The following is a 115343-nucleotide window of genomic DNA, read 5'->3' on the forward strand; positions in this document are numbered from 1 at the left end:
ATGGCATTGTCACTGCCAGTATTGATGTCTGATGTTGGAGGCGCGCCTGAAATGGTAGAGCAGGGAAGTAATGGTTATCTATTTGAAGCTTTAAACCCCGGTGCTATGGCGCAACAAATGCGACAATTAATATCTGAAACTGAAAAACAAGGTTTAGGGCAAAATGCGCGCAAAAGGGTCGAAAGAGATTTCTCAGACCAAGCTATGGTAAAAAACTATATGGATGTTGCTCAACATGTCTAATAAATACATTGTCATGATCGGCAGCGAACTGACGAGCCCTGGTGGCATTTCAGCCGTTGCTACTACCTATAAAAAAAGTGGCCTCTTTGAACAAGCGAAGGTGAAGTACCTTGCCTCATACGATAAGCCAAATAAACTTTCTATGTTAGTGAAGTTTTTCATTTGTTATATGCAACTTTTTAGAATGCTGATGCTGAAAAAAGTTGTCTGTGTTCACGTACATTCTGCTTCTAGAGGTAGTTTTTGGCGGAAAACAGTTTTATTGCAATTAGCTAGATTTTTTGGTGTCAAAACCATTTTCCACTTACATAGTGGCGAATTCAAAAACTACTATGAGTCATGTTCGCCAAAAATTAAGAAATATATTTCAGATTTTCTTTCCCAAGTTGATATTGTGATCGCTTTGACTGAATCTTGGAAGCAAGTTGTTCTCGAGATATCACCGCGGGCAAGAGTTGAAGTGGTATACAATCCTGTGGAGGAAATCGCTGGTGACTATCAAAAACTTAACAATCAAATATTATTTTTAGGCCGCCTACGAGACACAAAAGGTTTATTTGAGTTAATCGATGCCTGTGCCAAGTTGAAGCAACAGGGAACTGAGTTTGAACTTGTGCTTGCAGGAGATGGTGATATTGAAGACATTCGTCAACTCTGCGCTGCTAAAGGGTTAGCAGATGTTGTCAAGTTACCTGGTTGGGTTGATGGTAAAGCGAAGGAAAGACTGTTGCTAGAATCTGATATTTTTGTCTTACCGTCATATTTTGAAGGCTTGCCAATAGGTGTATTAGAAGCTATGGCGAATAAGGTTGCAGTGATTGCAACGGATGTCGGCGGTATCCCTGACGTTTTAACATCGGGCCAAGAGGGTTTACTGGTAAAAGCTAAAGATACAAATAAGTTAGCTGAGGCTATAAAAGAGCTGCTACAGAACTCAGAGCTGAAAAATAGATACATTAATAATGCTTACCATAGGGCCAGCCAGCAATTTACCAGTCAATCAGTTAATGCTGCCTTAATAAGCTTGTATGCACAGGAACAATCATGATGAAGACAAAAAAAATTCTTGCTGTAGCTTCTGGTGGGGGACACTGGGTGCAGCTTAGAAGGTTACAAAAAGCTTTCTCTGGCCATAACCAAGTGTATGTAACTGTGAAACCTGATTATCAAGCTGACACTCCTGAGGGCGCTAAATTTTATACTGTGCGAGATGCGACACGCTGGGACAAGATCGGGTTGATTCAATTGTTGTTGCAACTCATTGTTATTGTCTTCAAAGAGCGTCCTGATATCGTTATATCAACGGGAGCCGCTCCAGGCTATTTTGCGCTAAGGCTTGGCCGCTTATTAGGAGCAAAGACTATTTGGATTGACAGTATTGCCAACGTCGAGAAAATTTCTTTGTCTGGAGAAAAGGTTTCGAAACATGTTGATCACTGCTTAACTCAGTGGCAACACTTAGATGGTCGAGGTTTTAAGTTTAAAGGTAATTGTTTATGATTTTTGCAACAGTGGGCTCTCAAATGCCCTTTGATCGCATGGTTAAAGTTATTGATGAGTGGGCGCAAGTCACTCAGCGCAGTAATATTGTTGCGCAAGTAGGTAATACTAAAACTCAGTTTCAAAACCTAAGCTGCCATGATGGCTTTACGCCTAGTCAATACCAACAAAAGATTGAACAAGCTGAGGTAGTGATAGGTCATGCAGGTATGGGTACGATATTAACTTGCTTAGAGTTGGGTAAACCATTAATCATTATGGCTCGAGAAGGCGCTAGGCAGGAAACTCGTAACGATCACCAAATAGCGACTAAAGATTGGGTTAAAGACTGGCAGCATGTGCTTGAATTCGACTCTGTTGAGACCTTAGAGCAAGCTTATCAAGCTGCACTGAAAATGGGTAACTTGCTTACTTGTAACCAGTATTCAGAAAGCGAGTTGGTCGAATTTTTGAGTGATGTTATTAATAGTTAATTTAGGATTTGGTCATGGATTACCAAGAATATAAGACTCTGTTAGCTGCCGACTTATATCGCATTGAGGGAAAATCTGGCTTTAATGCAGGGTTAAAAGAATACTTTATCGGAGAGGGCTGGAAGTATATTTTCCATTTTCGTACTTGCCAGTTTTTAAAACAACGGAAGATTCTGAAGGTATTTCTTTATCCTTTGTTCCGACTTAAATTAAGACAAGTCGGCTTTAAGTTAGGGATCTCTATCCCAGTTACTACTCAAATAGGCCCAGGCTTATACATTGGTCATTTCGGTGGGATTATTGTTAATAGTCGTGTAAAAATTGGGCGTAACGTTAATCTTTCGCAAGGAGTAACGATAGGTACAAGTAATCGAGGTAAGAGCGCTGGAACTCCTACTATTGGCGATAATGTTTATTTAGGTCCGGGCTGCAAAGTATTTGGCAAAGTCAGTATCGCCAATAACGCCGTAATTGGCGCAAATGCCACGGTAAACTTCGATGTTAAAACGTGCGCTGTTGTGGCTCCGACCGCCGGGCGAATTATTTCTTACAAAGGATCTTCGGGTATAGTAAATTATCAAGTATCAGGTTAATTGAGCTTTATATTCAAACATCTCCCATACTGACTCGTATCCCATAGTTTTGCAGTAACTGATGATATTGCTTACTTGTATATTGATAGGCTCTGTTGACTTCGTTTTGATGAGGTTAAATTTAATTCTTTTCTTTTTCGAATAAGGCTAAAACTTTTTAGAATGACCTATGTTACATATTTGGTTTTTTTGTTGATTTTATTAAAAATAAGCCCTATAGTAATTTCGCCTTTTTAGTAACAGGCAGCACGTGAAAAAGCCAAACCTGATGTGAGTCAGGGACGGAAAACTAACAGGTCTTAAGGTGCCAACCTATAAGACGGCTGGGTTACCACACATTTAAATGGTATTAAATGTGAGGGCAATAGAGATGATCCTATTTTTCAGTAGGATTCACCCCATCTATCGCAGCACTCAATTAATTTTGAGACCTCCAATGTAATTAACTTTAATTTTTAAATTGAGTTTGGAGATAAAAATGGCGAACAACTACGTTACAGATACTCACGTAATCGGCTCAGAAACTTCTGATTTCTTAATCGGCACCCGCGGCAGTGACTACATCAATGGTTCTGGCGGTGCTGATATAGTTTTCGGTGGTCGCGGTGATGACTTCCTTAATGGTGGCGATCAATCTGATTTTGTATCTGGTGGTCTAGGTAACGACCGCATCTTCGGTGGTGAAGGTAATGATCTGGTAACCGGTGGCCGCGGTGATGACTATGTACTTGGTGGTGCAGGCGATGACATCGTACGTGGCGGTCGTGGTGACGACATCCTATCAGGTGGTGAAGGTAATGATTCACTTGTAGGTGGTCGCGGTGAAGACATCCTCGTTGGTGGTGAAGGTAACGACAAACTATGGGGCGGTGCTGATGATGACCAACTTTATGGTCAAGTTGGCGACGACGTACTAAAAGGCGGCAAAGGTAACGATACTCTTGTTGGCGGCGAAGGCATGGACGCACTACTTGGCGGCGCAGGTAATGATACACTTATCGCAACTGAAGACGACGTGCTTTTCAACGGTGGCCAAGACTTCGACACACTAACAGTGCTAGACGCAGATGGCGACATGCAAGTCTCTGTTGACCTAACAACAAACAATGCAGGTATCGAAGCATTAATAGGCGAATCAGGTGTTTCTACTACTGCGAAAATCAGCCTAGATAAAATTCTTCACAACTCACAAGACGACGGCGACGTGAATACAGTTGATATTGACAACACTTTCATAGCGGTAGGTATTGATGAGCTAGTTATCTCAGCTTCTAACGGCTTTAAAAACGGAATGGGTGACGTCGCTGCTCAAGTAACAGACATCTCTGGTGCAGAAGAAGAAGCTTACCTTTCTCTGGCTGGAGTAAAAGCTTCTGTAGACTTAGTACAATACAGCTTCGAGAAAAATGGCGAAGTGGTAAACGTAATCACTGACGCAGCACTTGTACCTGATGCAAGCGTTGATTTAGATATCGCATAATTGAGATTCTGACTGAGCAAATAGAGTGCTTACTGGCACTCTATTTTTTTAATAAAATTATGCAAAATCCATCATTAAGTGTAATCAACACAAATCTAAAAAAGTCCCTCATTTTTGCTCTTGCTTGTAGCTTCTTTACTAGTATGTTGCTGCTTGCCGTTCCCCTCTACTCATTACAAGTATTTGACAGGGTGATGAACTCACGCAGTGAAGACACGCTTCTAATGCTGTGCATTATTGCGCTTTGGCTAACACTTATGTACAGCATACTAGACTGGGTAAAAAACAGAGTACTGCTACAAACATCTTTAGAGTGGTCGAGTACTATTAAGCAACTGTTAACTGTAAAAATACTTGAATCCGCTGATTTAGAAGGCAAAAACTTAAAGAGTCAAGCCCTCAACAGCATAGATAAGTTTTCTAACTTCGTTGCTCAAGGCCTCAGTCCATTGTTTGAATTGCCTTGGTCGCCCCTGCTCATCGTTATTCTAGCATTAATCCACCCCTTGTTTGGTGTTATCTCCTTGATTGCTGCTATATGTTTACTTATCGTTGCATTTGTTAACTTCACAAATAAACCAAAGCAACTCAATCAGCAGCACCTCAAACTGACAGCGATTACAGAGTATAGCCAAGAAATTAAAACCTTAGGTATGCTTGATATCATCACCAAAGCTTTACTAGAAAGTGAGCAACAGGAAAACCAAGAGTTAAATAAACATGCGAGCAAAGAATATAACCTACTTGCAATAGCTCGTTTTATACGACTTGCCGCGCAAATCATTATTATTGCGGTTGGCGCATATCTCGTACTCAACGGTGAAACTTCCGTCGGTGCTTTAATCGCTTCGAGTATGATATTTGGACGTGCTATTGGTCCGTTTGAACAGGCCGTTACCCAAGCTAAAAATTGGTTGAGTTGCTATCGTTTGTGGTTAGATATGTCCAAACTCAACAAAACATTTGAAAAGGTAGTTGAGCCCGATTGTGACTTGGTTCAACCTTCCGGCAAGCTGACGCTCGCCGGGGTAATGCTCACCTACCCTAACTCTAATATCCCTTTTTTGCATGGCATTAACTTAAACTTTTCTCCTGGAGATTCAGCTGCAATAGTTGGTGCCCAAGGAGCAGGAAAGTCTACATTACTTGCACTAATCGCAGGTCACTATCAACCTAACCTAGGGAAAATAAGGTTAGACTCTGCAGCATTTGAACAGTGGTCCAGTAAAGTACTGGGGGTACACCTTGGCTTTTATTCAAGTAAGTCAGCACTTCTAAAGACTTCCGTATTTAATAACATCTCGCGATTTAAAGCAGATGAAGCAGCCAGCTTCAAAGCCTGTGAGCGCGTTGGTATGCACCAAACAATACTTAGCTGGCCAAAAGGTTACGACTCAATTATTGGCGTCGATATTCACCCTTCGGATGGCGAGGTGCAAAAGCTACTACTAGCGCGTGCTATTTTTGACGAACCTGCTGTGCTTATTCTGGATGAACCTGACAGTTTTCAGGACTCAGCGGGTGAAAGACTAATCAGCGAGATGATCAAAGAACGTTGTAGAAAAAACAAAACGACCTTGTTTACTACTAACCGCTCTGGCCTATTGGGCGCAGCTAACCGCGTTGTAGTACTCAATAAAGGCTCCATAGAAAGAGATCAGTCTGCAGCACAAATCTGCAACTCCGCCAATTCTAAAAAAATAAAGAATGAGAATCGAGCATGAGTTTAAATAATTTTAAAACTATTGGCTTATGTACAATATTTTTTGGCTTCTTTGGTTTTTTTAGCTGGGCAGCTTTATCTCCCCTGCACAGCGCTGCAATTGCGCCAGGCTTAATAGTCGTTGAAGGGAAAAAGCAAGAAGTTCAACATTATGATGGCGGTATTATAAAAAAAATTCACGTCAAAGAGAGTGATACAATAGCGGCTAATCAATTACTGATAGAGCTAGATGGAACTAAAGCTAACAGTAATTACTCTCAGTTAAAATTGCAGTACTACTACGAGTTAGCCAAAATCGATCGATTAAAGTCTGAGCTAGCTCTGAAAGACTCCATACACTTTAGTGATGAGACCCTACAAATATCACAGGATAACCGCCAAATACTTACCAACCAAAAGTTGCTATTTCAACAACGTAAACAAGCATTAGAAGGGAGCCTTAAGGTTCTCAAAGAGCGTATTAATCAAGCTGAAAAACAAGCTGAGTCATATACTCACCGGGTAAAGTCAGAACAGGAATCCTTGGCGTTATTGCAAAAGCAAATAAACATGATTGCGAGCTTGTTAGAAAAAGGCTTTGCCGCTCGCAACCAATACTTAGAGATGGAGTCTAAGAAACAAGCCATTCTCGGTCGATTAGGCGAATATCAATCAAAAGAGGCAGAAGCTAGGTTGTTAATAGTGGAGACAGAACAAGAGTTATTAAATAACAAAGTTGACTTCTTAACCAAGGTAAGTGATGAGATTCAGTTATTAGAGATTAAACTCGCACAGATAAAACAAGCACTTACTGAGTCTAAAAACATTTTGTCTCGCACCAAAATTTACAGCCCTATTGCTGGTAAAATTGTGGATTTAAATATTAATACAATAGGAGCGGTCATCTCTCCAGGCAAAACTATTGTAGGAATCATCCCAACAGAGGGAAACTTTATTGTTGAAGGGAGACTTAATCCTAAAGACATAGACGAAGTCAGACTCGGTCAAACAGCCATGGTAAGACTGTCATCCTATGACATTAGAAAAGTTAGCCCAATTTCGGCTATTGTCATAGAAATATCACCAGATCTCATTAAAAATCAAAATGATGAAACCAGTTACTATCGAATAAAGGTAAAGTTAGACCCGTTGGTTATCAAACAAAGGTCCGAGATTTCGTTGTACCCAGGCATGCCCGCAGAAATCATGATTCTGTTACAAGAAAGAACTACTTTAGATTATTTACTTAACCCAGTACTAGATAGTATGAACAAAGGTATGCGGGAATCTTAATATTTTGAACGCGAAGGTTCGAAGTGATAACATCAACTAGCTTTTGTTTAATAAACAAACTACACCTGAAAAATGATAAAAAAGACATTTAAAAGCAATGTATTAGCCATTTCTTCAGCGCTGTTCTGCTCTAGCCTCACCGCCAGCGGCGTGGTGATGGAAGACAATCTGGTACTTGCCGAAAACCTAGATCTTGTCCCGACCTTTTCTTCTTTAGGTATTACGCTAAAACGAGGCGACTTATTAGGCACTGAACCTCTAGTTATTGAATATCAACACTTTGGCGGTAATGAGTGGCTAACAGGGCCTGAGCTATGGTTTGATAACCGCATAGACGAATTCAAAGCGTCCTTGGTTTACTTGGATGACAATACACGCTACCAGTTACGGATCAAAAACCGCAAAACTATAATAGCAGCTCAAGAGTTTAGGACTTGGTCAGAAAACTTTCCTATTGGCAAAGAAATTGTTTTGCCAGAGTACAGCGATGAACCTTTGGTTATCGAGGAATCTGGCACTGAAAATGGCTATATCTTAATTCGCCCTGCTACAGGGAAGCGAGCAGTCATTAATACTAAAAATCGTCACGCAAATAATATAGTCATCAACGGCTCATATGTTATTGTCCGTGGCGTCACCGTAAAACGCGCCTCTGAATCGGCTATCGTGATATCACCAAAAGATTGGCTCAGCCAACAATCTAATGTCGTGATTGAGAATAGTGACATATCTCAGTGGGGAGGGCATAACCAATGTGGAGAGGGTTATACCTGCCCATATGGCGTCAACCTTCAAGCTGGTGTTTTTGCAACTGGCCATCATTTACAACAGAACTTGACTAAGGTGGTAATTCAAAACAACCGCATCTACAACCCTGCAACAACTTCAAACAATTGGCGTCAATGGAACCCAGAAAGCGGTAAGCACCCTTCAGGCCCCCAAGGCATTACCCTATATGAAACCAATGGCCAACATGTCATCAGATATAATGAAATTTTCTCTAACAACGGTAATAAATTTAATGATGCCCTTGGAGGTAAAGGCAACTTTTCTCAAGATGGGTTTTTAAATAAAGACAGTGATGTTTATGGCAATATAGTATCAGATGCGTGGGATGACGGTATTGAGCTTGAAGGAGCGATGAAAAATGTACGTGTTTGGAATAATATTATTACAAATACTTACAATAGTTTAGCGACTGCTAATGTCTCCCAAGGTCCACTTTACATTTGGAAGAACATCAGTGGTAAAAACATGATAACTGATAACGACTCCAAAGGTGCTTTTCTCAAAACGGGTGCAAATCAAGATTCTGAAAAAGTGAATGGCCAATGGGGCGGACGTATTTATGTTTACCACAATACCGTATTGCAACCTTTGGCCGATAATAGTGCACGTTTAGGTGCTCATGAAGGAATTGTTGATTCAGGTGGTGGCATGGATAATCTAGTTTCCAAAAATAATATAATTGAAGTGTCAAACCACTACAGTAAGGCAATTAGAGATGTCTCGCTATCGGCAACAAATGCTTTTCATAACGACCTTTTGTTCGGAGAAGTCGTAGCTGGTAACCGTTCATTGGTAGACAGCATAGCGGCTAAACCTGAGTACCGCGCTAATCCAACCCAAAACATTGGCTCAATAAATGCGCTGCGCTTTGGCGATTATCGTTTAACAGATACATCCCCAGGTGCTAAAGAAGCTAGACCAATTGTTGGCTTCACCCCTGTTGATACACAGTTAGATGTAGGTGCGCAGCAGCCATACGAAACTCAACTACAATTCGGCAACCGCTAGAGTCTGTTCCAGTCCAGATAAAATAGCCAGAAATTACTGGATTTTTTAGCAAATTTGGCTCGTATTGCTGCGTATAACACGGACACTTGGTTGAAAATGCGTGTGCAAGAATTGAACAATATCAAACTACTTCAACTAGATGCGACAATTTAGAAAAAAATTATGCCAGCATGTTACCGCTGGCATTTGTGATAATATGGCTACCGATGTGTTACTGAACAAAATACATACAACAAAGTTCAACATGCGCTAGGCAATGTACCAAGGCATCGCAATGCTAATGCCTTCCATAATGCGGATCTTAGGGTCAAAGCCTATCATTGATTGCGCTTTGCTGATGTCTGCTTGAGAATGCCGTACGTCACCCTCTCTAAAATCACGGTAAACCGGCTCGTTTTGATAGATCACATTATTGTCGGCTAAGGCTTTTTTAATCGCCTGATATAGTTCGTTTAGCGTGGTTCTGTCGCCTAAAGCTACATTAAAGACTTCGTTTTTGTCTAACTCGGCCACTGCGGATAAAATATTGGCTTGTACCACATTATCAATGAAACAAAAATCGCGGCTGGTTTCACCGTCCCCGTTGATAAACACATCTTCGCCGTTAATCATGGCGTCAGTCCATTTTGGGATTACCGCAGCATAAGCACCATTAGGATCTTGGCGTGGGCCAAAGACGTTAAAGTAGCGTAGGCCGACAGATTTGAATTGATATGCTTTCATAAATACATCGGCGTAGAGTTCATTAACGTATTTGGTGACCGCATAAGGAGAGAGCGGGTTACCTATGTTCTGTTCTACTTTTGGTAACGCAGGGTGATCTCCATAAGTAGAGCTAGAAGCCGCAAACACAAAACCTCTTACATTGGCATCTTTAGCTACGGTCAACATATTAAGCATGCCACTAATATTCACATCGTTGGTAGTTATTGGATCATTCAAAGAGCGTGGGACAGAGCCCAATGCGGCTTGATGCAATACATAATCAACGCCTTCGACGACCTGCTTACAAGTGGCCACATCGCGAATATCACCTTCAACGAAAGTAAAACGCTGCCATTGCTCTGCTGACACTTTTATTTTTACTTCATCTAAATTTTTTCGATAACCCGTGGCAAAATTATCTAAGCCGACTACAACTTGATCGAGTTTTAATAAGGACTCAAGAATATTTGAGCCAATGAACCCCGCCACACCTGTCACTAGCCAAGTTTTAGGTTGCTGCTTAAGGCTTATGCAAACTTCAGAATAATTTTTCATGGAATTCCCTTTAGGCAATATCGAGTAAACATTACTAGTTCAAGTCACGCAATGTATGATTTCATCTATTACAAAGTTGTGACAGGAAGAAAAATACGGGGAGCAAACGCAATTTTTTCAGACATCCTTGTTTAAGATGAAAAAAATGTTAAGGGACATGATTTTATGTCTTGTATATATTTTATCAAGTGCTAAAAATTGCTTTTTTAACGAAAAGCCTACGTTCTTATTTTTGCGTCATTATTCTTGAGCCCCAATGAGGCAGGGTGAGAGCGTGAACGTTTTCTAGTCAAGACAATGATAGATTTGACGATAACATTTAGCTGTAATCATATACTCCTTTTTAAGGGCTGCATAATACCTATTGACCATTTAAGAGTATATTTTCAAACGATTACTGACCAACGCTGAGGTGCATCAGTTACCTATCCCCTTTGGCAGGATAGTAGTCACTGTTAAAAAATAACTAGTATAGGCGGTAAAGAGTAGACCTTGTCTCGTATTCCAGCAGAAAAATGTATCAGGTGTCAGCGAATTTAGCATAAACCGATGTCAATAGCTCGTGGATGAATAGTTACGAGGTGATAATGGACCGAGTAGAAACAACGTTTGATTGTTCTATGGGCATAGGTAATATGAGTCAAACAGTAACTCGCTGAAGATAAATATTTGATGGTGAACTTTCGTAACACGCTGGTTGTTTATAGTGTTTCTAAGATTGCCAATATACGAATATTGTCCACTGTCAATTTGGCCGACGAGTGCTCCTTATGTTCCAGAACAGATACCTTTAGAAATTATATTTATTTTGTCATGAAAAAATTAGCTTTGTTTACTTACGTTACAGTAACTTTATATGTTCTCACAGTTGGAATGGTCGTGCTTTATCAGAGCATGTACCGAAGTGCAGCAGAGTTACAATTGGAAAACCTGACTCACAATGTAGCTAATGCCGATGGAATTAAATTAACGATACCACTTTCAGATGAATTGTCTCATTTCCCGCTCCCAACAGCCTACGATTTAGACTTGAGCGCAACCCTATATGAATGGGAAGATTACTTATCTCAAGAGAACAAATATATTGAGTTGAGAACAAGCTTAAGAGAGAAAAGCGCGAAGCTTCGTCCAACCTGGGCACCAAATCACGTAGAGCGCTCTAAGTTATCTCGCGAGCTCGGCAATGGTATGGAGAAGGAGAATTTGGATTTAGCTCTTTTGTTTGGTCCTTATACTTCACAGGCAATAATACAACACATCGATTTTACGTTTTCACATTGGGAAGATGTAAGTCGCGAATTTCAAATCAAAGCTGCTACTCAATTAGTAGGTGTGATCTATCGGAAAGAGTATCGCGCTGATTTGAATAATATGATCTCTTTTTCACGTGGAAAGGAAAGAATATGTAATTTGCTTATGTTCAACAGTCTGACGATAGAGTCTTGTAAGTAATATTTGGTAGTTTAGAAAAACCGTTTTTAATTGGCGCTACTCACTAATAGCCGTTAATTCTAAAAAAAGAGACAGAAAGTTACTTAAGAACCGTGTTAACGATGTATCAACCTTGCTAGAATTTGTAGTTAATGAGCTGAAAATTTAATTCAAGGAATTTAAATGAAATTGCGACTCTTAATGGCTGCGTTAGCAGTGTTCGCAGTATCTGCAAATGTCGTGGCAGATGAGGCAAGTCTAGATAATACGCTTCTAGAATCGTTTGGAAATGTATCTGATGAACAAACCATCCAGTCTGCATTTTTAGCGAATCCAGAACAAGTTTTAGAAGTACTGACTGCACTGCTATCGAACCAAGTCGTAGATCCTCAAACCGCTATTACCCAGGCATTGACTGTTTCACCAGAACTTGTAGATGAAATCGTGGAGATTGCACGTCAAGCTGGCGTTAGCAACGAAATTATTACAACGTCTGCATTGTTAGCAGGACTCGACCCTACGGTAGTTGCTGAAGCAACTGCTGCGGGTATCCAAACTGCTTCTTCTATTGCGCCTCCAGCAGCACCTGCGGTTGGATCTGACGGCGGTGGTGGTAATGCAGTAGTATCTCCTAACTAAACACTTATGCATATTCTAGAGGGCCCGGCTTGTCCGGGCTTTTATTTATCTCATGAAAAACTTAGAACAATTTGTCTTCTATTCCTTTCTAATTCTAATAGTTTGGCTACCTATTCCTTTAGGTAGCAATCGAGATTGGGCATGGGCTATTGCAGAACTTTGGGTCGCAGCGCAGAGCCTAATACTGGTTATCGCATACCGAGGAGTGCTTCCCTTTGGAGCACTACGTTCATACAAAGTGTTGTTGCTAGGATTGTTAGGCTTTCAAATATGGGTATTGTTACAGACAATTCCTTGGCCCCTTGATTGGCTGGCATTATTTTCCGAAAAAACAGCGTATATCTACAGTTTGGTGGATGCAGAAGTTGGTTTTCTCTCTTTAGACTCTAGAATGAGCCAAGTGTCTTTGGTTAAAGGAGTTACTTATCTTTTGTTTGCAGTAAATGCGGCGTTTTTAGTCAACTCTAGCCAGCGCTTAAAGCTTGTCGCTTTATCATTAGTCGTCAGTGGAACATTTCAGGCATTTTATGGAGCCACAGCAGTTTTATTAAATGTGCACGAGAGTCTTGTCTTTGGCTTGCCTGAAAAAGACATCGCAACTGGCTCCTTTGTATATAAAAACCATTTAGCAAACTACCTAATGATCGCACTATGTGTTGGTATAGGGTTGATTGTGACACAACTTCACGTTAGTAAATCAGGCTCTTGGCATATTCGAACCAAACGAATTCTTGAGGGAGTGATGAGCCCCAAAATGCTCGTTCGGCTGTGTTTGATTATTATGGTTATCGCATTGGTCATGACTCGCTCAAGGATGGGTAATACCGCGTTTTTTGTAGCTACTACGCTGGGTGGAGCAATTGCATTGCTTATCTATAAACAGAAACCTAGAGCATTAACGGCTTTGGTAGTTAGTGTGATTGCGATAGATACTATTGTTGTTGGAGCGTTGTTTGGTTTGGAAAAGGTTAAGCAACGAATAGTAGAAACTTCACTGGAAGTTGAATCGCGTGATCAAGTAGTAATATGGTCACTGGACATTATTCGTGACTTCCCGGTTTTCGGTACGGGCATGGGTAGTTTCTACGCAGTTTTTCCAATGTACTCAAAATCTGACATTGGATTCTATGACCATGCACACAATGATTATATACAGTTCATAGTAGAAGCTGGACTGCCTGCCACACTCTTACTCGGTTGCATTGTACTCTATTCATTTTTGCGCTGCATTAATACCATTCGAACCCGAAACAGTAGAACGATGAAAGGACTTGCCTTAGGTTCAATGATGGCTATTATCGGTATGCTGATCCATATTAGCGTCGATTTTAACTTGCAGCCAATGGCTAATGCGCTGACGTTTGTTTTGGTCTTGTTTATAGCTAATGCTACAGCGACACTACCTGCGATAGGGACTTCAACCGCTCAAATTATGTCTACAGAAAGACCACAGAGAAAGGGAAAGGTTGTTAATGATTAGACGAGTTCTTATTGTATGTTCCGGTAACATATGTCGCTCTCCACTTGCTGAAGTAATTTTTAAGCGCGAGTTACCTCAAATTGAGTTTGATTCGGCTGGTTTATTAGTAGAACAAAGTGGTTTGCATGACTACTCTGCGGCTCGCTATTCTCAAAAAGTAGCGAACCTCCATAATTTAGATCTATCTTGTCATCGGGCTAAGCAATTGAATAGAGAACTGGTTGAGTGGAGTGACCTGATTTTAGTGATGAGTCACGATCATATTGATTTGGTATCTGAACTTAACTCTGGAGCTACAGGGAAAACATTATTGATTGGTCAGTGGATAGGGGTTGGAGAAGTTAACGATCCTCTAGGTAAAGACATAGAGGAATTCGAACACTGTTATAGAACTTTAGCCCGTGCGATTGAAAGTTGGAGGAGCCGTCTTAGCTGAAAGCGAATTCAATACCTGCTACCAATGCTTAGAGCAAGCCGTCATGAGTTGGAAAAAACGTATTCCCCACTAAGTTGGTTAGTGAACTAATTCTGTTTTTTTAAACTGGCCGTTAGCAATGAAATGATGTATTTGTCCTGGTACTAAGGAAGAGTAGATCAAACTGGTGTGGCTGCTTCTAATCTCAACATGATCCGTCATGCCTGCAATTTTTGTTTCGTCTACGGTGACGGTTCCATCGGACATCATTTTATTATCCATTAGAAGTAACGAGCGAGCGCCAAGTGGGAGAGTACCTGCAATACAACCAAGTTTTTGCGCAAGAGACCAGCTTCCTTCATGTTGAGCGAGACCATAATCAGGGGAGTTGCCTAAAATAACACTCATGCCGAGCTCTTGAATCCGAGTTACTATGGATGCCCCTTGCATTGGAGAGCCAATGGTCACAACGTGTGAAATAACATCTTGATTTGGCTGGCGAGATTGCAGGTAGTGCTTAATGATCAGACCACCTAAACTGTGCCCAACGAGAACGTTAGGCATAGTATCGGATAAAGCGTTATCGATAGAGGTAAATACTTGTTGTTCATCGATTGCAACGCTGTTGTAAGAGAGTATCTTAGTTCGGTAGCCAAATTCTCTGAGTTTGTGGCTTAGTGGTTGCATCACCATGCCATGCATATAAAGCCCATGTAAGATAATGATTTTCATATGATTCTCCACAACCGCTTATACAGAGAATCTAACCATATTTTCTGACAAAATCACCTACTTTCTGGTAAGTTTGTGCAGCCAAACAAGATGACTAAATAAATCACTCAACCGGCTATTCAGGTGACTAATGAGGGTTTAGGTCTACGGCAACATGGTGAATTTCAAACGTATATTTTTCCATGGGAGTAGGGTACGACATCTCCAGCTACGACGACATTTTGTTGTGAAACGTGGCAATAGACAATGCCGCCACGCTTGGAAGCTTGGTATGCTTTCAAATTGTTTTTGTTGAGCCTGTCAGACCAAAATGGAGCTAGTCCAGCATGAATGGAACCTGTCACAGGATCTTCATCTCCACCATTGGCAGGCCAAAAATAGCGGGAAATAAAGTCAAACTCTTTACTTTTTGCTGTAGCAACTACGTCATATGGGGCGAGACGTTTAAGGAAATCACTTTTGGCTTTTAAATCATAAACATCTTGTTCATTGTCATAGATAGCAAAATAAGCTTGCGGGCTTCTTAGTACCTCGACCGGAGGGATCGACAAGCCTTCTAGCAGATCTGCGGGAGGATTAGTGGTTTGCGGCTTTCTGAGTGGAAACGTCATCAAAATACGACCACTAAGGTCTTTATCGACAACTAGCGGACCAACAAAGCGAGTTTCAAAAGTAATGCTGTCTCCCGCATCAAAGTGGGAAAATAGGACATAGGCAGAGGCTAACGTGGCATGGCCACAAAAATCAACTTCACAAAGAGGGGAGAACCAGCGAATTTCATAATGATCGACATCTATGGGCTTGATAAAAGCCGTTTCCGATAAGTTGTTTTCGGCGGCAATCTTAAGCATCAAATCATCGCTAAGCCAATCATTGACCGGAACAACGGCGGCGGAGTTTCCCTTAAACCTTTGAGTCGTAAAGGCATCGCAAACGAACATTTCAAATTCCATCATCTTTCCCTCTGTTGTGGAGATTTTATAGATGATATGAATTATTACCTTTAGTTACCATAGTTGGTCGGGATTGGCGGAGAGTTGCGACTCGCTTCAACTGAAAGCACACTGAGTCGACACACTCTCCGATAATAGAAAGTGAACATTGTTGGGTTACAATGTCACTTTAATATTGAGGGTAAGGCTTTATTTGAAGTTAACAAGAGAGTCTCTATTGAGATCGTGGATACTTTTGGCTCCCGTTAGCGTCATAGCGACACGCATTTCTTTCTCATACAAGTCGAGAAGATTTTCAACACCGGCTTGACCTTGTGCGGCGAGCGCATAGATAAATGAGCGACCTAGGAGAGTACAATCGGCGCCGAGTGCAAGCATACGGACGACATCAAGACCTGTTCTGATGCCAGAATCGACGAAGATTTTAAGATCACCTTTTACTGCGTCTGCGATGGTAGGCAGAGCTTTTGCGGTCGAAAGTACGCCATCTAATTGTCGACCACCGTGATTCGAGACCACAATGCCATCAGCGCCAAAGCTAACCGCATCTTTCGCATCTTGCTCATCAAGGATTCCTTTGATGACCATAGGGCCATCCCAAAATTCGCGAATCCATTCAAGATCTTTCCACGAAATAGAAGGGTCAAAGTTATCGCCTAGCCAGCCAATGTAGTCTTCTAATTTGGTAGGCTCTCCGCGATAAGTTGAGATGTTGCCAAGGTCGTGTGGCTTGCCAAATAATCCCACATCGAAAGCCCAGCTTGGGTGACGCATCGCTTGGAACACACGGCGCGTGGCAGCGTTGGGGCCACTCATACCTGAGTGCATGTCACGGTATCGAGCTCCCGGCACTGGCATATCAACGGTAAATACCAGAGTTGTCACGCCAGCGGCTTTCGCACGCTCAAGCACATTCTTCATAAAGCCACGATCTTTCAGCACATACAGTTGAAACCACATTGGGCGCTCAATCGCTGGGACGACTTCTTCAATAGGACAGACCGACACTGTAGACATAGTGAATGGAATGCCTTTGTTTTCCGCTGCTTTGGCTGCCTGAACTTCACCTCTACGTGCATACATGCCAGTGAGCCCAACAGGTGCAAGTGCAATTGGCATCGCAAACTTTTCGCCAAAGATCTCTGTCTCTAGACTCAGATCTTCCATATTCTTTAGTACGCGTTGTTTAAGCGCGATGTCTGCGAGATCTTCGGTGTTTTTTCTCAAGGTATATTCACCGTAAGAACCGCCATCAATATAGTGGAAAAGGAACGGAGGAAGCTTCGCTTTTGCAGCGGCACGATAGTCAGTAGAAGCAGAGATAATCATAAAGTCATTCCTAATAGAGTTTTTTGTGCCTTTCTATGAAGGTTTAGTATGGTCGATATCTTAAAAGGGAGGCGTCGATACCCACGGTTTTGCTATCGTTTTCACGTTAACAGGGGTCTTGTCAGGGGATAGAGTATGACGCCTCAAGGGAAAATCTTTTAGTTCATTAACGCATCAGTAATCTGCAAGCCATAGATAGCGACTAGGCCGATGATGCCCGTTACAACTAAGTAGTAAATGGTAGGGATAATGGTCTTACGCAGCGTTGCCCCTTCGCGTCCAAGCAGTCCAACGGTGGCAGATGCTGCAACCACATTGTGGATAGCGATCATGTTACCAGCAGCAGCACCGACTGCTTGCAATGCGACAACCACGGCACTCGATATGGTCAGTGTTTGAGCTACTTCGAACTGGAACTGGCTAAACATCATGTTCGACACTGTGTTAGAGCCCGCAATGAAGGCACCAAGCGCACCGACTGTCGCACTAAGGGCTGGGAATGCCTCACCGACTAAGCCTGCAGCAAAGTTCGCTGTGGTTACTGGCATACTTGCTAGATCAGCTCCATTGATACCTGAGTTGATGAAAATACGCACCATAGGGATAGTAAACACCAAGACAAATCCTGCACCAATCAGTGTTTTGCTTGATTCACCAAACGCTTTCCCAAGTGGCGCAACGCTGCGCGATTGAAGTAACACTGCCACTAGAGCAACAAACACAAGAATGCCACCTGGAAGGTATAGTGGTTGGATTGCCGTACTAATGCCGGCTTCACCAAGGATATTGCTAAATGAAAGGCTAACGCTACGTAGCATCGCTTTGAATTCTGAACTGACACGGCTCGCGACTAGTACAACAGCAAGCAGTACATATGGAAGCCAAGCCAAAGCCATGTTCATTGGTTTAGTTTTAGAATCGTCTAAATCAATCTTTAGCGAGCCTAACCATTCTGCTGGCCATTCGTTTTCATCTTCAAAGTCCCATGTTGATTTAGGGACTAAGAAGCCACGTTTAGCCGCTGAAACAACAATGGATAGACCAACTAGACCACCGATGAGTGACGGGAACTCAGCACCAAGGAACACGCCTGTTAACGCATATGGGATAGTGAAAGAGAGGCCTGCGAAGATCGCAAACGGTAGGATATCTAGCCCTTCAGTCCAGCTTCTGTTCTTGCCGAAGAATCGAGTCAACATCATCGCCATTAGAACTGGGATTAGAGTACCGACACTAGCGTGAATCAACGCAACACTTGAGGTAATTTGCTGCAGGTAAGCATCCCACGTTGAGCCATTTGCGATAAGCGCTTCGCCAATATTATGAGTGTCTAACCCTTTGTTAACACCCACGATAATAGGTGTACCCACCGCGCCGAAAGAAACAGGCGTTGATTGAATCATCATTCCCATTAATACAGCCGCAAGTGCTGGGAAACCAATAGCGACAAGTAGAGGTGCGGCAATGGCTGCTGGCGTACCAAAACCGGAAGCGCCCTCAATGAATGAGCCAAAACACCAAGCGATAATAATTGCTTGAACACGTCTATCTGGAGAGATGTTGGTGAAACCGTTTCGAATCGTAGAGATTGCGCCAGTATGCTTTAAAGTGTTGAGCAAGAAGATGGCACCAAACACAATCCATAGTACAGAGACGGTGATTCCGAGTCCCTGAAATACAGAGGCAAGTACTCGGGTAGTTGACATATCCCATGCGAATAGGGCAATGACAACGGTTAAACCAAATGCGACTGGCATCGCGCGTTTTGCAGGCCAGTTTAGGCCTACGAGGAGTATGGCTGCCACCACTATTGGTGAGAAAGCCACTAGGGCAAGTAATGTTTCACTCATTGGTACGTCCTTTACATTCTTCAATCAGGACTCTTAAGAGTCTCTTAGATTTTATAATTGTGATGCTATTGTTAATTTGGGGTGAATTTACCCCTTTATTTTTTATTGATACAGGGAAATAATGAAAATAATTAATTCCAAAAGTGACATAATCAATGCGTGCAGATGACTTAATCCTGTTTTCTCAAGTTGTGGAAATGGGCAGTTTTAGCAAGGTGGCTGAGGCAAATAACCTTACAAATTCGGTAGTTAGCAAGAGAATAGCCCGATTAGAGGAAGAGATTGGCGTTCAGCTATTATATCGAACAACGCGCAAATTAACGTTAACAGAAGCGGGTAAAGCGTTAACGCATGGTGCAAAAAATGTGAAGCAAGCCGCTCAAGAGGCTATGGACGCAGTTTCAGGGTTTGGCGAGAACGTGAGCGGTCATATCAAAATGTCTGTCCCCACCATTTCTGGTGATTTGATATTGGCCGATGCTGTCGCTGAATTTTGCAACTCTCATCCAGGGTTAACGGTCGATATGTCTTTAGATAATCGATTTGTCGACCTCGTGGAAGGTGGCTATGACTTGGTGATTAGAACAGGCTATCTAGAAGATTCGAGTCTGATCGCGAGGCACATTTTAGATTCCCAATGGGTAGTGTGTGCGTCACCTTCTTATATAGCCAGAAATGGCAAACCGATAGAGCCGCAAGACTTAGCTAAGCACAACTGTCTTCAATATGCCTACCAAACTACAGGTGCCAGCGAATGGGAGTTTAAAGCTGAAGAGGGGAACTACATCGTAAAAGTGACTGGTTCCTTTTCGACGGATAATGCAACCGCACTGAGAAAAGCCGCCTTGGGTGGTCATGGAATCGCCTATGTACCAAGATGTTTGGTCTATCACGATATAAGAAACGGTCAGCTGGTGGATTTGTTTCCTGAGCAAGTAGGCAAACGGCTTGGGATCTATGCGGTTTATCCTTTTACAAGGCAACCACCTAATAAAGTAAAGTTGTTAATTGAACATATTCGCGCGCGGTACTTAGCGATTTCTCATTACTTCTAGCCAGTTCAACATCAGCTCAGCAAAAGAGAGACAAAAAAGCCGACGCTTCCATGCGTCGGCTTTAGGGTCGGCGGCCAAACCGAATTTATATAAGCTTAGGCTGCTTCTGTCGATTCTTCCAAATCAAATGAGGCAGCGATAAGTTTCTTGGTGTAATCGCTCTGAGGGCTATGGAATATTTCATCAGCAGTGCCTTGCTCCATCACTTCGCCTTTTTGCATCACCAGTACGCGGTCTGACAGGGCTTTTACAACACTTAAATCATGGCTAATGAATAAGAAGCCGATGTTGTGTTTCTTCTGAAGATCCTTAAGCAGATCGATAACCGTTAGCTGGACAGAACGATCAAGTGCCGATGTTGGCTCATCTAGCAAGATGAACGATGGCTCAAGAATCAGTGCTCGTGCAATGGCGATACGCTGACGCTGACCTCCAGAAAATTCGTGCGGGTAGCGGTTGATAGAGTGCGGATCTAGACGCACCTCTTCCAGCGCTTTTCGCGCTCTTGCCATACGTTCTGCGCGTGTCAGTTGAGGTTGATGCACGGTGAGCGCTTCCGTGATGATATCGCCAACTGTCATACGTGGCGATAACGAACCATAAGGGTCTTGGAACACCATTTGGATATCTTTTTTCAGTTCAAAGCGTTGCTTCTCAGACAGTTGGCTGATGTCTTGGCCTTTAAACTGGATGTGCCCAGTAGAAGGTAGTAATCCAATCAGTGCGCGGCCTAGGGTGGACTTACCCGAGCCAGACTCACCTACAATGCCTAAGGTTTCACCTTGTTTTAGCTCCAACGAGATCCCTTTAACCGCTTCGAAATATTGGTTACGGTTAGGCAAGAAGTGAGATTTAATTAAGAACTTTACTCGAATATCATCAGCTTTGAGCAGAGCAGGGGCATCTTCTTCTATAGGGTCTTTGCTGCCACTAGGTATGGAGTTGATCAGCATTTGCGTATATTCATGCTTTGGCTGGGCAAACAACTCGTCACATTGACCTTTTTCTACCACGTCACCTTTACACATTACGATGACTCGATCAGCGAGATGTTTTACAACACCGAGGTCATGAGTAATGAACAGAATAGACATGCCCATCTTAGCTTGAATCTCTTTAATAAGGTTCAGCACCTCGGCTTGAACTGTCACATCTAGGGCCGTCGTAGGTTCATCGGCGATGAGAATGTCTGGTTCATTGATCAGTGCCATCGCGATCATGATGCGTTGTAATTGACCACCGGAAAATTCATGAGGGTATTTGGTGTATGCTTGCTGAGGGTTTGGTAAGTGGACCAAATCGAATAGGTCGAGCACTTTTTGCTTCGCCTGAGAGCGAGTCACGCTTCGGTGACACATAATGGCCTCAGCGACTTGAATTCCAACGCGCATAAATGGATTGAGAGAGGTCATTGGCTCTTGGAATATCATGCCAATTCGATCACCACGAATGCCCTGCATGGTTTTTTCGGATTTATCCAACAGCTCTTCATTTTCAAACTCAATGCTCGATTGAGAATGAACAATCGCATTATTTGGCAGAAGCTGCATCAAGGCGTTGGTTGATACTGATTTTCCACTACCAGATTCCCCAACGATAGCAAGCGTCTCACCTTTTAGCAGATCGAAACTGACATCTTTTACCGCGTCAACAATTCCATCGTTGGTGGTAAAACTTACGGAAAGGTTTCGAACCTTAAGAATAGGCGTCTGTGACATTGTACATCCTTATTTAATTTATAGTGTGTGAGCTTTCCATAGCAGAGTTGTATTGCTTGAGCGTCGAAAAGTAATGGTGAGCTTTTTGTACATGTTCAAATTCGAGCATCCACTGTGCACTACGTTGAGCACTACAAAAAGCGCCCATATGACGCAATAAATCCTCACACTGATTTTGTATGACATGTTGAGTGGCTTGAACTAGATCGAAAGATTCAATCGAGACAAACTGGAGCTGCGCATAGGTTTGGTTTAGTAGGTCGAATGCCTGCTGGTGCTGCCCCATTTTGTTCAGAATCTCTGATTGAGAAACGGCAGCATCGCGTAACCCTGTGACTAAGCAGCTAAATTGGCAAGGTTTTGTCTCATTATCTATCAGTGCATCTTGCAGATGAGAAGGCAAGTGGCTTAGCACAAGTTCGTATAGGTAATGTGCTTCAGGCCAGTGTCCTTGTTCTAGCAATTGCTCTGCTTTTAGATAATGTGTCCAGCATTGCTGCAAATCCATGTCCAAATACTCCGCTCTCAAAATGTTACGCCTATTTAAATGCAATTCATTAGCCAATGCAAATAATTATCATTTAATTGCCATTTAAATTGACACGGATGATTAAAAAATGAGCGGTTAAACGTGATTTGGCTGTAAGTCACTAAAACTTAAACAAATCTAGCCTAAACTAGCTTTATGAGAACAATAACTACAAGGATAGAGTGATGACCATTCAAAGACTTGAAGCGAATCAGCTATACCTATCAGCTGAGCTAGAAAAACTACAAAGCAAGTCGACAAAAGAGTTGGCGCCTATCGATGAGATTGTCGGACAGGAGCGTGCTCAGAAAGCCGTCGAGTTTGCTATGTCGATTAAAGAGAAGGGATACAACATCTACGCAATAGGCCAAAATGGATTGGGCAAGCGTACGATGATTTTGCGCTATTTAAATCGCCACCAACATGATGCCGCGGCACTGTTTGACTGGTGTTATGTCGCCAACTTTGAAGATATTCGTACACCAAAGGTACTCAAGTTGCCTTGTGGGGTTGGCAGTAAATTCAAACAAGACATCGAAAAACTCATGTCTAAGCTCGTCAATGCAATGCCGTTAGCCTTTGATAATGAGCTCTACTATAGCCGCGCAGATAAGCTGAAAAACCAATTGGCCACTAAGCAAGAAGCCGAACTTGCGGTAATCACTAAAGAAGCCAAGTCTAAAGGTATTAGTCTGACCATTACGACTCAAGGTGACTACCAGTTTGTTGCGATGAATGGCGAAGAGCTTCACACAGAAGAGTCGTTTGAAGAGCTGAGTACTAAAGAGCAAGAATACTTTGGTGACACGATTGACGAACTTGAAGTGCAACTGAGAAACATGGTTCGTCAACTCACTGAGTGGGAAGAAGCCTACACAGAGAAGATTAAAAAGCTCAACGATGAAGTGACGCTAGATGTGATCACCCATTTCATCAAACAGCTTAAGAAAGACTATTCAGGTTATCCTGCAATAAAGAGTTATCTTACTGAACTTCAGCAAGACATCGTTGATAACGCAGATATCTTCTTAGAGCAAAGTGCGGAGCAAGGTGAGGTAGCGACAGCCTCACTCGATAAGAAATTGCCTCGTCGCTACAAGGTTAACGTCCTTGTAAGCCGTAAAAACGAAGAGTTTCCAATCGTCGTTGAAGAGAACCCAAACTATCACACATTATTTGGTTACATTGAAACCGCCACCTTTAAGGGAACGGTTTTTACCGATTTCTCTTTGATTCGTCCAGGTAGTCTGCACAAGGCGAACGGTGGTGTGCTCTTGATGGATGCACAAAAGGTGCTGGAGCAGCCCTACGTATGGGACGGTCTAAAACGTGCTCTGCGTGCGCGCCAGTTGAGTTTTACTTCTCTAGAGAAAGAAGTGACGCTAACAGGGACAGTATCACTTGACCCTGAAGCGATCCCTTTGGATGTGAAAATTATCCTATTCGGCGATTACCGCACCTACCAGTTGCTTCAACACTATGATCCAGAGTTTAGCGAGCTATTCCGTGTGACCGCAGATTTTGAAGACGAGATGACGCGTAATGCTGACTCGGAGCTTCAATACGCGAAATTCATTTCCAGTGTGGTGAACGATAACGGCATGCTGCATTGTGATCGCAAGGCCATCGCGCGAATCATTGAGCACAGTTCGCGTTTAGCAGGCGATCAGAACAAAATCTCACTGCATTCGGCGAATATTGCGAATTTACTCCGTGAGTCCAACTATGTGGCAAGACAAGCGAATTCTAACATGATTCGTTCTAGCCATGTCGAGGAGGCGCTGTCTAACCAAGAGTTGCGTGTTAGCCGACTAAAAGACAGCGTGATGGAGAGCTTTATTAACGGAACGACGTTAATTCACACTCATGGTGAAGCCGTCGGTCAGGTTAATGCTCTGTCAGTTCTTAGCACCAGTGAGTATATGTTTGGCGCGCCAAACCGGATTACAGCAACAACCTGTTACGGTGATGGTGAAGTGATCGATATTGAGCGCAGTGTTGACCTTGGTGGTAGCATCCACTCGAAAGGTGTAATGATCCTAACAGCGTACTTATCCTCAGTATTTGGTAAAACGGCGAAAGTCCCGTTAAGCACTACCATTACTTTTGAGCAATCATACGGTGGCGTAGATGGTGACAGCGCAAGTATGGCTGAGTTCTGTGCCGTAGTTTCCGCGTTTTCTAAACAGCCAAACCGTCAGGATATAGCTATTACAGGCTCGATGAACCAGTTTGGTGAATCACAACCAATTGGCGGTGTTAATGAGAAGATCGAAGGCTTCTTCGATGTATGTGAAATCAAAGGGCGTACAAACGAGCAAGGTGTGATTATCCCGCGTTCGAATATGCATAATTTGATGTTACGACCAGACATCGTCAAAGCGGTAGAAAAAGGTGAGTTCCATATCTGGGCAATTGATCATGTGACTGAGGCGATCGAACTCTTTACCGGAAAAGCGGCCGGCACGCCGAGTGAAGAAGGAAGTTACCCGATTGATACCGTATTTGGTATCGCACAAGCCAAGCTTAACGCATTAAGAAAATAAAACGACAAGAGCCCCTGACAAAAGGGGCTCTTTCTTATCTATTTAGGTCAGCATAAACCTGCATGCGGAAACTAAAGTTCTAACACTTCGTTTCCTGAAGGTACGCCTTTAGCAAACGCGTCTATATTGCCGAGCGTTGTTTCTGCAATATTGCCAAGAGCTTCATTGGTTAAGAAAGCTTGGTGACCTGTAAATAAGACATTGTGGCAAGCTGACAATCGACGAAATACATCATCAACAATCACATCGTTAGATTTGTCTTGGAAAAACAGCTCTTTTTCATGCTCGTAAACATCAAGGCCAAGTGCTCCGATTCGCCCGCGTTTCAGCGCTTCAACCGCTGCCGCAGAATCGAGTAAGCCACCACGACTGGTATTAACGATCATAACTCCATCTTTCATTTGCTCAAAAGCCGTTTCATCGAGTAGATGATAGTTCTCTTCCGACATCGGGCAGTGCAGAGTAATGATGTCGCTCTGCTCAAATAGTTCTTGTTTAGAAACATACTTGGCTCCAAGTTCGAGAGCGATCGGATTCTCATACGGATCGTGGCATAAAAGCTCCATCCCTAAGCCTTTTAAAATACGCATTGTTGCAATGCCAATTTTACCGGTACCAATCACGCCTGCGGTTTTACCAAAGAAGTTAAACCCAACTAGGCCTTCTAGGTTAAAGTTCGCATCTCGGGTTCGTTGGTAGGCTTTATGAAAACGACGGTTTAGGCTCATCATTAAGCCGACTGTGTGCTCTGCGACAGATTCTGGCGAGTAAGCCGGAACGCGAACTACCTGAATACCAAGTCGTTTCGCGGCTTCTAAGTCGACGCGATCAAACCCAGCGCAGCGCATTGCGACCATCTTTACACCTTGTAGTGATAGCGCTTCAAGGACAGTTGCCGAAAGATCATCATTAACGAACGCGCAAACAACTTGACAGTCATGAGCCATCTTTGCGGTTTTTCGAGTTAACGGGAAATCGTGGAAGTGAAGGTTAAAACCATAAGCTTGGTTAACTTTCGAGAAAGATACTTCGTCGTAAGACTTAGAGCTAAACACAGCGACATCTATCATAAAAACCTCTCTAAGGTATTGAAGGAGAGTAACGACGCCTATTGAATACTGAATTAGAAAGAAAATAAACCATGAATTTACTGAGGCTATATCTAAGTTGCGCCAATAGTTAAATTATTGATATATATTAGATTCGACAAGGAATGGAGAAAAACATGATTAAGCTTACGCCAATGACGCCCGCTCATCTTGAACAGGTGATCACTCTCAGTGTCGCGGATGAACAACTCCCGTATGTAGGCACGGTCGAGCAAGTTCTCCTTAATGCTGACGATAAAGTGCATCCCCATCTTGTTTTAGATGATGACAAAGTAGTTGGTATATTTCTTATCGATACCACTTATAGCCGTGTTTATGATTTTGCTCCCTCGGGCTCTTTAGGCTTTAGGGCATTCTTGATCGATATAGACTGCCAAGGCCGTGGATACGGAAGTGCCGCAATGTCATGTTTAGGCAGTTACCTAGCGCAACAATATCCACAATATGAGGCTGTTTACTTGACCGTTAATTGTAAAAACCCAACGGCTTATCGTTGCTATTTAAATAATGGTTTTGTCGATAATGGCGATCTTTATTTAGGAGGAGCTGCAGGGCCGCAGCATATTATGTCGTTGAACCTGAGTTTAGGGTGATATTTTCATAGAGTTAAATTGAGCTAAATATCACTACCTCCTAAGTATTACTAAATTCATATAATAGTTACACAAACCATTCATTTTACTGCTACCGTTATATTTATAAAATAAATCCGACCAGTCAGTAACCATCTAATTACTATGGTTTTTGCAGTCGGGTTGATAATAAACTTGATTGGTTAGGGTATATGGATATGTTGGTAACGAAACTTAAAAACGTCTCAATTGCCGCAAGGGCATGGTCAATTCTTGGTTTATTCGCGGTTGGCTTATTTGCCAATACTCTTTTAAATATTGATAAATCGCGACAGCACATGCGTGAAAACTACGAGCGCGGAGTTGAAACGCTAGTAGAAAGTGCGGTTAGTGTGATTGATTATTATCATCAGCAGAGTGAAAGTGGAGCTTTATCAGAAGATGTCGCGCAAGCTCGTGCTTTGGAAACGATTTCTGCAATGCGTTTTGATGGTGATAATTATATTTTTGTTGGTGATAAAGACGGGATACAAATAGCTTCAGGAGTGCTCTCTTTACTTGGCAAAAACATTTTGGGTATTCAAGACAGCAATGGCACCTATTTTGTTAAAGAGCTTTACCAAGTGGCAAGAAATGGCGGTGGGTTTGTTGATTATCATTGGAAAAATCCGGATAAAGAAACGCTCGATCCTAAAACGAGTTACGCCATCATGTTTCAGCCATGGGGCTGGATGGTAGGGTCGGGAATGAATATTGTGGCGTTAGAGGCTGTAACCTATCGCTCCGAAATGACATCGCTGAGTTACGCTGTGGGTATTTTAGTGGTGCTTTCACTGGTGGTCGGCTATTTCATTAAAACCATAACTTCGCCGTTAAAACGCACTCTGCGAGCGATGAAAACACTGTCACAGGGCGAAGGTGACCTAACCCAGCGGTTACCAGAAGAGGGCAGTAAAGAGCTGATACACTTGGCGCGTTACTTCAATCAGTTTGTTGCCTCAATTCAATCGATTATGCTCAATATCAGTGATGCAGGGACACAAGTTTCCGCATCCGCCACACAGTTATCCAATTCTGTTCACCATATTGATGACAGTCTGAATCAGCAGCAAAACGATGTGGATATGTTGGCGACAGCAATGACAGAAATGCTCGCGACCGTTGAAGAAGTCGCAGGGAGAACCTCGGAAGCCAATGATGCCAGTCGATTAGCGGCAAAAGAGACTCAGAACAGCCATTCTATCATCCAGCAAAACGTTGAAGAGGCTAACGAGCTAGCGGTGCAAATTGACTCTGCAGGTCAAGTGGTACAGAAGCTGGCGACGGATGCGAGAAACGTAGATACAGTGCTAGAAGTGATTCGTGGCGTGGCAGAGCAAACGAATCTGTTGGCACTCAATGCAGCTATTGAAGCAGCGAGGGCAGGAGAGCAAGGTCGCGGCTTTGCGGTTGTTGCTGATGAGGTAAGAACACTCTCGCAACGCACTCAAGAATCAACGCTTGAGATTCAAAACATTGTTGAGAAGCTCCAAGCGGGCGCCGAGAATGTAGTGACAGTGATGAATCAAGGTGCGGATAAAGCAAATAAAGCGTCGTCACTCTCGACGCAAGCAGGTGAAACACTTGATAAGATCAATCGAGAAGTTCATACCATAGAAGAGATGGCGCAGCATATTGCGACTGCCGCGGAACAGCAAACGGTCACTGTTAACGATATCAACCGAAATGTGGTTAGCTTGAGTGACATGGCGAGCTCTGTATCGAGTGAATCGGCTCAAATGGCGAGTTCGGGTAAAGAGTTAAGACATGTCTCTGAAAATCTGATGAGCATGATTAACCGCTTTAAGCTTGCATAAGGTTTAAGCAAGCTGAGTTATCTTCAATCTTATTGGAATCTAAGTCAGTGCTAGTGATAGAATCGCAACAAATTTTCTATCACTAGCCTATCTATGAGACATCTAAAGACCACAGTCCATCCTGATCTGGAACATTTGGACGACAAAATCATTTTCAAGCGCAATGCAGCACGCGCCATCGTGGTTGATGGAGAAGATATTTTACTCTTGTACACCGAGCGCTACCATGACTATACCATTCCTGGCGGCGGCCTTGATGAAGGTGAAGATATCATTGCTGGGATGGTACGCGAGTTAGAAGAAGAGACGGGCGCCAACAATATTCATGGCATTAAGCCTTTTGGTATCTATGAAGAGTTTCGACCTTGGTACAAAGAGGATGCTGATGTTGTTCATATGATTTCGTACTGCTATACGTGCAAAGTTGACCGTGAACTCGGTGAAACTAACTACGAAGATTACGAGATTAAAAATGGCATGAAAGCCGTATGGATGAATATTCATGATGCTATCGCTCACAATGAAAAAACCATTGCTGAAAGCCCGAAGAAAGGCATGAGTATTGAGCGTGAGACCTTTCTACTTCATCTCATCGCCAAAGAAATGCTTTAAGTCATTAAGGTAAAAAGACAAATGCCTATCAAATTGCTTTGGTAGGCATTTTTTAGAGCGTAACGCCCACAGTCTTAAGACTCGACTCTTCGATAAAAGTACTTCTCACAAGTCGCGTCGCTCACATATCTGAGAATGTGAGAGAGTATCGCAACGGTAATCAAGCCAAACAATAACCTTCCCCAAAAGATAGAGACGAAATCAGCGCCTATCAGAAGCACTAAAATGGTGTCTTCGATCATACTGTGAACAAGATTAAGCAGCATAATTGCGATAAACACATCTCGCGCGGGGATGTGCCCACGTTTTGCTTCGTTGATGAGAAGACCGCCGCCAAAAGATAAGCCAAGGGTAATTCCTACAATAGTCATGTTTGTCGCTTCACGACTGATCCCAAGTAACCTTAAAACAGGGCGCAACATTATCGCCATCGCCTTTTCGACACCGACTAGTTTCATCAGCTTGAGGGCAAAAAGCAGAGCAGAAATGACAAGGAAAATTGCAACTAGGTTTTCAACTTGAACCCATGCCCATTCTAAGTAGGTTTGCTGTGCGACTTGCTCTGGTGACCAGACGACATTTGCGGTGTAGCCTAATAAGTCCCAGTACTGGTAGCTATGGTGTAATAGCCATGCTAAGAGTATTCCGCCACCTAAACGCAGCAGTAATGTCATTGTGATGCTTACGCCCGCTTTTTTGGCAATGGCAGCTTCAATGGGCAATGAGTGAGCAAGTAACATCAAAGTGCCAAGCACTGACACTTGGGCGACGGTAAGCTGCACATCTGTATTCATAAATACCAATAAACCTGCATAGATGTTCGTCAGCAGTGTAGTTGCCCAAACAAGTCCCATCTCGTCCGGAAGGCCAACCAAGCTCATCAAAGGGCTAAGCCAGTTACTCAAGATTGCGATGCCACCCATCTCTTCGATGACTTTGATGACGATAATGATCGGCACCATGATCTTATAGAGCGTCCAAGTGACATCGAAGATTTCATTAACGAGATCTCGAAAGAAATTTTGTAGCTTGTTCATTGTCAGTTCCTTTAAAACAACAGATGGCAAAATGTTATTCAAATGTAGAGAAATATGACGATGCTTATATAATGACTTTAACTAATTTTGTTTCTTTATTTTCTCTATAGGGAAGCAAAAATTCTTAGATGTGGGGTTTTAAGAAATATATGGAAATTGACAGAATTGATCGAAAGATCCTTTCAGTGCTGCAAAAGAATAACCGAATAGCGAACGTTGAGCTTGCAGAGGAAGTTGGCTTGTCTCCACCCGCGTGTTTAAAGCGCGTTAAACGATTAAGGGCAGGAAAAGTGATTGTTGGAGATGTCTCGATCATCAACCCGTCGTTAGCGGGCAACAAAATGACCTTGATTGTATCTGTGGAAATGGAGCGTGATAGGGGGGATATCTATAGCGTGTTCAGGCAATCGATCGAGAAAGCACCTGAAGTGACGCAATGCTATCAAATCACCGGAGGCTACGACTTTATGTTGATTGTCTCGGTGTCGGATATTCAGGCTTACGAGCGATTCATTGAGCGAGTCTTACATCAAGATCGGAATATACGTAAGTTTCATACCTCGGTGTCGACCAAAACCGTTAAGTTCAGCACTCAAGTTAATGTAGAAGAGATCCAATAAAAATGCCCCGCTAAGGTAGCGGGGCATTTATTATCAAGATACAGGGATTAAGCTAGCAGCTCTTTCGCTGTGTTTACTACGTTTTCTGTAGTGAAACCGAACATCTTGAACAGTTCGCCTGCTGGCGCAGATTCACCGAATGTCGTCATACCGATGATCTTGCCACCGAAGCCAACGTACTTGTACCAGAAGTCAGCAATCCCCGCTTCTACAGCAATACGAGCTGTTACGTCAGATGGAAGTACAGATTCACGGTACTCAGCGTCTTGCTTGTCGAATGCGTCCGTTGCAGGCATAGATACTACGCGTACTTTCTTACCTTCCGCTGTCAGCTCAGCTGCAGCGTTAACCGCTAGCTCAACTTCGGAGCCTGTTGCGATTAGGATAAGCTCAGGCTTGCCTGCGCAATCTTTCAGGATGTAACCACCGCGAGCGATGTTAGCTACTTGCTCTTCGCTTCGCTCTTGCTGTGCAAGGTTTTGACGAGAGAAGATTAGCGATGTAGGGCCATCTTTACGCTCGATAGCCAGTTTCCAAGCGACTGCAGATTCCACTTGGTCACATGGGCGCCATGTGCTCATGTTTGGTGTTAGACGTAGAGATGCCATTTGCTCAACTGGTTGGTGAGTTGGGCCATCTTCGCCAAGACCGATAGAGTCGTGCGTGTATACTTGGATGTTCTGAACTTTCATCAGAGCCGCCATACGCATTGCGTTACGTGCGTATTCCATGAACATTAGGAAAGTTGCACCGTATGGTACGAAACCACCGTGTAGTGCAATACCGTTCATGATTGCTGTCATACCGAACTCACGTACACCATAGTGGATGTAGTTACCCGCTGGATCTTCAGCCGACACAGACTTAGAACCAGACCACATAGTTAGGTTAGAAGGTGCAAGGTCAGCCGAACCACCTAGGAATTCAGGTAGCATAGCACCGAACGCTTCTAGTGCGTTTTGAGATGCTTTACGTGATGCAATGTTTGCAGGGTTAGCTTGAAGGTCAGCAATGATTGCGTTTGCTTTCTCTTCCCATTGTGCTGGCAGTTCACCGTTTACGCGGCGTTTGAATTCTGCTGCAAGCTCTGGATATGCTGCTTCATAAGCTGCAAGTTTCTCGTTCCACGCTGCTTCCTTAGCTGCGCCTGCTTCTTTCGCATCCCACTGCGCGTAGACATCTTGCGGAATTTCAAACGGACCGTGCTCCCAACCTAGTTCTTTACGTGTTGCTGCAATTTCTTCAGCGCCTAAAGGTGCACCGTGACAGTCGTGTGAACCAGACTTGTTAGGTGAACCAAAACCGATGATAGTTTTAGTACAGATTAGAGTAGGGCGTGGGTCAGCTTTCGCTGCAACGATAGCAGCGTTGATTGCTTCAGCATTGTGGCCGTCTACTGCTGGGATTACATGCCAGCCGTACGCTTCAAAACGCTTAGGTGTGTCGTCAGAGAACCAACCTTCAACGTGACCATCGATAGAGATACCGTTGTCATCCCAGAAAGCGATCAGCTTGCCAAGACCTAGCGTACCTGCTAGAGAACATGCTTCGTGCGAGATACCTTCCATCAGACAGCCATCACCCATGAATGCATAAGTGAAGTGGTCTACGATGTCGTGGCCTTCTTTGTTGAATTGTGCTGCAAGAGTTTTCTCAGCTAGCGCCATACCTACAGCGTTCGTGATACCTTGACCTAGAGGACCTGTTGTTGTCTCGATACCCGGTGCGTAACCGTACTCTGGGTGACCTGGAGTCTTAGAGTGCAGTTGACGGAAGTTTTTCAGATCGTCGATTGATAGCTCGTAGCCTGCTAGGTGAAGCAGAGAGTAAATCAGCATAGAGCCGTGGCCGTTTGAAAGCACGAAACGGTCGCGGTCAGCCCATTCTGGGTTTGAAGGGTTGTGGTTTAGATGATCACGCCAAAGAACTTCAGCGATATCAGCCATACCCATAGGTGCGCCTGGGTGACCAGAGTTTGCTTGTTGTACACCGTCCATGCTTAGAGCACGAATTGCGTTTGCTAGATTTTTACGATCCATAATAAATACCGATTAATAGATTGTTTCTTAGAAAGGATGTAAAGAGGGGAACGCAAACGTTCCCCTCTAGAAATTCTGTTGATTAAAGCTTAGCTTCAATCATTGCTTCAAGTTTGCCTTGGTCTACCGCGAAGTTGCGGATACCTTCAGCAAGCTTCTCAACTGCCATAGGGTCTTGGTTGTGATCCCATAGGAACTCAGCGTGAGTCATCGCAGCAGGACGTTCAGCAGCGCCTTTAGAGTCAACCAGCTTCTCTACTACTTCGCCTTCAGCCGCTTCTAGTTCAGCAAGAAGTGCGGGAGCGATTGTTAGACGGTCACAACCCGCCAACTCAAGGATCTCGCCAATGTTACGGAAGCTTGCGCCCATAACAACAGTGTTGTAGCCGTACTCTTTGTAGTAGTTGTAGATCTTAGTTACTGATAGTACGCCTGGATCTTCTTGAGCTTCGAAGTCACGACCTTCTTTCGCTTTGTACCAGTCCATGATACGGCCAACGAATGGAGAGATTAGGAATACGCCAGCTTCAGCACATGCACGAGCCTGAGCAAAAGAGAATAGTAGAGTCAGGTTACAGTTGATGCCTTCTTTTTCTAGGATCTCTGCAGCACGGATACCTTCCCAAGTAGACGCTAGCTTAATAAGGATACGGTCGTTAGTGATGCCCGCATCGTTGTACATTTTTACTAGCTGGCGAGCTTTAGCAACGCTGCCTTCCATGTCGTAAGAAAGACGAGCGTCAACTTCAGTAGAGATACGGCCTGGAATAGTCTTAAGGATTTCTTTACCGATGTTTACTGCAAGCATGTCACAAGTGTCTTGTACTTGTTGTGCTTTATCAGAGCTTTGCGCTTTAGCGTATTCGATAGAAGCGTCGATTAGAGGTGCATACTCTTCGATTTGAGCTGCTTTAAGAATCAGAGAAGGGTTAGTTGTAGCGTCTTCAGGCTGGTATTTTTTGATTGCATCAATTTCACCAGTGTCAGCGACTACAGTCGTTAGTTTACGAAGTTGCTCTAATTTGTTGCTCATTTCGATCATCCTATTTAATGGGCTATCACGTCAAAAACAATAGACGTGAGTTGTGCATTTGCAAGCGAGGTAGCTAATCGACCTAAACTTCAAAACAGCTTGGTTGATCAACTGACCTGAATTATTTCAGCGTATGAGCGATTGTCGTGAACATTTGCTCTTACTCTGAGTAAATGATGGGTTCATAATTATCTTATCTAGCTAGAAAGTCAATCGTGAAAATGAGGTTATGGTGACATTCATCAACTATTTTTTTCACTTGAAAAGCTAATGTACTGAAATAAACGTTTGCCAAGCGAGCGTAAGGGGTGAGGGCACAAATGGGTGTTTAAAAATAAACCTGAGAATTTGTGATAGTGGTGAGCAAATGTTGGCGAAAATTGGCGATATGACATATGCTACACCCCTGAGCAGATGTAATATACTGCTGACAAAGAGAGAAAGTGAACGATATGAACAAAGCTGTAAACGACATTTCTGATGATAACGCTGATTTACTGACTGAAATTTCGGTTGCCTATTATCAAGATGGTGCGACTCAAGAAGAGATTTCTAAAAAGTTTTCTGTCTCAAGAGCTAAGGTTGGGCGAATGCTTAAACAAGCTCGTGACGAAGGTATCGTCGAGATTACCGTCAAGTATCACCCCGTATTCAGCGCTAAGATAGAGCAAAGGCTTGTTGAACGATTTGGTGTTAAGCGTGCTTTGGTTGCTCTCGACCAACCTAGCGAAGAGCAACAGCGTCAGCAAGTGGCTGGCTTGGTGTCTAAGTATATGGCTGGCACACTTCAAAATGGTACTGTGGTCACCGTAGGGCAAGGGCGTAATGTGTCGGCCGTTGCGCACCATACCGGTGTTATTCCTCAGCGAGACGTGAAATTCGTTTGCGGTATCGGTGGTATTCACCCAAGGGGCGGTATGTTTAATGCCGACCATATTTGTCGTCAGTTTGCCAAGAGTTATGGTGGAACGTCTGAAACGCTTTACGCCCCAGCTTATGCGGAAAACCGCGAGCAGAAGTTAGCCTTTATGCAAAATGCGACCGTGAAGCAGACGTTAGATTTGGCGCGTAAAGCTGATGTCGCTTTGGTGGGAATCGGTGACATGAGCGAAAACAGCTATATGGTTGATCTCGGTTGGTTTACTGCTGATGAAGTGGTTCAGTCACGCATGCTGCAGGGGGTTGTAGGTGATTTTGCCGGATATGACTTCTTTGATATTCATGGGCAGTCATCAGTGACAGTAATGAGCGATCGCGTTATTGGTCTTAGTCTTGAAGAATTTAGACCAATTTCAGAGGTGATAGCTATTGCCGCAGAAAACAGCAAACCACTGGCATTGTTAGGCGCACTCAGAACAGGCGTAATTGATGTTATCGCGACAAGTGTAAGCAATGCACTGACAGTGCTTAACTTAGATGAACAGATGAAGTAGTTGGTCTGTTGAGGTTAGTCTGACAAACTTTTTATATAAGACTCGGAATAACAGAGCTTTATGCGCTTATTGTTAAGTGTAATAACCTGTTGTTACTATAAGGTTTAATTATGCCATTAGAACAAAACTTAATTGGCTGGTATCCAGCTGGACTGATAGATTTTTCCCCGTTAACTAGTTGAATTGTTTTTATCTGCTTAGCACAGGAGACAACGAACTGAGGATAAGATAACTTTGCCTAGCTTTGCGGTTGCTTTGGCATCTGTTTCTAGACATTCCTCAATGCTACCAGTAGGTGGTTTTACATCGCTTACTTATACTAAGAGTGGATTCAGTCATCCCAACAACACCAAGCCTACACGGATTGAACTTCATAATGTTGCATAGATCACATTAATTAGTTTTTATTTAAGTGATTTTTCTTCACAATCTTGTGCGTGTTTTTTGAACACCTTCGCAATCCTCATCGGTTACATCACTAACTCCTTGGTTTAGTAAAGTTTAACTATTGCAGGAAAAATATCTGCATTTGCGATTGATTGCAGTATAAAACCCAAGTTAAACCTGCTCTAGAGCCAATATTCTAACATTGAGCCTTCTAATCTTTATCTTTCCAGATTGATATCTGTTGCTTTGACGTGCGATGACGGACTTTGTGATTAAGTGCTTTGTTGTATAAGACTTATTTATGGCTCCATAAATATTGCTGTTTGTATCTATATGACACAATTGTTATTTTGCAGCTAAATTATTTAGCTCATTAAAAAAAAATATAAAATCGCAACATCGAGGTAGTTTCGACCATGAAAACCGTCAATAGAAGTATCGACGTCAAATACCTAAGAACTTTTTCGCAGGTTGCCAAGCAAAAAAGCTTTACCGCAGCGGCTGAATCGTTGTTTATGACACAACCTGCAGTTTCACAACATATTAAGAAGATTGAAAGTACGATAGGGGCAAGTATTTTCGATAGAAAAGAGGGCTTTGTGCTCACAAAACATGGCCAAGTGTTACTTGAATATGCTGACCAAACAATGTCTATGTATGAGAAGTTGTTCAACGATTTGGAAAGTGTAGAACTGCGAGATCAATTTAACATTGCCATTGCAGAATTATTCTGTCCAGATATGGTTGATAAAATTATCAATGAATTTAGAGCGCTAAACAATATCGACCTTTCAATTACCAGTTTTGCGAGTTGTGGGCATCTAGATATAGACAATTATGACCTGATTTTTTCGGTTAGTAGGCTTCCGTGTACAGATGGGCGTTCGTATCAACTCAATACGGTTAACTATGCTATTGCCCATTCACATGTTATGGATCCGCATGAGTGCTACCCACAGCGAATTGTATATTGCCATACGTTAAATCGATCGGATGTCCAAGATATTCTTAAACAGCACGGTATAGATGCTTCTTTCGTGACTAGTTGGGTTTCAACTAACTCATTGAGATTGATTAAGAATGAGCTTGAAACAAATGGCACGGTATTGATCTTTCCAGAATGGTCAGTTCGAAATTTAGACTGTCGCAAAGTGATCATTAACCAGAAGGCTAATATGTATGTTTGGTGTAGCGATGATGTTACTCACGAACTTGAAGAGCTTGGATTAAAGCACAAAATGCAAGAGTTGTTTGAACTTAAGGAAGACGAGCAACTACGACAAAATACCACTAGTTTCAAACCTTGCCAAATGTCAGCTTTTAGAAACTAAGAAAAGAGAGTGCTGAAAAAACTAAACCGCTCATAGATATAGGTATTCCATAGGGAATACCTTTTTCGAAAACTTTTTTGCTCGACGCTATTCCTGCTAAATACATGATAGTTACTTGAACACCCCCCAGTAGTCCCACCATAACCAAAAAAGCAATAGTGATGTCGGGTTTTATTCCTATTGTAAACGCGCACAGCAGCTTGATGTCTCCAGCACCGAAACAGCCAACTAACCACATCAAAATGAAAATCGAAAAAATAACAAAGGTTGTAGTTGCTGACTGAAAAACATAATCATAGTAACAAGCTGCAATTGAATTAATAACGAATAGTGTTTTACATAGACTATTTGATATTGTTCTACTTTTATGGTCGCTGATGCATGCCTTAATAGCACAAGTAAGGTTTACTACAATTAATGATACTGGAAATATAGTGTCTACAATCATCTTGAAATAATATCCCTTAAGATAAATATTATCAACAACTACTGCATAAATATAATTTATACCTTTATAATATTATCGCAATTCTTAAGATAATAGAAACTTATAACTCCATAAAAACTAATAATTTGTTGTAATTAATATTGGGTGATTTAATTCCATCTGAAATATACACAGGCTAAGGCCAACATTTTAGAGGAACATTATGTACTACAAAACTTTAGCTAAGCTTGCAGAGCTTAAAATGAAATTCGAAGATGACATCCGCGGTGTAACTGCAGTTGAGTATGCGATTATCGCAGTTGTTATGTCAGCACTTGTATTAGCAGCATTCCAAACAGATGCACTGAAAAATGCAATTACAGGAGCCCTTACTGCAGTAACTAAAAATCTGACTACGGCTACAGGTAGTAAGTAAATTAACTCACTGTGTTTTTCTAGGGGCGATAGCCCCTATTTCGTTACTACTTAGACTCAATATGAATAGAACAATTATTCTTGTACTTGTTGCTCTCGCCATTTTCTCCAGCTTTGTTTTTATTAACAATACTTATTTTTCTTCGACTAAAGAACAGCAAGAACAAACTAATATACCAGAACCCAAAGTGACTGTTTTGGTCATAAATGATGACGTAAACAAAGGTCAGATAATAAATGCATATTCCTATAAAACAGAGCTGATCAACTTATCACAAGTCGAGGGCTTGGACTATACAGCGCAAGAAAATATTAACATTCAACCAGGGGCTTTATTTAGACGAGAGTTAAACCCAGGAGATCTTATTTCACAAAAAGATATTTCAAATCCAGGTGAGCGAGATTATATGTTTTTGTCTGTCAATGATGGGGAATTGCCTTATTACTACCATGTATCGGGGCTTGGAGTTGTTCAAACTCTAACTCTTTATCCGGGAGACAAAGTTAGTTTTGTCTCTACCACTTCTTCAGAAAATAATTTGCTCGAAGACGGCTATGGCGATGTTGGTGGTCTAGTTAGTCGGGTCATAATCAGCGGCGCAAGGGTTTTGCAGGTAATTAAGGGGGATGAGGATGAAGACGCCCAGGATGCGGAAGATAAGCAATATAGCATCGTGATAGCACTCAAAATGCGTGATGTACTAAAACTTGAAATGGCACAAAAAGTGGGGGATGTAAACATTGTCCCAGCAGAGATTGAAAACCGCTATTTATCTATTCGCAGCAGTGACTTACTAGAAACACAATTTGGTGTAAGAGAGTTAAGGGGTAAAGACTAAATGGTGGGAAATAAAACTAAGTCGACAGCACTACTGTATCTCATTCTCTGTTTTCCTGCATACGCTTCGCAATTGATGAGTTTAGATCAAGGCGCGGCCAAAACGATTAATCTAAAACGTCAGGTCGCTACCGTTTTTGTCGCGAACCAAGAAATCGCCGATTACAAGATTATTGATGAGAATAAAGTTGTGGTTTACGGCGTCGGTCAGGGTAGCACTTCGGTGATTGTGTATGACCGAGGTGGTAACGAAATATATAACGCAGAACTGGTTGTAAATCAAAGCTTGCGATTGTTAAAGCAAACAATAATTGCGCGTTTTCCTGATGAAAGTGTTGTGGTTTCGAACGTGGGTGACCAAGTGGTACTAGACGGTATTGTCAGTAGTGAAGAGGTTAAACAAAAGGTGTATCGCCTTGTGGGTGAGATGCTAAATAAAGAGCGACGTCGAAAGGTATACGAACTGCGAGACGCTGACGGTGAAGAGTTCGATGAATTAGATTACACCGCTCGGTTTACCTACGATCAAGTCATCAATAATCTCAAAGTATTAACCACAGAGCAAATCAACGTAAAGCTAACTGTTGCAGAGGTGTCTAGCTCATTCTTAACTGAGTTAGGTGTTACATACAGCGATAGTGGAGAGCCAGGTAAGTTTGTCAACAAACTGCTTGATTTCACTGCTCAAGATATTGTTTCGGTAATTTCAGCCAGTGGAGATGACAAGATTGGACAAGTCCTAGCCGAGCCTAATTTATCGGTAATATCTGGTGAACAGGCTAGCTTTCTTGCTGGTGGCGAAATACCTATCGCTGTGCGTGATGAAGACGGCATTACCATTAGTTACAAAGAGTATGGTGTTAAACTCGCGATGGTCGCGAAAGTGACTGATACAGAAAATATCCGCCTCACACTGATGCCAGAAGTCAGTTCGATTGATGAGTCAAACAAAACATCAACAGGCTTGATATCTGTCCCTACGCTGCGGACTCGTCGCGCGCAAACCACCGTTCATCTTAAAGACGGCCAAAGTTTTGTACTCGCGGGTCTGTTAACTTCAGAAGAGCGTGAGGCGCTAACCAAAATTCCATTTCTTGGTGATATCCCAATCTTAGGGGCTCTATTTAGCCACACGACCACAAACCGTTCGAAAACAGAGTTGATAATCGTCGCGACAGTCAATCTCGTCGACCCAGTTGATTCAGAAGACGTCAAGTTACCGAGTTTTAAGCGCACTAGCGAAATAGAGCGGTTACTGCGAATTGATTTGTCATCATTAGATGAGCCAGAACTAGAAGGAACAATTGAACAGGGGGGCTTCAACTAATGCGTTGGATAGTTATTTCTATGTTGGCACTTTTAAGCGCGGCATGCAGTCAAGTTGATACAACGAACTCGAGTGTCATTGAACAATTGGAAGAACGGCTGGAGTTCAATTCCACTCAAGGAGATGACTCAATGGCACGAGCAGTCGCTTTTATACAGGACGTAAAAAGACGTGAGCCTAAGGCGAGATTCCTCGTTGAATACAAAACGGGTTCCAGTGATTTTGTCGCGAAGCTGCATGACCAGTTCAAAACACAAGGTGTGGCAAAGGATAGATACAAGGTTGCACTCGCCAGTCCAAGCCAAGAAAAAAACATATTGATTACCGCACAGTATGTGCAAATCAAAAGTAGCGATTGCGGAGCGATGACCTTTAGCAAGAGGGAAGCATACCGATTTGGCTGTAGTGTTGAACACAACAGAAACATTAGCCTGGTTAATCCGATCACACGAGTGCAATAAGTATGGATTTAGATATCTTATTCAAAAACTCGTCTTCAAAAATGAAGGAGAGTGTATCCGCAAGGGATCTCATCGTTTCAGATGATGCAGCGTTTATAGAGTCCGTTAACGACCTATATGCGATTGAGGGCTATGCAAAACCCATAGAAGTGCCGGATATTGATAACGACAGCGCGTGGAACAACTCTGATGTAAAACTGAATCACGTTATTTTGGATTTACGAGGTGCAGGCAACGTGGTTGATCAAACTTCGGAGATTGCAACACGCCTTGATGTCAGCATTTCATTGTTGGTGTTGTGCGATGTCGATTCGATCAAATTACGAAACCAGGTTCATTCTCTAGGTGCCAACTATGTGTTGTGGGATGCAGATCTTGACGCATTACTCGCGGCAATTAAGTCGAGCGAAGAGCAAGAGTCCAGTGTCAAGCGTACCCGTGTTGCTAAGCGAATTCTGATCCTTGGTACAAAAGGTGGGGTAGGTGTTTCTAGTGTTAGCTCGCTCTTATGCCATTCCTTAGCAGGACAAGCCAATCTAAAAACCTTACTTGTTGACCACGATTCTGGAGCTATGAACAGTGATATCTATCTTGGGGTTAAAGGTCTAAAGGCTAAGCAAAACAGTATTGATTTGAATCAAATTGATATCGATGATGCGATCGCTAAGACGTATGTCCACCCTGTAGTGGATAAACTGGACTATCTTGTTTTGGAAAAGAACATAGCATGTTTGTCAGATCACGCGACAACGCTATTTAATTTGTCCAATCAGCTTATTGATCAATACAACTTTATCATCGATTCTGCTCCGCTTTCGTGTTACGAAGAAATCCATGACCAGGAGCTAAGTGATAAATATCACCGCATTTTTGTGGTATGCGACCCTTCTGTATCGTCTTTACGTTCTTACAACTTGCTGAAGAAAAAACTCGGTAAAGTTGAACATGAATTGGTGTTTAACCTTAATCGTCCGGCTAAGGATTTTATGGTCACGCTCGCCAGTGCGAAAGAGCGAATTCGTGTTAAGACAAGTATTGATTTCGCTTATGAACCTGCGTTGGAAAAGCTGCTCATTCAACAAGGAATAGGGCACTTCATGAAATCTAAGTCGTCAGCACCGATCGCTAATATGGTTTCCACCTTAACGGGTAAGAAAATCAAAACCAAATCACGTTTTTCACTGTTTAGAAAATGAATCAAATAAAAGAAATTTATATCCAACTTCGAGATGAAATCTTTGATGCATTGGATGCTGCAACATTAGTTGAAATCACGACACAAGAGCTTGAAGAGCAGTTAAAAGATTCGGTTAACATTCTTATCGACAAAAAGAAGCTACAAGTAAGCTCGCTAAAGCGTGTCGAACTGGTAAAAGCACTTCTTGATGAACTTAAGGGTTTAGGACCACTGCAAAAGCTGGTTGATAACGATGATATCTCAGACATTATGATTAATGGTCCTTCAGATATCTTCATTGAGATTGGTGGTAAGGTTGAAAAGTCTCCAATTCAGTTTGTAAATGAGAAGCAACTTAATACGATTGCAAAGCGTATCGCTTCCAACGTTGGGCGTCGTATTGATGAATCGAAACCTTTGTGTGATGCACGCTTGATGGATGGAAGTCGTGTCAATATTGTAATTCCGCCTTTGGCCATCGACGGCACATCTATTTCAATTCGTAAGTTTAAAGAGCAAAAGATAAAGCTTGAGAACTTAGTTGAATTCGGTGCCATGTCAGTTGAAATGGCTAAGCTGTTGTCGATTGCCAGCCATTGTAAATGCAATATTTTGATTTCAGGTGGTACAGGCTCAGGGAAAACGACGCTTCTCAATGCATTGTCAGGTTTTATCGGAGAAACCGAACGTATCGTTACGATTGAAGATGCCGCGGAGCTTCAACTACAAAAGCCTCATATAGTTCGATTAGAAACACGCCAAGCGAGTGTCGAAGGGACCGGTGAAGTGTCGGCTCGAGAGCTTGTAATAAACGCACTACGTATGCGTCCAGACCGGATTATTGTTGGTGAGTGTCGTGGCGGAGAGGCATTCGAGATGCTTCAGGCGATGAACACCGGGCACGATGGCTCAATGTCTACCTTACACGCCAATACGCCAAGAGATGCCATTGCGCGTACCGAGAGCATGGTAATGATGGCGACCGCGAGTCTTCCAATTGCTGCTATTCGACGAACCATTGTTAGTGCTGTCGACTTGATCGTGCAAGTAAAGCGTCTTCACGATGGTAGCCGTAAAGTGATGTACATATCCGAGATAATCGGGATGGAAGGTGACAGTGTGGTTATGGAAGACATTTTCCGATATGAAGCGAGCTCAGAATATAAAGAGGGCAAGATTAACGGCGAGTTTCGAACTCCTGGTTTATCTACGCGTTCGGTTATTTATGAGCGTGCCAAGTTCTTCGGTCTTGAAGAGACGGTTAGGGAGATTTTTGCATGACCCTATTACTGATACTCGCTTGGGGAGGTTTCTTTGTTTATTGGATGATAGTTCGCACACGCCAAAACAAGGAACTAAATAAGCTGATCCAAATGGAAGCTGAGTTTGAGGGGGTGAAAGGCGCAAGAGCAGTTATTGATGCTCAGCAATTTGAAAAAGATTTCAAAGCGCGACTACGTCAACAATATAAAGCTGCAGTGAAAGTGTTTCAGCCAAACATGCCGCTCAAGCTGTTGCTGTTCTTTTCAATCTCTGCGGGAGCAGTGTACGCGATCAACGAGTTCTTTTTCCGACAGGACTTCATGACGTGTTTGATCATCGTTGAACCGATATTGTTTGTGATGTTTTTTACCAAGCTCAAGCAAAGGCAGACAGAAAAATTCAAAAACAACTTTCCAGATGCACTGAATATTCTTAGTGGTGCGATCTCTTCTGGTCAAAGTATCGTGCATGCATTTGAGTATGTAGGTAAACAACTAGACAACGAAGTGGGCAATGAATTTAAGTTCATGGCCGAGCGACTGCTTATAGGTGAAGACCCTGATGACGTACTTGAAAGAAGTGCCGCGACTTTCCCTTACTTGGAGTATTTTTTCTTTGCGTCAACAATTCGAATCAACTTGAACCGAGGCGGGCAGCTAAAGGATGTAATCAATCGCATTAACCGACTTATGTTTGATTCACGAGCCGTAGAAAAAAAGAAAAATGCGTTGACGTCAGAGGCACGCGCTTCCGCGAAAATCATCGCCTGTTTACCAGTCATTTTTCTAGTTATTTTGAAATTCACCAGCCCAGAGAATTACAACTTCGTCATGTTTGAACCGGGTGGACAACCGATTTTCTATTACGTGTTGATCAGTGAATTCATTGGTTTCGTGTGCATCTGGTTTATCTTGCGAGGGGTCGAATAATGGATTTTCAAACCCTAATGCTATGGGCTTTCGCATTTATGTTTTCAATGTTGATCGCAGGTGGTGTACTGAAAGCATGGGACAATACTCGAGCCAATATTGCAACGCGAAAAATTATTGGTTCTACACGCGAGGAACGTAAGCGCATCGACTTAATTAAAGTAGCGCTGTCTCAGGTGAGTTTTAACAAAGAAGAAACGCGGAAAAAGCTCGTAGCTGCTGGATTCTATAGTGATTACCTAGCTGATGTTTACTATCTAATTAAAATCATCCCGTTCACAGTTTGCCTAGCTCTAATTGGTTTTGATTACTTTCAAGGTCAAACAGAGGTTGCCTTTTCGCTACTCTACTTATTAGGCGCTTTAGGTCTATTTATAATCGGCCCCGATGCGTTTGTGACTAGTAGAGGTAAAGCCAATATAAAGCACATCAGCTCAAGACTTCCATTTCTTCTCGACCTTATGAACGTTTGTGTTCACACCGGGATGACAATTGAATCAAGTTTGGATTACTTGTCCAAAGAATTAGCGACCGTCGACCGTAATTTAGCCTATGTGGTGCGAGTCACTGTGGAACGTTCGCGATTGGTCGGTTTAGAAAAGGCGTTAGAAGAATTTTACGATCTAGTGCCTACCAGTGAATCTCAAAGCTTTGTCATGACTCTCGTACAGAGCCTTCAATTCGGTTCGTCTATTGGGCCAGTCTTGGCGACATTGGCTACCGATATTCGCGAACTCAATATGATGGATCTTGAAGAACGGATAGGAAAAATGGGCGCAAAAATGTCCATACCTCTAATTGCTTTTATCATGATACCTATCGTCGTACTGATTGCCGCTCCCGGCATTCTAAGGATGTTGACGTGAAAAAACTCACTCTTTGCACGCTATTAATCACTTGTGCTCTTTCAGGATGCGCGGCAGTAAACACTGAACTGGAAACCAAAGAAAAACTGCTTGTCGGGTCTGGGAATGAGCAGCAACTGATAGAGTTTTACAAAGCAAATTTAAAGCTTGAACCAATCTACAAAGCAAAACTGGTTAATCTGTATTTGACGCAAAAAGACATAAAGTCCGCAGAACTCTATAGAAATACCTATTCCGAGAGTGATTTGGAGCAGCCAGAGTTCATATTGACCAATGCGCGCCTCGATTACCAAAAGAAAAACTACGTACAAGCTTTAGAAAACCTCGATTTGTACTTGGATGAAGGCGGTGACGAGGGACAATTCCACCTGTTAAAAGGGAAAATACTCGCCCAGCAGAAACGTTTTCGAGAAGCCATTGAGCAGTTTGAAGAAAGCAGGAAGCGAGGCGCTTCTGACAGAGAAGCGGGCAACAACATTGCCGTCGTTAAGATGATGCAGTCCGATTACCTTGGAGCAACAGATACTTTATACGACTTGTACTTAGCCAGTCCTAGCGATAAGAAAGTGCGCTCGAACCTGATTATTTCTTCGGTAAACGCTGACCGTCCTGACATTGCGTTAGAAGTACTTCGACATACCAACAGTGATGAACAGGCGCGAAAGCAACTTGCAGCGTTAATGCGCTCTATCAAAAAGAACAAAAGGAGCGAAAGTTCAGTGAGACAGTCAACAGCAAAAACGTCATTTAACTCAAGGGGGGCTGGTGCTAGTTTCGTTGCACCAACGACAAAGGTTAGTCGCCTTGCTACCGACAACGAGTTTCAACAGGCGAAAAACAGCCTTGATGGTTCAGAACTTGACCCAAAGAAATTGAAACCAGGAGTATTGCCAACTTATCGTGTCCAAGTGTTAGCGACTTATACTGCGATTCCCTCTGATTTTCTGAATTATCTAAAGACCAATTATGGAACCGTTTATTCATACACTCACGGCTTATGGAAGCGTTACTGTATCGGAGAGTTCAATGATCTCGATGAAGCCAAGACCTTTCTTTCTCGCTTAGATATCAAAGGCGCATTTGTCGTTGATTACACAAAGAAAAGGTACGTTAGACTATGAAGCGCTCTAAACAAAAAGGCTCGTTGACGATAGAGGCTGCGATGGGCATTCCCTTGTTTCTGGCGATTATTTTTGGCTGGGTCGAGATTTGTATCCTGACATTTAATATGAGCATGACTGACCATGCATTGACCACAGCAGTAATGCGTACCAAAAAAGCAGGCGATTCCAGCAATAGCAATACGGTTAACTATGGTCAAATGATAAAAGATGAAATGAATAAAGCCGGAGGCGCATTGTGGAGCAATGGCGTAAAACCTGGCAGTGTTCAAATTCGGGTTGATTACTTCAAAGACTATGATGGATTCTTAAAGTGTACCGACGCGTATCAATCGTCTAAAGAGTGCCCTGAAAAAAAAGACCAACCGGAAGACATGGCACTGGCAGTGTATAACCTTGAATATACCTATGACCCTTTAGTATCAATTTGGTTTCCAGACATGGTCATTAGAAGAGAAGTGATCACCATTCAAGAGTACGAGCGTTGTTCGTTCAAGATTGGGCAGGGGGCTGGTTGTGCGAGTTAAACAAACAGGTTCTTTTGCTGTGGAGTTAGCGTTAGTCCTAGTGTTCGCTTCTGGATTGTTTTTAGTTGTCGTGAATTACATGTTGGCTATCAACAAAAAAGGTCAGTTGGACAGAGCTTCATACTCTCTTACGACGATCCTATCTGAAAGAAAACAATTGTTTAGTTCGGACCTAGACATATGTGCAGGTAATTGTCGTAAAACAGAGCAAACCACATATTCAATTGCTTCCGCATCGATGAAACGCATGATACCAAACTTTGACAATTCTAAGTTTGGTATGCGTATTGATGAGATTCGTTTAGAAGAGACACTATTACCTAGTGGTAAAACTCATTACAAACGCGTCCAAAAAACGCTGACTAAAGGAGCAATTCATGGCTGCGATTTTCCAAATATGAGCGACATAACCAAAGATAAGGCGATTGAATTATTACCTATAACCTCTCGTGGTCGAAGGTTGCCTTTGTATCAAGTGTCGTTGTGCTATGAGATTCCGGTGAATCTATTGGGTGTTGCCAATGGTGAGGTTCTTCGCCTATTAAGCACTTCTTATTCGTTCGCGAGGGTCTAGAATGAGAACAATAAAGAAACATAATGGTGTAGCAGGAATACTTTTTATAGGGTTGTTGCCCATCATGGTCATCTTTATGGCTTTTTCGATGCAAATGGCGCAACAAATGTTGGCCCATGCTCGTGTCTTGGAAGCGGCGGAAGTGTCAAGCCTAGCTTTAATTGCAAGTCCAAAAGAAACTGAAGATGACAACGTTAAATACGCACGTCAGTTAGTGGATCGATATGTCGTTGACAATATAAATGATGTCGACGTTGAAGTGTACACGCGTAAATGCGAATACAAAGATGGCTGTGTTCAGGCGAGTGGGGAGTTAGCACCTTTCAGTGACTTTGTCGTCAGTGCAAAAGCAGAACATAAATCGTGGATAGCTTATGAAGAAGCAGACTTGAAGCCTGAGTTTGAAGTCGCAGGTCAATCGGTGACACGAAAGTATCTTCCACAACCAGTAGATGTTTACTTCATCGCTGACTTCAGTGGTTCGATGAAGCATCACTGGAAAGGGGGGAAATCAAAGCTAGATGTTGTTAAACAAACGATCGAGAGAGTGGTTGAAGATATTGAAAACTTCAACACCGAAGAGAAGAGTCGCATTGCGTTAATGGGGTACAACCCAATGCACGTCAAGCAGACTGGAACGGTATATTTGAATGCTTACGGTTACCGTAGGTCGTGGCCACGAAAAGTTGCCTACAATTTTGCACGAAACACAGCCAGTCAAACGGTTGCCAAGATGTTCGACAAGCCAATCGTTTACTCAAAGGTACAAGAGTATGTATCTGGAATGTCACGTTTAGAAGTTAAATCTCTTGTGCAGAATAACGATCGATTTGTGGACTATTACAAGTTTTACGATATTCCACTTACTGAAGATTACTCCAATTTTAAAAGAAGACTATCAAACGCATCTCTAGGTGCTGAAGGTGGTACTTCGTCTTGGAATGGGATTATCGCTGCTGCACAAGAAGCAAATCGAGCAACAAACATTAATCCAGAGCAAGTGTTTATCGTTTTATCTGATGGTGCTGACAATGACGAAGGCTATCTACAACGCTTGGTCAACCAAGGTCTGTGCAAAGAGTTACGCTCAACTATATCCGCTAAAAGGAATCGATTCCAAAGCAAAACTGGTAGTGCGGGCAAAACCAAAGTCACCATGGGGGTAATTGGTGTGGACTACCGAGTTAAAGAATCGGATGGATTTGGTGATTGTTTTGGTCGGAAAAACATTTACCACGCAAAAGATGGTGACGACGTTTACAAATATATTTTAAACCTAATCAACGAAGAAACAGGAAGACTTAAGGATTAACATGAAATACCCAGTAATTATTACTTCAATCTTACTATCGCCGCTGGGTTATGCGAACTGCTTGGGTAGCGTTGATGAATTCATTACATCAACCACCTTAGTCTCTTCTCATACAGTCAAAACTCAGGTTGCTGGCTACTTAAACCAGCGTGAACAAATGCTTGAAAATACTGTTTTAAACAGCAATCGCGATGTCGTTCATGTGGAAGCTAGAGATGAATTGTGTTTTTACGATAAAGAGACACAATCTTTAGTACTTAACTACGGTATTGATATTTACAGGCTGTCGCCTAGCCATAAGCAAGTACTAGAGCAGTATTTAGGACTAGTTAGTGACAAAGCACAGATCTATATCGAAGGGCATGCAGACAGTTTAGGCGGTGAGGTATACAACAAAGCGCTGTCTGCGCGACGAGCTAAACAGGTAGCTAAGTATCTAAAAAACGATTTAAATCAGGGTAACAGAATTGTGGAGCATGCTTTTGGAGAAAGCTCTCCCATTTGTAACCTTACTGAGAATTCGGCGACAGGCTGCAATCGTCGCGTAGTGATAACCGTTAAATCGTGATGCGTTGTCTAATCTTTGCTTGTTTGTGTATTTTGTGGGCGTCGGCGATGAGCGGATTATTTTAAGCATAAGAGCCAGCATAGAGTGCTGGCTTTTGTATATCTATAGATGTGCATCGTTGAACGAGTTGCCAAACTTATTTACTGCTAATCGGTAGGGATGGATCAGCTCCCCATTCAGTCCATGAACCGTCATACACTGTTAGGTTCTGATAACCGCACAGATGAGCGGCCAATAGAACGATACATGCTGTCACCCCAGAGCCACAGCTAAATAGCGTTTGGCTAGCTTGCTGCGACAGTGAGCTTGTTAGGATTGACTGCAACTCTTCCACAGGCTTAAGCTTGTGCCCATTCATGAGTTCTGCAAATGGCTGACAGACAGAGTTGGGAATATGACCGCTTCGAATGCCCGCTCTTGGCTCGGCGACTTCGCTATTAAAACGGGCTCTTGAGCGCGCATCGACCGTTAGGCTGTGGCTATTGTCAATTTGCTCCAGTACGTAGTTAGCATCAACAAAGTAGTTTGGATCGAGCTGACCGGAGAAATCCCCCTTGGACTCTAGTTCGCGGTATGCCTTTGTGGTTGCAAGACCTTGAGATTTCCATTCTGTTAAACCGCCATCAAGTATATAAACTTGCTGATGACCCATTGCGCGGAACATCCACCATGCTCTTGGTGAAGCGAAAGTGCCACTGTTGTCGTAAACAACAATGATGGAGTCGTTGTTGATCCCCAGAGCCTGCGCCAAGCGATTAAACCGCTCTTCACTTGGCATCATATGAGGTAAGGAAGCGTTTGGATCGCAAAACTCTTGGTCGTAATCGAATCTTAGGCTGTCTGGAATGAGGTTGGTTTTGTCTTTTTCTACTTCGCCCGGGATCTGAAAATCAATGCTGGCATCTAGAATAACTAGATTGTCGTCGTCCATTAACTTATTGAGATCATTAGCGGTGAGCAGCGGTGACATTGGCTATCCTTATGTTTTTGAAAGACATAAGGATAAAGCTACACGACCACCCGCTGACAAGCAACCGCGCGGCACTTAGAAGCAATGTGTTTGTTAAGCAATTTTGAATCGCTTCATCTGTAAATCGAGATACTGTGCGACTTCAGCGAGCTCGTGTGCAGAGTCAGCGACATGTTTGACCGTCTCGCTGTTTTCCCGCGTGATATTGTAGGTTTCGGTAATATTCTCGCTAACCGTCGTCGTCACCATACACTGTTCTTCCACAGCGGCTGCGATTTGCGTGTTAGTGTCCCCGAGCTCATCAATAGTGCTGTGTATTGCGGAAATGTTCTCAGATGCCGACTTAGCCTGTATCGCTGCTTTGGTGACTGTATCGTGACTTGAATCAATGGATTGCCTTGCAGAGTCGGCACCAGATTGCAGTGAATGAATCATTGAATCTATCTGACCTGTTGCTTCTTGGGTTCTTTTCGCTAACGAACGTACTTCATCAGCGACCACCGCGAAGCCTCGACCTTGATCACCTGCGCGCGCTGCCTCGATTGCTGCATTGAGGGCAAGTAGGTTGGTTTGTTCTGCTACGCCTTGTATTACTTCCAAAATACTACCGATATTCATCGACTCATCGTACAGCTCGCTGACTTGAGCGGAACCCACTTTCATCGCTTTCTCGGCGTTTTCTATTGCTTCTAGTGTGCTTTCTACTTCATTAAGGCTGTTGTTAACGTTGGTTGTCGCTGATTGAGTAAATGAGGCAGCGTCTGAGGCACTTTGCGAAATCTCAGTAGTGCTGGTTGAAAGTTGCTGAACAGAAGACGAAATCTGTTCCATTTCATGGCTCAGCTGATTAGATGATTGATTGGTGGTGTGGGTTATCGCTGAAAGCTCTTCTGACATCTGTCCGACTTTAATACAAGAGTCGTTTACCTTTCCGACAATATCGCGCAACGAAAGAATTGTGGTGCGCATATTTTTGAGTAGTTCAGCTATTTCGTCTTTGCCTTTAATCTCGACATCATTAGAAAGATCACCTTCTGCGAGCTGAGACGAGATTTGCTTGACTTTGTCTATCCCGTTACGGATTGAGCGGGTGATAGCAAGAGCAGTGACTATCCCTACAATGAACGCAAGGATCGCGAGAGAGATGATAATTTCAATGGTGTCATTTTTTGCCTCCAACAGATCGTTAGAAAGCACGTGTTGCTCTTCGACAGATTCTAATTTTATCAGCTCAAGTTCTTTGGAGATATCGAGCCCGAGCGCCAACATTTCTTTTTCGGCTATATGTTGTGTTTCTCGAAGTTTAACAACTTCTTCAAACCCTTTAGCGTAAGCTATACGTTGTTCAAGAAATTCATTTAGCAACTCTGTATCTCTACTTGTGGTGATGTAGTTGCGAAACTTATCTTCAAGTGCGGGCAATTCGGAACCAAAATAGTTTCTCACTTCAGCCGCCACTTCCGCTTTCTCATTGTGCAGATAATTTAATACTGCAATATTGGCGAGCAAGAATTTCTCCATAATCAAAGACGAGTAGTATTCAATATCTGCATTGGACGCATCGTGTGCTGCCTCAATCATTTGCTCAAGATCGTAAATGGCCTTCTTCTCCAATTCGACCATTTCAACATAAACTTTATGTTCTACGGCTTCAGTTGATTGCTTAACGATTTGAAATGATTCGTCAAACAGGTTGACCTCTTTGAACACGGTTTCTAGATGCTTTGTGCGCAGTGGGTCAGTAGTGGCGTTTAAATCATCAGAGACCATTTTGCGTAATTTAGAGAGACGACTTTCGTAAATAGAGAGCTGCTGCTGAGACAGTGTATTGGCGTATTGGAGGGCACTTAGACGGACTTTGAGAAAGTTGGCTTGGATTTCTCCAGCTAAAGCAGTTTCGGTCGAGAGTTCTCCATAATGCTCAAAGTTATATGCCGCCTTAACCATTCCCTTGTAGCTGTAGAGTATAGCGACGAGGAAAAAAAGCAGACAGATGGCAAAACCAAGGCGTATTTTATTGGCGATTGTAAGATTCAACATAAGCGTCCCTGCCCATATAGTGTGCGAAATGACCTAATGGTGTTTAAGTAAGCTTATACGTTATTTGATATTAATCTAATCTGCGTGCAACCTTGCATCTAATTAGAAGAGCAAGAAGAAAAACGATAGCTGCTCGATTTTCTGAATTTATTTGGCTCTTCCTGCAAGACAATAATAGAGCCTTCGGGACACGTTGAAGCGGCTGGGGCGGTAACGAGAACGGTGTTGCCTGTGTCTAACTGAACATTTAGATATCGACGTTGACCATCCAAAGATTGAGTGACTGTCTGAGAAACAACAACGCCTTTAATTGAAGGTTTTTGCTCTGACGGTAGAAGGAAGAGGAGTAAAGCAAGAACGATTGTTAGGGTAAATAAAGCAGCAAGGAAAATTTTGGGATTATTCATCAACAAATCTTTGTTCCTTACTGCTTAGAAAAGTTAACCACAAACAGGGCAATTTGGCATTTTCATTAAGTTCATTTCACGCCAAGACATGCTCATTGCATCAAGCATAAGGATTTTGCCTTGCTTTGGCGTTCCATAATTGGCAATCACCTTGATCGCTTCCATAGCTTGCACCGCGCCAATGATACCAACGACGGGAGACATCACCCCGGCTTCAACACAACTTAGGGCTGCGCTACCAAACAAAGCACTTAAACATTGATAGCAAGGCTGGCTGTCTTCTTGGTAGGTAAAGACACTGACTTGACCTTCCATTCGAATCGCAGCACCAGAAACTAAAGGTGTTTTTAGAGCATAGCAAAGCTTATTAAGTTGATTTCTGGTTTCAACATTATCTGAGGCGTCGAGTACTAAGCTGTGATTTGCTATCAGTGCGGAAAGCGCTTCATCAGTTAGCCTTTTATCGATCGTTTCAACTTCAAGGTGTGGGTTTAGCTGTTTGAGCGAATTAGACGCAGATAAAACCTTCTTAGTCCCGATATCAGCATCGTGATGCAATACTTGTCGTTGAAGGTTTGAAAGCTCAACCACATCATCATCAATCAAGGTGAGTTTTCCGATACCCGCAGCTGCCAAGTATTGACTAGAGGCGCAGCCCAAGCCACCAGCTCCCAATATCAACACAGAGGCTTGTTTCAATGCTTCTTGACCGTCAAAGTCAAACTGCTTAAGAATGATTTGACGGTTGTATCGCAGCATTTCTTGATCAGATAAGATCTCCAAACGTCACCTCTAGTATAGGGTCGGGTTGAATAGCTGAATGTTGACTGTCTCACCGACTTCAACACGGCCACGCTCACGCTCAAGAACGACAAAGCAGTTAGCTAAGCTCATGGAACGGAATGCGCCTGAACTTTGGTTGCCTGTGGTTTCGACAACAAATTTGCCATCTTCGATTGAGTAGATGCCACGTTGATAGTCTGTACGACCAGGTGCTTTTTTAAATGCGCTGCGTGTCGTCGCAGGAATAGACTCAGGCGCTGCCCACTCTGTATGTCCAGCTAATTTAGCCAGTAGTGGTTGTACTAGCACATACATCGTCAATACGGCTGATACAGGGTTACCAGGCAAACCGCAGAACCAAGCAGTAGAGAGTTTACCAAAGGCAAAAGGTTTACCCGGTTTAATTGCTAGTTTCCAAAAACCGATTTGCCCAAGCTCTTCAAGAATGTCTTTAGTGTAATCGGCTTCACCGACGCTAACGCCGCCCGAAGTCACCACCACATCCGCGAGTGTTTGAGCTTTTTCAAACGTCGCTTTAAGGGTCTCAGGACAATCAGGAATAATTCCAAGATCAATGGCTTCACAACCAAAGTTTTCAATCAGTGGCTTAATACCGTAGCGGTTACTGTCGTAGATCTGACCTTCAGCTAATGGTTCACCGAGTGGTTTTAGCTCATCACCTGTCGAGAAAAAGGCAACGCGCGGTTTACGTACAACGGTTACATGGCTGATGCCCAAAGTAGCAATCATAGGGATATCACGAGAGGTGAGACGAGCACCTTTGTTAAGAACAACGTCATCTTGCTTGATGTCGTCACCCATAGGTCGGATGTTGTTTTGTGGTTTTACGTCGCTCTGATTGAACTGGATCCCTTGTTCGAGTACTTCGGTGTTCTCTTGCATAATCACTGCATCACAACCGTCTGGAATCTTTGCTCCGGTCATAATGCGAATACATGTTCCTTGTGGCCATTCACCATCAAACGGTTGTCCTGCAAAAGACTTTCCAGCCAAAGGCATTACATTGTTTGCTGCAAGGTCCGCTAGGCGAAGCGCGTAGCCATCCATCGCCGAATTATCAAAAGGAGGGACAAAAATAGGAGAAAGAATGTCTTCTGCTAAGACAAAACCAATAGCTTCAGCAAGTGGGAGTTGCAAGGTCGTTTGGATAGGTTTGATTGGCGATAGCATTTTATCCATCGCTTCTTCGATTGGCATCAAGCCAGGTGCGTCACAGCATCCCATAAATAATCCTACTCTTTTATTATTGTTAGCTAATCAGGTCACTCTACCACAGAAAGCCTTGTGCAATAATGACCTCCGATAAAATATGGGTGTAATTATTCAAAAATCCGAGTATCCTTGTCAGCCATCCTAAAGGGGTAAATAAGAGGAAGTGGTATGTCAGGTCTTAGCGAATCCGCAAAGTTGGTAAAAGATGCGCTAGAACGTCGAGGATTAGAGACGCCAATGGCTCCTAATCAGTTCAATCGAGAAGAGAAAAAAGAGAAAATTCAGCACCATATGCGTGAAATTCTCTCTCTACTAGAGCTTGACCTTACCGATGACAGTCTAGAAGAAACACCGCACCGTATTGCGAAGATGTATGTGGATGAAATCTTCTCTGGTTTAGACTATTCAAACTTCCCTAAAATCACGGTGATCGAAAACAAAATGGACGTGAGCGAAATGGTTCGCGTCAAAGATATTACCGTGACAAGTACTTGTGAGCATCACCTTGTAACGATTGATGGGCGAGCAGCGGTAGCTTACATACCTCGTGGTAAGATCATCGGTCTTTCGAAAATTAATCGCATTGTTCGCTTTTTCGCGCAGCGTCCACAAGTTCAAGAACGTATGACGCAGCAGATTTTGGTTGCTCTACAAACGCTACTAGAATCGGATGATGTGGCGGTAACAATCGATGCAACGCATTACTGTGTTAAGTCGCGTGGCGTTATGGACGCAACTAGCGAAACAACCACGACTGCTTTAGGCGGCATTTTTAAATCTAATCCGGCAACAAGACACGAGTTCCTTCACGGGATTCGATAGGGCAGCGATTAGGTTATCGACTTATTCAAAACCGCTTCTATTGAGGCGGTTTTTACTTTTTAAATCGAGAGTAAGACACTTTCGATAAACCACTAAGGTTAATATTGTGACGACTTCATTTAAGACGCTTGGTCTTCGTAGCGAACTGCTAGAAACACTCGATAGCTTGGGCTACACCCAAATGACGCCTATTCAACAGCAGGCTCTACCAATGGTATTGGCGGGCAAAGATGTGATTGGTCAGGGGAAAACTGGTTCAGGTAAGACAGCGACGTTTTCATTAGGCTTATTGAGCAACCTAAACGTGCAACGCTTCCGAGTTCAGACCTTGGTTCTTTGTCCAACTCGTGAGCTTGCCGATCAAGTGGCAAAAGAGATTCGTACCCTAGCGCGTGGTATTCATAACATTAAAGTTCTTACACTATGTGGTGGAATGCCAATGGGGCCTCAGATTGGCTCGTTGGAGCATGGCGCACATATTTTGGTGGGCACGCCAGGTCGTATTCTAGACCATATGTCAAAAGGGCGTATTAGTCTTGATGAACTCAATACGCTCGTGCTTGATGAAGCTGACCGAATGCTTGAGATGGGTTTTGAAGAAGCGATCGATACCATCATTGAAGTGGCACCGACTAAGCGCCAAACACTGCTATTTAGTGCGACGTTCCCTGACAATATTGAATCACTTTCTGCCAAGGTGATGGTTAAACCAGAAATGGTGAAAGTGGAATCGACGCATCAAAAGAGCACTATTGAGCAGCGTTTCTACAAGCTAGATACAACTGAAGTACGCGATGATGCGCTGGAAACATTGTTGCTGACTCATAAGCCTGAATCTTCAGTGGTGTTCTGTAATACCAAGAAAGAAGTACAAAACGTGACTGATGAGCTAAGCCATCGAGGCTTTAGCGTGGTTGAGTTGCATGGTGATATGGAGCAACGTGAGCGTGAACAAGCGTTAACTATGTTTGCCAACAAAAGTATTTCAATTCTGGTTGCAACAGACGTTGCGGCGCGTGGCTTGGACGTTGACAACCTTGATGCCGTATTTAACTTTGAGCTATCTCGTGACCCTGAGGTGCATGTTCACCGTATTGGCCGTACAGGTCGCGCAGGTTCAAAAGGGGTGGCATTTAGTTTCTATAGTGAGAAAGAAGAGTATCGTGTGGCTCGTATCGATGAGTACATGGATATTGCTATTACGCCTTCACAACTGCCTGAAAAACCAGTTGAGCGTCCTTTTTATCCTAAGATGCAAACCATACAAATCTTGGGTGGCAAAAAGCAGAAAGTACGCGCAGGGGACATCTTAGGCGCACTGACTAAGCAAGCGGGGCTCGATGGTAAGAAGATCGGTAAGATCAACATTTTGCCAATGGTCTCTTATGTCGCCGTTGAACATGACATTGTTAAAGCTGCCCTTAAACAGCTTCAGACCGGTAAAATGAAAGGTCGTAACTTTAAAGCCCGAGTTATGAAATAAAAGCCGCAATAGTTAAAACCCCAGTAGGCGAAAAGCCACTGGGGTTTTATTTTTTATTCAGTAAGATTTGTTAGTCGTTAATCAGTAAACTTATAGACCACACCAAGACTTGCTACCCAACCTAAGTCGCGCTGCACGAGCGGGCTATTTGAGTCGTGATGTTGTAGCTCAAGCTTAGCTAAGCCAAGCCAATCTGGTGTAAGGGTATAGATACCAATCAAACCCGCTTGATAAACCCAAGATTGCTTAGCTTCAAATGCACTGAATCGGGACTGACTCGCTTCGAGAGGGCTAACGTTATAAAGGTGCTGTGAGAGTTTTTTGTCACGGTAGTCGACCTCAACATATGGGGTGAGAGTAAAGTTGTCGAAAGGCAAATCTAACGTGCGACCTAGGTGAAGTTGAACTTCATAGCCTTTGTGCTCACTTGTGACATCATGAAGAAAGGTTAATCGCGCACCCACCGTACCGATTGTCACACCCAGTTCACCATTGCCATCGCGATCTTGAATGCCACTAGGTAGGTCATCAAAATCGTTGGATACTTCTGAAAATCGCCATTGACCTGAAATACCAAGATACGGCAAAACGGAAACGTTAACTAAGCTGCCATCAATAAAGCCATATTTGCCGTTATAAAACAGGTTCGGTTCTGCTGAGGCTTGCCCCTTATCACCGTCAGTAAATACAGATTGGCCGAAAGTGCCGCTCGCGCCGACAAAACCAAAATCATAGTACTGCTCGTTAGCGTTTGCATGAGCATTGGTAACGCCAAAGGTAGCCGCGAGCACTCCTAATGTAACTGCTTTGATATTTAAACTCATTGTGATTCTCCTTGTCTTCACAAATAGGAGAAAGGGTATTGAGCAAATAAATTGCATAAAAATAGAAAAAATAATAAATAACTTTGATGTCAGACTAGATAAGAAAAGAGCCAATCCGGATGGGAATTGGCTCCTTGGTCGACGTTTGGATGGATTAACTGTCGAATAAGTATAGGTACTCTGCGTAGCCTTCTTTTTCTAACTCAGAAACAGGGATGAACTTCATCGCCGCAGAGTTCATACAATAGCGCAGGCCTGTTGGCGCAGGGCCGTCTTTAAATACATGACCCAAGTGTGAATCAGCAAAGCGGCTTCTGACTTCAGTTCTTGGATAAAGAAGGTGATAGTCTGTTTTAGTGACAATGTAACCCTCATTAATCGGCTTGGTAAAACTCGGCCAACCTGTACCTGACTTATATTTATCCGTCGAGGAGAATAGTGGCTCGCCAGAAACGATATCAACGTAAATACCCGCCTCTTTGTTATCCCAATATTCATTGTTGAAGGCACGCTCTGTCCCTTCTTTCTGAGTGACATAGTACTGTAAATCGGTCAGCTTCGCCTTGATCTGCTTATCTGAAGGCTTATTGTACGCTTTGATGTTGGCGACAGCATTTTTCTCATCAATCAATTGACGTAATGTCACTGGATTTTCTTCGCGATCATCACCAAAGATTTCATCAAGATACTGGTCACGACCCGAAGCATATCGATAGTAGTTGTAACGAACTTTATTGCGTTTGTAATAGTCTTGGTGGTAATTCTCAGCCGGCCAGAACTTTTCGAATTTAATCAGTTCCGTTTTTAATGGTTTCTTGAAGATACCTAATGCATCGATCTCTGCCATAAACTGCTCAGCGATCATTTTTTGTTCATCGTTATGATAAAAGATCGCAGGTCGATAGTGACGCCCGCGGTCGACAAATGAACCTTTATTGTCCGTAGGATCGATATGGCGGAAGAACTGGTCAAGAATCTGTTCATAACTAACCGCTTTTGGATCATACTTTACTTCTATGACTTCAATATGGCCGGACTTTCCTGACGATACTTGCTTATAGGTTGGGTTTTGTAAATCGCCACCTGAATACCCAGAAACAACGTCTATTACGCCATTAAACTTTTCTAGGTCTGACTCTGTACACCAAAAACAGCCTCCTGCTAGTGTGGCAACTTCGTATCCTTTTGAAGTTGTGGTTTTGGGCATGTCACTTTCTGCGGTGCCTACAAAAGAGGCAAGGGCAGCTACGGCTGCGAGAGCGGATAGGACAAACTTAAACTTCACTTTCATATCAACCTCATCGATTGTTTTCGTTATCGATTAATAAGAACGGGTTAGACGGCAAAAAATTACCAAATAGATATAAGTTTTATCCATATTCGCTGAAAAGGGATCAAAAAAAGACGCCAATAAAGGCGTCTTTGTGAGATTTCTTGGTTGTACTAACAAGGGTTATCCTAAAGCGGGTAGGAAACCTGCTGTGATAAGAATCTGTGCGCCGATGATCAGGACGCCCACAGTACTTCCAACCGCGAGACCTAGATTACCACCAAGCACCTGATAGTGCTCAGAATCAGATTGAGCGCGCGCCTTTTTAACCATCAATATTGGTAAAAAGATTGCGAGAACGACAAGTGCAATAGCTGCATAACCAAGCGCCATAATAAAGCCTTGCGGGTAGAAGAGTGCAAATCCCATTGGAGGAAGGAAAGTAATCATACCAACCAGTGCGCGTGAGTTGCCTTTTCCTTGCTTCTTCAGGGTATCACCTAAGAATTCAAACAAGCCTAAACTAACACCCAAGAAAGAGGTAAGTAGGGCTAAGTCGGCGAAAATACCAATAGTTTGGCCTAGGTTAGAAGCGTGCACTGTTGTTGCAAGCGTTGAAATTAATGCGCTTAGACCTTGGTTTTCAAGCAACGTAGATTGGTTAACAACGCCAAGCGTTACCACTTGCCAAAACACATAAATAATTAGAGGGATAGCAGAACCGACCAAAATCGCTTTACGTAGTGAAGGGGTATGACCATCAAGGTAATTCACAATGGCAGGAATGCTGCCGTGGAATCCAAATGAAGTAAAGATCACAGGGATGGCTGCGATTACCAATCCTTGTTCTACTGGCATGCTCAAAAGGTAAGACTCTGTGACGTTTGGTGCTAAGAAGGTGAGCACCATTGCCATGGCGACAATCTTGACTAAAAACAGCACTCTGTTCACTTTATCTACCGTAGCGGTGCCAATAGTCACAACAGACGCGACGATTAGGGTGAAAATTAAAGTAGATGTCGTGTTCGAAACTTCTATGTTGGTGAAACTGGCAATACGGTCAGCAAATTGAGCACCGCCGCCAGCAATGTACGCAGCACACAGGGCATAGAATAAGAACATCATGGCAAAACTCGCGACCCACTTGCCTTTGGTGCCAAGAAACTGCTTGGCTAACGTATGCAAGGTCGCATCTTGTTCAGCATGCTGATGGACTTCAATCATTAACAGCGCGGTGTAAGCCATTAGGGCCCACAATGCGATCATGATCATTAGAGATGTAGAGAAACCGATTCCTGCGGATGCGAGTGGCAGTGCCAGCATGCCTGCACCAATGGTGGTGCCTGCAATGATCAAAGTACTACCCAATACCTTTGATTTTGTCATTGTATAATAATCTTTACGTTTTAATGTGCTTTTGTAGCTATATAGGCTAATAAATATTCAAAATATGGTGTTTATAACTACCATAAGTGTGATTGTGTAAAATAATTCAAACGTAATCAAGCTTTTTGTACAGTTAATCTACCATTACTGTAAATAATTATGTACAGAATGAGATTTGCCCACGACGTAATCGTTTACTTGGGATTGGTTTCAAATCGTGGCCACAATTTACTTTTCCCTTTCAAAAAACTGTCATATAAGTGGTTTAAAAAGGAACAATAGAACCACATATTCAAGTAGAGACTTGTTTATGGGTCTTAAGAAGTGTTTTTATTAAGGAGGTCAGAATGAGTGACCAATCAGTAAATGAAGAATGCCTTGAGCTATTAGATGCGATGGAAATTGGCTTTGAGCTCTCAGACTATGAGCAGTCAATTGAAGAACTCGCAGAAGAAATCTTCAAATAACAATTCTTCAACGATGATATTGCTATTAATGTAGCCGACAGAAAGAGCCAGTGCATTCGCGCTGGCTTTGTGCTTTTATTGAAGAGGTAGACGTTATTGCAAGGCTATTCGATTGAACTATCTCGCCCATTTACATATTGCAGATCATTGCGACTCGAATTTACTCGGCAACTTGCTGGGTGATTTTGTAAAAGGTAATCCTGAGTCTCAGTTCCCTAACTATGTTTCTCAAGGCGTGCGCCTGCACCGATATGTCGATTCATTCACAGACCATCATGAGCAAGTTCTCGAAGTAAAAGGCTTATTTCCCAATGGAGTAAGGCGTTTTTCCGGTATCGCTTTGGATATGTTTTGGGACCACTGCTTAGCGAACCAGTGGAGTCAGTTCCACTCAAACTCACTGAATGAATTTTGCCAACAAGCAGAGCATCGAGTGTCTCTCGACAGCCACAATGAACTGCCAGAACGGTTTTTACTTGTCTCCACTGCGATGTGGCAAGGACGCTGGTTGGAGTCTTATCAACATCTAGACAATATTGAATATGCTTTGCAACGAATGTCTGCTCGATCCCCGAGAATGTCACGGTTGAGTGACTGTTTTCCCCATATTGAGCGAAATTATGACCACTTGGTTGAGACATTCTCCACCTTCTACCCTGATGTACTAACTGCGAGCAAAAGTTTTTGATAGAATCATCCGCCTTGCAATTAAAGGCTACGCGCATGTCGACACAATTTGAAGCACTAGGGCTTTGCTCAACACTTACCCAAACCACTGACAAACTCGGTTTTAGCCAACCAACCGAAGTACAGGCTCAGGCTATTCCACATGTTCTTGAGGGAGCAGATGTCCTTGCTGGTGCTCAGACCGGAACGGGTAAAACTGCGGCCTTTGGCTTGCCAATATTGCATAAGCTACTTGCGTCCGATGTGAAGCGCGATCCGCAAAGCAACGATGTTCTCGCTTTGGTCCTTGTCCCTACCCGTGAGTTAGCTCAACAGGTGTACGATAACCTAGTTCAATATGCGCAAGAGACGACAATAAAAATCGTTACTGCCTACGGTGGCACAAGCATGAACGTACAGACTCGTAACCTGAGCGAGGGTTGCGATATTCTGATTGCTACACCCGGGCGTCTGCTCGATCATATGTTCTGCAAAAACATCAACTTGTTCAAAACGCAATACTTGGTACTGGATGAAGCAGACCGAATGTTGGATATGGGCTTTATGCCAGATATCAAACGCATCCTTAAGCGCTGTAATGATGATCGTCAAACGCTGTTCTTTTCTGCAACCTTTGATAAACGAATCAAAACTATCGCTTATAAAATGCTCAATGAGCCGGTAGAAGTTCAAGTAACCCCTTCCAATAGTACTGCCGAGACAGTAAAGCAGATGGTGTATCCGGTTGATAAAAAACGCAAAGCGGAACTGTTGGCGTACTTAATTGGCTCAAGAAATTGGCAACAAGTACTGGTGTTTACTAAAACCAAGCAAGGGAGCGATGCACTGGCGAAAGAGCTTAAACTTGATGGTATCAAAGCGGCTTCGATTAATGGTGATAAAAGCCAAGGAGCACGTCAGAAAGCACTGGATGACTTCAAGTCAGGCCAAGTTCGAGCACTTATTGCCACCGACGTAGCTGCTCGTGGTCTTGATATTCAGCAGCTTGAGCAGGTGGTTAACTTCGATATGCCATACAAAGCGGAAGACTACGTTCACCGTATAGGTCGAACTGGTCGCGCTGGAAAAGAAGGATTCGCGGTATCGTTAATGAGCCGTGATGAAGAGTACCTACTCGAAGCAATTGAACGCTTACTCGACAGCAAACTGCCTCAAGAATGGCTACAAGGCTTTGAGCCGAGCTTGATCGAAGAAGTCGAACCAGACAAATCGCCACGTCGTAGAGGTCGTAACTTAGACAAGCGCAAAATGAAGGCGAAGCTTAAGATTCACGCCAATCGTGGTAAAAGAAAATAGCATAATTAAGAGGGCTCTGGTTGATAACAACAGAGCTCTTTTATCAAGGAATAATGACAAGGAACTCGTTAGTGAAATTGGCACTCATTACATTAAAAGATGCTGAAGCCTTGCTGGAGTTTGAACTAGACAACAAAGCTTGGTTTGAAGAGTTTATCCCGCCACGCGAAGAGGGTTTCTACTCGATACAAGGTGTGCAGCAACATATCCGTGAGTTCTTACTCGACTATCAATGCAATGAAATGATCCCGCTGCTTATTAAGAGCCTTGATAACCAAATCATCGGCAGAATCAATCTGACCAATCTCGACTCAGTGCGTCGCAGTGCTCATTTGGGTTATCGAGTTGGTAAAGCGTCAACTAACCAAGGTGTGGCTAAGTGGGCTGTTTCCGAAGTGACGAAATTAGTCGAACAAAAAGGGATAAAGAAGGTTTTTGCTTACGCTGCACTAGAAAACCCTGCATCGCAGAAAGTGCTGACTAATAATGGGTTTCAACCAGTGAAAGTCGTTCAAGATTATGCGGAGCTGCATGGCAAGTCGATCGATTGTATCGAGTTTAGACTTTTGGTCGGGTAAAGCCGGAAGCACTTAAGTAAAATACTGCAAAGCAATTCCACAATAAAGATCTCTTAGTTATCAATAAACTAAAGTGCTACTTTACTCAATGACTGTCACTGTACTTGGTTTCGATATCTTGACTTAACCCCCGTATAGACTATTACTTAGCGATAGCACAAAGGTTTATCCATAGATTCATTGGGGGCTATGATGAGATTACTTTTGACACTATTATCTACGCTTTTACTCTCTGGTGTTGCCGTCGCGAAAACCGATATTACGGTTTACGGCGACGACACATACCCACCTTATTCCTACGTTGAAAGCGGCAGGCTTACCGGGATTTATACCGTCATTCTAGAAAACATTTTTGCCAAAATGCCTGACTATAACATTACCTTGAAAGGGACTCCTTGGAAGCGAGGTTTATCTCAAATTGAAGGTAGTAAAATATTCGCGCTTTACCCACCCTATAAACGTCCCGAGCAAAGACCTTATATGGAATACGATGTACCAATCTTGGATGAGAAACTGGTTGTTGTATGCCAAAAGTCAGTATTAAGCACTGCTAGGCCAAATTGGCCTGGTGATTATATGGGCTTAACTATCGGTAATAACGCGGGCTTTTCTGCTGGTGGCGATGAATTTTGGTCAGCAGTGAAAGCAGGGCAGATTAAAGTAACTGAAACCAAAGGGACGCCTAAGAATCTATTGAAGTTAATCGCTGGGCGCATCGATTGCTATATGAATGATGCTTTATCCATACAGTGGGAGCTTAAGAAATTACAAAATGAAGGCAAGTATGATGGTCAAAGCGTGATTGAAGGCGCAACCATTAGTTCAGAGCAGGGTTTCTTAGGCATTGTTACTAACGGCTCTGGTTATCCTTTTAAAGAAAGCTTCAAAGCTGAATATCACAAGATACTATCTGAAATGAAGCAAAGTGGTGAGATAGATAAAATAGTAAATGACTTCATTAAGTAAACAGAACTGGGATAAAAAACGGAAGCCGAGGCTTCCGTTTTTTATATTAAGCGTATTGGGCAACCATGCTTTCCCAACTCTTTCTTTGGGTGGCAAGCTCTTGCTTCATTTGCTGGTAGCGAAGCTTAAGTAGCGATTTCTCATACTTCTGGGCAAGGTCATTTTTCTTTGCCTCTAGCACCTGCTTCTTCACATCGTAGTAATCAGACATCTTACCCATCAGGGCTTCAAACTCTTTATTCAACGCTTCGTTAAGCAGTGCAGCGTTAGGCAGTTTATTAATGTTTCGCGATGCGGTGCTTAGGGATTGTTTAGCTTTGGCTTTTTCAATGATTAGCTTAGGCGTAACGCGAAGCTTCTTCGTTAGACCGAACCAAGAGCAAGATTTGATCAACCATTTGGTAGGATCGTACTGCCACCAGTAGATGCCATTGCGGTAGTCGTTCTCAAAGATATGGTGGTAGTTGTGGTAACCCTCGCCGAATGTAAACACAGCAAGCACAGCGTTATCACGAGCGGTATTCTTGTCTGTGTATGGCTGGCTTCCCCAGATGTGCGCCAAAGAGTTAATGAAAAACGTCGAATGATGGCTAAGCACTAACCTCAAAACGCCAACAATCAGAAGCATACCTAGGACATCACCGTGTAATAATCCAAGCGCGATAGGGATACCAAAGTTAGTCGCAATGGCTAAAGGTACGTAATACTTGTGTTGCCACATAACAATTTTGTCTTTCTGTAAATCACGGCAGTTGCTGTAGTTCTCAAAAGTATTGGCATTGTACTCTCGCAACATCCAACCAATGTGGGAAAACCAAAATCCGCGTTTCGCTGAATATGGGTCTTTGTCGTTGTTATCGACATGCTTGTGGTGAATGCGGTGATCTGAGCTCCAATGCAGCGCACTGTTTTGGAGTGCAAATGCGCCACCTAAAGCGAAAAGGAAGCGCAAAGACCAGTGAGCTTCATAGGTTTTGTGGGACCAAAGGCGATGATAACCCGCCGTGATTGAAAGGTTACAGAAAGAGAACGCGACTAAAAACCAAACGAGGTGCTCGACGCCGTAACCCGAGGTTATGCCATACCAAGGCACGACAGCAACAGCGACGATAAAAGAGGATAAGAAGATAAATACATTTAACCAAATCAGAGGTGGTTTGCTAGAGCCCGACATGGTGATTTCCTTTCAGCTAACAGTTGTGCGCTAGAATATCAGCGTACAAGTGTAAGTCAAACGGAATTAAGGAGTTTGATGTCTAACTCACGCCTTTAGTGCATCGAATATGTAACTAAGTTTGTAATCGTTGGTTTGGCTAGATAATTATTCAATTTCTTGCGTAACTAGTTTCAGAATGTTTGGCTTTTAGTTAAATGTTTTATAGTATGAAGAGGTAAGCAATCCTTACAGGAAGTAATAAGGAACTATAAATGGAATTAAAAGTAGCTGAATATAGCGACTATGAGCGCATTGCTACTCTGCATGCTCAGAGCTGGAAGCTGTTCTACCAAGGTATTTTGGGCAAAGACTTTCTTGAGAACGAAGTTCTCGATGAAAGAATGGCTATTTGGCAAACGCGCCTTATCAATCCTCCCTTCAACCAACATGTTCTTCTTATTGAAGAAGGCGGTTTACTATGCGGGTTTATTTGTGCATTCGGTAACCACGACTTTGAGAAAGGCACCATTATTGATGCATTGCATGTAGACCCTTCATATAGAGGACGCGGGTTAGGTGTCAAACTGCTTTCAGAAATGGCGAAGTGGATCGCACAATACTTTCCTGATAACGGTGTATACCTTGAAGTAATGAAAGACAACAAACAAGCTGTAGACTTCTACGAACACCTTGGCGGCGACTGCCAGATCGAGCGCTTGTGGAATGCGCCGTGTGGAAATCAAGTTCCAGAGTTAGTCTATACATGGAAATCGGGAAAGGATCTGGCAAACAGTGTCGAATCTCACACTAAGTTAGATGTTGTAACAGGTTGAAACAAATAAGGTTGTTTCCCTGATAATTCTCGGACATTTGCTTTGTTGCCGTTAGGTAGTTTTAGATAAGCCCATTTTTAATTACCTAACGGTTTATTCATGAAAAAAACAATTCTCTTCACAGCGCTCAGTAGTGCGCTTTTTCTCGTAGGATGCGGCGAAACTACAAAAGGACAAAATCAAGCTCCGCCACAATTGGTTGTCGCCGAGCAAGCGAAATTCACTTCTCATCAACAAAGTAAATCTTACATTGGCCGTGTCGAGGCGGTTGAAGATACCAACATCACCGCGCAGGTGACTGGCTATCTTAAGTCTCGCCATTTTGAAGAAGGGCAAATGGTCGAAGCAGGCCAGCTGCTCTACACGATTGAGCCGTCTTCTTTTGAAGCGCAACTAGCCAGCGCTAAAGCAGAGCTTGCTCAAGCGAGAGCGAATCTTAAAAAAGCGGAACTAGACTTCAAGCGCGGTGAAAACCTGCTACCGAAAGGCAGTATTTCCCAATCTGAATTCGATAACCTAAATGCGGCGCTCCTTGGTGCTAAAGCGCAATTGGAAGCGGGCAAAGCGCAAATGCATTTGGCTGAAGTCAACCTTTCTTATACTCAAATCAAAGCCCCATTCTCAGGCCGAATTGCACAAAGTAAAGTGAGTACTGGTGATCTCGTCTCTCCCCAGTCAGGAATTCTTACCACTCTGGTAAGCCTAGACCCAATCCACACCAGCTTTAGTGTGAGTGAGCGTGAACGCCTTGAACTCGGTATGGATAGAGTAAAAGGTGAAGGCGGTGTTGATCTGGTTGAGGTGCAAGTCGTCTTAGAAAACGGACAACCTTTTGAGCATTTGGGAAGGCTCGACTTCTTAGGTAACCGTATCGACGTCAACACGGGCACACTCGCGATGCGCGCGGTCGTTGATAACCCTGAATATCGTCTATTACCTGGGCAGCATATCCGTGTGGAACTACGTGAGAAAGAGGCACAGGATGTGGTGATTGTTCCGCGTCGTGCTGTGCAAACCGACCTTGAAGGCAATTTCGTTATGGTTGTTGCAGAAGGGAACGTGGCAGAGCGAAGAAACGTAGAGCTTGGTCGCCAACTAGAGCAGGGCATTATTGTTCAAAGTGGCGTTAGCGCTGATGAACAGGTGATAACCCAAGGTCTACAACGTATCCGAAATGGCGTTCCTGTACGTTTTGACGAAAAACCGGCAGCTGAATAACGAGGTCTAAATGTTAAGTCGCTTCTTTATCCAGCGTCCTAAGTTCGCGCTGGTAATATCAATTATACTCACGCTAGCAGGTGCGATCTCCTTGATGATCTTACCAGTTGCTGAGTACCCGAAAATCAGCCCTCCTTCGGTTAACGTTTCAGCCTACTATACAGGTGCCAGCGCAGAGGTCGTTGAACAGGCCATTGCTGACCCCATAGAAACCTCCGTTAACGGCGTTGAGAACATGATCTACATGTCGTCTAAAAGCGCTAATGACGGTTCATATAGCTTAAATGTGACTTTTGATGTTGGTACTGATCCTGACATGGCTCAGGTTAACGTACAAAACCGAGTGTCGCAGATTGAGTCTAAGCTACCGCAAGAAGTGCGTATGGTCGGTGTAACTGTTCAGAAACAGTCACCAGATATGTTGATGGTGTTGAACTTCTACTCGCCAGACGGTAAGTATGATGACAAGTTCCTTATCAACTACATCAACCTAAACGTTAAAGATCAGTTGGCTCGCGTTAAAGGTATCAGTAACGTTAATGTTATTGGTGGTGGCGAATACGCGATGCGTGTTTGGTTAGATCCTGAAAAAATGGCTAACCTAAACCTGACCACAAGTGATGTTTATTCTGCACTAGCGGAACAGAACGTTCAGGTAGCCGCAGGTCGAGTGGGTGCAGCGCCATACAGCAGTGCGCAAGAGGTTCAATTTAACCTAGTAACCAAAGGCCGCTTGGAAAGCGTCGATGAATTTGAAAATGTCGTTTTACGTGCAAACAGTGATGGTTCTACTGTCTACTTGAAAGATGTTGCGCGCGTTGAACTCGGCAAGAAATTCTACGACGGTACAGGTAAGTTCCGTGGTCAAGATGCTTCAATTGTCGTGCTTTCTCTGCAGTCAGATGCCAACGCACTAGAAAGTGGTGCAGCGGTCATGGAACTGCTTGAGAAGCTAAGCACCAACTTCCCAGAAGGTATGGTGTACGAAACCAGTTATGACACAACGCTGTTTGTCTCGGAATCGATTAAAGGTGTCGTTAAGACGCTCATCGAAGCCATCTTGCTAGTTATCGCGGTTACCTATCTTTTCCTAGGTAGTGGGCGTGCGACACTAATTCCAGTCGTGGCGATTCCAGTGTCTTTGATTGGTACGTTTGCCATCATGCAAGCCACTGGCTTCACCATCAATACCGTAACCCTGTTTGGTCTTATTCTAGCCATTGGTATTGTGGTTGATGACGCCATATTGGTGATTGAAAACGTCGACACAACTATGGCCAAGGATCCTTCCATTAGTCCGAGAAAGGCAACTTTGATTGCGATGAAGGAAGTAACAGGGCCAATCATTACCTCAACATTAGTCTTGCTCGCAGTATTCCTGCCAGTCGCGATGTTGCCGGGCATTACAGGGATCATGTACAGACAGTTTGCGTTAACAATCTGTATTTCGGTAGTCATCTCATCCATCAATGCGTTAACACTATCGCCTGCTCTATGTTCTCTGGTTTTAAAACAAGGCGGTGGCAACACAGCTCGTTGGTTCACCGCGTTTAATGCGGGTTTAGAAAAAGTAACCGCTCGTTATGGGCAAGTGGCAGGTTTCCTTGTTAAGAAGAGCGTGCTTCTAGTTACCTTCTTTATTGTGGCCGTCGCAGCGGTAAGCTTCTTTGCTAAAACAACCTCTACTGCCTTCGTTCCTCAAGAAGATAAGGGCATCTTACTGGTTAACGTTCAGCTGCCGGATACCGCGTCTCTTTCCCGTACTGAAGAAGTGACTGAGCAGCTAGTAGAGTTGGTTCAAAATGAGCCAGGTGTTGAAGGTGTAACCGTGGCAAACGGCTATGCATTTATGACAGGGGCTTCAGCTTCAAATGGCGCATCATTGTTTATCAAGCTACATGATTGGGATACGCGAAATGCGCTCGACGGTGAGCACTCTGCCAATGCGATAGGCCAGCGTATCAATGCCATTGCGGCGACAGAGCTACCTCAAGCGATTGTATTTGCGATGGGGGCTCCAGCTGTTCCGGGTATGGGCGCAGCGTCAGGCTTTGAGTTTGTCTTAGAAGATAGCTTGGGTCGCAGCCGAACCGATCTAGAAATGGTCATGGGTCAAATGATCGAAGAGGCTAACAAACAGCCAGAAATCGCATTTACCTTTAGTACATTCCGCGCCAATGTCCCACATTACTATGTTGATATTGACCGTGAGAAAGTCCAACAGCTTGGCATTCCGCTTTCAAGTGTTTTCCAAACGCTACAGGGTAACTTAGGTTCTCTGTATGTGAATGATTTCACTATGTTTGGTAAGAACTTCCGCGTAACGATGCAGGCAGATGGAGAACACCGTCGTGGTATGGAAGACCTAGAACGTTTCCATGTACGCTCAGCGAGTGGTGAAATGATTCCACTAAGTACGCTGGTTAGTTATGAGCAAATTTTTGAGCCAGACGTTGCATGGCGATACAACATGTACCGTAGTGCCGTGATCCAAGGTCAGCCTGCTCCTGGTTACTCAAGTGGTGATGCTATAGCCGCTATGGAACGCGTCGCTGCTGAAGTGCTACCGCAAGGCTACCAGTACGAATGGACAGGTATGGCATACCAAGAGGTGCTTGCCGGAAATCAAGCGATATTTGCCTTTGCTCTCGCGCTTATCTTTATTTACCTGTTTATGGTGGCGCAGTATGAGAGTTGGACCATACCATTGGCAATCATATTGGTTGTTCCGATCGCAACGCTGGGCTCCTTCCTTGCGCTGAACTTAACAGGAACACCTCTGAACTTATATGCCCAAATTGGTCTCGTCTTACTCATAGCGCTAGCGGCGAAGAACGCAATCTTGATTGTGGAATTCGCCAAGGTAGAGCGAGAAGAGAAAGATGTCCCTATTGGTGAAGCTGCAGTTCAAGGTGGTAAGCTACGTTTCCGTGCCGTTAACATGACGTCGTGGTCGTTTATCTTAGGTATTTTCCCTCTGATATTCGCTTCAGGTGCAGGACATGTAAGCCAAAACTCACTCGGTATTTCGTTGATCGGCGGCCTGTTGTGTGTGCTATTAGCAGGTACATTCTTAATTCCGGGCTTCTACGCATTTGTTCAGCGTCGTCGAGAGAAGGCCCATGGTGGCAATACTAAACTGATTCCTTTAGATGACGAGTAACGTTTGGTAAATTCAAAATCCCCTCAGCTGATTAGCGAGGGGATTTTTTTGCATTTAAAGATTGGAGAGTAAGCATGAGATTCTTCTTTAATGTGTTCGGTAATAAAATGTCTGTAGAAAGAAAAGGAGAAGAGTGGTTACTGTATCAAGAATCAGATACTTCAATTCGCCGAAGGGTTTACGATATCTACATCCCGAGTGATATAGACTGTGACCAACTCGCCCAGTACTTGGCTGATATGTATCATGAGAACGCGACAGAGAGATTTTCATCGGTAGAAAAAATAAAGCCCTAACCAACTGGCTAGGGCATTGTCGATAATTGAGCCGATTAAGACGTTTTGAACTCAGCGACAGCGTTATCCATATCTGTAGCTTGCGCAGAGACACGATCAACTTCGGTCATACATTGCTGAGCTGAGCCCATATTTCCTTCAGAGATTGTATTCAACTCGGTAATCGATTCACTCACTTGGTTCATCACAATGCCTTGCTCTTCAATTGCCGAGGCAATACGTTCAGAGTTGGCTTGGATGTTGGTCATATCATCAATGATTTGAGTCAGGCTACTATCAAGCGTACGTGACGCCTCAAGAGTTTGAGAGCCTTGCTCATTACATTGATCAATATTGGTCACCACTTGCGACATCTGAGACTGAATTGCGGTAACCACTTTGGTGATTTCTTCCGTTGACTGATGAGTTCGACTTGCGAGTGCACGTACTTCATCGGCGACCACAGCAAACCCTCGACCTTGTTCGCCAGCGCGGGCTGCCTCGATAGCCGCGTTAAGAGCCAGCAAGTTAGTCTGCTCGGCGATCTCTTGGATAATGTTTACGGCATCGCCAATCTTATCAACGTGATTGTTCAGATCGCTGATCGACTCTTGGCTATTTCCCAAAATAGATGAAAGCTGATCAATATTTTGTACGGTTGTTTCAACGACTTTACGACCATTTTGAGCGTTAACAGAGGCTTGTTGTACACCTTCTACGGCGACAGCGGTACTTTCTGAAATCTCGCTGATGGTAGAGACCATCTCTTGGACAGAGGTCGCCATAGTACTGGTGTGGTCAGCTTGAGTGTGGAACTGCTCAATAACGTGTTGCAGCTCATTGTGCATATTAGAGGTACTTTGTGACAACTCAGCAGACTTAGATTGGGTCCCGGATATTAACTGCTCAAATTCATCTAACAAGCGATTAAAGTAATTGCCGATAACTGAGAGTTCATCATTTTTAGTTAAGTTAGCGCGTAGGGAAACATTGTTGGTACGAGCAATTTCTTGGATTGCCGTAAGTAACGAGGCTACTTGCTGGTTAATTGTGCGTGAAATTTGGAAAATGAATCCAAAGATGATCAGAACAGCTAAGCCAGTTACGCCAAACTTTAAAGTTTCTAGCTGCTCTTGTGTCACAGTTGTTTCTTCATTGAGTGATGAAGCAAATGCTTTAAACTGTTGTTCTACGGCGTGAGACAAGTTGCGTGTCTCACCGAGTAAACCTTCGTTGTACTTAAGGCCAATACGTGTGCTCTGGTCTATATAGGCTTGCGCTGAAGATCGAAGGGAAGAGGCATCGCTCGGAATGAGTGATGGGTCTAATTTACCAGCCAATACTTGTTTGTTAAATTCAAACAACTCAACAAGTTCGTCACTTGAGAGAGATTCTTTTATACCAGCGAGCTCAGCATTGTAGCGGCCAACCAGTTTATCTTCAGGTTTCAAGCCACGTTGATCAAACGCTTGAACTAAAGTATTAAACCCAGTTTGATATTTAAGAATATCTTGTTTAAGTTGGCTACTTGAAGGAAGGTTATGTTGCGACAACAGGGTTGAAAGCTCAGATTCAAGGCTTAAAAAGGTGTCCATGTTGCCGTTAAATTTATCGAGATACTTCAAGTCTTTACGGAGCAAGAAGTCTTTCTCGTTCCTCCTTAGATTAAGAAGTCGAATTTCAAGTTTGGCAACCAATAAACTTGCTTGATTGAGTTCAGAAGTGGTTTGGGCAAAGTGAGTTGCGGTTAAAAGTACCGAAACAACCCCTAAAATGGCGACAGCACCCAATGAATACAGTTTATTTTTGATATTCATGAGATTACCTTATTTGTTAAACAATTTGATTTATAGGTAGTTAATGTGATGTTAGTTGCTATTCGCAAATATATCAATTAGGACGGTGGTCATAGTTTTGTCTGCTAGCTACATTGTTACGAGTTAAGTTATAAAGAGAAATAAATGTTTGAAAACATAGAGAAATATCAAGCTCTCATATTTGATATGGATGGTACTATAATTGACACTATGCCTGCACATTTAAATGCGTGGCAGCAGACCGCTGAGCATTTTGGCTTCCCGTTTTGCGAGCGATGGCTACATAGTTTGGGCGGAATGCCAAGCTATAAGATCGCGGCTGAAGTCAATAAGAAGCATGGTATGTCGCTGGAACCTAAGGAAGTATCGCGATTTAAAATGGATGCGTTCGCTTCACTTGAAGAGCATGGGGAGCCGATTGATTGTACGGTGAATGTTCTTAACCATTTCTTTGGTAAGAAAAAACTTGCCGTTGGTACTGGAAGTCAACGCGAGAGCGCGATTAGGCTACTGACCAAAGCCAAACTAATCGACAAGTTAGATGCTGTTGTTACCGCTACGGATGTGACTAATCACAAACCTAATCCCGATACCTTTTTGCAAGCGGCGGAGTTGGTGAACACAGTACCAGCCAACTGCCTTGTGTTTGAAGATACCAAACTCGGCCTTCAGGCGGCCCATGCAGCAAAAATGGATTGTATGATGGTTGAAGGCGACGAACTTGTTTTTTATCCTTACTCTGAATAATAAAAGAGCCGCTAAAGTTAGCGGCTCTTGAGTTTTATCTATCCCAGTAAGCTTCTTCTAAGCTATCTTCTCTCTCTGGAAGCGCTCGCGCTAGGCGAGGCGAGTGCTGAGTTAACACTTCATAGCTCACGCGGTTTGCGTACTTACAAATTTGTGACAGTGAAGAGTAAGTCAGGTACGGCTGATCATGTTTTGATGAGTTTGGTACATTCACCTGATGGTGGCTGTTCGCCGCCATATCATGCAGCAGTGCAGACAGAGCAGCATCACCAGCGCCGTTAGTGTTTTTGATCTCAAGTGGGCCACCGAGATACGGGCCAATATGAGAGTACACTTTTACTGGATTCTGACAGTCTGATTTACGCATTGCACGGCTGAACTCGTACTTATTGAATTCAGGGATATTACCTGGCAATAGAGGTAATTCGGTTTCGCGCTTAACTGAATCTTCAGTGTAACCTGCCATGTAAAGACCAACCGGACCAGCGGTACATAGAACCACATCTACCCACTCCAGTGCTTTGTCGGCAGCAAGAAGAGGATCTTTTTCACCAGTCAGGGCTTCACCTTCTTCTTCGTTCATCGCGACGATAGCGATGTTTTCCTTAATGTAGTCTTGCCACCACTTTGCATTGCCTTCGATGACCCATTTCGTTCCCAAAGTTAGGACAACAGGCACATTCTTCGATTTAGCAATCTCGATTGCGCGAGCAACAGCTTGAGGCATAGGATCTTCAGGCTTTCCGCGCATTAAGTATGAAGAAACCACAAGGGCAGAGGCTTTATCAAACACATCTTCAGGAATGCTGTCAGGGCGCAGCTGATTCATGTGGCCTTCGTTAATTGCGAAGGTACGTTCACCGTTTTCAGAAATTAGGGTGTAGCAGCGACCGATTGAGCCTTCAACCATTTGTAAATGGTTAAGGTTCATACGAGAAGAAGTTCTACATAGGTAACGGTAGGCGAACGAGCCCACTTCAATGTTACGCGACATAACACCAAGTAATACTGATTTGCTGTCTGCGAGCACAGAGTAGTTGTGCAGCGTGTTGCCGATCGTATCGCCTGGGTATTGGTGAGTGATCAGTTCACGTTCGACAAGCTCTTCATACAGAGCATCTGCTTTGGCTTCTTCTAAAACTAGAGAGTGTCCTTTACTCAAGTCATATTTCGCGAGAAATTCGTCATCGACTCTGGCTTCAATATCAACGATTGTTTGACCAACACCAACCACAATTGGGCGATAGAGTTTTGGCGTTTGTTTCATCTGGTTGACGAGTGGATCACGGGCGTGAGTTGGAAAGTAGTGCTTAGATTTGCGCTGTCCGGGAAACTTCATGTTTAAAGTGGAGTTGGAAATTTTCCCGCATAATATCACATTAAGTTAAGATTGCTTTCATATTTATTACATAAAAAAGTGCCAACCGTATGTGGTTGGCACTTAATTGAGCTATTTTTCTTTGGTAAAACTACCGTAGGCTTTTGTTCCCCAAAGCGGCACGGTCGATAAACTGTGCTTAAAGCTACCGTCGGTCTCTTTGGTAGTGTATGAAAGGTAAAGAAGCGTCTGATTTTCTGCATCGTAGATTCGTCTAACCTTCATCGATTTGAAAAAGATACTTTTTGATTTCTTGAACACGACTTCACCAGATTTGCTTTTATCAATCTGAGCGATCATTTCTGGGGTGATATCACCCGTTTGGCGGCACGAGATAGAGCTATCGCTTGGGTCTGCAAGGCTAAAATCCGCTTCGATAGAAGCAATGTGGCAGGTAACACCTGTGACGACATCATCTTTTAGGTTTTCGATCTTAATGTCTTTCAATGTAAAAACGCCAAGCGAAACATCGCCAACTTCGTTGTCAGAACAACCCGCTAATAGTCCGGTTAAAAGCATTGCGGTGAGCAGTTTTTTCATTCTAAATCCTTGCTATTGTTTAGTTATCCGAATCTTTGGCTCAAGTATCAAGGGCACTCAAGAAACGACAAAGGCCTATGCCTACTGGCGTTTCAAAAATGAATAACACTAAGCATAAAGAGACAAGATGCAAATAGAGTACTGATAGCATATCAGGTTTTTGAATACTTTACTGAATCACGTTTTAAAAGACTTGAGAGGTCAAGGTGTTATCTAGTAAGCTTCAGCCTAACTTCCTTAAGCGAGTACAGGTCTAACCGACGTTATGACGATACCTAAGATTGCTGAAATCAAAAATGAATGGCTTTATCAACAAGTCGATGTTGAATATCCCACAAAAGAGAGTATCGCTGGGTTAGCACTGTATAAAGCAAAGGTCGCTTCGTGCCAATATGAACAATTAGAGTCAGTGCCGACTGAGTCGAGTATCTTTGGCAAAGATGATATCTTCCTAGTTGATTTTCATCGTTTAACCGTTATGTTTGCCTTGTTACAGGCACGCCGTTGGCAAAACCAAGCCGACAAAGATCTGATTTTAGAATTCCTTTCGCAAATTATTTACTCTGAGCCATGCAGCTTGTATTTAGGTTTTAAAGCGGGAGAAGCGGTTGCAGCAGCGATCGTTACAGAAAGTGAAGATGCTTCACTGATTTCAGATATCGTTGTCAAAGACGAGTCAGCGCAGCTAAGCAAACAAGACTTTGTTGCTGCGCTGTGTGTGAAATTAGGTATGAATGATGACAGTGCTCATAGCTTGTTTGTTGAAAGTTAGCGATGTATACAGAAACCTAGCGGAAACTCATCTTCAGCTAGATTAAATTCTTCTATCCTGCCTCTAGAATCGCATCATGGTTAGCTAAAATGTTGCAAATGGTGATGCGCTTTAAACTTCTGATTATAAATCCCTTATAAACCATTGAAATGTTAAGCTGGTCATTTCAAATATCACTATCTGTCTTATTATTTCTCGTAGAAAATTAAGAGGGTAGTGATATGGCAAAGCCTCAAGCTCAATGTGTAATTTTTGATTGTGATGGTACTTTGGTCGACAGCGAAAGGCTGTGCTGCCAAGCGTTGTGCGAAACGTTTAACCATTTTGGCGCTTCGTTATCGATGGAAGAAGCGGTCAGTCATTTTGAGGGAGGTAAGCTAGCAGACATATTAGCGGCGACCAAGCAAAGGCTAAATGTTAATGTTTCTATCGATCGACTCGAACCTGTCTACCGTCAAAAGCTCGACCTGCTTTTTGAAGATCAATTGCAGCCAATGGAAGGGGTGTTCGAGGTTTTGGATTACCTCAATGAGAATGGTGTCGAATATTGTGTGGCTTCTAATGGTCCGAGAGACAAAATCGAGCGCTGCCTTGAGTTGACTGGGTTGTTACCGTTTTTTAAAGGGAAAATCTTCTCTGCATTTGATACCAATAGCTGGAAACCGGAACCTGATCTTATCCTTTACAGTGCAATGAACATGGGTTTTAAGCTCGAAGATTGTATTTATGTGGACGATACGCCAAAAGGGCTCGAAGCTGGAGTGAGAGCTGGCGTGCAAACTGTTCATTTAACCGGGTTAAACAACAAGCATCACACGCTAGATCTGAAAAAAATAAGCCACCTACGGGAGCTTGAAGAGATGCTTTAATGTGGGGCAGTTTGGGAAATTGTTGGCATTGTACCTACTTTATGCAGTAGCGCATGAGTCGGAGTGAGTTGTGTGACATTTTCAAAAAAGGACCCACATTCTGCGCAAAGCATGTTGTTGTTATCAGACAGCAAGTACTCCTCGCTACCGCATAACGGACAGCACAGCACATCGTTGAGCATTTCATCTTTATTCATGGGGGAATCTCCCGGCAGCGACAATAGAAACAATATATTATTAATTTTGTAATGTTCGTCGACAGGATAACTGGGCGTTGTTTTCCTGACAATTCCATTTTAGTCGAATGGCTCGCTGTATTGCTCAATAAATGGAATTATCCACAAATATTGAGAAGCATTTCATATATTGGGAAGATAGTAGAAGAATCAGATTTGATAAAAGCTCGCCATTTCGCGAGCTTTTTATTTATTTTTTACTTATGTTCTATTGGCAAGGTACGCTTCATAGTCAGGGATTTCGATATCCACTTCTTGCTCGATCAGTTCAGATTCAATAATGAATTTGGCCGTTGCTCGGTTTGTTGCGACAGGAATGTTCCACACACTTGCGATACGAAGCAGTGCTTTAACATCTGGGTCATGCGGAACCGCATTAAGTGGATCCCAGAAGAAGATCAATACATCTATCTTGCCTTCAGAGATTAGCGCACCCAGTTGCTGGTCACCGCCCATCGGGCCGCTGATCATACTCTTAATCGCTAAACCTGTATCTTTGCTCAGCATCGATCCCGTGGTGCCTGTTGCGTAGAGAAAGTGACGTTGTAGCTTTTCTTTATTCTCTTTTACCCAACGTAGTAACTCAGGTTTGCAGTTGTCATGTGCGACAAGCGCGACGTGTTTGTGTGCAGGCAGGGTACGCGTCGTTTTTTCCATTTAGACTTCCTAATTGTTTTCGTTATATACGTAAAATGTTGGTCGATACTCTGAAGGGGATAGAGATTGCGCTATCACTTCAGGGTTCAAATTATTCGGTGTTAGCGGCTCAATAATCGGCGCTTCAATTTTGTTGTAGTTCTCACCACGCAAATAGTGCACGGCTTGCTGAATCGAGAGGCGACCTTGCAGGACCATTTTATCCGTTGGGGCAAATTCAACTCTGCTCCTCAATAGGCCTCGGTATACGCCGTGACTTAAATAAGTCGAAACAAGGCCAATATCGTCCGCTCTATTCGCGCTACGTAACTCGCTAATGGCCGCTTCAATCGCGACTGCGCTTCCTACTATATAATTAATATTTTTGTTATCAATGGCTTTTTGAACTAGGTTGCGTTGCAGCTCTTTATCATTGTCTGCCCAGTAGGTGTCGACAACATGAATGTCGCTGCCTTTAATGGCAGAGTAAAACCCTTGGATTACGGGTTTAGTACCACCACTGGATTGGGGGCCGGGTAATAGGGCAATATTGGTTTGCCCAGAGCCTGCGGGGTGCTTAGATTTTAGATAATCACCGACGTAGTAGCCCATCCAATACCAGTCGACGCCAACTTCCCCTTTTAAAGCCGTTTGGTTTTGTGGATCAACCACGAGTTTGTTGACAGTTGCAAACACAGGAACCGATGAAGAGACTGAACTCAGTGAAGAGTAAAATAGGTCGGGCGCTACTGTACCTAAAATGATTGCGTCGGCTCCCCACTTGACGCATAACGCCATATGTTCACGTTGCTTGTCTAAGTTGAGGTAACCGCCTGCTTCCAGAACTCGAAGATCGACATCTTGTTTGTCGGCTTCATCCACCATGCCGTAATTGACTGACAGCCAATAGGAATCTTTAAGATGCGGGTAGATAGCGCAGATACGAGGAGGCTGAGCAGCATAGGTACTAGCAGAGAACAGGAACAGGGTGAGCAGTATCGACGTAGTCAATGTTTTAGGTGTTTTGATTGCGGAGATCAAAGACATGCAGCATTTCGTTGGTAATGGGCGAATAAACACTGCAAAATATAGCGCATTATAGAAGAGTTAAGAAGTGAAGATTCTCAATGTTACTTGCTAAAGCGAGTATTGGCCGTAAATTGTTGCTGTCATTTTTGGCCATGGCGCTGCTGGTTTTAATATCCGCTCTGATCGGTATGTTTGGGTTTTCGTCCGTAGCAAAAACCGAGCGTAACGTAGTTAACTCTGCCATCCCTTCAATGATCGAAGCCCGTCAGGTTTCGGAACTCAGTTCACGCATTATCTCCTCTGTACAGACACTCTCCAACGCTAAAACTGAAGCAGAACGCCAAGAGTCAGGTAAAGAGCTCTTTTCGCAACTCGAAACCTTGCTCACGCATATAAAACAGTTGGGATCAGATTCGTTTGATTCGTCATTGCTTGATAGATTGGAATCAGACGTACAAGGTGTTATCGACACGCTGGCTAAACTGGGAATTGTGGTCGAAAGAAGGCTATTTCTTAGTGATGATCTTGCGATAAGAACTCAAGAGCTAAGAAAACTGGCGAGAGAACTAGAGCAGCTTACTCGTACTCAAGTCGCAAACACGTCAACCATTGCTGTAGCTAACGTTACGCATATCTATGCGCTACTGGAAAAAAACAAAAAAGATCAGGCTTATCAGGCGCTCGACACTTTAGTGGAAGTCGATCTCGATTTGGCTGAGCGTTTACACGAGCTTCATCTACTCGCTTTTAAGCTGCTTAACCATATTGAAGAGACGCGCACCATCTCTGATATTGATCGTATTCGCACCATACGCCAAGAATTTAACAACAACTTGAGTATTATGACGCGTCGAGTTCAAGCGGTAGAAGATCCAACGCGTTCCGCTCAGATGACGGCCTTACTTGATAAGTTAGAACAAAGAGAAGTGGTGTTTGATGTTCTCACTCAACGTTATGAGAACGAACTTTCAGCACAGCAGTTGATGCAAGATACGCTTACTCAGTTTTCGACACTAAACACGACGGTAAACAAGCTTGTTGATGATTCAAACTCTGCAACGACACGCGCTGTCGCTGAGTTAAAAACCACGCTAGATTACGCACAGTTGACCCTAACCATCATCACAATATTGGGTATGTTGATAGTGGTCATTATCGTGTGGAAAGTCGTCTATGTCTCGGTCGTTAAACGACTCGCAGAGTATTCTTCAGCGCTGCTTTCGATTGCCAAAGGGCAGCTTGAAGTTGACCTCAAAGTGAGAGGCAGCGACGAATTGGCCCATATGGGACAAGCGATTATTACTGCGCGCAACACAGCGAAAGCGTTAAAGGTGGTTGCAGAGAGTGAAGCAGCCGCTAAGCGAGAATTGGAAGAACACAAAGGTCATCTTGAAGAGCTAGTGACTGAGCGAACACATCAGCTGCAAAATGCCAATACCCGTTTAAATGAGGAAGTAGAGAATCACGCCAGAGCGCGTCAAGAAGCCGAGCAAGCGAGCCGAGCTAAATCCGCATTCTTAGCTACAATGAGCCATGAAATTCGCACACCGATGAATGGCGTTCTTGGTACAGCACGCCTGCTAAAAGACGCCGGGCTCAACAGTACCCAAGCTCACTATGTTGACGTGATTAATCGCAGCGGTACGACATTATTAGCGATTCTCAACGATGTTTTAGATTACTCAAAAATAGAGGCGGGACATCTTGAGATTCGCCCAGTTGATTTCAATCTTCCTGCCATGGTCGATGATACCAAGCAACTACTGTTGGGCAGGGCAAAGGAAAAGTCCTTGCAGCTTGAATACTGTATCGAAAGCGATGTTGAAAAATACTGGTTTGGTGATGTCACACGTATCAGTCAGGTTCTCAATAATCTGGTTGGTAACGCGATTAAGTTTACCGAACAAGGCAATGTCGATATTTATGTGTCGCTTGATCCAGATACTCCACAGCACATCATGTTCGAGGTTTCCGATACCGGAGTGGGGATCAGTGCAGACGAACAACTGACCTTGTTTGACGCGTTTACCCAAGCAGCTGGTGGCATGGGAGCAAAAGGCGGAACGGGCTTAGGCTTAGCGATCAGTAAGCGCATTGTTGAAGCAATGGGCGGGCAATTGTTTGTCGACTCAAGCGTCGGGGAAGGTAGCTGTTTTTGGTTTTCTATCCCGCTGACACTAGGTCAGGAGTTCGAAGAGCTAGAAGTGACCACCGATTGTCGAATCAAGGCTAAGGTTTTGCTTGTCGAAGATAATCCAGTCAACTGCATGGTTGCAGAAGGGTTCTTGAAAAGCATGAACCATGAGGTACATACTGCGGTAACAGGCGAGAAGGCCTTCTCTTTGTATAAAGAAGAGCAGTTCGATTTGGTGCTGATGGACATTAATCTCCCCGATTGTAACGGCGCAGAGTTACTCAAAGAATTTAAGTCATATCAACTCGAACAAGGGACTACAAACGATATACCAATGATTGCCGTCTCTGCGCACGTATACAACGAAGAAGTTGAAAGTTACTTAGCAGCAGGCTTTGATGGTTACTTACCTAAACCATTAGATAAAGATCAATTATGCCAAGTAATTCAAAATAGTTTAGAAGGGAAGCCTCTGTTACTTGCCCAAAGTGATGATTGTGATGTAGAAATAGGCATGCAAAAACGGTCAATTATTAATCCGAATGTTATTCTGGCTGATATGGAAGTATTAGGCAGAGAAAAAATGAAAGAAATCAGCATGATGTTTAATCAGGGTGCTGATGAAATACTTGAACAACTCGATGCCGCTACTAAACAAGAGAATCAGCATAACACGGTACAGTTAGCACATAAGTTAAAAGGTTCTGCGGGCAGCTTAGGCTTAGACTCCTTATACGATCTTTGCTTGGAGATAGAAAAGTCACCAACCCCTTTGGAGTGTTATCAACAGCACAAAGCTGGGTTAACTTTGCTTGTTTCGCAATCGAACGATGCACTGAAAGAATTATTAGATTAGATATGAACCAAATTGAATCAAAAAAACTTTCCATGGCTCAAATAACGGAAGATGATTGGGCGCTGTTTGAACGATTAAATCAAGATGAAGATGTGATTCGTTACGCTTTCGATAAACCGTCTACAGAACAAATCCGAGAGCGCTTTACTTCAAGATTACCCGCTTGGAACTGGCCTGACAGCCATTGGTTGTGTCTGGTGATTCGGGAGAAAGAATCCGGTGATGCTGTTGGTGTGACTGGTTTGTGTGTCTCTGAACAAAGCAAGGATGAAGTTGAAGTAGGTTATCTATTACTGCCAGAATTCCACGGTAAAGGCTATGGAACGGAGTCTTTAGTTGCCTTGATTGATCATGCTACTAGTGAGTTTCCGATTAAAACGGTCAATGCGATTGTGACCGATGGAAACATTGCTTCATGCAAAGTGCTTGAGAAAGCAGGGTTTACCTTAGCGGAACGTGAAAAAGATGCCTATTTGCTAGGCGGTAAATACTACGATGATTTAATTTATCGTTTTCAGGTACCAGCCTAAGAAGCGACGACTGACAACGTCAGCAAGGTTTGAGCCGTGTAATAGGTGATCATCACAACGTGACGTGAGTAAGCTGAGTGGCTACGAAAACGATCCACTGCTAGTACGACATCCGACACGATGAAAATAAATGCGCCTAACACGGCATAACCCGCCCCAGAGCCTAAAGATGAGTTCCAATGCTCGATGGTGCCCCAAGCCATCATCAATATTCCTAAGCTATAGACGGCGATAGGCAGTTTCCAACGGCCTAAGTTTGGCAATAACAGAAGATAGACCAGCGTTCCAATCGCAAGGAGCGTTAACAATATCCAGACATTAACTTGCATATCTACCGCACTGAAAAAAGCGATGCTATAAGCAAAATGAGCAAGTAAAAAAACGCTAAGACCTTGTATAAACTTATCTTTTGGGTGCATTAAAAAAATGTCACCTATGCAAGATAAGACTAGGCCAACGCCAATCCACAGGGCGTAGGTTGTCTGGGCTTGTTGACTGCCAAAGACAATAATAGACATAAGAAAGATCGGTGTCGGCTTCGATAAATAAAAAATCCAACGATTGCTTTGGTTAATACTCCATACGTGTATTGCGCACGTTAGGGTAATTAATAGCCACATAAATCCTTCTTATACAAAAAAAGCAGCGAATGCTGCTTTTTAGATTAATAACTTAGCTGAATTTACGCAATAGCAAGGTCAAGGATCTTACGGCTTTGCTCTAAGTTGATCGCTTGGTTTTCACCCAGTGCAACCATGCCGTGTTGTGTCAGTTGATTAATAACAGAATCAACGGCCTGCTCTTTATCGGCTTCGTATTCGCTAAATTGTGTGGCGACACCTAGCGATTGGTAGAAAGATTCGATAGCCACTATGGTTTGCTCAGCAAGATCGTCTGTTGCTTCTAGACCAAATACGTTAACACCCATCTGTTCTAGTTTTGTCTTCTTAACAGCAAATTGATTACGTAGCAAAGAAGGCTGAACAATAGCGAGTGAACGCGCGTGATCAACTCCCCAAAGCGCCGTAAATTCGTGACCGATCATATGCGTTGCCCAATCTTGCGGAACGCCAGAGCCAATCAGACCGTTGAGAGCTTGGTTCGCTGTCCACATCAAGTTTGCACGCCACTGATCATTGTCGCGCTGTGCAAATTCAGCACCTAACACTTTTAAGTTTTTAAGCAGCGCTTCTGCGTAGCCATCTTGAACCATAGCGCCGTGTTGGTTGGTTAAGTATTGCTCGCAGACGTGAACCCATGCATCGACGATACCATTGATTAACTGTTTTTCTGGCAGAGTTTTCATTACATCTGGGTCCATGACCGCAAACTTAGGCTGTACATGCGGTGTCATGAACGGCAGTTTGTCATGAGTTTCTGCTTTGGTAATTACAGCTCCCATGTTTGACTCTGAACCTGTAGCCGGTAAGGTTAGGATGGCACCGAGCGGCACGGCTTCAGTCACTTGATGTTTGCCAACCATAATGTCCCAACCATCACCATCATATTTCGCCGCGGCTGCGACATATTTTGAGCCATCGATGACCGAACCACCGCCCACTGCGAGTATGAAGTCGATACCTTGTTGCTTGACTAGAGCCACGGCTTTATCAAGTGTTTCTTTTGTTGGGTTTGGCTCTACGCCAGCAAATTCACTCCAAGTGTGGTTGCTCAGAGCTTGTGAAACCTGATCATAAACACCATTACTTTTTATTGAGCCACCACCGTATATAACAAGTACTTTTTGCTCGGTAGGGATGATGGATTGAATGCTTTGAATCTGACCTTGACCAAATTGAATCTGGGTTGGGTTGACGTATGAAAATTGCATCGTGTTATGCCTCTTGCTTCCAGTTATGGATTGTAATCTTTATCGTTAATATGCATATTAGTAGTGGAATGTGGCTTGATAAAGGCCAATTACTCCAAATGTTATGCCTATTTCTCCAAAGTTAATTTTAGCGGAGCAAAAATGTCACTCGCCGAACTTATGCAGCAATACGTCGATTTGAAAGGTTTCGATCAACTCGAAGGGATTGCTAAAACAGAAATTGAAGGGCTCTACTTTTATCGAAGTAGTCAGGGAAACACGCGTCGGCCTTTTGTCTATCAATCTGGCGTTATTGTGCTGGGACAAGGTAAAAAGAACATCTACCTGGGCAATCAGCCTGTTCAATATGGACCTGATGACTATCTCGTTGTCGGCGTTCCAATGCCCTTAGAGTGTGAAGCTATTGCTGTCGATGGAGAGCCCTTGCTAGGTTTAAGTATCGACATCGACCCACAAGTATTACACCGACTCGTGAACAAACTGGAAACTATGAACTGTTACAAGCCATGCGCAGATGGCAGTGTGCGTTCCGGTCTTAAATCTGTGGCGATGGATGACGATATGCTCGGTGTCTGCAAAAGGCTGATGAAAGCACTCTGTAATCCTATCGAGCTAGCAGTGTTAGGCGATAGTTTGATGGAGGAGTTAGCGTTTAGAGCCTTAATGAGCAAAGAAGGTCATGTATTATTCGATCTTGCGCGCCATGAAGGTCACTACGCACGTGTGGCAAAAGCGCTAGATTACTTACATCAGAACTATACAGCTTCTGTAACAGTGCAAGATCTTGCTGAACAAGCAAACATGAGTGTTTCTGCGTTCCACCAAGCCTTTCGGAGTGTCACCTTAGCCTCTCCAATTCAATACATTAAAAAGGTACGACTAGATAAGGCGAGGGAGTTGATACAGTTAGAGGGGGTTAAAGTTGGAGAAGCGGCACGTTTAGTGGGGTATAACAGTACTTCTCAGTTCTCAAGGGAGTTTAAACGCCACTTTAATGAAACCCCGAAAGCCAAACTTGTTAGCTAACTGTAAAAAGAGGAAATCAGGTTTTACAAATTTACAGTGTTTTTTAACTCAAGTTTGAGTAATATTATAAAAACAAAGCGAATTATTCTCGTTTCCCTATAGGAGATCTAGTCAATCTTCTGTGATAAGCCCCTTTTTCAGTGATGATCAAGGGGCTTATTTTTTATCAATAACCGAATAAAAACTAGTTATTGATGCAAATTAAGTGTCGGCTTGTTGCATATATGAAGCTATAAATTGCGAGTCATTTTATAGTCTGACCAAACAATACGTGTCATTTTGGTATTCTTATCTAGGGTTATTTTACGCGATATTTTAAGTGTTTAATTTTATTGATAAACATAGAAATTAAAGCGTTTAAACAATAACTTAAGGATAAATGAAATGCATAAATCAACGTCAGGAACGGCTAGAAGAGTATTTACCCTTAGTACTCTTAGCGCGTCATGTTTAATGGCATTCAACAGTTATGCCGCAGTTGACTGTAACCCTCTCGGAGTTTGGGATTCAGCGACCATTTATAACACGGGTGATCAAGTTCAACACTTGGGCGAGGGTTATCAGGCCAATTATTGGACGCAGGGAAATGACCCCGCCCAAACGTCTGGAGAATGGGGGCACTGGCAACATTTAGGAGCGTGTGATGCAGCTGGGGGAAATGAGCCTCCTACGGTGTCAGTTACGTCTCCTCTTGCCTCTGACGTTATTACACAAGGTGACGCTGTCACTATATCTGCAAGCGCATCAGACGTAGATGGAACGGTTGCCAAGGTGGAGTTTTCTGTTGATGGCGTTGTCGTTGGACAAGCGACACAGGCTCCATATAGTGTGACTTGGACCGCTACCGTTGGTAGCCACCAAATCAGTGCGGTTTCTTATGATGATGCAGGCGCTCAGAGTACAGTCAGTAGCGTGACAATCAATGTCGACTCTGCAAATCCTGACAACATTGCACCTACAGTCGATATCACGCTTTCTACCAATTCGGTTGATGTAGGAAGCCTAGTAACACTTACGGCGAATGCCGCAGATGCGGATGGGTCAGTTGATAAAGTCGACTTTTATGTTGGTGGTAGTTTGGTTGGTACTGCCGCGACTGCGCCTTACACTTTGAATTACACAACGGTGCAAGCTGGCAGTCTTGCGGTGCATGCCGTTGCAACAGACAATCTAGGGGCGAGCACTAATTCAACGCCTGTTACTCTCGTCGTTAACGGTGTACCGCCAGTTGCTAATTGTCGTCCAGACGGTTTATACCAGACACAAGGCGTGAATGTTCCTTACTGTACCGTCTACGATGGCGAAGGTCGTGAGCAGATGGGAGCGGATCACCCGCGTCGCGTGATCGGATATTTCACTAGTTGGCGTGCGGGTGATGACCCACAAGCCTCATACCTCGTCAAAGACATTCCATGGGAACAACTGACTCATATTAATTATGCCTTTGTTGGTATTGGTTCTGATGGGAAAGTGAACTTAGGCGATGTCAACGATCCAAACAACGCGGCGACAAGCAAAGAATGGCCAGGGGTAGATATTGACCCGACACTGGGCTTCAAAGGGCACTTTGGTGCGCTAGCGACTTATAAACAGCGCTATGGAGTTAAAACCCTAATTTCTATTGGGGGCTGGGCTGAAACAGGTGGCCACTTTGATGCCAATGGCAATCGCGTAGCTGATGGTGGTTTCTACACCATGACAACCAATGCGGATGGCTCAATTAACCACGCAGGTATAGAAAAATTCGCCGCTTCAGCCGTTGAAATGATGCGTACCTATAAATTCGATGGTCTGGATATTGACTACGAATATCCGACGTCAATGGCAGGTGCGGGAAATCCTTATGATAAAGCCTTTATGGAGCCGAGACGCCCATATTTGTGGGCTTCCTACCAAGAGTTAATGAAAGTCTTACGTGAAAAACTCGACGCGGCTTCAGCGCAAGACGGTATTCACTACATGCTAACTATTGCGGCTCCATCATCTGGCTATCTATTGCGAGGTATGGAAACCTTTGATGTCACAAAGTATCTCGACTACGTCAACATCATGTCCTACGACCTACATGGTGCATGGAATGATCATGTAGGACACAATGCTGCGTTATTCGATACGGGAGAAGACTCTGAGTTAGCGCAGTGGAATGTCTACGGTACGGCTGCCTACGGTGGTATTGGCTACCTGAACACCGACTGGGCTTACCACTATTTCCGTGGTTCGATGCCAGCAGGCCGCATTAACATTGGTGTTCCATACTACACTCGTGGTTGGCAAGATGTGACAGGTGGGACTAATGGTCTTTGGGGCCGCGCCGCCTTACCGAATCAAGCCCAATGCCCTGAAGGAACAGGGGAAGGCGAGAAGAACAATTGTGGTAATGGTGCGATGGGCATCGATAACATGTGGCATGATAAAGATCCTCAAGGCAACGAAATGGGGGCGGGCTCAGGCCCAATGTGGCATGCTAAAAATCTAGAGAAGGGGATATGGGGTACATACAGCGCTGCTTATGGATTAGATCCTGTTAATGATCCGAGTGATCAACTGGTTGGTGCCTATACAAGACACTATGACAGCGTTGCGGTTGCTCCTTGGTTATGGAACGCACAAAAGAATGTTTTCCTCTCCACTGAAGATGAAGCCTCTGTTTCTGTTAAAGCGGACTACGTCATTAACAAAGAGATCGGTGGCATTATGTTCTGGGAGCTAGCAGGGGACTACAACTGTTATCTGCTTGAGAATGGACAGCGTACCTCTGTCGATTTGACTGAGCAATCCTGTGTCAATGGAACGGGTGAATATCATATGGGTAACACGATGACGAAAGCTATCTACGATAAGTTTAAGTCTGCGACGCCATATGGCAATAAGGTTTCAACAGGTGCAATACCTACCGAGGCTGTTGATATAGCAGTGACGATCGGCGGCTTTAAAGTTGGTGATCAAAACTATCCGATCAACCCTAAAGTAACCTTCACGAACAACACAGGGCAAGCCATTCCTGGCGGGACTGAGTTCCAATTCGATATCCCAGTCTCGGCTCCTGATAATGCTAAAGATCAATCCGGTGGCGGATTAAAAGTCATCGCGTCTGGCCACACAAGAGCGAACAACATTGGTGGTCTTGATGGACCAATGCACAGAGTCGCGTTTAGCTTGCCAAGTTGGAAAGAGCTGCCTGCCGGTGGGACGTACGATCTTGATATGGTCTACTACCTACCTATCTCCGGGCCTGCGAATTACACTGTAAATCTGGGCGGAGTGGATTACGCATTTAAGTTTGAGCAACCAGATTTACCGCTAGCAGACCTCTCTAATGGTGCAAACAACGGCGGAAATAATGGGGGTAACAACGGTGGCAATAATGGAGGCAACTCCGGCACAGTATCAGTATGGGAGCCAGGCGTGACCCAAGCGGTCAATGGAGATACGTACTCATACAATGGTAAGTGTTTCGTTGCCAAGAATAACCCGGGAGCATGGGAATCACCAACCCAGTCAAACTGGTTTTGGGATGAAGTTAATTGCCCTCAGTAATTGAATCTTGATTAGTAGAAGGCCTTGGCAATTCGCCAAGGCCTTGTTGTAATCGCTGAACCCATAGTGACTAAAATTTGTAGCTTTCAGGCACAACGACGATACCGTTTTCTGAAATGTGGAATCGTTTAGCATCTTCAATGGTATTTAATCCGATTGAAGTATAGGCAGGAATTGAAACATGTTTATCAATGATACAGTTAACCAACTTACATCCTTCACCGACTTCTACATCGTCAAATAAAATACTGTCTACTATCGTTGCGCTGTCGTTGATACGTACATTGGAGGAGATGACTGAGTGTTGCACGGAACCACCGGAATTAATCACACCATTGGCTATAATCGAATTGATAAATATGCCTTCATTACCCGTGGCAGAAGAGACTGTTCTTGCGGGAGGTAGCTGCGGCTCATAAGTACGAACCCCCCAGTTAGGTTGATACAGATTCATCGGTGGAATTGGCTCTAACAAGTCCATGTTTGCCTGATAAAACGAATCGATTGTTCCTACATCTCGCCAATAGCAGTCTCGCGCAACACGGCCTCGATCGGAACAAAAGTTGTAAGCATAAACGCATTGCTCATCGATTAAGCGAGGAATGATGTCGTTACCAAAATCATGAGAAGAGAAGTCATTGTCAGCATCTTCTCGGAGTACTCGCTGAAGCGTTTCCATCTCGAATATGTAGATACCCATAGACGCCAAACTACGATCTGGTTTGTTAGGCATGGATTGTGGATCTGCTGGTTTTTCAGAGAAAGTCTCTACTAAGCCTTGGTCGTTAACAGAAAGAACACCGAATGCCGATGCATCTTTTTTCGCGACATCCATAGACGCAATGGTCAGCTTTGCGCCATTTTCAATATGATCTTTCAGCATTTCAGCATAGTCCATGCGATAGATGTGATCACCGGATAAAACGATAACGTGCTTAGCGTCACTTCGCTCTAATAACCACAGATTATGGTAGATTGCATCAGCGGTGCCTTCATACCATTTACCTTTACCACGCATCTGAGGTGGGACGACCGAAATAAATTCGCCCAACTCAGGGTTAAACAATGACCATCCATCTCGCAGGTGCTTTTGCAATGAGTGAGATTTGTATTGCGTAAGCACCAATATCTTGCGAAGCCCAGAGTGGAGGCAATTGGTTAAGGTAAAGTCAATGATTCGGTATTTGCCTCCGAAAGGCACAGCAGGTTTAGCGCGGTCATCCGTAAGAGGACTTAAACGTGAGCCCATTCCTCCAGCTAAGATAACGGTAAGGGTATCTTGCATGATTCTATCTCCATATAGCGCAACAAGCGACATATGAAGGTTAGTTCAAGATCTGCGCCAACTAGGAAACAGCGTACCAATAAGGGTTGTTGCAAACGCGTGCACCATAAATGTGTGAACTTGGTGCATATAAAATAACCATTGCACCAAAATTATGCAATTGAATGTGTTTCGCTGACAGAAAGGACAGAGACTTGATTACGGCCAAGAGATTTTGACTCATAGAGTGCAATGTCTGCACGTTTATAGGTCTCTTCAGGCTTCGCTGAAATTTCGGTTGCACCGGCACTCACAGTGATGTTCAGCTCGCTTTCTATATTAATAGCCGTTCTAACCCGGTTGAGCACCATTTCGGCCTCATTTAGGTCTGTATGAGGCATAATGATAGCGAACTCTTCGCCACCAATTCGGGCAATAACATCGGTTTCCCGTAAGTGGTGTGATAAGCAACCCGCAACGTCTTTAATGACATCATCACCGCGATCGTGGCCAAACTTGTCATTGATGCGTTTGAAGTGATCAATATCAATCAAGGCTAATGTGGCAGGCTCATTATTTGAGTAACGCTTTGCACGCATTGCTTGATTTTGCATCTCTTTATCGAACTTACGGCGATTCCAAAGCGACGTCATAGGATCTTTCTCACTCAACTCTCTTAGGCGGTCTTCAAGTTCTTTTCGATGCGAGATATCAACAAAAGAGGCGACATAGAATTGAATGACACCAAAACGGTCCTTGACGGTTTGAATGCGTAGAATCTCTGTGATGAGTGAACCATCGCGACGCTTATTGACCACTTCGCCTTCCCATAGCCCTCTTTCTTCGAGAATCTTCCACATATTCATATAGAATTCTTGTTGATGCTTACCTGAAGCAAACAGTGAAGGGGGTTGACCTTTTACATCATCTAAGGTGTAGCCACTAATCCTTGTGAACTCACTGTTTACTTGAATGATACGGTTATTTCGGTCGGTAATAACGACGGCTGACATACCGTTCATCGCGGCGCGAGCAATCTTGCTATCTAAGCTATTTTTTTCGTGGTTATGATTCCATGTTACAAAAGTGAAGGTGAGTAGAAATAAAATAATCAGAATAAATGCTGCTTGGATATAGAGATCATGGCGAGCATCGTCAGTAAACGCATGAGCTTCATCAAAGGAGGTTTTAATAAAAAAGACTAACTCTTCAACGTGTTCTACGTCATTGAGTTCAGTTGAAGTGAAAGAAATCCAGTAATCGCGTTCTTTAACAGTGCCGAATTTACTAAACTGCAAGGCTCGCCATAGCTTAGGGAATTGGCTCGAAATATTGGAGTCACGGTGAGCGTTTACCAAATTACCTAGAATCTTTTCACCATTCGTCGACATTAAATAAAACCCGTCTCCCGTAGCAACTATGGGCAAATTGAGCTGATTACGCTTGTAGGCCAGACCATAATACAAACGACTGAGATCAAGATTTGCAATAAAATACCCTTTACGTTCGCCATTCAATGTAATGGGGTAGATGACGCGGTAAGCAGGCTGGTAAGGGGTCACTAGACGACCGTTTTCTATTTCGAGATCAATACCGAATTTGCCCGTATCGTGGTCACCTAGTGTTTTGGCGAAAGCGAAATAATCGCGGTCACCTTTGTGTTGTAAACGTTCTTGTTCGACAATCTCTATAAACCGTTCACCGCTATTTATACGAACAATCTCCATACCATCTTTGTCAATAAAGCGTAATTGAGAGTAATAGCCTTGTGTTTTAGCGATAAGCAACCAAAACTCTTCTAAAGCATCAAGATTTTCACGAGTGGGATTTAAGATCGCTTGGTTTAATACACCATTGTTTGATAGGTAACGAAGCGATGTTGAAATCTTTTGCAGAGATGTTTGCAACTCTACTTTTGAATACTCAAGCTTGTTACGGTTGAGTTGCTCGACATATTGCTCAGTTTGCTGCTCGACGAGCGAAAGCTGAGTGTAAAAATAGAGGAAGGGGACAAACGACAGCGCACAAAAAACAGCGATAAATTGTAAGACGATTTTGGAACGACGTTTGTACATTTAACTATTCTAATTATTAAGTTAATCAGTAAAAAAACAAATCATACTACGATATCATTCTACTTACTGTGAGCGTGGTTGAATATTAATTGCGTATATATGGTCGGAATAGAAATAAATGGGCTTTTATACACATTACCGACGATTTTGGGCGATGATGTATCGTCACTCGAAACAAAAAAAGCACCTCTATTGCGAGGTGCTTTTGCCATCTATCGGGGGATTGGCAAGAAACGTTTAAGCAGTTGCAGTCTCTTGCTTTGCTTCTGCTTTGTTCTTTAAGAAAGCGTAAGTGAAACCTGTCACCGCTGTACCTGCGGCGATAGCGACCAAATACATCAGCACTGGCGTGATTGCGTTAGGAATCAGTAGTACGAACAGTCCGCCATGAGGAGCCATTAACTTCGCGCCGAACAGCATAGATAGGGCACCTGTTAACGCACCGCCTGCCATACATGCTGGAATAACGCGCATTGGATCTTTCGCAGCGAATGGAATTGCGCCTTCTGAGATAAAGCACAGACCAAGCACGAATGAGGCTTTACCTGCTTCACGCTCACCTTGTTCAAACTTGTTCTTAGCAATAAAGGTAGCGAGACCCATACCAAGCGCTGGAACCATACCTGCAGCCATGATAGCGGCCATCGGCGCGTAGGTTTGCGAAGCAAGTAGGCCAACACCGAATGCATAAGCGGCTTTGTTTACTGGACCACCCAAGTCGAAGCACATCATTGCACCGAGGATAATACCTAGTAGTACAGCGCTGTCAGAGCCCATGTTGTTGAGGAAATCAGTCAGCCCATTCATGATGCCAGAAACAGGGCCGCCTACGATGTAAATCATTACAAGACCCGTGAACAAGGTGGCCACGAATGGGATGATCAGAATTGGTTTAAGCGCTTCCATCGATTGTGGCAGTGATACCTTATCGGCAAGGAACTTAGCTGCGTAACCTGCGATGAAGCCTGCTGCGATACCGCCTAGGAATCCTGCGCCCGTTGAGCTAGCTAGCATACCACCAACAAGGCCCGGAGCTAGACCTGGACGGTCAGCAATAGAGAATGCGATGTAGCCCGCAAGTACTGGGATCATTAGAGCGAACGCTGAGCCTCCACCAATGGTCATCAATGCAGCAGCGAGTGTACCTTCTTCTTTAAAGGCTTCGATACCAAACACGAAGGATAGGGCGATGATCAAACCACCAGCAACCACGACAGGAAGCATGTGAGATACACCTGTCATAAGATGTTTGTATGCGCCTTTCTTCTCTTCTGTTGCAGTAGAGCCATTAGAAGCGCCTGTGTGTTGGTATAAGCTGGCTTGTTCAAATGCTTTGTCCATCTCTTCAGCCGTTTTCTTAAGAGTCGGACCGGTTTTGGTGCGGTACATCTTCTTGCCGTTGAATCGGTCAAGTGGCACTTCAATATCAGCAGCAATGATGACCAAATCTGCATCCGCGATTTCTTGGTCGGTGAGTTGGTTTTTCGCGCCTACTGAGCCACGTGTTTCCACTTTGATTTGGTGGCCGCGGCGTTTGCCTTCTTCTTCAAGTGCTTCAGCTGCCATGAAGGTATGGGCTACGCCTGTTGGACATGCGGTAATAGCAACAATCTTCTTAGTTGCAGATGTATTTTCTGTTGGGGCTGCGACTGTCGTTGCTTGCTCTAGAATGGCTGCGTTTTCGACGGCAGTTTGTAAGAACGCCGATGCATCTTTCGCTACTGAGCTGATATCAGCTCGATAGACTTTTTTACCTACGAAACGAGAAGTATCGACCGGAGTGTTAGCCGCAATGATAACGACTTCTGCTTGTTGAATGTCTGAATCATTAAGCAGTGTTGATTCAATCACGCTAGATTGGCATTCAATTTTCGCATTCCATCCTAGTTTAGCGGCGGCTTGTTCTAGTAGACCTGCCGCAATGATGCTGTTTGCAACACCACTTGGACAAGCTGTAATAATGGCAATATTCATACTGATAACCTTCTGTTCCTTAGTTGTTGTCTAAGTTCGTATTAGGGTAGAGCTCGCTTACTTGTGTTTGGAGCTTGATGTTATCCAGTTCTTCCTGACTGGTAAGTCCAACGCCAACCTGACTGACTGCTAGGGCAGAGAGAGCGGTGGCGAAGCGTAATAAATCTTCTTTGGGCATGAGTTGCATGTGACCCCAGCACAAGCCCGCGACAAGCGTATCGCCTGCGCCTACGGTGCTGACCACATTCATACGTGGCGGTTTGGCATGTAACCATTGACCTTGGTTAAGCCACATTACTCCGTCTGCGCCCATTGAAACGACAATATTGGCGATGCCTTTGTTGCTTAGCGTTTGAGCCGCTGTTTGGCACTGCTCTGGAGTTGATAGATGATCACCAATAAGATCACTGAGTTCTTCATCATTGGGTTTGATCAGCCAAGGCTGAGCCTCAATGCCTGCACGCAATGCCATTTTGCTGCTATCAAACAAAACTTTCTTGCCTTGCTGATGCAGTTTTTCGATCCAAGCGGCGCATTGCTCAGGGCTAACACCGCCCGGAAGGCTGCCGGCGAGTACAAAGTAGTCGTGAGTTTCTGCGAGCCTAAAAAGGGTTTGCTCAAAGCAATCTATTTCTTCTTTCGTTACGTGAACGCCAGGGAAGTTAATGTCGCTAACTTGACCATCGGCTTCGACAAGTTTGACATTAATGCGAGTAGCACCTTGCACCTCTACAAACTCATTGTTGACTTGGATATCGTCAAATAGCTGATGGAAGAGCTCCGGATTATCTTTACCAAGAAAACCAGTTACCGTGACCTCGGCACCAAGATCACTAAGGACCTTGGCAACGTTTACTCCTTTGCCCGCGGCGTGTAGGTTGCTTTTTTCTACTAGGCTTACTGAGCCAACGGAAAGCGAATCTAATGAACCTGTTAGGTCAAGAGCCGGATTTAGCGTGATGGTAACGACTTTATTTGTTTTCAATGCAGACATGACCAAGTTCCTTAACCTTCACCTAGACCAGAAGCAATGGCTTTACCAATCGATTCTAATGCTTGTGCTGCATCTGGACCTTCTGCAGAGAACTGAAGCTGGTGGCCATGTTTAACACCGAGCGCAATCACTTTCATCAGGCTCTTCGCGTTAACGGTTTTACCGTCGCCATCGAGATTCGCAACGCGAATGTTTGATTCGAACTTTTTCGCTTCTGCAACGAGCATTGCCCCCGGACGAGCGTGTAGGCCGTGTGCATTTTTAATCTTGAAAATGGCGCTATTACCAGTTTCATCGCCGTCGGTCGCGACTTCTTCGCCCTTCAATAGCGCTAGAATCTGCTCAGCGGTGGCATCCAGTAACTTGCTGTGTTCGTTGTTAAACACAAGTGTCGAAATTGTCTTGAGAATAGGCTGATGAGCGTTGTTACAAGCAGCGAAAGCGACGAGTGCACGAACTTTCTCACCGTCAAGCTCACAATCATTGGCAGTGGATACAAAAGAAACGCCTGTACGGGTTACTTGCTTATCGCTACCTACAAGCCAGAGACCTTGACCAAGGTGTGTAGGTGTTTTGGTCACCAGATCGGCAACGAATTCTGCACCTGCACAACCTGTGTTTTTAAGAAGGCCACCCGCAACCGCACTCATTTGCACCATGTCACTCGCAGGGAACTTCAGTTGAATATGTGCAGCATCGAAGTCTGCTTCTAATTGAACATCGCCGTTGAGTAGGGCAATGATATCCTGTTCGCTTTTAGCACTACGTAAACGCGCTTCAACGCCATCAGCAGCCAAAACTTTTGTTAGCTGTTTAAGGATGCCCAAGTGCTCATCAGATTTAGCCGCGATACCAATGGCGACAAACACTTTGTTGCCATCTCCCCACTCAACACCGTTAGGGAAATGATGAACGGAAACGCCAGTCGTTTTGACCATAGAACGTGTGTCGGTCGTACCATGTGGGATCGCAATACCGTTACCCAAGAAAGTTGAGTTTTGCTTCTCACGGTTTAACATGCCTTCAACATAACTTTGCTCAACAAGGCCTTTCTCCGTTAGAGCCTGTGCAATGTTTTTGATCGCTTCAAACTTATCGGTCGCTTTTTGGGAAAGGGTGATGTCATTTTTCACTAACTTAAGCATGGTGCTTCTCCAGCCTTAAGGGATTTAAACTTTTAATCGAGTCTTCATTTACAATGTCTTTTTGCTTAACTGAATCGATTCAGCAAAAAGATAAAAAATATTGGTTCAGCGTTATCAGGTCTAACTTACTGATAAAAAGTGACTACTTAAAACCACCACTCTAGAAATTAAGTGATTTCACTCACTTTATAGACCTTGCTGAATCCTTTCAGCTTTTATACTGAATCGTTTCAGCTTATAATTCAACTCATCGTAAGATCATTTATAAAGTATTATGATCCGGCGCACAGAACAAAGGTTGTGGATATGACACTAGATGAGATAGCAAAGCTTGCTGGGGTTTCAAAGACGACGGCGAGCTATGTGATCAATGGTAAAGCTCAAAAGTACAGAATCAGCGAGAAAACGCAGAGAAAAGTGATGGATGTGGTGAATGAGCACAATTACCGCCCTGATCTTGCTGCCAGCACATTAAGAGCCGGACAGAGCCGTTCATTTGGGCTTATCATTCCCGATCTAGAAAACACCAGTTATGCAAGATTGGCTAAATTGCTTGAGCAGAACTCACGTTCGGCAGGGTATCAGATTCTAATCGCGTGCTCAGACGATGAACCTGAAACAGAGAAAAACGTCGTTCAAGCCTTGGTCAGTCGTAAAGTTGATGCATTGTTCGTCGCTAGTGTGATTCCAGACGCTAGTGAGTTCTACTTGCAGTTAAAATCAAAAGGGACGCCAGTCATCGCGCTTGACCGTCCGCTCGACGACGAGCACTTCTCTTGTGTAATCAGTGAGGATTTTGGCGGCGCTTTTGAGCTGACTCAGTCGGTTGTTGGTGACAATGTAACAAATGTTGGTCTTATTGGGGCACTGCCAGAGCTGAACATATCTCGTGAGCGTGAGTTAGGATTTGTTTCCGCGGCAAAACAGCAAAATGTGGCCTGTATAGTTGGTTATGGCGAACACTTTAATCGCAAAGACGGTAAACAAGTGCTTGAAGCTTGGTGTAAAGAGGATAAAGTGCCGGATGCTATTGTCACCACCTCTTATACCTTGTTAGAAGGGGTATTGGATGTACTGTTGGAACGACCGGAATTAGCAAACAAGATCAAAATTGCGACATTTGGTGACAACCGTTTGTTGGATTTTTTACCAATGAAAGTGAACTCGCTACCTCAGCAATTCGAACTGATTGCTGACAGTGCGATGGAACTGGCGCTCAATGCAGCTGCAAAACGCTATCAAGCTGGCGTAGAGTTAGTTCCAAGAAAGATCATTGTTAGATAAAACTAAGCCCTGTTATAAACAGGGCTTAGTTTTTATGTTTGGCTTGATGGCTTAATACTGGAATCGAACCGACATAGTAACTTGCGGGCCATAAAGGCCATTATTGCGAGTTTCCGCTGAAAGGGAAAGTTGTTGTGTAGAGTGGAAACGCACACCTGCATGGAAAACAGATGCATCATCATTACGACCGATACGCCCTGTTGCTTCAACTTGATCGGTTAACCAAAGGCGGACACCGACGTTAATTTCGGCTTGAGTATCACTTTCGCCACCGGCTTCTGGTGTGTATTTCACTTGGTGGACAAGTAACTGGCCGTAGACGTCGGCAAACTGACTGATTGGGCCATTAAATCCAATACCACCAGCGAGATCATAGTCTTTATCAAACTGGGTATCTGCACGGAGAATAAAGTGAGAGTTTTCGGTAAAGAATGTACTAAACTCTGCACCCGTCATTTCAGGTCCAATAGCTGTTCGAACTTCGAAAAAGTTATAGTTAAAATTGTTCGCTTGGGCGCTTGTGCTGATTCCTGCAATCGCTAGAGCACTGGCCAAAATGAGTTTTTTCAAAAGTAGTCTCCGACTAACAACAATAAATTGACTAATAAAAATGGCTTGCAATAAGCAAGCCAAATCATAGCCTAATCAGAGAACTAATTCAGGGGATTTATAGAATCTGAATACGATCAACTTCAATTTCTGGTGTGTTGCCGCCTTCATACTCACCGAAAAGACGTACTTTTGTCGTATGATCAATTGGTTGTGCCATATGAATGTCGTCATCCAGTTCTACTTGAATCTCACCTTTGCCATCAGAGAAGATAAAGGTGTCGCCTTTAACTTGTCGCAGAAGGTTACCTTCAACAACAACATTCTTCTCAGTGAACATACTGGTATCCGCTAATAAAGTGTCTACGGTAGTGAGCTCAACAGGGCCGCTGTACTGAATTCCAGCCCCTTTTTCATGGTGACCTTCTTTTGCCAAAGCAAAGGTAGGCGCAAGGATAAGGGTCGCAGCGGTAGCAAGAATTACTTTTTTCATCATGTTTTCCTTTCTAATGTCAGGCAGTGTTTGTTTGATGGTGCTATTAAAACAGACCCATTTTGAATCCATGCTGAGTGTTAGATTCATATTCGATTCATATTGTTGAGGAAATTAGCCAAATGCCGTTATTATTAGCCTTATCTCTATGAATCGAATAAGTATTAATAGTTCATGCAATCCACATTGAAAGCGCTTATGGTCCAAGGCACTACCTCAGACGCAGGGAAAAGTGTTCTAGTGGCAGGTTTATGCCGCGTATTAGCTCGAAGAAACATTAAAGTCGCACCATTTAAACCGCAGAATATGGCACTCAACAGCGCTGTTACCACTGATGGGGGCGAGATAGGCCGAGCACAAGCCGTTCAAGCTCTCGCCTCCAACATTGAATCTAGTGTTCATATGAATCCAGTTTTGCTTAAACCAAATACGGACATGGGTGCTCAGGTCATTTTTCAGGGGAAGGCAACTACGACGGTTGATGCAATTGGCTATCAGAGTTACAAAAAAGTGGCCTTGCCAGTGGTGATGGAATCTTTTTCTATCCTCCAGTCACAATACGAATCCGTATTAATCGAAGGTGCAGGTAGTCCCGCAGAAATCAATCTAAGAGCTAACGATATCGCAAACATGGGATTTGCCGAAGAGGCCGACGTTCCTGTCATTATTGTTGCCGATATTGATCGCGGCGGTGTATTTGCTCATCTTTACGGGACTTTAGCGCTACTATCTGAAAGTGAACAGGCGCGAGTGAAAGGCTTTGTTATTAACCGTTTCCGCGGCGATATTTCCCTTTTGGAGCCAGGGCTCGATTGGTTAGAAGAGAAAACCGGTAAGCCTGTCATTGGGGTTTTGCCTTATTTGCATGGTTTCGACTTAGAGGCCGAAGACGCGATCAATGCCCAGCAAGTGAGCAGCGAAAACGCCAAGCTAAATGTGGTTGTTCCTGTATTTCCGCGCATTAGTAATCACACCGATTTCGATACGCTCAGACTCAATCCAGATATCAACTTAAGATACGTTGGTAAAGGGGAACGCTTATCTGAGGCCGATTTAATCATACTGCCTGGTTCAAAATCAGTTCGAAATGATCTTGACTATCTACGCAGCCAAGGGTGGGATAAAGATATCAATAGACACCTTAGGTTAGGCGGTAAAGTGATGGGAATTTGTGGTGGATATCAGATGCTTGGTTCGATGATTCATGATCCTCTCGGAATTGAAAGTGATCCGGGCTCTAGTCAAGGGCTAGGGCATCTCTGCGTAGAGACCGAACTTAAGCAAGGCAAAACACTAACCAATGTGAGTGGCACGATGACATTAGAGGGTAATGATATTGCCGTCAGTGGATATGAAATACATGCCGGAGTCAGTCATGTATCATCGAATCATCTGATTGAGCTGGAAAATAAACAGCTCGATGGCACGATCAGTGATTGCAATCAAGTGCTCGGTACCTACCTCCATGGTATCTTTGATAATGCTGACGCTGTATCCGCCATTTGCAAGTGGGTGGGTGTTGAAAACGTGGCGAAGATAGATCACCAACTAAACCAACAAAAAGCCATTGATAGGATTGCCGACGCCATAGAGCAGCATCTCGATCTTAAAAAGCTATGGCCTGAATTATAATCAATGCAACCATGACCAGTTTAAAACATTCTCTTTTAGCCTTTTTTGCATGTGTGAGCTTTAATGCTCATTCTGAGTCGCTGCGCATTTATGCGGCTTCATCAATGACCAATGTGGTCAATGATCTTGTCGAGCAGTATGAAGAGTCGAATGATACCTCTGTGACAACCGTGTTTGGTGGAAGCGCTTCGTTGGCACGTCAATTGGCGCAAGGTGCTCCTGCGGATATCTACATATCAGCAAACCAAAAGTGGATGGACTATTTAGTTGAGCAGAGTATCGTTAAGGGTGACGGTGTCACACATATTGCGGCGAATAGTTTAGTTGCTATTGCTCCTAAAGGTCATCTTCATAACTTGGATGTACATTCAGAGGAGTCTTGGATATCCGCGTTAGCGGGATATCGTCTCGCGATTGGACAAACTAACGCCGTACCAGCAGGTATGTACGCCAAACAGGCGCTAGTTAATTTAGGTGTTTGGGATGAGGTGAAAACGCATCTCGCACCGACAAACAACGTTCGTATTGCGCTGACGTTAGTCGAAAGAAGTGAGTCTCCTCTCGGCATTGTCTATAAAACGGATGCGTTACTAAGTGATAAGGTTGAGGTAGTGGCGACATTACCTAGCAGTTCACATGCAAACATAGTCTATCCGATGGCGCCGCTTAATGAGAAGATAGAGACACAGCGGTTTGTTAAGTTTATCCATAGTCAACAAGCTCAAAGTGTGTTTAAACAGTATGGCTTTACTGAGGTAGTGGAATAGAGGTGAGTTTGTTAACCGATTACGAATATCAGGCATTACTGTTAAGTTTAAAGGTGGCGTTTTTCGCCATTGTTTGGCTGATACCAATAGGGGTTGGTCTTGCATGGTTATTGGCGAGAAAACAGTTTATCGGTAAAAGCTTATTGGATTCAGTGATTCATCTCCCTTTGGTTTTACCCCCTGTGGTGATTGGATATTTGCTGCTTATCTCTATGGGTAGGCAAGGCTTTGTCGGTAACTGGTTATATGAGCATTTTGGGTTAGTGTTTTCTTTCAGTTGGAAAGGGGCGGTGCTGGCCTGCATTGTGGTCGCACTTCCACTAATGGTGCGCTCGATAAGGCTGAGTTTAGAGAATGTTGATGGCCGCTTAGAGCAGGCGGCGGCAACACTGGGCGCTTCTCCCATTAAGATCTTCTTCACTATTACGTTGCCGCTAACGATCCCAGGGATCATCACCGGCACTATGCTTTCTTTTGCGCGAAGCTTAGGTGAATTTGGGGCGACAATCAGCTTTGTCTCAAATATTCCTGGTGAAACTCAAACTATTCCATTGGCAATGTACACCTTTATTGAAACGCCAGGCTCTGAAGCAGAAGCAATGAGGCTATGTCTCATCTCGATTGCGATAGCACTTGCGTCGATGCTTATCTCAGAGTGGTTATCTAGGGTGAGTGCTCGTCGATTGGGAGCAAGCCAATGAAGGGAATAACAGCATGCTATAAACAACAGCTGGGCGATGTTAAGTTCGATATAGACCTGACTCTACCAGAAAAAGGCATTACCGCCGTTTTTGGTCGCTCTGGGGCGGGAAAAACCTCACTGATTAACGCTATCGCAGGTTTAAAACAGCCTGATGATGGCTTGATAGCGATCGGCAACAAGACGCTTTTTGATTCTGATAATCAAATCGATGTTCCAGTGCATCTGCGTAATGTTGGTTATGCATTTCAGGATGCGCGTCTATTTCCCCATTTCAAGGTTGAGCGAAACCTTAACTACGGGGTATCCGTCTCGGATAAATCGCACTTTGAGCAGATTGTTCAGTTGCTGGCGCTAGAGCCTTTGCTAAAACGCTATCCTCACCAACTTTCAGGCGGCGAAAAGCAGCGGGTGGCGATTGGTCGTGCCTTATTGTCTAAGCCAGATATCTTATTGATGGATGAGCCTCTTGCGTCACTTGATTTACCGAGAAAGCGGGAAGTGATGCCATTCTTAGAACAGTTATCACAAAACGTTGAGATCCCAATTATCTATGTTTCGCACAGCTTAAATGAAGTGCTACGTCTTGCAAGCCACTTAGTTGTGATTGATGAGGGTAAGGTTGCGGTCTCTGGGCCCATTGAAGATGTTTGGTCGTCGCGAGCAATGAAGCCTTGGCAATCTTTCTCAGAACAGAGCTCATTGTTTGAAGCGAGAGTGGTAGAGCACAACAATCAATATGCTTTATCTAAGGTTGAACTTGCGCCCGACGTTTCTCTGTGGGTGCAAAAGATCGACGGTGAAATTGATTCCCCGGTAAGGTTGCAAGTAAGAGCTAACGACGTGTCTATAATGCTTGATGAGCCTCAGCGGACTTCCATTCGAAACGTTTTAAAAGGCAAGGTGTCGAAGATAGAAACTCATGCGAGTAGCCAAGATAGAATCAGTGTCTCGGTGCAAATCGAATTATCTAAAGGTTGCCACCTAGTCGCAACCATTACCGCTTGGGCGAGGGATGAATTAGAACTTGAACAAGGGATGGAGGTTTACGTTCAAATCAAAGGTGTCAGTGTCACTCAGCGCGATGTCGTAGTATCCAATTAAAAAACGCCGCGTAATGCGGCGTTTAAGTTTCTAGCGTTTAATTATTTTGCGAACACGTCTGTGAAATCGCGTTTTAGAATTGGGTCACGGCGTGCTTTTTTGATCTGCTTAACCATGTCTTTAACACAGTTGTGCAGTACTTGGTCAAGCAACTCGGCACGGTATTCTTCTTTTTGCTCTTCAGTCATGTCTTTTGGAAGGTTCAGTGTCGGAAACTCTTCCATTACATTTAAGCCAGCAAAGGCTTGGCTCACTGATACTAAAGCGTGAAATTGTTCAAAATTATCTAGAACATTTTGCGCACTGCTTGGCAGTTCATTCCACGATTCACGAACAGCTTCTTCAGAAACTTCATGGATTGACGTTACCATTAGGTGCATTGCTTCTGGAACTTCATCAAATTCAATTACTTGGCGCAATTCAGCAGATACTTCTGCAAGATCTACTTTTGGCTGTTCTGTTTGATTAACGTCAGACATGGATAATATTCTCTTAAAATGTGTGTGTATCGGCGCTATCGTAAAAAATTAGGGATAAATGTCAACCTCGAATGGATGATTAAACCAAGGTGGAGTATGCTTTTGTTAAGCATGTGATTTCTTAGTGATTTTATAGGGTTAAATCTATGAAACTAAATGATTAAAATCGACTAAGACAAAAATGGATTTCAAGGGTGGTAGTATACAGTGGAAATAACGGGTTCCTCGATGAACATCCTGCTGGTTGACGACGTTCAAATGGAGCGTATACAACTCGCAATAAGGTTAAAACAACTAGGGCACACGGTTGAGATGGCCAGCTCAGGTCAAGAGGCTTTGGACATGTACCCTAAGTTCGAACCTGATCTTGTTTTGCTTGATATTTCCATGCCAGATATGAATGGATTTGAAGTTTCAGCGAAAATCAGAGAACTCTATCCCGACTGGGTGCCTATTATCTTTTTAAGTAGTCACGACGAACCGACAATGATTGCAAGTGCGATCGAAGCGGGCGGAGATGATTACCTGATTAAACCCGTTGATAAGATCGTACTCAATTCAAAGCTTATCGCAATGCAACGTATTGCGTTTATGCGTCGTGAACTTAAGCAAAAGTCCGCCGCTCTAGCAAAAGCGAATGAAGAGTTAGCGCAGTTAGCACAAGAAGACGGACTAACCAAAGTCAAAAACAGGCGTTATATCGATGAAAAGCTCACTGAAATGATCTCATTACACGGGCGTCATCAGCTTCCTCTCAGTCTCATTTTGCTCGACGTCGATCGGTTTAAACTCTACAACGATAACTACGGCCATATTGAAGGCGACCGCTGCTTAATCGAAATCGCTTCAACGCTTTCAAATTTGTTTACCAGAAGTGGAGAAATCGTAGGGCGTTATGGTGGTGAAGAGTTTGTAGTACTGCTCGGGCATACCGATCAAGAAAAAGCGACTAAGAACGCAGAGCGAATCAAATCATCTATAGAAGCGGCTAACTTGCCGCACGAGTACAGTGATGTGTCATCTTTGGTGACAGTGTCACAAGGAGTGTATCACCTGATCCCAAATGGGCGGGAAACCATAGAGCAACTCTATGAACTGGTAGATAAGCGTTTGTATCAAGCTAAAGTCAACGGAAGAAACCAGTACGTTGCGAGTGACGATTAATTAATACAGACTCGGTTTCTACCTGCTTTCTTCGCTTTATATAAAGCATTGTCGGCAGCTTTCATGACTTCGGAGACTTTGTTCGATTCAGAGCTGTCGGCAACACCAATACTTATCGTGACGTTAACATAGTCTTGTTGCTTCTTCGCTCCACGCTTTTTAGATCCAAGCTTATCATCTTTAGGGCGAGCGTCTTGATTTCTCAACACCATATCGTAGCCCTCGATAGAGCCTCTTAGCAGTTCTAAATGATCCCGCGTGTCTTCAGCTAATTTTCCTTTGAATAGCACAGTGAATTCTTCACCACCATAGCGGTATACCTTCGCTCGTCCACCTACCTGTTGAAGTTTGGTCGCGACAAGCTTTAAAACGTCATCCCCTGTGTCATGCCCATAGGTATCGTTGAACGATTTGAAGTGATCGATATCCAGCATGGCAATGGTGTACTTACGCCCGAGGTGTTTTAAGTCTGACTCAAGAGCAAGCCTTCCTGGTATTTCGGTAAGCGTATCCATGAACGCGAGCTCGTAGCTTGCAGAGAGCAGGTAAACCAGCAGCAACACACCCGCTAAAGAAAATAGAGTACTAGAGATGTAGGTGACATCAAAAAACACGAACGTTGCGGCTGACAACAGCGTTGCTGAGTAGAGCACGACATCTATGATGCTATTTCTGTTCAAGACACAGATAGCAAATATCAACACCATGGCAGTAAGGAAAACCACCAGAATAAAAGGCAACTTGGATATTTGTGGCAGTACGAACAGGAAGGTTTCGTCGATGTTTTCAAACCCGCCTTCGTAGAAGTAAGTCAATATCAGATAAGACCATAGCAGCAACATAGCAAGCTTAAACAAGTACAAGCCAAACGTGCGAGTAAACAGAGAAGAATCTTTGTAACTGTAAACAAAAATTAGGGCAATAGGCAGCAGGGCTGCGAGCAATGATAACTCAAGGATGGTCGTCCCTGAAGACAGGGGAGATTGGAGCCTTTCTTGTATGACCCAATAGGAAACAGCAAGCGCTGAGGCGACCATGGCTATTCGACTTTGTTTAAATGCGTCAGCTAGCACTATAGTTATAGCGAAGAGTACAAATGGAAGCTTTGACACGATACCTAGGTTTGAATAGGTGAGGTTAATTACATTGTTCATTCCAAATGCAATAAACGTCAGCAACAACAAAGGTAGTGAAAGACGGAACCAGTTTGTAGTGACTACAGAAAACGACATTCAACCTAGCCTAATGGGTCTTATTATTGATTAGTAACTTGTTAAGAATACTTTTATTTGATGAATTTCCAAGCTTTTTACTAAACTTATAGATGAAAATTAGGGTCACGTTTAGATAGTGGTCATAAATTGGCGTTGAAATGCGCAAATCCGTAGAAAGCGTTAACTAATTGAAACATACTAGAACGAACAATTGTCCCTACAAGGAGTTGAGTAATATGCAGATAAGTGTGGACGTACATAACTATATGGAGACATTAGTCGGTCAAGAGCTTGCGAAATCCAAGTATGTTGATAATTTAGACCATGAGCAACTTGCTGATCTCGCCTGTTTAGCTTTGTCTCAATTGCGACCTGTGTATATTCGCTATGATATAGATTTTCTATCCGCCTTACCGGAAGAAAGGTTGGTCACTTTGAAGCACTATGCGTCGACGGCAATTGAGGCCGCAATGAGTATGATTGTTGACGATCGTAGAAAAAACAGGAAAGATGAAGTTCTTGTCGTGTTTAGTAAACAGCAAATGTTTGACGACGACATTGAACTAGAGTGGTTTGAAAAACCAATCCTCAAGAAAAACTAATCGTTACCAAGGAGTACTTTGTGGGACTTTTTTCTCGCTTGTTTGGTGGTCAAAAAGAACAACCTAAAGTCGAAGTCGAGCCTATCGAGTATAAAGGCTATCTAATTTATCAAGAAGCGCTTGCTGAAGGTGGTCAATATCGAATTGCAGGTCGAATTACCAAGCAGTTCGGTGAAGAAGTGAAGACACACCGTTTTATTCGCTCTGATGTCCTACCGAGCGAAAGCGACGCCAACGAATTTATGCTCAAGAAAGCGCAAATGTTTGTAGACCAGATGGGCGACAACATTTTTCAGTAGATCCTCTCCAAATTGACAAACATCATAATTTTAAGAGCCATTAGTCGTTATTCTGATGGCTCTTTTAGTATGTGGATGTCACATAATCAGTTGTTTTAATGAGATTTTTCGCTTACTGGTTTGACCTCTTAACACTATCGTGTAGTGTGGTTAGGTAACAAACACATAAGCAAAATGGTTCATTACCATCGGTTATATGTAATGATATTTTGTGTTTTTGTTACAAAATGCTTGAAGTATCTAAAATCGTTGGATAAAAACAGAACAATCATTGTTGCGAATAGTCAAGGAATAGCTAATGCAAATTGGTGTGCCAAAAGAAATACTCGCCGGAGAAACGCGAGTGGCTGCATCGCCAAAGTCGGTTGAGCAGTTATTAAAATTGGGCTTCGAGGTTAATATCGAATCTGGAGCGGGTGAATTAGCGAGTTTTGATGACTCTGCTTTTGAATCCGCCGGAGCTAAAATTGTTTCCACAGATGAGGTATGGACGTCGGATCTTATCCTCAAGGTCAATGCGCCGCTTTCTACAGAAGAAAACGACGAGATTGCTCTGTTAAAAGATGGTGCCAGCCTAATCAGTTTTATCTGGCCAGCACAAAACCCAGAGTTAATGGAAAAGCTTTCAAGTAAAAACATTAACGTAATGGCAATGGACGCTGTGCCGCGTATTTCACGTGCACAGGCTTTAGATGCACTTTCTTCAATGGCGAATATCGCTGGTTATCGTGCGGTCGTTGAAGCGGCGCATGAATTTGGTCGATTCTTTACCGGTCAAATTACCGCTGCAGGTAAAGTGCCACCAGCGAAGGTACTTGTTGCAGGTGCGGGTGTTGCTGGTCTTGCTGCAATCGGTGCTGCGGGTAGTTTAGGTGCGATTGTTCGTGCGTTTGATGTTCGCCCAGAAGTAAAAGAGCAAGTCCAATCTATGGGCGCAGAGTTCTTGGAAGTCGATTTTAAAGAAGACTCGGGCTCAGGAGACGGCTACGCGAAAGAGATGTCCGATGAATTCAACAAGAAAGCGGCTGAGCTTTATGCTGAACAAGCTAAAGACGTTGATATCATTGTGACCACGGCGCTTATCCCAGGACGACCAGCTCCAAAGCTCATTACCAAGGAAATGGTTGATAGCATGAAAGCGGGTAGTGTCATCGTCGATTTAGCTGCTGCGAATGGTGGTAACTGTGAATATACGGTTGCAGATAAAGTCATCACAACATCGAACGGCGTGAAGATCGTTGGTTATACCGACATGGTTGGTCGTTTGCCTACGCAATCTTCTCAGCTTTACGCGACCAATATTGTTAACCTTCTTAAGCTGTTAGCGAAAGAGAAAGATGGCAACATTAACATCGACTTCGAAGATGTAGTGCTACGCGGTGTAACGGTAGTTAAAGAAGGTGAGGTTACTTGGCCAGCGCCTCCAATTCAGGTTTCCGCTCAACCGGAGCAAAAGCCTGCTCAACCAGCTGCAAAACCAGAACCTAAAAAAGAAGAACCGACTTCTCCAGCGAAGAAAGTTGCGGCTCTAGTCGTAGGTTTAGGCGCATTTGCATGGATTGCTTCTGTGGCACCTGCTGCTTTCTTATCTCACTTTACGGTATTTGTTCTCGCATGTGTTGTTGGTTACTACGTTGTTTGGAATGTAACCCACGCGCTGCATACTCCACTTATGTCCGTCACTAATGCTATTTCAGGCATTATCGTTGTAGGTGCGTTACTGCAAATTGGTCAGGGGAATGGCGTTGTGTCGTTCTTGTCCTTTATTGCTGTCTTGATCGCCAGTATCAACATCTTCGGTGGATTCACCGTCACCAAGCGTATGCTTGAAATGTTCCGTAAAGACTAAGGAGTAACAGGGAATGTCTGCAGGATTAGTACAAGCAGCTTATATTGTTGCTGCATTATTCTTTATATTGAGCTTAGCAGGACTGTCTAAGCAAGAATCAGCAAGATCGGGTAACTACTACGGTATTGCCGGTATGACCATCGCCTTGATCGCGACGATCTTTGGTCCAGAGTCTGAAGGCTTTGTTTGGATCATCATTGCTATGGTCATTGGTGGTGGTATTGGTATCCACTACGCTAAGAAAGTTGAGATGACTGAAATGCCAGAGCTAGTGGCGATTCTTCACAGCTTTGTTGGTATGGCAGCAGTGCTGGTTGGTTACAACAGCTATATTGATGCGCCTGAAGCGGCAACGCACGCTGAACATGTTATCCATTTAGTGGAAGTGTTCTTAGGTGTATTCATTGGTGCAGTGACGTTTACGGGCTCTATTGTGGCCTTTGGTAAATTGCGCGGTATTATTTCATCTTCACCTTTAAACCTTCCGCACAAACACAAAATGAACCTAGCAGCCATCGTCGTATCGACGCTGTTAATGCTTCATTTCGTTAACGCTGACGGCAGTATGTTCGCTTTGATAGTAATGACTTTAATTGCCTTCGCTTTCGGATACCACTTAGTGGCTTCGATTGGTGGGGCAGATATGCCAGTGGTCGTGTCAATGCTTAACTCATACTCTGGTTGGGCTGCAGCGGCGGCAGGCTTCATGCTAGCAAACGATCTATTGATTGTGACTGGTGCACTTGTCGGTTCTTCAGGTGCGATCCTTTCCTACATCATGTGTAAAGCGATGAACCGTTCGTTTATCAGTGTTATTGCTGGTGGCTTTGGTCAGGAAATCGTAATTTCATCTGATGCTGAGCAGGGCGAGCATAGAGAAACGACAGCAGAAGACGTTGCTGAGCTTCTGAAAAACTCAAAATCTGTTGTGATTACTCCTGGATACGGTATGGCTGTTGCTCAGGCGCAATATCCTGTTCACGAAATCACAGAGACATTACGTTCGCAAGGTATCGAAGTACGTTTTGGTATTCACCCAGTGGCGGGTCGTCTACCAGGTCATATGAACGTTCTGCTTGCAGAAGCTAAAGTTCCATATGATATCGTGCTTGAAATGGATGAGATCAACGATGACCTTTCTGAAACAGATACGGTACTGGTTATCGGTGCGAATGATACGGTGAACCCTGCGGCTCTAGACGATCCAAATAGCCCAATTGCTGGTATGCCAGTACTTGAGGTGTGGAATGCGAAGAATGTTATCGTGTTTAAACGCTCGATGAATACAGGTTACGCAGGGGTGCAAAACCCACTGTTCTTCAAAGAAAACACCCAGATGTTATTCGGTGATGCAAAAGAGAGTGTCGAATCTATCTTCAAAGCATTGTAGATTCGGATTACACTATACAGAAGCCAGCATAACGCTGGCTTCTTTCTTTTCGTGAGTACCATTTCTGACATTGATATTACATTTCAGTTTTATATTTTTGCCATAATGTTTTACTCTAAATCATAACTTACTGATTTAATGAATTTTTGCATTGATTAAGACAACATTTAAAGCGACCGCGATTGGTATTGCGGTCCTCTCAGGTAGCGCATCTGCAGAGTCTTTACCGGAGCGTATTGACCGATTTGTTGATCTTTTCGATCAAGAACAGGCAACAGTTTCTTATGATATCCGCAGTTTGCAGTCAGATTATCCAACAAGGCTTCTTACTCCGGAATCGATGTTACCGCAGACCTCAGCATACCCTTTAAAGGATGTGCAAAGGCTATACAGGCTAGCGCAAAACTGTACTGGGAAGCTGCCACTGAGTCCTCTTATAACCGAGCCATTGGTGTTTACACGTGCTATGTGTAAGGGAAACAAGCTTAGCGAAAAATGGTTTGCCAGAAGCGCATTAATTCATCCAGGTGGTGGAACCTATGCGAGCAGATATGTTCAAACTTATCCAGAGTATATTGAGCAACTGCAGCAGTACATGCACATAAAAGAGCGTCCTTTAGCATCCGATTCGACCTTGTTAGGTCGATTGCAAAGGATGAACGAAGATACTATGGTCGCGCTGATTTCTGGCTCTAGTATGTTTATTGAGCGTAACGAACTGTGGCTAAGAAAAAGCGATAACTATTTAGTTTATCCAGAACGAATTTGGAAACAAGCTGTCGAAGACGCAGGGCTGTCATTTAGCTTAAGAAAAGAGTCTAGCAGCTGTTTTGTACAACGTGGCAACTTATGTTGGGATGTTGAAGACCATTCAGACATCTTACGAATCAGCATGGTCGCGCTGGTCATTGCCAACATATTGTTAGTATTAGGCTGGTCTGCGTACCGTTGGAACACGAAGCGTCAAGAGATGAAAAGCAGAATGCTGATCCTGCAAATCTTGACCCATGAACTAAGAACGCCGATTGCTAGTTTGTCTTTAACAGTTGAAGGGTTCAGACGTGAATTTGAGCATTTACCTGAATCCGTTTATGACGAGTTTCGCCGTTTATGTGAAGACTCAAGACGATTACGTCAGTTAGCTGAAGCGAGTAAAGATTATCTTCAGTCTGATAACAAACCGCTCGCAACTGACTGGGTTCCCTCTGTAAAAGAGTGGTTGGAGTTTAAAGTAGAAGAAGAGTTTGGCGGAAAAGTTAAGCTCAATGTAAACCAAGATGTCGCGGCCAAGCTAAATGTCTATTGGCTCGGCACTTGTATAGATAATTTAATCCGTAATGCCATTAAATATGGGGTTGCGCCTGTTGTACTCGATGTAACAACAGAAACACAAAAAATTACGGTTAAAGTGCAAGATCAGGGCGAACTGTCAGCAAAAGATTGGCGACAGTTACGCAAGCCATTTGTCAGTAAAAGTGGCCTTGGTCTTGGCTTGACCATAGTGGAATCCATGGTTGGTCGAATGGGCGGTAGAATGTCGTTAATTGGCCCACCAACAGCGTTTATTTTGGAGATACCTTGTGAAACAGACACTGCTTCTTGTTGAAGATGATAAAAACTTAGCTGATGGTCTTTTGGTTAGCTTAGAGCAAGCGGGGTATGAGTGCTTCCATTCAGAGACAATTGCGGATGTTGCGCAGTACTGGGACAAAGCAGATCTCGTAATACTTGATCGTCAATTACCAGATGGTGATTCCGTTGATCACCTCGTTGAGTGGAAAAAGATCAAAGACGTTCCAGTGATCTTATTGACGGCGTTAGTGACAGTTAAAGACAAAGTTATGGGTTTAGATGCGGGTGCAAATGATTACCTGACTAAGCCATTCGCCGAAGCGGAACTGTTCGCACGTATTCGAGCTCAGTTAAGAGCGCCAGAAGGTGAAGCGCAAGACGATAACAAAGTCGTGACAGATTGCCTAGTGATTGATAAAGCGACGCGTGAAGTTACCTATAAAGATGAGTTGGTGACTTTGACGCGAACAGAGTTTGATTTACTGCTGTTTTTGGCAAGCAATCTTGGCAGAGTCTTTACTCGTGATGAGCTATTGGACCATGTTTGGGGTTACAACCATTTCCCAACAACACGTACTGTAGATACCCACGTACTTCAGCTTCGTCAAAAATTACCTGGATTAGAAATCGAAACATTACGTGGCGTTGGCTACAAAATGAAAGCTTAATGGATAGAGCAAAGTTATTGATTGGCGCACTGATGGTCAGTGCGTCAACAAATGCAGCACAAGTGCCTTGGTTTGAAAGTAACTCGCCTTTAACACAGGCACATAGGCATCTGTTAAATAACGATTTACCAGCGATGTTTACATCGCTTGTAGAGGTGTGGCAATTAGAAAAAAATCGTTCGATCACGCCTCATCTCAACGACCTTTTTCTTCAATCCCTAGATGTGGATTGTGGTAAAAGTCTAGACAACCGTTCATTACCCGAATGGATTAGCAACGTTACAGTTCGCCGTAGTGAAATACAAAGTCCTGGTAGGGATGCGTATCGTGCGATCGTTGAAATTGAATCTAACAGAGATATAAAAGATATCTCTTTGACTCGTTGGGTATCTAAAAACCTTTCTACTGATAACTCTTTCATCCAGTCATCACCGACTAACGATCTCGGTACCCAAAAATACGTAAAGCGCTATAACTTAAATAGCAGAGTCCGAAGCGGTCTATATAGAATTGATGTGACCGCAGCCGATGAGTCTTCTTGGAGTTCATGGCTAGTATTGGGCGAACCTAAGTCAGAGATGACGGTTCGTTGGGATGCGAAAGCTCAATGGAAACTCGAAAGAAACGCGTTGTTAAATCCTAATTGTCCGTTACCTAAACTCGATGTTGCACTCTATGACTACATTGATGGTAACTACAACCAAGTGTGGGGCGAAAGCTATGACTCCGACTATCCAACCTCGTTAGATAATGGGATTGTTGACAAAGGTCGCTATGTTTTAGCGGTTTCGATTAACCACCAAAGGTGGCAAGGCCCGATAATTGTTGAACAACAACAAATAATTAGTAAGACCTATGATGTTTCAGTGGAGGAATAACTAAAGTTAATAGACAATAGAACGATATAAACATATGGAACTAAAAAGTTTATACAATTATGGAAAATAAAATAAAATTTCTTACATTGTCTATTGCACTTGCAGCCAGTTCAGCTTCTGCTGCAAACTACGCTATTGAAGCCCGCGGCGACGCAATGGGCGGAGTAGGTGTAGTTTCTGCAAATTTCCTCACCGCTCCATTCTATAACCCAGCACTGACAGCCATATATCGTCGTAATGACGATTATGGAATGATCACTCCAAGTATCGGCTTATCTTATAGCGATGAGCATATGATGGTGGATGACCTTAAAAAGGCGTCTGATCTAATTGATCAAGCTGTTGGTGGTGATTACTCTAATGTTTCAGAACTAGAAAGTACACTGAATGCCCTGCAAGGAGATGTCGCCAATCTTCAATTTGGTGGTGTTGTCGCGTTTGCTATTCCAAATAAGTTCATAGCTGCTAATGTATTTGGTAAAGCTTATGCCGAGTCTTTTGCGCAGACAGATATATATACAGGTGCCAACAGTGCAACACCCAACCTCAATCCTGCTATCAATGCAGAGTTGAGTGGAGTCGACGCTGTAGGTCTGGGTGTTACTGAAGTAGGTATCTCACTTGCAAAATATCAAACGTTCTTGGGTCAACATATTTCGTTTGGTATTACTCCAAAACTGCAACGCATTTACACTTACGTTTATCGAGCCAATCTAAACAATTACGATATAAAGGATGTTCGAGAAAATGGACAAGGCGAAACCATGTTCAATATGGATGCAGGTTTCCTATGGTTCTACGGTCCTTTGCGGGTTGGTTTCTCTGCGATGAATTTAGTTTCGCGTGATATCAAGTCCCAAGAACTTGCTGGTACAACTGTGACCTCTAGGGTGGACTCAAGTCAGTCTAGAACCTTTGAGGCGGTGACTTTTGATTATCAAATGCGCCCTCAATACACTGTAGGTGTTGGTCTAGTTGCTGACTACGCGACTCTAAGTGTTGATTACGATCTTAGAGAAGAGGAAAAGTTCACTAATTTCAAAGATAACTCTCAAATGCTTAGAGTCGGTGGCGAAATTGACATCATGCGCCAGCTAAAACTGCGTGCTGGTTGGAATCGAAATCTAGCATATGACAATCTCGATGACACTGTGACTGCCGGTATTGGCTTGTCACCTCTAAACTTATTCCAATTGGATATCGGTGCTAGCTACACTAATGAAAATTCAATGGGCGCATATATTAACTTCCTGACAAGTTATTAAGATTCTGGGTTCCGGATAGGGGAGCGAAGCACTAGCGCTTACAACTAAATCGTAATATAGTCGGCTCCTAAAGTTTTAGGAGCCTTTTTTATGTTTGATGATCTACCACCACTTTCCCATGAAGAACAGCAAAAAGCTGTCGAGAAAATCCAAGAGTTAATGGCAGAGGGTATAAGCACAGCTCAAGCGATAAAAATGGTCGCAGAAGAAATTAGAGCTGAAGCTGCTAAACAGCAGTAGCGACAATTTAATTTAGCAAAAGATACAGAGAAGAGCAGGGAACTGCTCTTTTTTTATGCCTGTATGTTTTGGTGCACTATAACAGAACTATGTATCAACAAGCTTACTCGTCCGTACTCACACATCGACTATAAAAGGATAAAACTCCAACCAAACCGTCATTTGTAATAAAGGTGAAAGCTCCAGCCGTAAGTGTGTTGGCTATGTTATATTTATTTAAATCAACAGCTTAGCATAGCTAATTATGCTACTCGGAAAGGTGGTTATTTGCATTGTGTAATAAAATTACATAATTGTAATTCTAGTCTGCAAGCGCTTACTATCATGCAGTGCATTATTCTGACTCGTGATCGTGTAACTCATAAAACCTGAAGCCAGTCTCGAACGTCCCCTAATTCGTTAAGGATTAATAATTGAATTTCAAAAGGTACAAAAAAGGTTCGTATCTATGATGTTGGGCCTACTAAGGAACGTGCATGTGTGGTGACGCTGTCACTAAGCGCAAATGAAAAGTAAGTAATAGTTGGTTGGAATAGTATGTTGGGACTGAAACTAGCTTAAAGATGGCCCGCACATCGAACTAGATCACAGGTCTACCCATGATTGGTGCGATAGTCAGCTTGTTTAATGGCGGACTCGAAACCTATAGGCAGTATAACCGCAATAAAGCGGAAGCCCTGAAGCGCAAAGACGAACTTGACCAGGAGAAACATCAGGCGAGGGTGCGTGGATTGCAAAAAGGTGAAGAGCAGGCCAGCAGCCTCGATGAAGTGAGCATCAGAGAACGTGGTTTCAAAGACGAGTTTATCCTGCTTGTGGTGTTTATTCCGCTCATTCTTTCCTTCATCCCTGATTACGCGCCTTATGTCGAACAAGGTTTTGAGGCGCTGCAGGCCATTCCCGAGCCGTATTGGTACGTGGTTGGTGCGGTCGTCATCGATACCCTTGGCATGCGGGCCATGGTTCGCTATCTGTTGGAGTTCTTCTCAGGAAAATTCAGGGGGCAATGATGGAACTACTCGAAGCGATGCTCATTGCTTTAATCACTGGCGTCGTCTCAAGCGCGGGGACGATT

Annotated in this window: 106 protein-coding genes, 1 pseudogene and 1 riboswitch (2 of these 108 cut by a window edge); of the genes and pseudogenes, 69 read left to right on the forward strand and 38 right to left on the reverse strand. The window is 43.5% G+C overall.

The window, feature by feature from the left end:
- From LYZ37_RS18430 to LYZ37_RS18475, 10 genes and pseudogenes are all read left to right on the forward strand, one after another.
- Positions 1 to 243: the final stretch of a glycosyltransferase family 4 protein gene (locus tag LYZ37_RS18430; protein WP_272788280.1), read on the forward strand. The gene continues 873 nt to the left of window position 1, outside the view; only the last 243 of its 1116 coding nucleotides appear in the window; the start codon falls outside the window, past its left edge; its stop codon occupies positions 241 to 243.
- A complete protein-coding gene (locus tag LYZ37_RS18435; RefSeq protein WP_272788281.1) occupies positions 236 to 1291 on the forward strand; it encodes a glycosyltransferase family 4 protein in 1056 nt (351 codons plus the stop codon). The genes LYZ37_RS18430 and LYZ37_RS18435 overlap by 8 nt, the downstream gene beginning before the upstream one ends.
- Entirely contained in the window at positions 1288 to 1743 is a 456-nt protein-coding gene (locus LYZ37_RS18440; protein WP_272788282.1) for a glycosyltransferase, read from the forward strand. Before LYZ37_RS18435 ends, LYZ37_RS18440 begins: the two co-directional genes overlap by 4 nt.
- On the forward strand, positions 1740 to 2216 hold the full coding sequence (locus LYZ37_RS18445; protein WP_171320911.1) for a glycosyltransferase: 477 nt from the start codon (positions 1740 to 1742) through the stop codon (positions 2214 to 2216). The genes LYZ37_RS18440 and LYZ37_RS18445 overlap by 4 nt, the downstream gene beginning before the upstream one ends.
- Before the next feature lie 14 nt (positions 2217 to 2230).
- Positions 2231 to 2809 (forward strand): serine O-acetyltransferase, encoded by a 579-nt coding sequence (locus LYZ37_RS18450; protein ID WP_171320912.1) that lies wholly within the window; start codon positions 2231 to 2233, stop codon positions 2807 to 2809.
- Between the two features lie 248 nt (positions 2810 to 3057).
- Positions 3058 to 3145: riboswitch (cyclic di-GMP riboswitch) on the forward strand.
- A gap of 142 nt (positions 3146 to 3287) precedes the next feature.
- Entirely contained in the window at positions 3288 to 4289 is a 1002-nt protein-coding gene (locus LYZ37_RS18455) for a calcium-binding protein (RefSeq protein ID WP_171320913.1), read from the forward strand.
- 59 nt (positions 4290 to 4348) lie between these two features.
- Positions 4349 to 6013, forward strand: a complete 1665-nt coding sequence (locus LYZ37_RS18460; RefSeq protein WP_272788283.1) for an ATP-binding cassette domain-containing protein — start codon at positions 4349 to 4351, stop codon at positions 6011 to 6013.
- The gene (locus LYZ37_RS18465; RefSeq protein WP_272252301.1) at positions 6010 to 7284 is read left to right on the forward strand and encodes an HlyD family type I secretion periplasmic adaptor subunit; all 1275 of its coding nucleotides are present in this window, start codon (positions 6010 to 6012) and stop codon (positions 7282 to 7284) included. The genes LYZ37_RS18460 and LYZ37_RS18465 overlap by 4 nt, the downstream gene beginning before the upstream one ends.
- Before the next feature lie 72 nt (positions 7285 to 7356).
- Complete coding sequence (locus LYZ37_RS18470; protein ID WP_272788284.1) at positions 7357 to 9081, forward strand: hypothetical protein; 1725 nt, start codon at positions 7357 to 7359, stop codon at positions 9079 to 9081.
- Between the two features lie 83 nt (positions 9082 to 9164).
- Positions 9165 to 9299: pseudogene (locus LYZ37_RS18475) on the forward strand (IS5/IS1182 family transposase); the annotation flags it as partial.
- 31 nt (positions 9300 to 9330) lie between these two features.
- Here the strand turns inward: LYZ37_RS18475 and LYZ37_RS18480 are convergent.
- Entirely contained in the window at positions 9331 to 10341 is a 1011-nt protein-coding gene (locus tag LYZ37_RS18480; RefSeq protein WP_272788285.1) for an SDR family oxidoreductase, read from the reverse strand.
- A gap of 813 nt (positions 10342 to 11154) precedes the next feature.
- On the opposite strand from LYZ37_RS18480, the gene LYZ37_RS18485 reads away from it, so the two are divergent.
- From LYZ37_RS18485 to LYZ37_RS18500, 4 genes are all read left to right on the forward strand, one after another.
- Positions 11155 to 11793 carry a hypothetical protein gene (locus LYZ37_RS18485; protein ID WP_272788286.1) on the forward strand — a complete coding sequence of 213 codons (639 nt, stop codon included), beginning with the start codon at positions 11155 to 11157 and terminating at the stop codon, positions 11791 to 11793.
- Between the two features lie 162 nt (positions 11794 to 11955).
- Positions 11956 to 12411: a hypothetical protein gene (locus LYZ37_RS18490; RefSeq protein ID WP_272788287.1), complete on the forward strand. Its 456-nt coding sequence runs from the start codon at positions 11956 to 11958 to the stop codon at positions 12409 to 12411.
- 52 nt (positions 12412 to 12463) lie between these two features.
- Positions 12464 to 13891 (forward strand): O-antigen ligase family protein, encoded by a 1428-nt coding sequence (locus LYZ37_RS18495; RefSeq protein WP_272788288.1) that lies wholly within the window; start codon positions 12464 to 12466, stop codon positions 13889 to 13891.
- On the forward strand, positions 13884 to 14327 hold the full coding sequence (locus tag LYZ37_RS18500) for a low molecular weight protein-tyrosine-phosphatase (protein WP_272788289.1): 444 nt from the start codon (positions 13884 to 13886) through the stop codon (positions 14325 to 14327). The genes LYZ37_RS18495 and LYZ37_RS18500 overlap by 8 nt, the downstream gene beginning before the upstream one ends.
- 78 nt (positions 14328 to 14405) lie before the next feature.
- Here the strand turns inward: LYZ37_RS18500 and LYZ37_RS18505 are convergent, their stop codons facing one another.
- The 4 genes from LYZ37_RS18505 to LYZ37_RS18520 form a co-directional block, all read right to left on the reverse strand.
- Positions 14406 to 15038 (reverse strand): PGAP1-like alpha/beta domain-containing protein, encoded by a 633-nt coding sequence (locus LYZ37_RS18505; RefSeq protein ID WP_272788290.1) that lies wholly within the window; start codon positions 15036 to 15038, stop codon positions 14406 to 14408.
- Between the two features lie 164 nt (positions 15039 to 15202).
- On the reverse strand, positions 15203 to 15991 hold the full coding sequence (locus tag LYZ37_RS18510) for a PhzF family phenazine biosynthesis protein (RefSeq protein ID WP_272788386.1): 789 nt from the start codon (positions 15989 to 15991) through the stop codon (positions 15203 to 15205).
- Between the two features lie 189 nt (positions 15992 to 16180).
- Positions 16181 to 17320 carry an FMN-dependent L-lactate dehydrogenase LldD gene (gene lldD, locus LYZ37_RS18515; RefSeq protein ID WP_272788291.1) on the reverse strand — a complete coding sequence of 380 codons (1140 nt, stop codon included), beginning with the start codon at positions 17318 to 17320 and terminating at the stop codon, positions 16181 to 16183.
- A 158-nt stretch (positions 17321 to 17478) separates the two neighbouring features.
- On the reverse strand, positions 17479 to 19170 hold the full coding sequence (locus tag LYZ37_RS18520; protein WP_272788292.1) for an L-lactate permease: 1692 nt from the start codon (positions 19168 to 19170) through the stop codon (positions 17479 to 17481).
- Positions 19171 to 19325: 155 nt separating this feature from the next.
- On the opposite strand from LYZ37_RS18520, the gene LYZ37_RS18525 reads away from it, so the two are divergent.
- On the forward strand, positions 19326 to 20225 hold the full coding sequence (locus LYZ37_RS18525) for a LysR family transcriptional regulator (protein ID WP_239855471.1): 900 nt from the start codon (positions 19326 to 19328) through the stop codon (positions 20223 to 20225).
- Between the two features lie 95 nt (positions 20226 to 20320).
- Here LYZ37_RS18525 and LYZ37_RS18530 read toward each other — a convergent pair whose 3' ends face one another.
- The gene (locus LYZ37_RS18530) at positions 20321 to 21943 is read right to left on the reverse strand and encodes an ABC transporter ATP-binding protein (protein ID WP_272788293.1); all 1623 of its coding nucleotides are present in this window, start codon (positions 21941 to 21943) and stop codon (positions 20321 to 20323) included.
- 13 nt (positions 21944 to 21956) lie between these two features.
- Positions 21957 to 22451 (reverse strand): hypothetical protein, encoded by a 495-nt coding sequence (locus LYZ37_RS18535; RefSeq protein WP_272788294.1) that lies wholly within the window; start codon positions 22449 to 22451, stop codon positions 21957 to 21959.
- 206 nt (positions 22452 to 22657) lie between these two features.
- Between LYZ37_RS18535 and LYZ37_RS18540 the strand changes: the two genes are divergently transcribed.
- Entirely contained in the window at positions 22658 to 25018 is a 2361-nt protein-coding gene (locus tag LYZ37_RS18540) for a Lon protease family protein (protein WP_272788295.1), read from the forward strand.
- Between the two features lie 71 nt (positions 25019 to 25089).
- On the opposite strand, the gene LYZ37_RS18545 is transcribed toward LYZ37_RS18540, so the two are convergent.
- The gene (locus LYZ37_RS18545; RefSeq protein WP_272788296.1) at positions 25090 to 26088 is read right to left on the reverse strand and encodes a 2-hydroxyacid dehydrogenase; all 999 of its coding nucleotides are present in this window, start codon (positions 26086 to 26088) and stop codon (positions 25090 to 25092) included.
- Between the two features lie 155 nt (positions 26089 to 26243).
- On the opposite strand from LYZ37_RS18545, the gene LYZ37_RS18550 reads away from it, so the two are divergent.
- The 3 genes from LYZ37_RS18550 to LYZ37_RS18560 all read left to right on the forward strand — a co-directional run bounded on the left by LYZ37_RS18550 (position 26244) and on the right by LYZ37_RS18560 (position 29167).
- Positions 26244 to 26720 (forward strand): GNAT family N-acetyltransferase, encoded by a 477-nt coding sequence (locus LYZ37_RS18550; protein WP_272788297.1) that lies wholly within the window; start codon positions 26244 to 26246, stop codon positions 26718 to 26720.
- 197 nt (positions 26721 to 26917) lie between these two features.
- Complete coding sequence (locus LYZ37_RS18555; RefSeq protein ID WP_272788298.1) at positions 26918 to 28555, forward strand: methyl-accepting chemotaxis protein; 1638 nt, start codon at positions 26918 to 26920, stop codon at positions 28553 to 28555.
- Positions 28556 to 28648: 93 nt separating this feature from the next.
- Positions 28649 to 29167: an NUDIX hydrolase gene (locus tag LYZ37_RS18560; protein ID WP_272788299.1), complete on the forward strand. Its 519-nt coding sequence runs from the start codon at positions 28649 to 28651 to the stop codon at positions 29165 to 29167.
- A 74-nt stretch (positions 29168 to 29241) separates the two neighbouring features.
- Here LYZ37_RS18560 and LYZ37_RS18565 read toward each other — a convergent pair whose 3' ends face one another.
- Positions 29242 to 30204: a hypothetical protein gene (locus LYZ37_RS18565; protein WP_272788300.1), complete on the reverse strand. Its 963-nt coding sequence runs from the start codon at positions 30202 to 30204 to the stop codon at positions 29242 to 29244.
- 149 nt (positions 30205 to 30353) lie between these two features.
- On the opposite strand from LYZ37_RS18565, the gene LYZ37_RS18570 reads away from it, so the two are divergent.
- Positions 30354 to 30824: an Lrp/AsnC family transcriptional regulator gene (locus LYZ37_RS18570; RefSeq protein ID WP_171320933.1), complete on the forward strand. Its 471-nt coding sequence runs from the start codon at positions 30354 to 30356 to the stop codon at positions 30822 to 30824.
- Between the two features lie 47 nt (positions 30825 to 30871).
- Here LYZ37_RS18570 and tkt read toward each other — a convergent pair whose 3' ends face one another.
- Entirely contained in the window at positions 30872 to 32863 is a 1992-nt protein-coding gene (gene tkt / locus LYZ37_RS18575) for a transketolase (protein WP_272788301.1), read from the reverse strand.
- 82 nt (positions 32864 to 32945) lie between these two features.
- The gene (tal, locus tag LYZ37_RS18580; protein ID WP_171325215.1) at positions 32946 to 33896 is read right to left on the reverse strand and encodes a transaldolase; all 951 of its coding nucleotides are present in this window, start codon (positions 33894 to 33896) and stop codon (positions 32946 to 32948) included.
- A gap of 452 nt (positions 33897 to 34348) precedes the next feature.
- Here tal and LYZ37_RS18585 point away from each other — a divergent pair, with 452 nt between their 5' ends.
- Positions 34349 to 35329, forward strand: a complete 981-nt coding sequence (locus tag LYZ37_RS18585; RefSeq protein ID WP_171325213.1) for a sugar-binding transcriptional regulator — start codon at positions 34349 to 34351, stop codon at positions 35327 to 35329.
- Positions 35330 to 36132: 803 nt separating this feature from the next.
- Entirely contained in the window at positions 36133 to 37047 is a 915-nt protein-coding gene (locus LYZ37_RS18590) for a LysR family transcriptional regulator (RefSeq protein WP_272788302.1), read from the forward strand.
- On the opposite strand, the gene LYZ37_RS18595 is transcribed toward LYZ37_RS18590, so the two are convergent.
- Positions 37037 to 37495 carry an A24 family peptidase gene (locus LYZ37_RS18595; RefSeq protein ID WP_272788303.1) on the reverse strand — a complete coding sequence of 153 codons (459 nt, stop codon included), beginning with the start codon at positions 37493 to 37495 and terminating at the stop codon, positions 37037 to 37039. The genes LYZ37_RS18590 and LYZ37_RS18595 overlap by 11 nt on opposite strands.
- 202 nt (positions 37496 to 37697) lie before the next feature.
- On the opposite strand from LYZ37_RS18595, the gene LYZ37_RS18600 reads away from it, so the two are divergent.
- The 13 genes from LYZ37_RS18600 (at position 37698) to LYZ37_RS18660 (ending at position 48872) form a co-directional block, all read left to right on the forward strand.
- On the forward strand, positions 37698 to 37910 hold the full coding sequence (locus tag LYZ37_RS18600; RefSeq protein ID WP_171383161.1) for a Flp family type IVb pilin: 213 nt from the start codon (positions 37698 to 37700) through the stop codon (positions 37908 to 37910).
- 61 nt (positions 37911 to 37971) lie between these two features.
- Positions 37972 to 38748 (forward strand): pilus assembly protein CpaB, encoded by a 777-nt coding sequence (locus tag LYZ37_RS18605; protein ID WP_171325207.1) that lies wholly within the window; start codon positions 37972 to 37974, stop codon positions 38746 to 38748.
- Positions 38749 to 40074: a type II and III secretion system protein family protein gene (locus tag LYZ37_RS18610; RefSeq protein WP_004743647.1), complete on the forward strand. Its 1326-nt coding sequence runs from the start codon at positions 38749 to 38751 to the stop codon at positions 40072 to 40074.
- Between the two features lie 131 nt (positions 40075 to 40205).
- Positions 40206 to 40535 carry an ATPase gene (locus tag LYZ37_RS18615; RefSeq protein ID WP_239824418.1) on the forward strand — a complete coding sequence of 110 codons (330 nt, stop codon included), beginning with the start codon at positions 40206 to 40208 and terminating at the stop codon, positions 40533 to 40535.
- A gap of 2 nt (positions 40536 to 40537) precedes the next feature.
- Positions 40538 to 41731 (forward strand): AAA family ATPase, encoded by a 1194-nt coding sequence (locus LYZ37_RS18620; protein ID WP_272788304.1) that lies wholly within the window; start codon positions 40538 to 40540, stop codon positions 41729 to 41731.
- Positions 41728 to 42993 (forward strand): CpaF family protein, encoded by a 1266-nt coding sequence (locus LYZ37_RS18625; protein WP_171325199.1) that lies wholly within the window; start codon positions 41728 to 41730, stop codon positions 42991 to 42993. The genes LYZ37_RS18620 and LYZ37_RS18625 overlap by 4 nt, the downstream gene beginning before the upstream one ends.
- Entirely contained in the window at positions 42990 to 43904 is a 915-nt protein-coding gene (locus LYZ37_RS18630; protein WP_272788305.1) for a type II secretion system F family protein, read from the forward strand. The genes LYZ37_RS18625 and LYZ37_RS18630 overlap by 4 nt, the downstream gene beginning before the upstream one ends.
- Positions 43904 to 44770, forward strand: a complete 867-nt coding sequence (locus LYZ37_RS18635; RefSeq protein WP_171325195.1) for a type II secretion system F family protein — start codon at positions 43904 to 43906, stop codon at positions 44768 to 44770. The genes LYZ37_RS18630 and LYZ37_RS18635 overlap by 1 nt, the downstream gene beginning before the upstream one ends.
- On the forward strand, positions 44767 to 45891 hold the full coding sequence (locus LYZ37_RS18640) for a tetratricopeptide repeat protein (protein WP_272788306.1): 1125 nt from the start codon (positions 44767 to 44769) through the stop codon (positions 45889 to 45891). Before LYZ37_RS18635 ends, LYZ37_RS18640 begins: the two co-directional genes overlap by 4 nt.
- A complete protein-coding gene (locus LYZ37_RS18645; protein WP_171325191.1) occupies positions 45888 to 46418 on the forward strand; it encodes a TadE family protein in 531 nt (176 codons plus the stop codon). The genes LYZ37_RS18640 and LYZ37_RS18645 overlap by 4 nt, the downstream gene beginning before the upstream one ends.
- Positions 46408 to 46992 (forward strand): tight adherence pilus pseudopilin TadF, encoded by a 585-nt coding sequence (gene tadF, locus LYZ37_RS18650; RefSeq protein WP_272788307.1) that lies wholly within the window; start codon positions 46408 to 46410, stop codon positions 46990 to 46992. The genes LYZ37_RS18645 and tadF overlap by 11 nt, the downstream gene beginning before the upstream one ends.
- A gap of 1 nt (position 46993) precedes the next feature.
- Entirely contained in the window at positions 46994 to 48304 is a 1311-nt protein-coding gene (locus LYZ37_RS18655; RefSeq protein WP_239824425.1) for a TadE/TadG family type IV pilus assembly protein, read from the forward strand.
- A gap of 1 nt (position 48305) precedes the next feature.
- Positions 48306 to 48872, forward strand: a complete 567-nt coding sequence (locus LYZ37_RS18660) for an OmpA family protein (RefSeq protein WP_239855096.1) — start codon at positions 48306 to 48308, stop codon at positions 48870 to 48872.
- Between the two features lie 136 nt (positions 48873 to 49008).
- Here LYZ37_RS18660 and LYZ37_RS18665 read toward each other — a convergent pair whose 3' ends face one another.
- From LYZ37_RS18665 to moeA, 5 genes are all read right to left on the reverse strand, one after another.
- Complete coding sequence (locus LYZ37_RS18665) at positions 49009 to 49842, reverse strand: sulfurtransferase (protein WP_272788308.1); 834 nt, start codon at positions 49840 to 49842, stop codon at positions 49009 to 49011.
- 93 nt (positions 49843 to 49935) lie between these two features.
- On the reverse strand, positions 49936 to 51882 hold the full coding sequence (locus tag LYZ37_RS18670; protein ID WP_272788309.1) for a methyl-accepting chemotaxis protein: 1947 nt from the start codon (positions 51880 to 51882) through the stop codon (positions 49936 to 49938).
- A 98-nt stretch (positions 51883 to 51980) separates the two neighbouring features.
- Entirely contained in the window at positions 51981 to 52289 is a 309-nt protein-coding gene (locus tag LYZ37_RS18675; RefSeq protein ID WP_272788310.1) for a hypothetical protein, read from the reverse strand.
- Positions 52290 to 52322: 33 nt separating this feature from the next.
- On the reverse strand, positions 52323 to 53072 hold the full coding sequence (gene moeB, locus LYZ37_RS18680; RefSeq protein WP_272788311.1) for a molybdopterin-synthase adenylyltransferase MoeB: 750 nt from the start codon (positions 53070 to 53072) through the stop codon (positions 52323 to 52325).
- 9 nt (positions 53073 to 53081) lie between these two features.
- Positions 53082 to 54317, reverse strand: a complete 1236-nt coding sequence (gene moeA, locus LYZ37_RS18685; RefSeq protein ID WP_272788312.1) for a molybdopterin molybdotransferase MoeA — start codon at positions 54315 to 54317, stop codon at positions 53082 to 53084.
- Positions 54318 to 54473: 156 nt separating this feature from the next.
- Here moeA and folE point away from each other — a divergent pair, with 156 nt between their 5' ends.
- Positions 54474 to 55127, forward strand: a complete 654-nt coding sequence (gene folE / locus LYZ37_RS18690; RefSeq protein ID WP_004746842.1) for a GTP cyclohydrolase I FolE — start codon at positions 54474 to 54476, stop codon at positions 55125 to 55127.
- Positions 55128 to 55233: 106 nt separating this feature from the next.
- The gene (gene dbpA / locus LYZ37_RS18695; protein ID WP_420794639.1) at positions 55234 to 56610 is read left to right on the forward strand and encodes an ATP-dependent RNA helicase DbpA; all 1377 of its coding nucleotides are present in this window, start codon (positions 55234 to 55236) and stop codon (positions 56608 to 56610) included.
- A 77-nt stretch (positions 56611 to 56687) separates the two neighbouring features.
- On the opposite strand, the gene LYZ37_RS18700 is transcribed toward dbpA, so the two are convergent.
- The 3 genes from LYZ37_RS18700 to LYZ37_RS18710 all read right to left on the reverse strand — a co-directional run bounded on the left by LYZ37_RS18700 (position 56688) and on the right by LYZ37_RS18710 (position 60090).
- Positions 56688 to 57434, reverse strand: coding sequence for a MipA/OmpV family protein (locus LYZ37_RS18700; RefSeq protein ID WP_272788313.1), 747 nt, complete (start codon positions 57432 to 57434; stop codon positions 56688 to 56690).
- A 154-nt stretch (positions 57435 to 57588) separates the two neighbouring features.
- The gene (msrB, locus tag LYZ37_RS18705; RefSeq protein ID WP_171325175.1) at positions 57589 to 58725 is read right to left on the reverse strand and encodes a peptide-methionine (R)-S-oxide reductase MsrB; all 1137 of its coding nucleotides are present in this window, start codon (positions 58723 to 58725) and stop codon (positions 57589 to 57591) included.
- Between the two features lie 162 nt (positions 58726 to 58887).
- Complete coding sequence (locus LYZ37_RS18710; protein WP_272788314.1) at positions 58888 to 60090, reverse strand: aromatic amino acid transport family protein; 1203 nt, start codon at positions 60088 to 60090, stop codon at positions 58888 to 58890.
- 579 nt (positions 60091 to 60669) lie between these two features.
- Here LYZ37_RS18710 and LYZ37_RS18715 point away from each other — a divergent pair.
- The 4 genes from LYZ37_RS18715 to LYZ37_RS18730 all read left to right on the forward strand — a co-directional run bounded on the left by LYZ37_RS18715 (position 60670) and on the right by LYZ37_RS18730 (position 64084).
- Entirely contained in the window at positions 60670 to 61245 is a 576-nt protein-coding gene (locus LYZ37_RS18715) for an acyl carrier protein phosphodiesterase (RefSeq protein WP_272788315.1), read from the forward strand.
- A gap of 35 nt (positions 61246 to 61280) precedes the next feature.
- On the forward strand, positions 61281 to 62540 hold the full coding sequence (locus LYZ37_RS18720) for a DEAD/DEAH box helicase (protein WP_272788316.1): 1260 nt from the start codon (positions 61281 to 61283) through the stop codon (positions 62538 to 62540).
- Positions 62541 to 62611: 71 nt separating this feature from the next.
- Positions 62612 to 63118, forward strand: a complete 507-nt coding sequence (locus tag LYZ37_RS18725; protein ID WP_004746827.1) for a GNAT family N-acetyltransferase — start codon at positions 62612 to 62614, stop codon at positions 63116 to 63118.
- Between the two features lie 192 nt (positions 63119 to 63310).
- Positions 63311 to 64084, forward strand: coding sequence for a substrate-binding periplasmic protein (locus LYZ37_RS18730; protein ID WP_272788317.1), 774 nt, complete (start codon positions 63311 to 63313; stop codon positions 64082 to 64084).
- 46 nt (positions 64085 to 64130) lie between these two features.
- Here LYZ37_RS18730 and LYZ37_RS18735 read toward each other — a convergent pair whose 3' ends face one another.
- Positions 64131 to 65258 (reverse strand): acyl-CoA desaturase, encoded by a 1128-nt coding sequence (locus LYZ37_RS18735; RefSeq protein ID WP_272788318.1) that lies wholly within the window; start codon positions 65256 to 65258, stop codon positions 64131 to 64133.
- 254 nt (positions 65259 to 65512) lie between these two features.
- Here LYZ37_RS18735 and LYZ37_RS18740 point away from each other — a divergent pair, with 254 nt between their 5' ends.
- The 4 genes from LYZ37_RS18740 to LYZ37_RS18755 all read left to right on the forward strand — a co-directional run bounded on the left by LYZ37_RS18740 (position 65513) and on the right by LYZ37_RS18755 (position 70750).
- Positions 65513 to 66073: a GNAT family N-acetyltransferase gene (locus LYZ37_RS18740; RefSeq protein ID WP_272788319.1), complete on the forward strand. Its 561-nt coding sequence runs from the start codon at positions 65513 to 65515 to the stop codon at positions 66071 to 66073.
- Positions 66074 to 66172: 99 nt separating this feature from the next.
- On the forward strand, positions 66173 to 67291 hold the full coding sequence (locus tag LYZ37_RS18745) for an efflux RND transporter periplasmic adaptor subunit (RefSeq protein WP_272788320.1): 1119 nt from the start codon (positions 66173 to 66175) through the stop codon (positions 67289 to 67291).
- A gap of 10 nt (positions 67292 to 67301) precedes the next feature.
- Positions 67302 to 70454, forward strand: coding sequence for an efflux RND transporter permease subunit (locus LYZ37_RS18750; RefSeq protein WP_272788321.1), 3153 nt, complete (start codon positions 67302 to 67304; stop codon positions 70452 to 70454).
- A 74-nt stretch (positions 70455 to 70528) separates the two neighbouring features.
- Entirely contained in the window at positions 70529 to 70750 is a 222-nt protein-coding gene (locus LYZ37_RS18755) for a DUF7661 family protein (protein ID WP_272788322.1), read from the forward strand.
- Between the two features lie 35 nt (positions 70751 to 70785).
- On the opposite strand, the gene LYZ37_RS18760 is transcribed toward LYZ37_RS18755, so the two are convergent.
- On the reverse strand, positions 70786 to 72546 hold the full coding sequence (locus LYZ37_RS18760; RefSeq protein ID WP_272788323.1) for a methyl-accepting chemotaxis protein: 1761 nt from the start codon (positions 72544 to 72546) through the stop codon (positions 70786 to 70788).
- Positions 72547 to 72690: 144 nt separating this feature from the next.
- Here LYZ37_RS18760 and LYZ37_RS18765 point away from each other — a divergent pair, with 144 nt between their 5' ends.
- Complete coding sequence (locus tag LYZ37_RS18765; protein WP_272788324.1) at positions 72691 to 73293, forward strand: beta-phosphoglucomutase family hydrolase; 603 nt, start codon at positions 72691 to 72693, stop codon at positions 73291 to 73293.
- Positions 73294 to 73327: 34 nt separating this feature from the next.
- On the opposite strand, the gene LYZ37_RS18770 is transcribed toward LYZ37_RS18765, so the two are convergent.
- Both LYZ37_RS18770 and LYZ37_RS18775 read right to left on the reverse strand, forming a co-directional pair.
- Entirely contained in the window at positions 73328 to 74632 is a 1305-nt protein-coding gene (locus tag LYZ37_RS18770; RefSeq protein ID WP_272788325.1) for an inosine/guanosine kinase, read from the reverse strand.
- Positions 74633 to 74743: 111 nt separating this feature from the next.
- Positions 74744 to 75211 carry a CreA family protein gene (locus LYZ37_RS18775; protein WP_272788326.1) on the reverse strand — a complete coding sequence of 156 codons (468 nt, stop codon included), beginning with the start codon at positions 75209 to 75211 and terminating at the stop codon, positions 74744 to 74746.
- Between the two features lie 265 nt (positions 75212 to 75476).
- Between LYZ37_RS18775 and LYZ37_RS18780 the strand changes: the two genes are divergently transcribed.
- The gene (locus LYZ37_RS18780; RefSeq protein WP_272788327.1) at positions 75477 to 75983 is read left to right on the forward strand and encodes a flavodoxin; all 507 of its coding nucleotides are present in this window, start codon (positions 75477 to 75479) and stop codon (positions 75981 to 75983) included.
- Between the two features lie 221 nt (positions 75984 to 76204).
- Positions 76205 to 76852, forward strand: coding sequence for an HAD-IA family hydrolase (locus LYZ37_RS18785; protein ID WP_272788328.1), 648 nt, complete (start codon positions 76205 to 76207; stop codon positions 76850 to 76852).
- Here the strand turns inward: LYZ37_RS18785 and LYZ37_RS18790 are convergent.
- The 3 genes from LYZ37_RS18790 to torT form a co-directional block, all read right to left on the reverse strand.
- Positions 76849 to 77049, reverse strand: coding sequence for a hypothetical protein (locus tag LYZ37_RS18790; RefSeq protein ID WP_069669435.1), 201 nt, complete (start codon positions 77047 to 77049; stop codon positions 76849 to 76851). The genes LYZ37_RS18785 and LYZ37_RS18790 overlap by 4 nt on opposite strands.
- 240 nt (positions 77050 to 77289) lie before the next feature.
- Positions 77290 to 77745 (reverse strand): methylglyoxal synthase, encoded by a 456-nt coding sequence (locus LYZ37_RS18795; RefSeq protein WP_004743830.1) that lies wholly within the window; start codon positions 77743 to 77745, stop codon positions 77290 to 77292.
- A gap of 9 nt (positions 77746 to 77754) precedes the next feature.
- Positions 77755 to 78771, reverse strand: coding sequence for a TMAO reductase system periplasmic protein TorT (gene torT / locus LYZ37_RS18800; protein WP_272788329.1), 1017 nt, complete (start codon positions 78769 to 78771; stop codon positions 77755 to 77757).
- 80 nt (positions 78772 to 78851) lie between these two features.
- On the opposite strand from torT, the gene torS reads away from it, so the two are divergent.
- Positions 78852 to 81743, forward strand: coding sequence for a TMAO reductase system sensor histidine kinase/response regulator TorS (torS, locus tag LYZ37_RS18805; RefSeq protein WP_272788330.1), 2892 nt, complete (start codon positions 78852 to 78854; stop codon positions 81741 to 81743).
- A 2-nt stretch (positions 81744 to 81745) separates the two neighbouring features.
- On the forward strand, positions 81746 to 82273 hold the full coding sequence (locus LYZ37_RS18810; protein ID WP_272788331.1) for a GNAT family N-acetyltransferase: 528 nt from the start codon (positions 81746 to 81748) through the stop codon (positions 82271 to 82273).
- Here LYZ37_RS18810 and LYZ37_RS18815 read toward each other — a convergent pair.
- Together LYZ37_RS18815 and LYZ37_RS18820 are read right to left on the reverse strand one after the other, a co-directional pair.
- Entirely contained in the window at positions 82270 to 82893 is a 624-nt protein-coding gene (locus LYZ37_RS18815) for a lysoplasmalogenase (protein ID WP_272788332.1), read from the reverse strand. The two genes, LYZ37_RS18810 and LYZ37_RS18815, sit on opposite strands and share 4 nt — an antisense overlap.
- Positions 82894 to 82955: 62 nt before the next feature.
- Positions 82956 to 84104 carry an iron-containing alcohol dehydrogenase gene (locus LYZ37_RS18820; protein ID WP_272788333.1) on the reverse strand — a complete coding sequence of 383 codons (1149 nt, stop codon included), beginning with the start codon at positions 84102 to 84104 and terminating at the stop codon, positions 82956 to 82958.
- 141 nt (positions 84105 to 84245) lie between these two features.
- Here LYZ37_RS18820 and LYZ37_RS18825 point away from each other — a divergent pair, with 141 nt between their 5' ends.
- Complete coding sequence (locus LYZ37_RS18825; protein ID WP_272788334.1) at positions 84246 to 85130, forward strand: AraC family transcriptional regulator; 885 nt, start codon at positions 84246 to 84248, stop codon at positions 85128 to 85130.
- A 384-nt stretch (positions 85131 to 85514) separates the two neighbouring features.
- Positions 85515 to 88667: a chitinase C-terminal domain-containing protein gene (locus LYZ37_RS18830; RefSeq protein ID WP_272788335.1), complete on the forward strand. Its 3153-nt coding sequence runs from the start codon at positions 85515 to 85517 to the stop codon at positions 88665 to 88667.
- A 70-nt stretch (positions 88668 to 88737) separates the two neighbouring features.
- Here LYZ37_RS18830 and glgC read toward each other — a convergent pair whose 3' ends face one another.
- The 5 genes from glgC to fruB all read right to left on the reverse strand — a co-directional run bounded on the left by glgC (position 88738) and on the right by fruB (position 96119).
- Complete coding sequence (glgC, locus tag LYZ37_RS18835) at positions 88738 to 89952, reverse strand: glucose-1-phosphate adenylyltransferase (RefSeq protein ID WP_272788336.1); 1215 nt, start codon at positions 89950 to 89952, stop codon at positions 88738 to 88740.
- Between the two features lie 152 nt (positions 89953 to 90104).
- Entirely contained in the window at positions 90105 to 92006 is a 1902-nt protein-coding gene (locus LYZ37_RS18840) for a sensor domain-containing diguanylate cyclase (protein WP_272788337.1), read from the reverse strand.
- A 237-nt stretch (positions 92007 to 92243) separates the two neighbouring features.
- Positions 92244 to 93980, reverse strand: coding sequence for a PTS fructose transporter subunit IIBC (fruA, locus tag LYZ37_RS18845; protein ID WP_272788338.1), 1737 nt, complete (start codon positions 93978 to 93980; stop codon positions 92244 to 92246).
- 19 nt (positions 93981 to 93999) lie between these two features.
- Entirely contained in the window at positions 94000 to 94974 is a 975-nt protein-coding gene (gene pfkB / locus LYZ37_RS18850; RefSeq protein WP_272788339.1) for a 1-phosphofructokinase, read from the reverse strand.
- Positions 94975 to 94985: 11 nt separating this feature from the next.
- Positions 94986 to 96119: a fused PTS fructose transporter subunit IIA/HPr protein gene (gene fruB / locus LYZ37_RS18855; RefSeq protein WP_272788340.1), complete on the reverse strand. Its 1134-nt coding sequence runs from the start codon at positions 96117 to 96119 to the stop codon at positions 94986 to 94988.
- Positions 96120 to 96425: 306 nt separating this feature from the next.
- On the opposite strand from fruB, the gene cra reads away from it, so the two are divergent.
- Positions 96426 to 97403: a catabolite repressor/activator gene (gene cra, locus LYZ37_RS18860; RefSeq protein WP_272788341.1), complete on the forward strand. Its 978-nt coding sequence runs from the start codon at positions 96426 to 96428 to the stop codon at positions 97401 to 97403.
- Between the two features lie 51 nt (positions 97404 to 97454).
- Here the strand turns inward: cra and LYZ37_RS18865 are convergent, their stop codons facing one another.
- Positions 97455 to 97973 carry a hypothetical protein gene (locus tag LYZ37_RS18865; RefSeq protein WP_272788342.1) on the reverse strand — a complete coding sequence of 173 codons (519 nt, stop codon included), beginning with the start codon at positions 97971 to 97973 and terminating at the stop codon, positions 97455 to 97457.
- 97 nt (positions 97974 to 98070) lie between these two features.
- Positions 98071 to 98445, reverse strand: coding sequence for a YgiW/YdeI family stress tolerance OB fold protein (locus tag LYZ37_RS18870; protein ID WP_272788343.1), 375 nt, complete (start codon positions 98443 to 98445; stop codon positions 98071 to 98073).
- 174 nt (positions 98446 to 98619) lie between these two features.
- On the opposite strand from LYZ37_RS18870, the gene LYZ37_RS18875 reads away from it, so the two are divergent.
- From LYZ37_RS18875 to modC, 4 genes are read left to right on the forward strand one after another with little or no spacing between them, the layout of a single operon-like run.
- On the forward strand, positions 98620 to 100077 hold the full coding sequence (locus tag LYZ37_RS18875) for a cobyric acid synthase (protein WP_272788344.1): 1458 nt from the start codon (positions 98620 to 98622) through the stop codon (positions 100075 to 100077).
- An 11-nt stretch (positions 100078 to 100088) separates the two neighbouring features.
- Positions 100089 to 100844 (forward strand): molybdate ABC transporter substrate-binding protein, encoded by a 756-nt coding sequence (gene modA / locus LYZ37_RS18880; RefSeq protein ID WP_272788345.1) that lies wholly within the window; start codon positions 100089 to 100091, stop codon positions 100842 to 100844.
- A gap of 8 nt (positions 100845 to 100852) precedes the next feature.
- Positions 100853 to 101545 carry a molybdate ABC transporter permease subunit gene (gene modB, locus LYZ37_RS18885; RefSeq protein WP_272788388.1) on the forward strand — a complete coding sequence of 231 codons (693 nt, stop codon included), beginning with the start codon at positions 100853 to 100855 and terminating at the stop codon, positions 101543 to 101545.
- Entirely contained in the window at positions 101542 to 102648 is a 1107-nt protein-coding gene (modC, locus tag LYZ37_RS18890; RefSeq protein ID WP_272788346.1) for a molybdenum ABC transporter ATP-binding protein ModC, read from the forward strand. Before modB ends, modC begins: the two co-directional genes overlap by 4 nt.
- 41 nt (positions 102649 to 102689) lie before the next feature.
- Here modC and LYZ37_RS18895 read toward each other — a convergent pair whose 3' ends face one another.
- The gene (locus LYZ37_RS18895) at positions 102690 to 103127 is read right to left on the reverse strand and encodes a DUF3069 domain-containing protein (protein ID WP_004742764.1); all 438 of its coding nucleotides are present in this window, start codon (positions 103125 to 103127) and stop codon (positions 102690 to 102692) included.
- A gap of 228 nt (positions 103128 to 103355) precedes the next feature.
- Between LYZ37_RS18895 and LYZ37_RS18900 the strand changes: the two genes are divergently transcribed.
- A complete protein-coding gene (locus LYZ37_RS18900; protein ID WP_272788347.1) occupies positions 103356 to 104291 on the forward strand; it encodes a GGDEF domain-containing response regulator in 936 nt (311 codons plus the stop codon).
- On the opposite strand, the gene LYZ37_RS18905 is transcribed toward LYZ37_RS18900, so the two are convergent.
- Positions 104288 to 105523 carry a GGDEF domain-containing protein gene (locus LYZ37_RS18905; protein WP_272788348.1) on the reverse strand — a complete coding sequence of 412 codons (1236 nt, stop codon included), beginning with the start codon at positions 105521 to 105523 and terminating at the stop codon, positions 104288 to 104290. The genes LYZ37_RS18900 and LYZ37_RS18905 overlap by 4 nt on opposite strands.
- Before the next feature lie 218 nt (positions 105524 to 105741).
- Here LYZ37_RS18905 and LYZ37_RS18910 point away from each other — a divergent pair, with 218 nt between their 5' ends.
- The 11 genes from LYZ37_RS18910 to LYZ37_RS18960 form a co-directional block, all read left to right on the forward strand.
- Complete coding sequence (locus LYZ37_RS18910) at positions 105742 to 106107, forward strand: late competence development ComFB family protein (RefSeq protein ID WP_272788349.1); 366 nt, start codon at positions 105742 to 105744, stop codon at positions 106105 to 106107.
- Positions 106108 to 106127: 20 nt separating this feature from the next.
- Positions 106128 to 106406: an HlyU family transcriptional regulator gene (locus tag LYZ37_RS18915; protein WP_004742760.1), complete on the forward strand. Its 279-nt coding sequence runs from the start codon at positions 106128 to 106130 to the stop codon at positions 106404 to 106406.
- Positions 106407 to 106704: 298 nt separating this feature from the next.
- Positions 106705 to 108255 carry a Re/Si-specific NAD(P)(+) transhydrogenase subunit alpha gene (locus LYZ37_RS18920; protein WP_272788350.1) on the forward strand — a complete coding sequence of 517 codons (1551 nt, stop codon included), beginning with the start codon at positions 106705 to 106707 and terminating at the stop codon, positions 108253 to 108255.
- 13 nt (positions 108256 to 108268) lie between these two features.
- Positions 108269 to 109645 carry a Re/Si-specific NAD(P)(+) transhydrogenase subunit beta gene (pntB, locus tag LYZ37_RS18925; RefSeq protein WP_239854877.1) on the forward strand — a complete coding sequence of 459 codons (1377 nt, stop codon included), beginning with the start codon at positions 108269 to 108271 and terminating at the stop codon, positions 109643 to 109645.
- Positions 109646 to 109799: 154 nt separating this feature from the next.
- Positions 109800 to 111251, forward strand: a complete 1452-nt coding sequence (vxrA, locus tag LYZ37_RS18930) for a sensor histidine kinase VxrA (protein ID WP_272788389.1) — start codon at positions 109800 to 109802, stop codon at positions 111249 to 111251.
- On the forward strand, positions 111226 to 111885 hold the full coding sequence (vxrB, locus tag LYZ37_RS18935) for a response regulator transcription factor VxrB (protein ID WP_272788351.1): 660 nt from the start codon (positions 111226 to 111228) through the stop codon (positions 111883 to 111885). The genes vxrA and vxrB overlap by 26 nt, the downstream gene beginning before the upstream one ends.
- Positions 111885 to 112763, forward strand: coding sequence for a DUF2861 family protein (locus tag LYZ37_RS18940; protein ID WP_239854878.1), 879 nt, complete (start codon positions 111885 to 111887; stop codon positions 112761 to 112763). The genes vxrB and LYZ37_RS18940 overlap by 1 nt, the downstream gene beginning before the upstream one ends.
- 59 nt (positions 112764 to 112822) lie before the next feature.
- A complete protein-coding gene (locus LYZ37_RS18945) occupies positions 112823 to 114028 on the forward strand; it encodes a conjugal transfer protein TraF (protein ID WP_004742754.1) in 1206 nt (401 codons plus the stop codon).
- A 90-nt stretch (positions 114029 to 114118) separates the two neighbouring features.
- A complete protein-coding gene (locus tag LYZ37_RS18950; RefSeq protein WP_004742753.1) occupies positions 114119 to 114268 on the forward strand; it encodes a YoaH family protein in 150 nt (49 codons plus the stop codon).
- A 599-nt stretch (positions 114269 to 114867) separates the two neighbouring features.
- Positions 114868 to 115278: a hypothetical protein gene (locus LYZ37_RS18955; RefSeq protein ID WP_272788352.1), complete on the forward strand. Its 411-nt coding sequence runs from the start codon at positions 114868 to 114870 to the stop codon at positions 115276 to 115278.
- Positions 115278 to 115343 carry the 5' portion of a hypothetical protein gene (locus LYZ37_RS18960; RefSeq protein WP_272788353.1) on the forward strand. It continues 90 nt past the right edge of the window, so only the first 66 of its 156 coding nucleotides appear in the window; it begins with the start codon at positions 115278 to 115280; its stop codon lies beyond the right edge, outside the window. The genes LYZ37_RS18955 and LYZ37_RS18960 overlap by 1 nt, the downstream gene beginning before the upstream one ends.

Origin of the sequence: Vibrio tubiashii (genome assembly GCF_028551255.1) — a bacterium.
GTDB lineage: Bacteria > Pseudomonadota > Gammaproteobacteria > Enterobacterales > Vibrionaceae > Vibrio > Vibrio tubiashii_B.

Coding starts and splice junctions, on each gene's coding strand:
- fruA (WP_272788338.1), bottom strand. CDS start 93,980: ATGAATATTGCCATTATTACAGCTTGTCCAAGTGGTGTTGCAAACAGC.
- LYZ37_RS18560 (WP_272788299.1), top strand. CDS start 28,649: ATGAGACATCTAAAGACCACAGTCCATCCTGATCTGGAACATTTGGAC.
- LYZ37_RS18520 (WP_272788292.1), bottom strand. CDS start 19,170: ATGAGTGAAACATTACTTGCCCTAGTGGCTTTCTCACCAATAGTGGTG.
- LYZ37_RS18740 (WP_272788319.1), top strand. CDS start 65,513: ATGGAATTAAAAGTAGCTGAATATAGCGACTATGAGCGCATTGCTACT.
- LYZ37_RS18750 (WP_272788321.1), top strand. CDS start 67,302: ATGTTAAGTCGCTTCTTTATCCAGCGTCCTAAGTTCGCGCTGGTAATA.
- glgC (WP_272788336.1), bottom strand. CDS start 89,952: ATGCAAGATACCCTTACCGTTATCTTAGCTGGAGGAATGGGCTCACGT.
- LYZ37_RS18585 (WP_171325213.1), top strand. CDS start 34,349: ATGAACAAAGCTGTAAACGACATTTCTGATGATAACGCTGATTTACTG.
- torS (WP_272788330.1), top strand. CDS start 78,852: ATGTTACTTGCTAAAGCGAGTATTGGCCGTAAATTGTTGCTGTCATTT.
- LYZ37_RS18570 (WP_171320933.1), top strand. CDS start 30,354: ATGGAAATTGACAGAATTGATCGAAAGATCCTTTCAGTGCTGCAAAAG.
- LYZ37_RS18590 (WP_272788302.1), top strand. CDS start 36,133: ATGAAAACCGTCAATAGAAGTATCGACGTCAAATACCTAAGAACTTTT.
- LYZ37_RS18620 (WP_272788304.1), top strand. CDS start 40,538: ATGGATTTAGATATCTTATTCAAAAACTCGTCTTCAAAAATGAAGGAG.
- LYZ37_RS18660 (WP_239855096.1), top strand. CDS start 48,306: ATGAAATACCCAGTAATTATTACTTCAATCTTACTATCGCCGCTGGGT.
- LYZ37_RS18765 (WP_272788324.1), top strand. CDS start 72,691: ATGTTTGAAAACATAGAGAAATATCAAGCTCTCATATTTGATATGGAT.
- tal (WP_171325215.1), bottom strand. CDS start 33,896: ATGAGCAACAAATTAGAGCAACTTCGTAAACTAACGACTGTAGTCGCT.
- lldD (WP_272788291.1), bottom strand. CDS start 17,320: ATGATTATCTCTGCTTCTACTGACTATCGTGCCGCTGCAAAAGCGAAG.
- LYZ37_RS18510 (WP_272788386.1), bottom strand. CDS start 15,991: ATGGAATTTGAAATGTTCGTTTGCGATGCCTTTACGACTCAAAGGTTT.
- LYZ37_RS18490 (WP_272788287.1), top strand. CDS start 11,956: ATGAAATTGCGACTCTTAATGGCTGCGTTAGCAGTGTTCGCAGTATCT.
- LYZ37_RS18525 (WP_239855471.1), top strand. CDS start 19,326: ATGCGTGCAGATGACTTAATCCTGTTTTCTCAAGTTGTGGAAATGGGC.
- LYZ37_RS18700 (WP_272788313.1), bottom strand. CDS start 57,434: ATGAGTTTAAATATCAAAGCAGTTACATTAGGAGTGCTCGCGGCTACC.
- LYZ37_RS18435 (WP_272788281.1), top strand. CDS start 236: ATGTCTAATAAATACATTGTCATGATCGGCAGCGAACTGACGAGCCCT.
- folE (WP_004746842.1), top strand. CDS start 54,474: ATGTCAGGTCTTAGCGAATCCGCAAAGTTGGTAAAAGATGCGCTAGAA.
- cra (WP_272788341.1), top strand. CDS start 96,426: ATGACACTAGATGAGATAGCAAAGCTTGCTGGGGTTTCAAAGACGACG.
- LYZ37_RS18870 (WP_272788343.1), bottom strand. CDS start 98,445: ATGAAAAAAGTAATTCTTGCTACCGCTGCGACCCTTATCCTTGCGCCT.
- LYZ37_RS18565 (WP_272788300.1), bottom strand. CDS start 30,204: ATGAACAAGCTACAAAATTTCTTTCGAGATCTCGTTAATGAAATCTTC.
- LYZ37_RS18610 (WP_004743647.1), top strand. CDS start 38,749: ATGGTGGGAAATAAAACTAAGTCGACAGCACTACTGTATCTCATTCTC.
- LYZ37_RS18895 (WP_004742764.1), bottom strand. CDS start 103,127: ATGTCTGACGTTAATCAAACAGAACAGCCAAAAGTAGATCTTGCAGAA.
- LYZ37_RS18450 (WP_171320912.1), top strand. CDS start 2,231: ATGGATTACCAAGAATATAAGACTCTGTTAGCTGCCGACTTATATCGC.
- LYZ37_RS18710 (WP_272788314.1), bottom strand. CDS start 60,090: ATGACAAAATCAAAGGTATTGGGTAGTACTTTGATCATTGCAGGCACC.
- LYZ37_RS18635 (WP_171325195.1), top strand. CDS start 43,904: ATGGATTTTCAAACCCTAATGCTATGGGCTTTCGCATTTATGTTTTCA.
- LYZ37_RS18630 (WP_272788305.1), top strand. CDS start 42,990: ATGACCCTATTACTGATACTCGCTTGGGGAGGTTTCTTTGTTTATTGG.
- LYZ37_RS18535 (WP_272788294.1), bottom strand. CDS start 22,451: ATGGATTTGCAGCAATGCTGGACACATTATCTAAAAGCAGAGCAATTG.
- LYZ37_RS18485 (WP_272788286.1), top strand. CDS start 11,155: ATGAAAAAATTAGCTTTGTTTACTTACGTTACAGTAACTTTATATGTT.
- LYZ37_RS18790 (WP_069669435.1), bottom strand. CDS start 77,049: ATGAATAAAGATGAAATGCTCAACGATGTGCTGTGCTGTCCGTTATGC.
- pfkB (WP_272788339.1), bottom strand. CDS start 94,974: ATGTCTGCATTGAAAACAAATAAAGTCGTTACCATCACGCTAAATCCG.
- LYZ37_RS18470 (WP_272788284.1), top strand. CDS start 7,357: ATGATAAAAAAGACATTTAAAAGCAATGTATTAGCCATTTCTTCAGCG.
- LYZ37_RS18655 (WP_239824425.1), top strand. CDS start 46,994: ATGAGAACAATAAAGAAACATAATGGTGTAGCAGGAATACTTTTTATA.
- LYZ37_RS18820 (WP_272788333.1), bottom strand. CDS start 84,104: ATGCAATTTTCATACGTCAACCCAACCCAGATTCAATTTGGTCAAGGT.
- LYZ37_RS18540 (WP_272788295.1), top strand. CDS start 22,658: ATGACCATTCAAAGACTTGAAGCGAATCAGCTATACCTATCAGCTGAG.
- LYZ37_RS18615 (WP_239824418.1), top strand. CDS start 40,206: ATGGCACGAGCAGTCGCTTTTATACAGGACGTAAAAAGACGTGAGCCT.
- LYZ37_RS18445 (WP_171320911.1), top strand. CDS start 1,740: ATGATTTTTGCAACAGTGGGCTCTCAAATGCCCTTTGATCGCATGGTT.
- LYZ37_RS18745 (WP_272788320.1), top strand. CDS start 66,173: ATGAAAAAAACAATTCTCTTCACAGCGCTCAGTAGTGCGCTTTTTCTC.
- LYZ37_RS18550 (WP_272788297.1), top strand. CDS start 26,244: ATGATTAAGCTTACGCCAATGACGCCCGCTCATCTTGAACAGGTGATC.
- LYZ37_RS18555 (WP_272788298.1), top strand. CDS start 26,918: ATGTTGGTAACGAAACTTAAAAACGTCTCAATTGCCGCAAGGGCATGG.
- LYZ37_RS18910 (WP_272788349.1), top strand. CDS start 105,742: ATGCAGATAAGTGTGGACGTACATAACTATATGGAGACATTAGTCGGT.
- LYZ37_RS18600 (WP_171383161.1), top strand. CDS start 37,698: ATGTACTACAAAACTTTAGCTAAGCTTGCAGAGCTTAAAATGAAATTC.
- LYZ37_RS18780 (WP_272788327.1), top strand. CDS start 75,477: ATGACGATACCTAAGATTGCTGAAATCAAAAATGAATGGCTTTATCAA.
- LYZ37_RS18785 (WP_272788328.1), top strand. CDS start 76,205: ATGGCAAAGCCTCAAGCTCAATGTGTAATTTTTGATTGTGATGGTACT.
- LYZ37_RS18505 (WP_272788290.1), bottom strand. CDS start 15,038: ATGAAAATCATTATCTTACATGGGCTTTATATGCATGGCATGGTGATG.
- pntB (WP_239854877.1), top strand. CDS start 108,269: ATGTCTGCAGGATTAGTACAAGCAGCTTATATTGTTGCTGCATTATTC.
- modA (WP_272788345.1), top strand. CDS start 100,089: ATGACCAGTTTAAAACATTCTCTTTTAGCCTTTTTTGCATGTGTGAGC.
- LYZ37_RS18495 (WP_272788288.1), top strand. CDS start 12,464: ATGAAAAACTTAGAACAATTTGTCTTCTATTCCTTTCTAATTCTAATA.
- LYZ37_RS18770 (WP_272788325.1), bottom strand. CDS start 74,632: ATGAAGTTTCCCGGACAGCGCAAATCTAAGCACTACTTTCCAACTCAC.
- LYZ37_RS18735 (WP_272788318.1), bottom strand. CDS start 65,258: ATGTCGGGCTCTAGCAAACCACCTCTGATTTGGTTAAATGTATTTATC.
- LYZ37_RS18605 (WP_171325207.1), top strand. CDS start 37,972: ATGAATAGAACAATTATTCTTGTACTTGTTGCTCTCGCCATTTTCTCC.
- LYZ37_RS18480 (WP_272788285.1), bottom strand. CDS start 10,341: ATGAAAAATTATTCTGAAGTTTGCATAAGCCTTAAGCAGCAACCTAAA.
- LYZ37_RS18815 (WP_272788332.1), bottom strand. CDS start 82,893: ATGTGGCTATTAATTACCCTAACGTGCGCAATACACGTATGGAGTATT.
- LYZ37_RS18460 (WP_272788283.1), top strand. CDS start 4,349: ATGCAAAATCCATCATTAAGTGTAATCAACACAAATCTAAAAAAGTCC.
- LYZ37_RS18810 (WP_272788331.1), top strand. CDS start 81,746: ATGAACCAAATTGAATCAAAAAAACTTTCCATGGCTCAAATAACGGAA.
- LYZ37_RS18775 (WP_272788326.1), bottom strand. CDS start 75,211: ATGAAAAAACTGCTCACCGCAATGCTTTTAACCGGACTATTAGCGGGT.
- LYZ37_RS18625 (WP_171325199.1), top strand. CDS start 41,728: ATGAATCAAATAAAAGAAATTTATATCCAACTTCGAGATGAAATCTTT.
- LYZ37_RS18955 (WP_272788352.1), top strand. CDS start 114,868: ATGATTGGTGCGATAGTCAGCTTGTTTAATGGCGGACTCGAAACCTAT.
- tkt (WP_272788301.1), bottom strand. CDS start 32,863: ATGGATCGTAAAAATCTAGCAAACGCAATTCGTGCTCTAAGCATGGAC.
- LYZ37_RS18920 (WP_272788350.1), top strand. CDS start 106,705: ATGCAAATTGGTGTGCCAAAAGAAATACTCGCCGGAGAAACGCGAGTG.
- LYZ37_RS18440 (WP_272788282.1), top strand. CDS start 1,288: ATGATGAAGACAAAAAAAATTCTTGCTGTAGCTTCTGGTGGGGGACAC.
- LYZ37_RS18755 (WP_272788322.1), top strand. CDS start 70,529: ATGAGATTCTTCTTTAATGTGTTCGGTAATAAAATGTCTGTAGAAAGA.
- LYZ37_RS18900 (WP_272788347.1), top strand. CDS start 103,356: ATGAACATCCTGCTGGTTGACGACGTTCAAATGGAGCGTATACAACTC.
- LYZ37_RS18455 (WP_171320913.1), top strand. CDS start 3,288: ATGGCGAACAACTACGTTACAGATACTCACGTAATCGGCTCAGAAACT.
- LYZ37_RS18665 (WP_272788308.1), bottom strand. CDS start 49,842: ATGTCACCGCTGCTCACCGCTAATGATCTCAATAAGTTAATGGACGAC.
- LYZ37_RS18940 (WP_239854878.1), top strand. CDS start 111,885: ATGGATAGAGCAAAGTTATTGATTGGCGCACTGATGGTCAGTGCGTCA.
- LYZ37_RS18760 (WP_272788323.1), bottom strand. CDS start 72,546: ATGAATATCAAAAATAAACTGTATTCATTGGGTGCTGTCGCCATTTTA.
- torT (WP_272788329.1), bottom strand. CDS start 78,771: ATGTCTTTGATCTCCGCAATCAAAACACCTAAAACATTGACTACGTCG.
- LYZ37_RS18905 (WP_272788348.1), bottom strand. CDS start 105,523: ATGTCGTTTTCTGTAGTCACTACAAACTGGTTCCGTCTTTCACTACCT.
- LYZ37_RS18465 (WP_272252301.1), top strand. CDS start 6,010: ATGAGTTTAAATAATTTTAAAACTATTGGCTTATGTACAATATTTTTT.
- modC (WP_272788346.1), top strand. CDS start 101,542: ATGAAGGGAATAACAGCATGCTATAAACAACAGCTGGGCGATGTTAAG.
- LYZ37_RS18670 (WP_272788309.1), bottom strand. CDS start 51,882: ATGTTGAATCTTACAATCGCCAATAAAATACGCCTTGGTTTTGCCATC.
- LYZ37_RS18675 (WP_272788310.1), bottom strand. CDS start 52,289: ATGAATAATCCCAAAATTTTCCTTGCTGCTTTATTTACCCTAACAATC.
- LYZ37_RS18840 (WP_272788337.1), bottom strand. CDS start 92,006: ATGTACAAACGTCGTTCCAAAATCGTCTTACAATTTATCGCTGTTTTT.
- LYZ37_RS18795 (WP_004743830.1), bottom strand. CDS start 77,745: ATGGAAAAAACGACGCGTACCCTGCCTGCACACAAACACGTCGCGCTT.
- fruB (WP_272788340.1), bottom strand. CDS start 96,119: ATGCTTAAGTTAGTGAAAAATGACATCACCCTTTCCCAAAAAGCGACC.
- LYZ37_RS18950 (WP_004742753.1), top strand. CDS start 114,119: ATGTTTGATGATCTACCACCACTTTCCCATGAAGAACAGCAAAAAGCT.
- LYZ37_RS18945 (WP_004742754.1), top strand. CDS start 112,823: ATGGAAAATAAAATAAAATTTCTTACATTGTCTATTGCACTTGCAGCC.
- LYZ37_RS18500 (WP_272788289.1), top strand. CDS start 13,884: ATGATTAGACGAGTTCTTATTGTATGTTCCGGTAACATATGTCGCTCT.
- LYZ37_RS18530 (WP_272788293.1), bottom strand. CDS start 21,943: ATGTCACAGACGCCTATTCTTAAGGTTCGAAACCTTTCCGTAAGTTTT.
- LYZ37_RS18645 (WP_171325191.1), top strand. CDS start 45,888: ATGAAGCGCTCTAAACAAAAAGGCTCGTTGACGATAGAGGCTGCGATG.
- LYZ37_RS18830 (WP_272788335.1), top strand. CDS start 85,515: ATGCATAAATCAACGTCAGGAACGGCTAGAAGAGTATTTACCCTTAGT.
- LYZ37_RS18730 (WP_272788317.1), top strand. CDS start 63,311: ATGAGATTACTTTTGACACTATTATCTACGCTTTTACTCTCTGGTGTT.
- LYZ37_RS18720 (WP_272788316.1), top strand. CDS start 61,281: ATGTCGACACAATTTGAAGCACTAGGGCTTTGCTCAACACTTACCCAA.
- LYZ37_RS18825 (WP_272788334.1), top strand. CDS start 84,246: ATGTCACTCGCCGAACTTATGCAGCAATACGTCGATTTGAAAGGTTTC.
- moeA (WP_272788312.1), bottom strand. CDS start 54,317: ATGGGATGCTGTGACGCACCTGGCTTGATGCCAATCGAAGAAGCGATG.
- LYZ37_RS18875 (WP_272788344.1), top strand. CDS start 98,620: ATGCAATCCACATTGAAAGCGCTTATGGTCCAAGGCACTACCTCAGAC.
- msrB (WP_171325175.1), bottom strand. CDS start 58,725: ATGAAAGTGAAGTTTAAGTTTGTCCTATCCGCTCTCGCAGCCGTAGCT.
- LYZ37_RS18595 (WP_272788303.1), bottom strand. CDS start 37,495: ATGATTGTAGACACTATATTTCCAGTATCATTAATTGTAGTAAACCTT.
- LYZ37_RS18545 (WP_272788296.1), bottom strand. CDS start 26,088: ATGATAGATGTCGCTGTGTTTAGCTCTAAGTCTTACGACGAAGTATCT.